The organism is Microbacterium jejuense (assembly GCF_019511665.1).
Lineage (GTDB): Bacteria > Actinomycetota > Actinomycetes > Actinomycetales > Microbacteriaceae > Microbacterium > Microbacterium jejuense_A.
In genome coordinates, this window is the sequence record NZ_JAEUAW010000006.1 from 55,436 (window position 1) to 167,785 (window position 112,350).

Sequence of the window (112,350 nt, forward strand, 5' to 3'; positions counted from 1 at the left end):
CCGGTGCTCCCGCACGCGCGCGTCGCTGCGGTCGTCCGGCGCTGCGCGGGGCGGCACCGTACCCGACGAGATTCGGCTCGGCGCGCTCGGTCTCGACGGCAGGGGCCGCGGCCGGTTCCTCCGCGGACGCCGCCGATGTGGCACTCGTGCCGAGCGGCGAAGAAGACGACGCATCGTCTCCGCCGGTATCGAACGTGATCAGCACCGAACCCACCTCGATGACGTCGCCGGGCTCGGCGTGCAGCGCAGTGACCGTGCCGGCATGCGGTGACGGCAGCTCGACGACGGCCTTGGCGGTCTCGACCTCGGCGATCGTCTGGTTGAGCGCCACGGTGTCGCCGACGGCGACGAGCCACTGCACGAGCTCTGCTTCGGGCAGTCCCTCGCCGAGATCGGGAAGTCGGAAGTCCTGCGTCATCGGTCCGCCACCCCCGAAAGGCTGTTGGGCCGGTCCATGACGCGATCCACGGCGTCGAGGATCCGGTCGAGGTCGGGGAGGTGGTGCTTCTCGAGCTTCGCCGGCGGGTACGGGATGTCGTGGCCGGTGACCCGTTGAGGTGCGGCCTCCAGGTAGTTGAAGCAGCGCTCGGTCACGCTCGCGACGAGCTCGGCGCCGACGCCCGCCTCGCGAGCAGCCTCATGCGTCACCACGACGCGCCCGGTCTTTCGGACCGAGGCGGTGACGGTGCGGTAGTCGACCGGAGAGATCGAGCGCAGGTCGATGACCTCGATCGACACGCCGTCGTCCTCGGCGGCGGTGGCGGCATCCATCGCGGTCGCCACCTGCGCGCCGTACGTGAGCAGGGTGACGTCGGTGCCCGGCCGCGCCACGCGCGCGAGCCCCATGGGCGGCGCGTCGGCCAGCTGCAGGTCGAGGTCGACCTCGCCCTTGGAGTGGTACAGCCGCTTGGGCTCGAAGTACACCACGGGATCGTTCGAGGCGATCGCCTGGCGGAGCATGACGTACGCGTCCTGCGGGTTCGACACGGCGATGACGCGAAGCCCCGACGTGTGCACGAAGTACGCCTCGGGCGACTCGGAGTGGTGCTCGGCGGCACCCACCCCGCCCGCCCACGGGATGCGGATCGTGATCGGCATCGTGACGTTGCCGCGCGTGCGGTAGTGCAGCTTCGCCACCTGGCACACGATCTGGTCGAACGCGGGGTAGACGAATCCGTCGAACTGGATCTCGACCACGGGGCGGTAGCCCCGGAACGCGAGGCCGACCGCCGTGCCCATGATGCCCGCCTCGGCCAGCGGGGTGTCGATCACCCGCTGCGCCCCGAACTCGGACTGCAGACCGTCGGTGATGCGGAACACACCGCCGAGCTTGCCGATGTCCTCGCCCATGACGAGCACGCGGTCGTCGTCGGCCATCGCGCGGCGGAGTCCTTCGTTGATGGCCTTCGCCATCGTGAGCTGCACCATGTCACGCCTCCTGTGCGGGCGCGAAGGCCTCGAGGTACGCGCCGAACCACTCGCGCTGTTCGTCGATGCCCGTGTGCGGTTCGGCGTACACGTTGTCGAACACGGTCAGCGGCTCGCGGGTCTGCGCCTGCATCGCGGCCTCGCGGACCGATGCGGCCAGCACGTCGGCATCCGCCTCCACGCTCGCGGCGAACGCGTCGTCGAACTCGCCGCGCGAGCGCAGCAGCGCCTCGACGCGCGCGATCGGGTCGCGGCGGCGCCACGTCTCGACCTCGTCCTTGTCGCGATAGCGCGTCGGGTCGTCCGACGTCGTGTGCGGGCCCATGCGGTAGGTCACGGCCTCGATGAACGCCGGTCCCTTGCCGCTGCGCGCGTGGTCGAGCGCCCACCTCATCGCGGCGAGGCAGGCCAGCACGTCGTTGCCGTCCACGCGCATGCTCGGGATGCCGAAGCCCGGCGCGCGACCGGCGATCGGGGCCTTGGCCTGCAGCGCGACCGGCTCCGAGATGGCCCACTGGTTGTTCGTGCAGACGAAGACGACCGGGGCGCCGAAGGAGGACGCGAACACCATGGCCTCGTTGACGTCGCCCTGGCTGGACGCACCGTCGCCGAAGTACGCGACCGAGACCTGGTCCGTGCCGTCGCGCTGGATGCCCATCGCGTAGCCGACGGCGTGCAGCGACTGAGCGCCGATGATGATCTGCTGCGTCGCGGTGTTCAGCTCGTACGGGTCGTACGTGGAGTGCTCCTCGCCGCGCCACGCCAGCACGAAGTCCGACGGCTTGCCGCCGCGGGCGTAGACGACGCCGGTCTCGCGGTAGCTGGGGAAGGCGAAGTCGTCGGCACGCAGCGCGCGGGCGGTGCCGATCTGCGTCGCCTCCTGCCCCTGACACGGGGGCCACAGGCCGAGCTGCCCCTGGCGCTGCAGGGCGACGCCCTCGACGTCGATCCGCCGCAGCAGGACCATGTCACGGTACAGCGACCGCAGCGCCGCGGCGTCGACGTCGGCGATCCACCGGTCGAGCTCGGGGTCGGCGATGCGCTCGCCGTCGGGACTGAGCAGGCGGGCGACATCCTCGATATCGGTGCCGAGATCCGCCGTGGGGGTCAGGGTGTGCGTCATCGTCATCACTCCTCGTTGCGGGCTCCCTTGTGAGGAGCCGCCTCGTGTGCGCGCCGGCCTCTTCGCCGACACCTCGAGGCTACGTCGAGGTCGCACCTCGCTCAAGCATTCGGGGTCCGCTTGAGCATGTTGACAACTTCATGGCCGGACTACCGTGCTAACGTTTCGCACTATGAGTGCCCTCGATCACGTCGACGTGGAGCTGCTGGCAGCACTGTCGGCCGACCCCCGTGCGACCGTCGTCGCGCTCGCCGAACGGCTCGGCCTGTCGCGCAACACCGTCCAGGCGCGCATGGCGCGGCTGGAGCGCACGGGCGTCTTCCTCTCGTACGAGCGGGCCATCTCGTCGGCCTCGCTCGGCTTCCCCATCGAGGCCTTCATCAGCGTCATCGTGCGCCAGGCAGAGCTCCCCCGCATCGCCGTCGAGCTCGCCCGCGTGCCCGAGGTCGTGCAGGCGCACGGTCTGTCGGGTCAGGTCGATCTGCTGGTGCGCGTCGCCTGCCGCGACACGCAGCACCTGTTCGACACGGACGCGCGCATCCTCGCGATCGAGGGCGTCGAGCGCACCGAGACGTCGCTCGTGATGGGCGAGGTCATCGCCCACCGCGTGACGCCTCTTATGGAGCTGGCGCGGCGGGAGCCCTAGCGGCAGGACCCTTCGGGGCGGCCGTCGAGGACGCGTCCGCGCGCACCAGCACGACGCCGAGGAGGATCAGCGCGCCGCCGGCGAACTGGATCGGCGCGGGCACCTCCGCGAGGAAGATCCACGCGAACATGAGGGCGAAGAGCACTTCCGACAGGCCGACGAACGACGCCACCCGCGAGCCGATCCGCGGAACGGCCATGACCCCCAGCGCATACCCGAGCGTCGTCGCGACGGCGGCGACCCAGAGCAGCGGCATCCACCACGGCACCTCGGTACCGGCGAGCACGACCGTCACGGCGGGCGCCTGGAAGGGAAGGATGCCGGTCAGACACAGCACGCCCATCGCCAGCGCCCCCGTCAGCAGGCCGCTCGCGGCCAGCGCGAGCGGCGGCAGGTCGTCGCCCGCCCGCTCGGAGATGACGAAGTAGGCACACACGCACACGGCGGCGGCGAGGGCGAGGAGCGTGCCCAGCAGGTCGAAGGACGCGCCCGAGATGTCCACGACGAGCACGAGGCCGACCATCGCGACGGCGGAGCCCCACAGCACCAGTGCCGACGGCCGCTTGCGCGTGCGCACCCAGACGGCGACGACGAGCATGACGGGCGCGAGGTACTGGATGAGCAGCGCCACGGCCACCGGCATCCGCTGCATGGCCGAGAAGAAGAAGAGCTGGCAGCCGAGCACCGGCATGAGGCCGAACGCGATGATGAGCCTGTAGTGGCGGCGCAGGAACCCGCGTTGCCGCACCATGGCGCGCACGAGCGCGGGCGACAGGATGAGGCCGGCCACCCCCATGCGCACGAGCAGCGCGGCGCCGAGGGACCACCCCGCTTCCAGCAGCGGTTTGACGAACGGCCCGCTCGACGAGAACGCGAGCGCGGACGCGACGCCCATGAGCAGGCCCGTCGTGCGCAGGCGCGCCGTCGAGGCGGACGCGCGGCCCGGCGGGATGACGGGGACGGACGCGGTGGAGGCGGTCATGGGCGGCATCCGACTGTCAGGGGTGAAAGGTGCTTACACTGGTGACAGTAGCGATCCGGCTGTCAGGAGTCAACATGGTTTTCATTCATGACACGCAGCAGAGCCTGCGGGCGGCGGCCTACCTGGTCAACACGATGCCCGGCTACGACGGCGAGGACACGCTCACGACGCTCGAGCAGTTCGACGACTACCTGCGGGTGAACCCCTACACCGGCGTGATCCGGCGCGACGAGACCGAGCTGGCCGCCATCCGCGCGATCCGGCCGCGACTGCGCGAACTGTGGCAGGTCGACCGCGAGGGCGCGGTGCCGCTCGTGAACGGACTGCTCCGCGACGGGCACGCGCTCCCCCGCCTCGTGATCCACGACGGCTACGACTGGCACGTGCACGCCACGAGCGACGACGCGCCTCTGGCCACGCGCATCCTCGTCGAGGCTGCGATGGCGTTCGTCGACGTGATCCGCGCCGACCAGTACGACCGGGTGCGCATCTGCTCCGCCGACGACTGCGAGGGCGTGTACGTCGACTACTCCAAGAACGGCTCGAAGCGCTACTGCGATTCGGGCAACTGCGGCAACCGCATGAACGTCAACGCCTACCGGCGTCGGAAGGCGCGAGAAAGCGCGTGATCGCATCGGCCGCAGCGGCCGGCGTCTCGTAGTGGATCAGGTGCCCGACATCGGGGATCTCGACGAGCTCCGCATCGGGGAACAGCGTCGCGAGCGTGCGCTCCGCCTCGATGGGCGTGATGTCGTCGCGCTGCGCGGCCACCAGCAGCGTGGGCTGCGCGATGCGCGGCGCGGCCTCTCTCACGTCGTGCGACACGGAGGCCACGAACGCATCGTGCAGCACGTCGCGGTCGGCGAACCGTGAGAAGTACGTGTCGTGCTGATCGTGGACGAATCGACGGATGCCGGGGTCCTTGGTCTTCGCCATCGAGATGCTCATCACCCGCACGATCAGACCGTTGCGCAGCAGGGCCTCGCCCAGCCGCTTCGGGAGCTTCGCGCCCGCCCAGTAGTAGAACACCGCGAGCCGCGTGAGGATCCCGCGGGGGCCCTCGAGCGCCGGCGCGCCGATCGGGTTCACGAGGATCACGCGCGGCGTCGGCAGCCCACGGGCGACGGCGGCCGACACGACGATCGACCCGAACGAGTGGCCGAGGATGACGGCGCCCGGCGCCACGGCGGCGACGAACGCGTCGAGCCACTGCGCGTAGAGGTCCAGGTCGTGCGTGCGTCCGAGGACGGGGGCGGTCTCGCCGAAGCCCGGCAGGTCGGGCGAGATCACGCGCACGCCGGGAAGGTGGGCCACGACCGGCTCCAGCCCGTGGTGCTCGCCGCGGAAGCCGTGCACCGCGACGATCGTCGTCTCGGCGTCCGCCGGCCCGTACACCCAGTAGGCCGTCGTGCCGCCGAGCACCTCGACCTCGTGCCGCTCGACGGGGATCTCGTCGAGCAGGGCGGCATACGGGTTGGGCACGGTCACCCGTCGAGTCTACGTTCCGGCGCCTGCACGGCCGCGGTGCGCCCACGTCGCGCGCGGAGCGCCTCCGCCCGGATGTCGGAAGCCGCGCATACCGTGAACGGCATGAGAACTTCCCGCGGCGACCAGCTGTCGCTGTGGGACGTGCCGGACTGGGTACGGCTCGTGGGCGTCTTCGACCTCGAGACGACCGGGGTCGACGTGACGACCGATCGCATCGTGACGGCGCACGTCGGGCTGCTGGACGCGTCGGGACATGCCCTGCGGGCGCGCGACTGGCTCGCCGACCCGGGCGTCGAGATCCCCGAAGGCGCGAGCGCCATCCACGGGATCACGACGGCGCACGCGCAGGCCCATGGACGCCCCGCCCGCGAAGTGGTGGCCGGGGCGGTCGAGGCGGTCCGAGGACTGCTGGACGCCGGCATCCCCGTCGTCGCGTACAACGCGCCCTTCGACTTCTCACTGCTCAAGTACGAGTCGCTGCGGCACGGCGTGGAGCCGATCGAGAACCCGTCGCCCGTGATCGACCCGCTGGTGGTCGACAAGGCGTACGACCGCTGGCGCAGAGGCAAGCGCACGCTCGAGGTCGTCGCCGCCCACTACGCCGTGCGACTCGACGCCGCGCACGAGGCCTCGGCCGACGCGGTGGCAGCGGGACGCGTCGCACAGGCCCTGGCCGACCGCTTCGCTCCCTGGATGCCCGACACGGCAGACGAGCTGCACACGCGCCAGATCGCGTGGGCGCGCGCGCAGGCGGCGAGCCTCACCGACTACTTCATCCAGATCGGACGGCTCGACCCCGACGACCGCCTCGACGGCCGCTGGCCCATCCGCTGACGGCCGCTGATGCACGGGAACGCAGAAGGCCCCGCACGATGTGCGGGGCCTTCGTCGCGGACGGGGCTTACTTGGAAGCGCCGCCGAAGTTCTTGAAGCGCTGGTTGAACTTCTCGACACGACCGGCCGAGTCCATGATGCGCTGCTTGCCCGTGTAGAACGGGTGCGAGGCCGACGAGATCTCGACGTCGATGACGGGGTACTCGACGCCGTCGAGCTCGATCGTCTTGTCGCTGGTGACCGTCGAGCGGGTGAGGAAGGTCTCGCCCGAGCCGAGGTCACGGAACACGACGGCCTGGTAGTCCGGGTGGATGTCAGTCTTCATGATGGTCCTTTGAGGAGGGTGCCCTGGATTTTGCCAGGGCGGTCAAAGTCTTGAGTGCGCGCGCTCGTGCGCACGCACCAAGGATCCAGTCTACCAGGGATCAGTGCGCGGCTCGTGCCGCGTACCGGCCGCCGTCCTCGGTGAGCCGGATGGGGACGCCGAACGTCTCGCTCAGCGCGTCGCCGGTGAGGGTCTCGCGGATCGGTCCGGAGGCGACGGCCTGACCGTCGCGCAGCAGCAGCACGTGGGTGAACCCGACCGGGATCTCTTCCACGTGGTGGGTGACCATGATCATCGCGGGCGTCGTGGGCGCCGAGGCGTACCCGCCGAGCAGGATCAGCAGCTCTTCGCGGGCGCCGAGGTCCAGGCTCGCGGTCGGCTCGTCCAGCAGCAGCAGCTCGGGGTCGGTCATCACCGCACGCGCGATCTGGACGCGCTTCTGCTCGCCGTCCGACAGCGTGCCGAACGTGCGGTCGGCCAGATGGTCGAGCTTCCACTCGGCCAGCACGCGCAGCGCGCGGCGCTCGTCGATGTCTTCGTAGTCCTCGCGCCAGCGGCCGAGGACCGAGTACGCCGCGGTCAGCACGACGTTGAGCACCGTCTCCTCCGGCGGCACGCGGCGGGCCATCGCCGACGACGCGAAGCCGATGCGGGGCCGCAGCTCGAACACGTCGGTGCGGCCGAGACGCTCGCCCAGGATCGTGACGACGCCCGACGTCGGGTGCAGCAGCGTGTCGGCCATCTGCAGCACCGTGGTCTTGCCGGCGCCGTTCGGCCCGAGCACGACCCACCGCTCGTCGTCGTTGATGGTCCAGTCCAGGTGGTCGACGATGTTGCGTGCGTTTCGGCGGACGACGACGTCGGAGAACTCGAGCACCTGGGGCATGCCCCCCAGCCTACCGGCCGCCGGCGGCCACCTCCGCGTACAGCGCAGCGGTCTGCTGGGCGATGCGCTGCCAGCTGAAGTCCTCGGTCGCCCGTCGTCGACCCGCGGCGCCGTACTCCCGCGCCTGGGCGGGATCGCTGACGACTTCGGTGAGCACGCGCGCGAGGTCCGACACGAATCGCTCGGGGTCGATGGGCGTGCCTGTGCCGTCCTGCACCTGCTCGATCGGGACGATGCGGCCCGTGACGCCGTCGACGACGACCTCGGGGATGCCGCCGGTCGCGGTGCCGACGACGGCGGCGCCGCACGCCATCGCCTCGAGGTTCACGATGCCGAGCGGCTCGTACACGGACGGGCACACGAACGTCGTGGCCGCGCTCAGGATCGTGCACAACTCGTGACGCGACAGCATGCGATCCAGCCAGACCACGCCGTCGCGGGTGGACTGCAGACCGCGCACGAGCTCTTCGACCTCGGCCATGATCTGCGGCGTGTCGGGCGCGCCGGCGGCGAGGACGACCTGCACGTCGGCGGGCAGGCGCTCGGCTGCCCGCAGGAAGTACGGCAGCCCCTTCTGGCGCGTGATGCGCCCGACGAACACCACGGAAGGCCTTGCCGGGTCGATCCCCAGCTCGGCCAGCAGTGCAGGATCCTCGACGGGATGCCACGCGTCGACGTCGATGCCGTTGTAGATGACCCGCACCCGCTCGGGGTCGAGGGCCGGGTAGCTGCGCAGGATGTCGTCGCGCATGCCGTTGCTGACGGCCACGACGGCAGCTGCCCCCTCGTACGCGGTCTTCTCGATCCAGCTCGAGACGGCATACCCGCCGCCGAGCTGCTCGGCCTTCCAGGGACGCAGCGGCTCCAGGCTGTGGGCGGTGACGATGTGAGGGACGCCGTGCAGAAGGGATGCCAGGTGCCCGGCGAAGTTCGCGTACCAGGTGTGGCTGTGCACGACGTCGGCGCCGGCGACGTCCGTGACGATCTCGAGGTCGGTGCCGAGCGTCTGCACCGCCGCATTCGCCGAGGTGAGCTCGGCCGGCACGGCGTACGACGTCGTGCCCGCTTCGGAGCGGTCCGCGCCGAAAGCCCGGACCCGCACGTCGAGCTCCGTGCGCAGCGCCTTCACCAGCTCCGTGACATGGACTCCGGCGCCCCCGTAGATCTCCGGCGGGTACTCCTTCGTGACGATGTCGACTCGCATGCTCGAACGCTAGTACATCGGTCGGAACGCGTCCTAGTGTGGGTCACATGCCAGCAGCGCCCAAGGTCTTCGGAATCATCCTCGCCGGCGGCGAGGGCAAGCGGCTGATGCCCCTGACCGCGGATCGCGCCAAGCCCGCCGTCCCCTTCGGGGGCCAGTACCGGCTCATCGACTTCGCGATCTCGAACCTCATCAACTCGGGGCTGCGGCAGATCGTGGTGCTGACGCAGTACAAGTCGCACAGCCTCGACCGCCACATCTCGCAGACGTGGCGCATGTCGGCTCTGCTGGATTCGTACGTGGCCTCCGTCCCCGCGCAGCAGCGCCTCGGCAAGCGATGGTTCTCGGGGTCGGCGGACGCGATCCTGCAGAGCCTCAACCTCATCACCGACGAGAAGCCCGACATCGTCGTGGTGATCGGCGCCGACCACGTGTACCGCATGGACTTCCGTCAGATGCTGGCGGCGCACATCGAGTCCGGCGCGCGGGCCACGGTCGCCGGCATCCGTCAGCCGATCTCGCTCGCCAACCAGTTCGGCGTCATCGACGTCGATCCGTCCGACCCGGGGCGCATCCGCGACTTCCTCGAGAAGCCGCAGAGCCCGGTCGGCCTCGCCGACGCGCCCGACCAGGTGCTCGCCTCGATGGGCAACTACATCTTTGACACCGACGCGCTCATCGAGGCCGTCGAGTCCGACGGCGAGGTGCCCACCTCGAACCACGACATGGGCGGCGACATCGTGCCGTATTTCGTCTCGCGCGGCGAGGCGGGCGTGTACGACATGAACCGCAACGACGTCCCCGGCTCGACCGACCGCGACCGCTACTACTGGCGCGACGTCGGGACGATCGACTCGTTCTTCGATGCGCACCGCGACCTGATCTCGACGCTGCCGGTGTTCAACCTCTACAACACCGACTGGCCGATCCACTCGCAGGCGGTCAACTCGCCGCCCGCGAAGTTCGTGCGCGACTCGGTGGGCCGCATCGGAAACGCCATCGACTCGATCGTGTCGCTGGGCTCGGTGCTGTCGGGGACGCATCTGGAGCGCAGCGTCGTCGGTCCGTGGACGCTCGCGGGCGGCGGATCGACCATCACCGACTCGGTGCTGTTCGACTACGTGCACGTGGGCGCAGGGGCGCGGGTGCACCGCGCGATCCTCGACAAGAACGTCGTGCTCGACGACGGAGCCACGGTCGGCGTCGACCGCGACAGAGACCTGGCGCGGGGCTTCACCGTCACCGACAGCGGCATCACGGTCGTCGGCAAGGGCGTGCGCGTCGAGCGCTGACGCGCGTCATCCGGTCGGGAGCGCCGGCGTCGCCCGCTAGCGTTGACGGCATGCCCGTCGCGCCCGCCCGCTTCCTCGTCGTGCTCGATGCCGACTCCACGCTCATCCGCAACGAGGTGATCGAGCTGATCGCCGATGAGGCGGGCCGCGGGCCCGAGGTCGCCGCCGCGACCGAGGCGGCGATGCGCGGCGAGGTCGACTTCGCGACGAGCCTGCGCTCGCGCGTCGAGGCGCTCGCGGGTGTTCCGGTGGCCGCGTTCGCGCGGGTGCTGGCGCGCATCGAGCCGACGCCCGGCGTGCGCGAGCTGATCGACGCCGTGCACGCGCGCGGCGGCGCCGTCGGCGTCGTCTCGGGCGGGTTCCACGAGATCCTCGACACGGTCGCTCCCGATCTCGGCGTGGATGTGTGGCGCGCCAACCGCCTCTCGACCGACGACGGCGTGCTCACGGGAGTGGTGGACGGAGAGATCGTGGATGCCGCCGGCAAGGCGGTCGCGCTGCGCGAATGGTCAGCCGAGCGCGGTGTCGACCTGACGCACACGATCGCCATCGGCGACGGCGCGAACGACCTGCTGATGATGGCGGAGGCGGGTCTCGGCGTCGCGTTCAACGCCAAGCCCGCCGTACGTGCGCAGGCCGATGTCGTGATCGGCCCCGTCGACCTCCGCGAGGTCGTCCCGCTGCTGCCCTGACCCGGCCGTCGCGTGTCGGCGCCCGCCGCTAGCCTCGGGAGCATGCACATCATCCTCGTTCCGGGTCTGTGGCTCGACGCGTCGTCCTGGGGCGATGTCGTCCCCGCGCTGGAGGCCGCCGGCCACCGCACGCACCCGCTCACGATGCCCGGTGTCGGCGCATCCGCGTCCGACTCCGCAGACATCGGCATCTCCGACTGGATCGCGGCCACGGTCGCCGAGCTCGACGCCCTCGACGGCCAGGTCGTCCTCGTCGGTCACTCCGGCGGCGGCAACGTCGTCTACGGGGCGGTCGACGCCCGGCCCGACCGGGTGTCGCGCGTCGTGTTCCTCGACACGTTCCCGCCCGGCGAGGGCGGCAGCATCTCGGAGTTCCCGGTCGTGGACGGCGTGATCCCGTTCCCGGGGTGGGACTTCTTCGACGACTCCGACGTCGCCGACCTCGACCCGCAGACGCGCGCCGACGCCGCGGCGCGCGCCAAGTCGGTGCCCGAGCGGGTGCCGACCGACCCGATCCGGCTGTCGGACGAGCGGCGCCGCGCGGTCCCCGCGACGATCATCACCGGCACGGTTCCGGCCATGCAGATCCGCGAGATCATCCACGGCGCACCGGCGTGGGCCGCGGAGCTCGCCGCACTGCAGCAGCTCGACATCATCGAGCTCGGCGCTCCCGGCGACCCGACCGGTCACTGGCCGCAGTTCTCCCGCCCGGGCGCGGTGGCCGAGGCGATCCTGCAGGCGATCGGCTGACGATCACACACGCGGGCGCACGACACGCGTGCGCCCGCGTGCGGGCGGCGTCAGTGGCCCATGCCGAGGCCGCCGTCGACGGGGATGACGGCGCCCGAGATGTAGGCCGCGTCGGCCGAGGCGATCCACGTGACGACGCCGGCGACCTCGTCGGCCGAACCGTAGCGACCTGCGGGGATGCTCTTCTTGTACTCGGCCTGGGTCTCGTCCGCGAGCTCGGCCGTCATGTCGGTCTCGATGAAACCGGGCGCCACGACGTTCGCCGTGATGCCGCGTCCGCCGAGCTCGCGCGTGAGCGAGCGCGCGAAGCCGACGAGCGCACTCTTGGAGGCCGCGTAGTTGATCTGCCCGGGCGATCCGTACAGGCCGACGACGCTCGAGATCAGGATCACACGGCCCCACTTCGCGCGCAGCATGCCCTTCGACGCGCGCTTGACCACACGGAAGGCGCCGCCGAGGTTCGTCGAGACGACGCTGTCGAAGTCGTCCTCGGTCATGCGCAGCAGCAGCGTGTCCTTCGTGATGCCCGCGTTCGCGACGACGATCTCGACGGGTCCGAGCGTGTTCTCGACCTCCGTGAACGCGGCGTCGACCGCTGCGGCATCCGTCACGTCCGCGCGCACCGTGAGCGTGCCTTCGGGACCCTCGCCGGAGCGGGCGGTGACGGCGACCTTGTAGCCGGCCGCGACGAAGCGCTCGGCGATGGCACGGCCGATGCCGCGGTTGCCGCCGGTGACGAGGACGACGCGATCGGTGGACATGGTTCACTCCCGGGGGGTCGACGACGGAACCGCACCAGCCTACCGGCGGGCGACACCGCGGCCCGGATCGTTTGACACCCCCGCGCGCCGCTGGGACGCTGTACCCAGACACCGACGAAAGGCATCGCCGTGAGCGACACCTCCCCCACTCCTGCACCCGAGCCGGGCGCATACCCGCCCGTGCCGCCGGCACCGCCCGCTGCTCAGCCGGGCGCCTATCCCCCGGCGGCGCCCGCGGCGCAGCCTGCCCCGCGGGCCCAGCCCGCGGCGCAGCCCGCCGCGTACCCGCCGCCGGCCCAGCCGGGCGCATACCCGCCGCCGGCGTACGGCTCCTCGTCCACTCCGCCCGCGACCTACGGCTCAGCGCCCGCGTATGGCGCCGCACCGGCGTACGGCGCCGCACCCGGCTACGGCTACGGCGCGCCCGCCAAGACGAACACGCTCGCGATCGTGTCGCTCATCGCGTCGATCTCGAGCTTCGTGATCCTGCCGTTCATCGGCTCGGTGGTGGGGGTCATCACCGGCCACATGTCGCTCAAGCAGCTGAAGACGAGCGGCGAGCAGGGCCGCGGCATGGCGCTCGCGGGCACCATCGTCGGCTGGGTCGGCGTGGGCCTGGCGGTGCTCGGCATCGTCGTCGCGATCTTCTTCTTCGTGTTCTTCGTCGCGGCCTACAGCGGCACCACCGGCTACTCGTCCTGACGCCCTCGGATCGATCGCCCCGGAGGCCCGCTTCCGGGGCGATCGTTCCGTCTGACCGGCGTACGCTGGAAGCACCGTGAAGAACTCCAGCCACGCCCCTTCGGCCACGTCCCTGCCGCGCGCTCCGCGCGACGACGTCGGCGCGCGTTCGACGCGGTATCTCGTGATGATGGGCGTGCGCATCGCGTGCTTCATCCTCATGGTCGTCATCACCCCGTACGGCTGGTACACGTGGGTGTTCGGGGCAGCCGCGATCTTCCTCCCGTACATCGCCGTCGTCTCGGCGAACGTCGGCAACGAGGCGCGCCGCAACCGGCGGGAAGACCCCGAGCCGTCGCTGCCCGCCACCCCGTCCCATCCCGCGGCCGGCCCGGTCCGCGATTCGCGCGTGATCCGGATCGAAGAGACCCGCGACCCGTCCGCGCCGCCGCGCCCCGCCGAAGCGACGACCGACGACGACGCCGAACACACCGACATCCCCGACGCACCGGGCCCCGCCGCATGAGCGACGGCGTCGACGCGACCTGCTCGCGAGCCGGATGCCGGCAGGCGGCCCGCTGGCGGATCGACTGGCGCAATCCGCGCATCCACACGGCGGAGCGCCGCAAGACGTGGGCGGCCTGCGATGAGCACGTCGGCTACCTTCGTGAGTTCCTCGCCGCGCGCGACTTCCCCCTCGAGGTCGCGCCGCTCCGTGACGCGGGGGTCGCCCGATGAGCCGCGGCGTGAGCATGCAGAACCTGCCGCGCGCCGGACGGTGGGCGATCTACGTCGCGCTCGCGGTGGTGTTCGCCATCGCATGCGCGTTCCTGTCGCACTGGCAGTTCAGCCGGAATGAGGAGCGCTCGCATCAGCTCGCCCTGGTCGCCCAGAACTACGATGCCGACCCGGTGCTCCTCGCCGAGGCGATCGCGCCGGGCGACGCGCTCGACCCGCAGGACGAATGGCGCCCGGTCACGCTGACCGGGGAGTACCTGACCGACGACCAGCTCCTGGCCCGCAACCGCCCGCACGGCGGCACGTCGGCGTTCGAGGTGCTCGTGCCGTTCCGCCTCGACGACGGACGCGTGCTGCTCGTCGACCGCGGCTGGGTGCCGCCGGGCGACGATCAGCCGGAGCCCGACGCCGTGCCCGCTCCCCCGTCGGGCGCGGCGAGCGTCGTCGTGCGGCTGCGTCCAGGTGAGGCCCTCCCCGCGTCCGGCCGCTCGGCGCCGGAGGGTCAGGTGCCGACGATCAACCTCGATCTCGTCGCCGACACGATCTCGGCCGACGCCGGCGCCGCTCTGGAGCGCAGCGCCTACGGCGTCATGGTGACCGAGGATCCGGCTCAGGCCGCCGTGCCGAACGCCCTCGAAGCGCCGTCGGACGACCCCGGACCCCACCTGTCGTATGCGATCCAGTGGATCCTGTTCGCGATCATGGGCTTCGTCTTCATCGGCTACGTCATCCGCACCGAGCGCAAGCACCGCCGTGAGGACTCCGAGGACGCGCAGGCCGAGCCCGAGACCGAAGGACCTCGGGATGCCGCAGCCGCAGCGCCGCCGGCATCCCCTCGCCCTCGCGCCCGTCGTCGCGACCGCGACGCGGAGGACGAGGACGCCCTCCTCGACGCCGCAGGCCGCTGAGCCGCCTACGCGAGCGAGATGAGCTCGGCGTAGTCGCGACCCCAGATGTCTTCGACACCGTCCGGCAGGATGAGCACGCGCTCGGGGTTGAGCGCCTCGACGGCGCCCTCGTCGTGCGACACCAGCACGACAGCGCCCTCGTAGTGCGCGAGCGCGCCGAGGATCTCGTCGCGCGAGGCCGGGTCGAGGTTGTTCGTCGGCTCGTCGAGCAGCAGCATGTTCGCCGACGACACCACGAGCGTCGCGAGCGACAGGCGCGTCTTCTCGCCGCCCGACAGCACGCCGGCGGGCTTGAGCACGTCGTCGCCCGTGAACAGGAACGAGCCCAGCACCTTGCGCGCCTCGGTCGCGGTGATGTCGGGCGCGGCCGACATCATGTTCTCGAGCACCGAGCGGTTGACGTCCAGGTTCTCGTGCTCCTGCGCGTAGTAGCCGATCTTGAGGCCGTGGCCGGGCTCGAGCCGTCCGGTGTCGGGCTGGTCGACGCCGGCGAGGATGCGCAGCAGCGTCGTCTTGCCGGCGCCGTTGAGGCCGAGCACGACGACCTTCGACCCGCGGTCGATGGCGAGGTCGACATCGGTGAAGATCTCCAGCGAGCCGTACGACTTCGATAGGCCCGACGCCATGAGGGGCGTCTTGCCGCACGGCGCGGGCTTGGGGAAGCGCAGCTTCGCAACCCGCTCCTCCTGGCGCACCTCGTCGAGGCCCGCGAGCATCTTCTCGGCGCGCGCGACCATCTGGTGCGCAGCGGCGGCCTTCGACGCCTTCGCGCCGAACCGGGCCGCCTGCTGCTGCAGGACCGTGGCCTTCTTCTCGACGTTGGCGCGCTCCTTCTTGCGGCGCTCCTCGTCGGCCACGCGCTGACGCAGGTAGTTCTTCCAGTTCATGTTGTAGACGTCGATGACCTGGCGGTTGGCGTCGAGGTAGAACACGCGGTTGACCGTCTCGCCGACGAGCTCGACATCGTGCGAGATCACGATGAGGCCGCCCTTGTACCCCTTGAGGAACTCGCGCAGCCACACGACGCTGTCGGCGTCGAGGTGGTTGGTGGGCTCGTCGAGGATCATCGTCTGTGCGTCCGAGAACAGGATGCGGGCGAGTTCGATGCGGCGGCGCTGACCGCCCGACAGCGTCTTGAGCGGCTGGTCGAGGATGCGGTCGGGCAGCGACAGGTTGTGGGCGATGGAGGCCGCCTCGGCCTCCGCCGCGTACCCGCCCAGGGCCTCGAACCGCTCGGTGAGGTTCGCATACTTGCGCATGGCGCGAGCCGCGGCATCCACATCCTCTGATGCCATGGCGAGGGATGCCTCGTGCATGCCGATCGCGAGCGTGCCGAGGCCGCGGGCGTCGAGGATGCGGGTGCGCGCGAGCATCTCGGGATCGCCCGACCGCGGGTCCTGCGGCAGGTACCCGAGCTCGCCGGAGCGCTCGACCTTGCCGTCGGCGGGGATGAGGTCGCCCGCGAGCACCTTGGTGAGCGTGGTCTTGCCGGCGCCGTTGCGGCCCACGAGGCCGATCTTGTCGCCGTCCGAGACGCGGAAGGAGACGTCCGACATCAGTACGCGGGCGCCCACGCGGATCTCTAGGTCGTGCACGGCGAGCACAGCGGATGTCCGTTCCGTCGAGGTGGAAGAGCGGCCGAATGGCCAGCCATCCAGTATACGGGCGCGGGACGAGCGGCAGCCGTGCGAAATACCACCGCAGGGTGATGCGGGTGGTACCCGAGGGCGATGCGCCCGGTGGCGCCGTCTTTCTAGCGTCGCAGTGTGGACTTCCTCAACGAGCTCATCCTGCAGGCCGCCGCGTCGCCGTGGCTGCTCCTCGTCATGTTCGGCACCGCCGTGATCGACGGCTTCTTCCCACCCATCCCGAGCGAGACGGTGCTCGTCGCCGCCGCGGCGGTGACCGCGTCGGCGGGCGTGGGGAACATCGTGCTGCTGTGCGCGGTGGCCGCGGTCGGAGCCGTCATCGGCGACAACATCGCCTACGCGATCGGCAGGGCCGTGGGGGTCGGACGCTGGGCGTGGCTGCGTCGCCCCCGCGTCGCGGCGGCCGTCGACCGTGCCCAGCGCGCGCTCGAGCACCGTGGGGCACCGCTGATCCTCGCCGCGCGCTACGTCCCGGTGGGGCGCGTCGCGGTCAACATGACGGCCGGGGCCCTGCGCTACCCGTGGCGGCGGTTCCTCCCGCTGAGCGTCCTCGCCGGCATCACGTGGGCCGCCTACAGCGCGGCCATCGGCCTGCTGGCCGGCGCGTGGCTCGAGGGTCAGCCGCTGCTCAGCGCCGTCATCGGCATCGTCTTCGCCCTCGTGATCGGCTTCGCGGTCGAGCGCATCGCCGCGGTGCGCCGGCGCCGTGCCGCCGCCACGACCCCCGCGGTGCCGGCGGCCGAGCGCGAGGTGCCGGAGCCGTGCCCCGCCGAGATGGCAGGATGACACCCGTGGCGGTGAAGACGCGACCAGCGCGGGCGAGGCGACGGCTGCGGGACGTGTGGCCGGGTGACCGGCGCAGCCGCATGATCGTCGTCCTCGCGCCGATCGCGCTGGTGCTCTTCTGCGTGCTCGTGCCCGTGAACGCCGCCGTGTACGGGACGCCGGTGGCCCTCGCCCTGCTGCTGGGCGCCGCAGCGGTCACGGCGCCCCTCGTCTCGCTGTGGTACCCGAAGACCGCGATCGCGCTGTTCACCACCGCGGCGGCGCTTGCCCCGCTCGTGGTCCCGCGCGAGAGCGCCCTGTCGGCGCCCTGGCCCTGGTCGGTGCCGATGCTCATCGCGTTCGGCGTCGTGGTGGCCGCCGTCACGCTCGAGTACGGCTGGCGCCTCGGGCTCGTGCAGTACGCGCTGGGCAGCGCCGCCGGCGTGGTGGCGGCGGTCGTCTTCCCCGCCGTGCCGAGCGCGAACACCCTCATCGTCACGACCGCCGTGGTCGGCGGCGTGTACCTGCTCGCCGTGCTGCTGGCCGGCCGGATGCGGGTGGGCGCCGAGCTCACGCGCGAGCGCGAGCTCACGGCCCTGGAGCAGTCACGGCGCCTCGTGGTCGAGGAGCGCACGCGCATCGCCCGCGAACTGCACGACGTCGTCGCGCACGGCATGTCGCTCATCCAGGTGCAGGCGTCCACCGCGAAGTACCGCGTTCCCGGCCTGCCCGACGAGGCGGCTCGCGAGTTCGACGAGATCGCGCAGACGGCGCGCACCGGCCTCGCCGAGATGCGCCGCCTGCTGGGTGTGCTGCGCACGGACGATCAGTCGGCCGAGCTCGTGCCGCAGCAGGGCCTGCGCGACATCCCGGCACTCGTCGAGACGGTGCGGCGCGCCGGCGCCGACCTCGACGCCATCGTCGAGATGCCCCAGTCGCCGGTGCCCGACGCCGTCGACATCACGGCCTTCCGGATCGTGCAGGAGGCGCTGAGCAACGCCGTGCGCCACGCGCCGGGCGCGCCGATCGTCCTCCGTGTGGAGACGGATGCCGTCGCCGTGCGTCTTCTCGTGCGCAACGCCCCGCCGCGCGACGGCGAGGCGGCGCCCGCCGCGTCGGGCGCCGGGCACGGGCTCATCGGCATGGGCGAGCGGGCAGCGCTCGTGGGCGGTAGCGTGGACGCCGCGGCGGATGCCGACGGAGGCTGGACGGTGAGCGCGGTCCTCCCGGTTCCGCCGCCCGCTCCCGGGCCTCCTCCCGTGGCGGACGCCGTGCGGCCGCCTGCGGTCCCCCATCCGCCCACCGACGGAGAGCCCACGTGACGATCAGCGTCCTCATCGCCGACGACCAGGCGATGGTGCGTGCCGGCTTCGCCGCGCTGCTGGACGCGCAGGACGACATCCGCGTCGTGGGCCAGGCCGCCGACGGCGCGCAGGCGGTCACCCTCGCGGCGCGCACCGACCCCGATGTGGTGCTGATGGATGTGCGGATGCCGGAGCTCGACGGCATCGCGGCGACCCGGCGCATCCTCGGCCCGTCGTATCCGGCGGCACATGTGCCGCGCATCCTCATGCTCACGACTTTCGACATCGACGACTACGTCTACGACGCCCTGGAAGCGGGCGCGAGCGGGTTCCTCCTGAAGGACGCCCTCCCGGAGGACCTCGTCCACGCCGTGCGGGTGGTGGCGGCGGGCGACGCGCTCCTGGCTCCGAGCGTCACGCGCCGCATGATCGAGCACTTCGCCGCACGCCGGCCGCGGGCGAGCCGTGCCGCGTCCGGACTGCACGAGCTCACCGAGCGAGAGCGCGAAGTGCTGACCCTCATCGGGCGCGGCCGCTCCAACGGCGAGATCGCGACCGAGCTCTTCATCTCCGAGCAGACCGTCAAGACGCACGTGGGCAAGGTGCTCGCCAAGCTCGGCGCGCGCGACCGCGTGCAGGCCGTGATCTTCGCGTACGACGCCGGCCTCGTCGAGCCGGCGTCCTGACACGCCGCCTCGGCCTGCATCACCCCACGGGGTGAGGCGACAACGGCACCACGGAGCGATGCCGCCGCCGGTACCACCTCCATAGCCTTCCGGGACCGACGTCCCGAGGAGGACCCATGACCGTCGCCACCGCCGCACCCGTGGCATCCGCTCTCCGCCCTCGCGGCCGCGACCGCGCCGTGGATCTCGTCCGCGCCGCCTGCATCCTCGGAGTCGTCGTCCTCCACGCCATGATGGTCGGCGTCGCCGTGCCGGACGGCGCCCCCTCCTTCGTCAACGCCAGCGACGGCACCTGGTGGATCGTGCCGCTCAGCTGGGTCTTCCAGGTCATGCCGCTGTTCTTCGTCATCGGCGGCTTCTCGGCCGCCACCGCCTATCGGCGGTCGCGTGAGCGGGGATCGGATGCGGTCGACTTCGTGTCGGGGCGCGTGCACCGGCTGCTGCGCCCCGCGATCGTCACGATCGGCGTCGTCGGCGTGCTCCTGGCGGTCCTCGCGGCGGCAGTTCCTGACGACCTCGTGACGCTGGCGGGCTTCCGGTTCGCGCAGCCGCTGTGGTTCCTCGGCGTGTTCCTCGTCTGCCAGGCGCTCGTGCCGGCGCTGCTGCGCTGCCACGACCGTGCCCCGCTGACGACGATCGGCATGCTCGCAGCGGCCGCGGCAGGCGTCGACGCGCTGCGCATCGTCTCGGGCGTCGAGGCGCTCGGCTTCCTCAACCTGGCGTTCGTGTGGCTCGCCCTGCAGCAGCTGGGGTTCTTCCTCGCCGACGGGCGGATCGACGCCCTGTCGCGCCGCACGCGCGTGATCGCCGTGATCGCCGCGGTCGCCGGTCTCGCGGTGTCGTTCGTGAGCGGCATCCACTCCCCCGATCTGGTCGCGAACATCAACCCGCCGACGACCGCGCTGCTGCTGGTGGGCATCGCCCACACGGCCCTGTTCACCCTGCTGCGCGAGCCGATCGCGCGCTTCGCGCAGCGGCCCACGATGCAGCGGTTCACCGACTTCGTGACCCCTCGGGCGATGACGATCTACCTGTGGCACATGCCGGTGCTGCTGAGCCTCGCGGGGCTGACCGCGCTGTGGGCGCTCACCACCGGACTGCCGCTGCCCGCCATCGACGGCGCGGCCTGGTGGCTCACACGTCCGGCGTGGCTGGTCCTCGCGCTCGCCGCGACGGCGGCGGTCGCGCTCATCGCCGCCCGCGTCGAGGCGGAGGCCGCCCCCGCGGCGACCCGCTCCGCGCGTCGCGTGAGCCTCGCCGTCGTCATGGGGATGTCGGCGGTGGCGCTGCTCCTCGTCGTCGGCACGACCGTCTTCACCGCCGCCGTCGCCGTCGCGCTGCTGGCCGGAGCGCTGCGCCTGGCGCGTGCCACGGACCCGACACGTGTAGGGGTCGGACAGCGGATCGGCGGATCATTCGTGGACGGCGTCCAAGTTGCCGCGCCGGTCGCCCCCTAGGCTGAGGCCATGTCATCCATCGCCGCTGCTCCGGCCGCCTCTGCCGGCACCCGTCGCGTGCTCGCCGACGTCATCGCCCGCCCGTCCTCGCGTGCTCGCGCGTTCGCCCTCGACGCCGCCCTGGTGGTCGTGGGTGCCGCCGTCGTCGCGCTGCTGGCACAGGTCGAGATCCCCCTGTGGCCCGTCCCCATCACCGGCCAGACCCTCGGCGTGATCATCGTGGGCGCATCGCTCGGTGCGTGGCGCGGGGCCGCGGCCCTGACGACCTACATGCTCGTCGGCCTCGCCGGGCTGCCCGTGTTCGCCGGCTTCACCGGCACGGTCGCTGCGGTGGCCAAGCCGAGCTTCGGCTTCGTCATCGGCTTCATCTTCTCGGCCTTCGTCGCCGGCTGGTTCGCCGAGCGCGCGTGGGACCGCCGGCCCGTGCTCGCGTTCGTCGGCTTCGCGCTCGCGAGCGTCGTGCCCTTCCTGTTCGGCATCCCCTACATGGCGTTCATCCTCAACGTCGTGATGGGCCTCGACCTGTCGTTCGCCGAGATCCTGCAGGCGGGTCTGCTGCCGTTCATCGTGGGCGGTCTCATCAAGGCGGGCCTCGCCGCTGCGATCATCCCCGGCGCGTGGGCGCTCGTCCGCAAGGTCGACGACACCAAGGACTGACGGGATGCCGCCACCCGCGGCATCCCGTCGCGAAAGCCCCGGCCACCCGGCCGGGGCTTTCGCGTCGACGAACCGAGGCTCCTGATTGGCAATCCGGAGCGACGCTGGGTAACGTGGTCTCGGTGCCTGATTAGGGCACCCTTACCTAACTTTCCGGAGTCCTTCATGGCCGAGTCCGACGTGCCGTATCGCTTCTTCCGCGCCCGCGTCACCGCGATCGCCGACGTCACGCCGAGCTTCCGCCGCTTCACCTTCGGCGGCCCCGAACTGGCCGAGTACGGCGACCCCGGGCTCGACCAGCGCGTGAAGATCGTCTTCCCGTCGGCGACGGCCTCGCTCGACAGCATGCCCACGGGCGGCGACTGGTACGCGCGGTGGCGCGAGCTGCCGGAGGAGCGGCGTCCCCCGTTCCGGACGTACACGACGCGCTACGTGCGCAACCACATCAGCGAGGTCGACGTCGACATGGTCTCGCACGACGTGATCGGGCCGGCCTCGGAGTGGATCGCGAACGCCCGGCTGGGCGACGAGGTGCTCATCTTCGCCCCCACCACGGGTCACGAGGGCGTGAGCTTCGGCATCGACTTCGTACCGCCGGCGCAGGTGGATCAGATCCTGCTGGCGGGCGACGAGACGGCGGCCCCGGCGATCGCCGCGATCCTCGAGCAGCTCCCCCGCGACGCCCGCGGCGTGGTGGCGGTGGAGCTGCCGTATGCGGACGATGCGGCGTATCTGCCGCGGCATCCCGGATTCGAGTACCGGATCGGAGCGCGCACGACCGGCGAACGGCATGTCCACCTCATGCCGGCCGTCGCCGACGCCACGGCCGAGCTGGCCCCCGCAGGTGCGGGTGCCGTCGTCGAAGAGATCGACATCGACAACGACATCCTGTGGGAGGTGCCGCGCACCGCGAAGGGCGGCGCCGCGCTGAAGAGCGCCCGCCTCTACGCGTGGCTCGCGGGCGAGGCCGGCGCGATCAAGGCGCTGCGCCGCCACCTCGTCGCCGAGCACGGCGTGGACCGCCGCGCCGTCGCCTTCATGGGCTACTGGCGTCTGGGCCGGGCCGAGAACTAGCCGCGCGTCACCGCGCGGGGGCTGCCTCGTGCGCGTGTCCCAGCCGCAGCCCGGGCACGAGCGCCACGAGCGCGAGAGCACCCGTCAGTGCGAACACCGCGGGGAACCCCGCTCCCGTGCCGGCCAGCGCCGTGAACACCAGTCCCGCCACGGCGATCGACGAGGCGGACCCGACCGAGTCCGAGATCGACAACGCGGACGAGTTGAACCCTTGATTCTGCGGCGTCGAGTACGCCAGCGTCAGCACCGTGAGCCGCGGGTACATGAGACCCATGCCGCCGCCCGCCAGTCCCCAGCCCGCGATCAGCACCCATGGCTGCAGGCCGAGCAGGGCGGTCAGCAGCGCGAACGCGAGCGCCCCGACGAGCAGGGCCGTGCCGATCAGGGTGATGCGGGTGTTGCCGATGCGGTCGCCGAAGCGCCCCTGCACGTCGGCGGCCGCCGCCCACGCGAGCGCCGCCGCAGTGAGGCCCAGCCCGGCGAACGTCGGCGAGAAGTCGTAGTCGTCGATCAGCAGGTACGGCACGTAGATCTCCGCGCCGAACAGGGCTCCGGCGATGAGGCCGCGCATCAGCACGACGCTCGGCAGCCCGCGCGCCGCGAGCAGCGTGCCGCGCGGCAGGAGCGGTCTCGCCGCCAGCCCGATGACGACGATGGATGCCGCCACCGCCGCCCACGACCACGCTCCGAGCTCCCCCGCGAGACTCAGCCCCAGCGCTCCGATCGCGACGGCCACAGCGCACGCCACGCGCGGCGCGATGCGCCCGGTGGCCGGCTCGTCCGTGTGCAGCGGCAGCCCGTGCAGTCGCGCGACGACCATCGCGAAGGCGATGACCGTGAGTCCGGCCACACCCAGGAACACCCATCGCCAGTGCAGGAACTCCGTCACCGCGCCGGCGAGGAAGGGTCCGATGAGCGAGGGCACGACCCAGGCCGCAGAGAACGCCGCGAACACCCGTCCATGCAGCGCACCCGGGTACACGCGGGCGACGACGACGTACAGCGCGACCGTCTGCCCGCCGGTGCCGAGCCCCTGGACGAGACGCCCGACGACGAGCACGGGCATCGTCAGCGCGAGGCCTGCGATGACCAGGCCCACGACGAACAGCACGACGGCCGTCGTCAACGGCGCGAGGACGCCGCCCCTGTCGCACCACGCCCCCGCGACCACCATGCCGATGACACTCGTGGCGAGCGTGCCCGCGAAGGCGACGGCGTACAGCCGGTCGCCGTGCAGGTCGGCGCTCACGACCGGCATCACGGTCGTCACCGCGAGCGACTGCATCGCCGCGAGGAAGATCAGCGCGACGGCGCCGACGGTCACCCAGACGTAGCGTGCGTTCCAGATGCCGGGGGCCGCCTCGGATGCGGTCGTCACGAGCGCGCCAGGGCGCCGATGCGCTCCACCGCCTCGCGGAGGACGTCGGGCGAGCAGCCGAAGTTCAGGCGCACGTGCCCCTTGCCCTCGTCGCCGAAGTGCGGACCGAAGTGCAGCGCCACCTTCGCTTCGCGGAGGATCTTCGCCGCCGGGTTGTCGCCCCACCCGAGATCGGTCAGGTCGATCCACGCGAGGAAGCCGGCGTCCGGGATGCGGTAGCGGGCCGCCGGGACGTGCTCGGCCAGCAGCTCCGCCAGCAGGGACCGGTTGACGTCGAGCGCCTCCAGCTGCGCGTCGAGCCACTCGTCGCTCTCGGGCAAGAACGCGGCGACGCCGCTCAGCGCGCCGAAGAGCCCGGTGCGCCACTCCACCTCCGCTGGAAGCGCCCGCACGACGGCGGTCGTGGCGTCGTCGGCGGTGATCATCAGCGCGCACTTGAGGCCGGCGAGGTTGAACGCCTTGCTGGCGCTGATGACGGCGTACCCGACCCGCGCGGCCGCCGGCGACGCGTCCAGGAAGGGCGTGAAGACGGCACCGCGATGGACCAGCGGCGAGTGGATCTCGTCACTGACGACCACGGCGCCATGCTTCTCGACGATGTCGGCGAGGGCTGCGAGGTTCTCACGGGAGTGAACTGTTCCGGTCGGGTTGTGCGGGTTGCACAGCAGCACGGCACGGGCGCCCGCGGCCAGCGCCGCGTCGATGCCGGCGAGGTCGAGCTGCCACGCGTCGCCGGTGTCGAGGAGCGGCACGCGTTCGATGACGGCGCCCGCCTCGGGCACGCAGTCGTAGAACGGCGGGTACACGGGCGGCGTGACGATCACGCGGTCGCCCGGCGCGGTGACGTGACGCAGGATCTCGACGACCCCCATCATGACGTCGCACGTCGTGCGGATGCGCTCGGGGTCGACGGTCCAGCCGAAGCGCCGCTGCGCGAAGCCGACGTAGGCGTCGCGGATGCCCGGGTCCGGCGGCGTGTAGCCGGTGTCGCCCAGCTGCACGGCACGCAGCAGCGCATCGGTCACCGCCGGCGCGGGCGCGAAGTCCGTCTCGGCCACGAAGAGCGGCAGCACGTCCTCAGGGTATGTGCGCCACTTCGTGCTGGTGCGCTGACGCAGCTCGTCGACGGACAGTGCCTGCAGGGGTGTGGTGACGCTCACTCTTCGAGCCTACCGAGCGAGAGGACGCGTGAGCGTCGTGGCGTCACCCGCCGAAACCCGCCCGTGTCAGATCGCGAAGCCGAGCGCGCGCATCATGTCGCGCCCGTCGTCCGTGATCCGCTCGGGACCCCACGGCGGCATCCACACCCAGTTGATGCGGAACCGCTCCACGACGTCGTCCAGAGCCTGCGCCGTCTGCTCCTCGAGCACGTCGGTCAGCGGGCAGCCCGCCGACGTCAGCGTCATGTGGATGACCAGGGCGTCGTTCTCGTCGTCCCACGCGAGGTCGTAGATGAGGCCGAGGTCGACGACGTTGATCCCGAGCTCGGGGTCCATGACGTCCTTGAGGGCCTCTGTGACCTCGTCGTACTTCTCGGGCGTGAGAGTCGCGGTCATGGGACGATCCTACGCCTCGCTGCCGACGGGGGCGTCGGCCGCCTCTTCCTCGCCCTGGGGCAGGAAGCGGTCGTAGCCCTCGTCCTCGAGGCGCTCGGCGAGCTCCGGCCCGCCCTCCTCGACGATGCGACCCTTCACCATGACGTGCACGAAGTCGGGGTGGATGTAGCGCAGGATGCGGGTGTAGTGCGTGATGAGCAGCACACCGAGGTCAGTCTCGGCCTTGGCGCGGTTGACGCCCTCCGACACGATCTTCAGCGCGTCGACGTCGAGGCCCGAGTCGGTCTCGTCCAGGACGGCGATCTGTGGCTTGAGCAGCTCGAGCTGGAGGATCTCGTGGCGCTTCTTCTCGCCGCCCGAGAAGCCCTCGTTGACGTTGCGCTGCGCGAACTTCGGGTCCATGCGCAGGTTCTTCATCGACGACTTGACGTCCTTCGTCCACGTGCGGATCGAGGGCGCCTCGCCGTCGATCGCCGTCTTCGCGGTGCGGAGGAAGTTCGTGACGGTGACGCCGGGGATCTCGACCGGGTACTGCATGGCCAGGAAGAGCCCGGCACGCGCGCGCTCGTCGACCGACATCGCGAGGACGTCCTCGCCGTCGAGCGTGATCTCGCCGCTCGTGACGGTGTACTTGGGGTGGCCGGCGATCGTGTACGCGAGGGTCGACTTGCCCGAGCCGTTGGGGCCCATGATGGCGTGGGTCTCACCGGTGCGGATCGTGAGCGACAGGCCGTTGAGGATGGGCGTGGTGCCGGCATCCGTCTCGACCGTCACGTGGAGGTCGCGGATCTCGAGGACAGACATTCTTCGTTACCTTCTTCAGTTCACATCGAGCGTGACGGACGGATCGATGAGCACGTCATCGCCGTCGAGAGTGACCGCGTACACCGGGACCGGCTCGTACGCGGGGAGATTGAGGGGCTTGCCGGTGCGCAGCGAGAACGCCGAGCCGTGGGCCCAGCACTCCAGCGAGTCGCCGTCGACGAAGCCCTCCGACAGCGAGATGTCGCCGTGCGTGCAGGTATCGCCGATCGCGTGGACCTCGCCGTTGGAGTCGAGCACGACGGCCATCGGCACCCCGTCGATCTCGACGCGCCGCGCCTCGTCCTGGACGAGGTCACTGAGGGCGCACGCGCGCTGAGCGGTCATGCCAGGTCCTCCTTGGCGAGCTCTTCTTCGATGGCGGCGAACAGCTCGGCCTCGAGGTCGGGCACGCCGATCTTCTGCACGATCTCGGCGAGGAACCCGAGGACGACCAGACGCCGGGCCTCGGCCTCGGGGATGCCGCGCGCCTGCAGGTAGAACAGCTGCTCGTCGTCGAAGCGCCCGGTGGCGCTCGCGTGGCCGGCGCCGCGGATGTCTCCGGTCTCGATCTCGAGGTTCGGGATCGACTCGGCGCGCGCGCCCTCGGTGAGCACCAGGTTGCGGTTCGCCTCGTACGAGTCCGTCGCGACGGCATCCGGTCCGATGAGGACGTCGCCGATCCACACGGTGCGCGCCGCAGCACCCTGCAGGGCGCTCTTGTACAGCACGTCACCGCTGGTCTCTGCGCCCTTGTGGTGCAGGTAGACCTGGCTCTCGAGGTGCTGGCCCGAGTCGGAGTAGCTGAGGCCGTACAGCTCTGCGCGCGAGCCGGTGCCGGCGAGCTCGACGCTCGGGTTCACGCGCACGACGCCGCCGCCGAAGCTGACGACGACGTGACGCAGGCTCGCGTCGCGCTCGACACGCGCCTGGTGGGATGCCGCGTGCACCGCATCGTCGTCCCAGCGCTGCACCGTCACGAGTTCGAGGTGCGCGCCCTCGCGGACGATGATCTCGACGTTCTGCGCGAACTGGGCGCTGCCCGCGTGGCGCAGGACGACGGTCGCGCGGCTGTGACGGGATGCCTCGACCACCACGTGCGAGTGACCCACGAGGTCCGCTCCCCCGCCGGTCGCCTCGATCACGACGGGCTCGTCGAGCTCTGCCTCGGCCGGGATCGACACGTACAGCGCCTCGGCGGAGCGGGTCCACGCGACAGCTGCGGGCAGGTCCTCGGGGACGAACACCTCGCCGCGCGGCGCCTGGCCCACGGCGAGGCCGGCGCCTGCGACGGGGCCGGTCACGCTCAGCGAGACGGCGCCGGCGTCGCCAGGGGCATCCGCGAACAGTCGCTGCAGGCGCTGCACGGGCGTGTGCTTCCAGTTGACCTCGCGGCCCGTGGGCGCCTCGAAGGCGGCGGGATCGGTGGAGCGGAAGCGCTCGGAGCGCGTCTGAACCGGGACGAACGCGCCGGCGCCATCGGTGTGGCCCTTCGCGCCGGGGACGGTGGGGGCCTCAGTCGTGGGGCTCATCTAGCCGACGGATCCTTCCATGCCCATCTCGATGAGCTTGTTGAGTTCGAGCGCGTACTCCATGGGCAGCTCGCGGGCGATCGGCTCGATGAAGCCGCGCACGATCATGGCCATGGCCTCGTCTTCGGGAAGACCGCGGCTCATCAGGTAGAACAGCTGCTCTTCGCTGACCTTCGAGACGGTGGCCTCGTGGCCGAGCTGCACGTCGTCGACGCGGATGTCGATCGCCGGGTACGTGTCGGAGCGCGAGATGGTGTCGACCAGCAGCGCGTCGCAGCGGACGGTGTTCGCCGAGTGGTGCGCGTTGGCGTCGACGCGGACCTCGCCGCGGTAGCCGGCGCGGCCCCCGCCGCGGGCGATCGACTTCGAGACGATCGAGGACTGCGTGTAGGGCGCCATGTGGATCATCTTCGCGCCGGCGTCCTGGTGCTGACCGGGACCGGCGAAGGCGACGGACAGCGTCTCGCCCTTGGCGTGCTCGCCCATCAGGAAGATCGACGGGTACTTCATCGTGACCTTCGAGCCGATGTTGCCGTCGATCCACTCCATGGTCGCGCCCTCGTGCGCCACGGCGCGCTTGGTGACCAGGTTGTAGACGTTGTTCGACCAGTTCTGGATCGTCGTGTAGCGCACGCGGGCGTTCTTCTTCACGATGATCTCGACGACGGCCGAGTGCAGCGAGTCCGACTTGTAGATCGGGGCCGTGCAGCCCTCGATGTAGTGGACGTACGAGCCCTCGTCGGCGATGATGAGCGTCCGCTCGAACTGGCCCATGTTCTCGGTGTTGATGCGGAAGTAGGCCTGCAGCGGGATCTCGACGTGGACGCCCGGGGGCACGTAGACGAACGAGCCGCCCGACCACACCGCGGTGTTGAGCGCGGCGAACTTGTTGTCGCCGGCGGGGATCACGGTGCCGAAGTACTCCTCGAAGAACTCCGGGTGCTCGCGCAGCGCCGTGTCGGTGTCCATGAAGATGACACCCTGCGCCTCGAGCTGCTCGTTGATCTGGTGGTAGACGACCTCGGACTCGTACTGCGCCGCCACGCCCGCGACGAGGCGCTGACGCTCCGCCTCCGGGATGCCGAGCTTCTCGTACGTGTTCCGGATGTCTTCGGGGAGGTCCTCCCACGACTGCGCCTGCTTCTCGGTCGAGCGCACGAAGTACTTGATGTTCTCGAAGTCGATCTCGCTGAGATCGGCGCCCCACGTCGGCATGGGTTTGCGGTCGAACAGCTGCAGGCCCTTCAGGCGGGTCTTCAGCATCCACTCCGGCTCGGCCTTCAGAGCCGAGATGTCGCGGACCACCGCGTCGCTCAGGCCGCGCTTGGCGCTGGCTCCGGCGGCATCGGGGTCGTGCCAGCCGAACTCGTAGACCCCCAGACCTTCCAGCTCGGGGCGATCGATCAGCACATCAGTCATCGTCACGTTCTCCTCCGGGTCCTGCGGTGTCATCCGCCCCGGCATTCCGGTTCCCCCGGTGGAGTTACCTGGGGTGGATGCCGCTCGTCGGACCCTCTCAAAGCGGCGCAGAGATCGCGCCTAGACTGTCGGTGGTGCGCTGCGCCCCCGTCTGCGATGAGCAGATCGGAGTCGCTCGCGACCGACCCCTCGATTCTACAGGTTCCACCCCGTCACGGACGCGCCTCGTCCGTCGTACGCGGCGTCCGGATCCTCTGCCAGGAGGCGATCACCAGTATGTCCGCGGACCAGCAGACCACCGCAGCACCCGGCCTGTGGCGGCGATTCCGGCTGTGGCTGCCCGATCGGGTCGACACCCGCGTGCGCGTCGCCGCCTGGATCTCGCTCATCCTCGAGATCGCCATCGTGGGGACGGGCGGCGCGGTGCGCCTGACGGACTCGGGACTGGGATGCGAGTGGCCGCTGTGCACCGCGGACTCGCTGTTCCCGACCGAGGAGCAGAGCTATCACAGCATCATCGAGTTCGCGAACCGCGGACTGTCGTTCTTCGTCGGCCTCGCGGCGGTCGCCGTCGTCGTGTTCGCGTCGCGCCTGCGTCATCAGCGCCGCGACCTGTGGACCATGGCGTGGATCGTCTTCGCCGGTGTGCTCGTGCAGGCGGCGGTCGGCGGCATCCTCGTCATCTTCGATCTGCACCCGAACCTGGTCTCGTTCCACTACATCGTGTCGCTCGTGCTCGTCGGCGTCTCGGCGGCCTTCGTCGCCCGCATGGACCAGCCGGCCGGACCGCGAGAGCTCGCTGTGCCGCGCTGGATGTCGATCACGACGCACATCACGTCCTTCGTGCTCGCCCTCACCGTGTTCGTGGGCGTGCTCACCACCGGGGCCGGTCCGCACTCGGGCGACCCGGAGGTGACGCTGCGCAACGGCTTCGACGCGTCGCTGCTCGAGCACGTCCACTCGTGGCCGGCGTACGCGCTGTTCGCGCTCACGCTCGTGCTCGTGATCGGTTCGTCCGCGGCCGGGGCGAGGACGTTCCGCGGATGGGCGGTCGCGCTCCTCGCGGTCGAGCTCGTGCAGATCGGCGTCGGCCTCTACCAGGCGCGCAACGACCTGCCCCCGCTGGCGGTGGGCGTGCACATGGTGCTCGCGGCGATCTCTGTCGCGGTCATGACCGCCGTGGTCATGCACGTGAAGCGGCCCGTCGCCGTCGACGCCTGATCCCGGCACAGGGAACGCATAGGGTTCGCATTGCGGGCCCACGGCCTCTGCTGTCAAGGTGGAGGCCGTGACCACCCGGGTCGCGACCTCGAGGAGTGATCGACACATGTCCACCCGTCCCCCTCTCGCCCGCAGCATCCCGTTCTGGGGTCTTCTCGTCGTGTCGCTCGGCACCGCGGCCGGCGGCGCGTTCCTGCTCACGTCCAAGCTCGGCTCGATGACCGCCGTGCTGACCGACAACACCGCGACCCCTGTCGACGTGTACGTCGGTCAGTCCGTCGCCGTTGCGGGCGCCGTCCTGCTCGGCGCCGGCATCGTCGGGATCTTCCTGACCCTCGCGGTCGCCGCGTACGCGACGCTCCGCCCCGTGCCGGCCGTCGAGGTCGTCGAGCCCGTCGCGGCGGCGCCCGAGTTCGACGAGGTCGCGCCCGCGGCGGCGCCTGTCGTCACGACCGAGCCGGTCGTCGCGAGCGAGCCCGTCGTCGAGTCGGCGCCCCTCGTCGACGACGCCCCGGCCGACGAGCGCGACGACGTCACCCCGCGCTGACGCGCACCTTTCGAAGCCGCAGGGCTGAGCGTGAAGCGCTCCCCTGCGGCTTCGGCGTTCCCGGCGTCAGCAGCCGGGGCCGCGCGGATCCTCCGCACACGTGTGCTCGACGAGGGCCGTGCGCGCCTCGACGACCTGAACCGGATAGTCGCCCGTGCGGGCTGTCACGACGCCGTCCACGGCGCGCCATCCCGCACCGAAGTCCACCGCCGCCGAGTACTCCGTCGTGACGCTCGACAGGTAGACGCCGCGCTCCGCGTACGCATGGCTGGTGTCGGTGGGCGTGAACTGCGGACTGCCGGAGGCCGCCCACGCGACGCCGCCCGTCGTCGTCCGCAGCGACTGCCCGTCGCCGTACGAGAACACATAGGCCACCGGGGTGAACCGCACCGTCACCGGATACCCGAGCAGCACCCCGGGGATGTCTTGAGCGGATGCCGCGGCGACGAAGTTCGTCGGCATCCGCACGACTCCGAAACCGGCCGGCTCCCCTGTCAGCTGCGGCGCCGCCGGACGGAACGACACGAGGTCCGCCAGCGTCACGGTAGGGAACCCCGCATCCACGGGCTCCGCGGGGGCATCCTTCGCCAGGCACAGCCCGTCGGGCGTATCGCAGATGCGGCCGGTGTCGGGCTCGTACCAGATGGTCGGAACGTGACCATCGTCGTGCACATCACCCGAGCCGCCATTAGCTCGATCTGGGTGAATTCGTTCAAGCCCCACCTCAAGGGATTCACCCGAGTTGGTCGTGGACTCATGGCACAACCCAGCTGAGATGAGTGCGGCGTTGCAGGCGCCCGCCGCTGGCGCCAACCCACTCCACTGATAAACGAGCAGGGTGCTCGTTAGGACAATCGACGTGGTCAGCATCCATCTTCCCGAGCGGTCACACTTTTCTCGATAGCGAGCTCGTCGCCCACGGCAACAAACTCGACCCGGACCAGCACCTGGGGCGCCCGGTTAGCTGGCGTCACATCCTGGTTTGACTCGTCGACTACACGAGAATCGGTGGCGTCGATGCAGACCTCCAGCACTGTCTCACCAGTCCCCGAGTTAGCTCGGATTCGGTCAACCCGCTCGATGTGGTTCTCTCCGACGACGCGTAGCCCGATCTCGCGAAACTGGCGGTTGACCTCAATCTGCTCTTCAAGTGCCTCACCGATCAGGAAGCTGTCCGGCGCTGGCTCTGAGTGGGGATCGGCCCATCGCGCGTTCTCGGCATCCACATAAGCGCGGTACGTCTCCTCCGCAGCGGCGAACGCCTCGTCCTCGCTTGCGAACACCGCGGTCGGCGTGGGCGTGGGCTCGGGCGCCGGGGCGAGGCATCCACTCAGCATCAGGGCGGCAGCCGCCAGCCCGAGGGTCGCCGTCGTCGCGCGCAGGATCACCCGACCACCGTAACGGCAGCCGTGCGGCCGCCGCCCGAGTTATCCACAGCCCGCGTGGGCCCGCGCCTCGGCGGTCCGCTCCTGCATCCGCTGCCGTTCCGCGAGGGTTCCCGCCAGCTCGGCGGCGTCGGCGTATGCGTCGGCCGCCTCGTTCCAGCGCCCGAGCTGCGACAGGAACGACGCCCGCGCGGCGGGCAGGTACGGATAGCGCTGCAGCGCGGGCTCGGCGGCGACGGCGTCGACCGCGGCGAGCCCCGCCGCTGCCCCGTCGCGCATCCCGAGGGCGACCGCGCGGTTGAGGGCCACGACGGGGCTCGGCCAGATCCGCGCGAGCAGGCCGTAGAGGTCGACGATCCGCGTCCAGTCGGTGTCTGCCCATGTCGGCGCCTGCGCATGGACGGCGGCGATCGCGGCCGCGAGGGCGTACTGGTCGACCGGCCCGTCCGCCGCCTGCGCCAGCAGCGCGAGACCCTCGTCGATCAGCGTGCGATCCCACCGGGTGCGGTCCTGCGCGGGGAGCAGCTCATCACGGGTCTCTCGACGCGCATCGGTCAGCAGCATGAGCGCGAGCAGGCCGGTGACCGACCGGTCCGCCGGCAGGAGATCATGCACCATGCGCGTCAGCGCGATGGCCTCGTCCACGACGTCGGCGCGCACGACGGTCTCACCGGACGGCGGCGCATGGCCCACGGTGAACACCAGATGCAGCACATCGCACACGACCGACACCCGCGAGGGCAGCTCGTGCGCGTCGGGGATGCGGAACGGGATGCGCGCGGCGGCGATCTTGCGTTTGGCGCGCGTGATGCGCGCCGCCATGGTGGGCTCACCGACGAGGAATGCCGCCGCGATGTCGCCGGTCGACACCCCGCACACCAGTCGCAGCGTCAGGGCGACCTGCGCCTCGCGCGCCAGCGCCGGGTGACAGCACGTGAAGATGAGCCGCAGCCGGTCGTCGGCATGCCATGCGGTCTCATCCTCGGCGGGCGGCTCGGCCACGAGCAGCGGGAGTCGGCGCCGCAGCGCCGCCTCCCGCCGCAGCACGTCGCGCGCACGGTTGGCCGCGACCGTCGTGAGCCACGCGCCGGGACGATCCGGGATGCCGCGCACCGGCCACACCTCGACGGCCCGGGTGAACGCCTCCTGCGTGCACTCCTCCGCGAGGTCCAGGTCGCCGGTCAGGCGGGCGGTCGCCGCGACGACCGCCGCCCACTCCTCTCGGTGGGCACGGCTCAGAGCGGCCGGCACCGCGGCGGACCGGTCACCGCCGCGTGCGGCATCCATTCGTCAGCCGCGGTGCACGAGCGGCTGCACCTGCACACCGCCGTGCTCTTCGGTGGTCTCGTGCAGCAGAGCGGCCAGCGCGAGCGCCTCATCGAGATCGGGGACGTCGACGAGGTAGAAGCCGCCGAGCACCTCCTTGGTCTCGAGGAACGGCCCGTCGGTCACGAGCGGCCGTTCGCCGCCGGGCCGCAGCGTCGTCGCCGTGGTGCTGGGCTCGAGCTCCCCGTACGCGAGGATCGCCGCGCCAGCGCGCTCGGCGAACGCCGCGTGCCCCGCGTCGGTCGCCCGCATCCCCTCGTCGGTGCGGGCGTCCCACTGCGCCTCGTCGCCGTAGATCAGGATCATGTACTTCGCCATCGTTCGCTCCTTCGTCGTCGAGAGGCATTGTGCCCCTCACCCATCCGACGAACGAGCCCCCGCCGGAATCGACAGGGGCTCGGAATCAGAACGGCAGCAGCGGATCGATCGCGATCGCGACGAACAGCAGCGTCAGGTAGGTGATCGACGCGTGGAACACGCGCATCGGACGCGGCTCGGTGCCGCGGACGGCGCGGTTGTAGAGCACGTGCGACTCGTAGATGAACCATCCGCCGAAGACCACGGCCGAGACGGTGTAGACGAGCCCCATGTCGGCGACGGGGATCAGCAGCAGCGAGCACACGACGGTCGCCCACGCGTAGAGAATCACCTGCAGCCCCACCTGCGAGCCGGCGCGCGTCGCGCCGAGCATCGGCACGTCCACATTCTCGTACTGGTCCTTGTACTTCATCGACAGCGGCCAGTAGTGCGGCGGCGTCCACAGGAACACCAGGGCGAACAGGATGACCGGCGGCCACGCGAGCGAGCCGGTCACGGCCGTCCAGCCGATCAGCACCGGGAAGCAGCCCGCGATGCCGCCCCACACGATGTTCTGCTCGGTGCGGCGCTTGAGGATCATCGTGTAGATCACGACGTAGAAGAAGATGGCGACCGCCGACAGCGTCGCAGCCAGCCAGTTCGTCGTGAGCCACAGCCACACCGTCGAGAAGACGGCGAGCGACCACGCGAAGATCAGCGCACCGCGCGGTGAGACCTCGCCCGTGACGAGCGGGCGGTTGACGGTCCGCTGCATATGCGCGTCGATGTCGCGATCGAGGTACATGTTGAACGCCGCCGCGGAGCCGGCGCTGGCGGTGCCGCCGATGACGGTGGCGACGATCAGCCACAGGCTCGGGAAGCCGCCCTGCGCCAGGATCATCACCGGCACGGTGGTCACCAGCAGCAGTTCGAGGACGCGCGGCTTCATCAGGGCGACGTACGCCTTGACCGTGCGGCCGATTCCCTGGCGAGTCCGGCGGGGTGCGTCGACGGTGGATGCCTCGTCCCCGGCCGTCTTCGTGATGTCCATGGCCCCCGCTATCGCCGCCTGCAGAATCTCCCCAAGTCTAGGGCATCGGGCCGCGCCCGCCCCGCCCCGGGCGGGCGACACCGCGGGTGTCACCGGTCACATCCGAGCGGGCGACGCAGTGAGCGGATCGTGACGAGCGCGTCACCCGCCGGTGACCGTGCGCGCAATCGGGTTCGCAAGACTCTGTCACATTGACGGCTCGCATGGCCTGGGCGGCACACCGCTTCGCTATGCTGAACACACGCGCGCCCGCCGCCGATCTTCCCCTTCTCCATCCGGACAAGGGCCGCGAATCGGCCACCTGCCGGGCGCAACTCCTCGAGAAAGGCGCCTGGGTGTCGGAACTGCGTTGGGAAGAGATCGATCGGCGCGCGGTGGACACCGCCCGTGTCCTCGCGGCGGACGCCGTGGAGAAGGTCGGCAACGGCCACCCGGGGACGGCGATGAGCCTGGCTCCCGCGGCATACCTCCTCTACCAGCGCGTGCTGCGGCACGACCCCGCCGACACCCACTGGGTGGGCCGTGACCGGTTCATCCTGTCGGCAGGGCACTCCTCGCTGACCCAGTACGTGCAGCTGTACCTCGGCGGCTTCGGGCTCGAGCTCGACGACCTCAAGGCGCTGCGCACGTGGGGGTCGCTGACCCCGGGTCACCCCGAGTACGGCCACACCAAGGGCGTCGAGATCACGACGGGCCCGCTGGGCCAGGGTCTCGCATCGTCGGTGGGCTTCGCGTACGCGGCCCGCTACGAGCGCGGCCTGTTCGATCCGGACGCCGCGGCCGGGACCTCGCCGTTCGACCACTACGTCTACGTGATCGCCGGCGACGGCGACCTGCAGGAGGGCGTGACGAGCGAGGCGTCGTCGCTGGCGGGCCACCAGGGCCTGGGCAACCTGATCGCGATCTACGACTCGAACCAGATCTCGATCGAGGACGACACCAACGTCGCGTTCACCGAGGATGTCGCCAAGCGCTACGAGGCGTACGGCTGGCACGTGCAGGTGGTGGACTGGAAGAAGACGGGCGAGTACGTCGAAGACGTCGCCGAGCTGTACGCCGCCATCGAGGCGGCGAAGGGCGAGACCGCCAAGCCGTCGCTCATCATCCTCCGCACGATCATCGGCTGGCCTTCGCCCGGCAAGCAGAACACCGGCAAGATCCACGGCTCGGCCCTCGGCGCCGACGAGCTGGCCGCGACCAAGAAGGTGCTCGGCTTCGACCCCGAGCAGTCCTTCGTGGTCGCCGACGACGTCATCGCCCACACGCGGGCGCTCGCCGAGCGCGCCGCCGAGGAGCGCGCCGTCTGGCAGGAGTCGTTCGACGCGTGGGCCGCCGCGAACCCCGAGCGCAAGGCCCTGTTCGATCGGCTGGAGGCAGGCGAGCTGCCGGCGGACGTGGCATCCGCCCTGCCCTCGTTCGAAGCGGGCAAGGACGTCTCCACGCGCGCCGCGTCGGGTGTCGTCATCAACGCGCTCGCGGCCGAGCTGCCCGAGCTGTGGGGCGGGTCGGCGGACCTCGCCGAGTCGAACCTCACGACGATCAAGGACGCGAAGTCGTTCATCCCCGCCGAGTGGTCCACGCACGAGTGGTCGGGCGACCCTTACGGCCGCGTGCTGCACTTCGGCATCCGCGAGCACGCGATGGGCGCCATCGTCAACGGCATCAAGCTGCACGGGCCCACGCGTCCCTTCGGCGGAACGTTCCTGATCTTCAGCGACTACATGCGCCCGTCAGTGCGTCTGGCCGCGCTCATGGACATCCCGTCGATCTTCGTCTGGACCCACGACTCCGTCGCGCTGGGCGAGGACGGCCCCACGCACCAGCCGATCGAGCAGCTCGCCACCCTGCGCGCCATCCCGAACTTCACGGTCGTGCGCCCCGCGGACGCGAACGAGACGTCGGCCGCGTGGCTGGAGATCCTCCGCCGCCAGGGCGGGCCGTCGGGCATCGCCCTGACCCGCCAGAACATCCCCGTGTTCCCGCGCGGCGAGGGCGAGGCCGAGGGCGACGTGTTCGCCTCGACCGACGGCGTCGCCAAGGGCGCGTACATCCTGGCCGAGGCGCCGAACGGCACGCCCGACGTGATCCTGATCGCGACCGGCTCCGAGGTGCAGCTCGCCGTGGCGGCGCGCGAGACGCTCGCCGCCGAGGGCGTGAACGCCCGCGTCGTATCGGCTCCGTCGCTGGAGTGGTTCGCCGAGCAGGACGAGGCGTACCGCGAGAAGGTGCTGCCCGCCGCGGTGAAGGCCCGCGTGTCGGTCGAGGCCGGCTCGGCGCTCACCTGGCGCGGCATCGTCGGCGACGCCGGCCGCTCGGTCGCCATCGACCACTTCGGCGCGTCCGCCGACTACAAGACCCTGTTCCAGAAGTTCGGCATCACCGCCGAGCACGTCGTCGAGGCAGCCCGCGAGACCATCGCGGCCGCCGCCGCACGGTAAGCACGAGGAGAGAACGCAGCATGAGCACCCCCACTGAGAACCTGGTCGCCGCGGGCGTCAGCATCTGGCTCGACGACCTGTCTCGCGAGCGCATCACGTCGGGCAACCTGACCGAGCTCATCTCGACGCGCAACGTCTCGGGCGTCACGACCAACCCGACGATCTTCCAGGGCGCCATCGGCGGCGGCGGCCACTCGTACGCCGCGCAGATCGCCGAGCTCGCGGCGGCCGGCGCCTCGGTCGACGACGCGATCTTCGCGGCGACCACCGATGACGTGCGGGATGCCGCCGACATCTTCCGTCCCGTCTACGAGGCGACCGACGGCGTCGACGGCCGCGTATCGATCGAGGTCTCGCCCGACCTCGCGCACGACACCGACGGCACGATCGCACAGGCCAAGGAGCTGTGGGCCACGGTCGACCGCCCGAACGTGCACATCAAGATCCCCGCCACGAAGGCCGGCCTGCCCGCCATCACGGCGGTGCTCGCCGAAGGCATCTCGGTCAACGTCACGCTGATCTTCAGCCTGGAGCGCTACGCCGAAGTCATCGACGCGTTCCTCGCCGGCATCGAGCAGGCCCAGGCGAACGGGCACGACATCTCGAAGATCCACTCCGTCGCCTCGTTCTTCGTGTCGCGCGTGGACACCGAGGTCGACAAGCGCCTCGCCGCGATCGGCACCGACGAGGCCACCGCGCTGAAGTCGCTCGCCGGCGTCGCGAACGCGCGCCTGGCGTACGAGCTGTTCGAGCAGCAGTTCGCGACCGACCGTGCGAAGGCGCTGACCGATGCCGGCGCCCACCCCCAGCGTCCGCTGTGGGCCTCCACGGGCGTCAAGGACCCGTCCCTGCCCGACACGCTGTACGTGACCGAGCTCGTCGCCCCCGGCACCGTCAACACGATGCCCGAGAAGACGCTCGAGGCCACCTTCGACCACGGCCAGGTCGCCGGCGACGCCGTCACCGGCACGTACGCCGCCGCGCACGAGGTGTTCGACCGCCTCGCCGCCGTCGGCGTCGACTTCGCCGACGTCACCCAGGTGCTCGAGGACGAGGGCGTGTCGAAGTTCATCGCGTCGTGGCACGACCTGCAGGGCACCGTCAAGACGGCGCTCGAGGACGCCGTCCAGGCCGCCCGATGAGCTTCGACATCCACCTCAGCGGGCACGTCAAGTCCGTCGTCGAGGCGACGCTGCCCGGGCTGGTGGCCAGCCTCGTCGCCTCGGGCATCACCGCCGGCGACGCGTCGCTGTGGGGCCCCGAGGCCGAGTCCGAGGCATCCCAGCGTCTCGGATGGGTCGAGGCGGTCAGCGTCTCGCGCCCTCTCGTGGCCGAGATCCTGGCACTGCGGGAGCGCCTGCGCGCGCAGAACGTCACGCGTGTCGTGCTCGCGGGCATGGGCGGGTCGTCGCTCGCGCCGGAGGTCATCGCGCAGACGGCAGGCGTGCCGCTCGTGATCCTCGACTCGACCGCGCCCGGCCAGGTGCTGGCCGCGATCGACGGCGACGCCGAGAGCGGCGACCTCACCCGCACGGTGCTGGTGGTGTCGTCCAAGTCCGGCTCCACGGTCGAGACCGACTCCGCCAAGCGCGCCTTCGAGGCTGCCTTCCGCGACCTAGGGATCGACCCCGCCGAGCGCATCGTCGTCGTCACCGATCCCGGCTCGCCGCTGGACCACTCCGCGCGCGCCGACGGCTACACGGTCTTCAACGCCGACCCCACCGTCGGCGGGCGCTACTCGGCGCTCACGGCGTTCGGGCTCGTGCCGGCGGGCCTCGCGGGCGCCGACATCGCGGAGCTGCTCGACGAGGCCGAGGCCTCGCTCCTCGAGCTCGCGATCGACAGCCCCGACAACCCCGCGCTCGTGCTGGCCGCGGCCATCGCCGGCGGCGAGCCGCGGCGCGACAAGCTCGGCCTCATCACCGACGGCACGCACATCGTGGGCCTGCCGGACTGGATCGAGCAGCTCGTCGCCGAGTCGACGGGCAAGGAGGGCACCGGCATCCTTCCGGTCGTCCTCCTGCCGGTCTCGCCCGAGGTCGACGCGAAGCCCGCCGATCTGCAGGTCGTGCGGTTCGTCGATGAGGCGAAGCGGTTCCACCTGTTCGAGCACCACGAGGGCGAGGTCCTCGTGAGCGGCTCGCTCGGCGCCCAGTTCGTGGTGTGGGAGTACGCGACGGCGATCGCGGGACGGATGCTGGGCATCAACCCGTTCGACCAGCCCGACGTCGAGTCCGCCAAGGTCGCCGCCCGCGGGCTGCTGGACGCGCGTCCCGAGCCCACTCCCCCGGCCTTCGCGGTCGAGGGCGTCGAGGTGCGTGTCTCGGATCCTGCGCTGGCGGCATCCGGAACCGTCGCCGGCGTGCTCGACGCACTGTGGGCGCAGCTCTCGCCGGACGGGTACGTCGCCATCCAGGCCTACGTGAACCGGCTGGCGCTGCCGCAGCTCGAAGGCCTGCGCGAACTGGTCGCCGCCGACTCCGGCCGGCCCACCACGTTCGGCTGGGGCCCGCGCTTCCTGCACTCGACCGGCCAGTACCACAAGGGCGGTCCGGCGAACGGCGTGTTCCTGCAGATCCTCGAGCAGACCGACGTCGACCTCGAGATCCCAGACCGTCCGTTCACGTTCGGCCAGCTGATCCAGGCGCAGGCCGCCGGGGACGCCGCCGTGCTCGCCGAGGGCCACGGCCGTCCTGTCGTGACCCTCACCCTGACCGACCCGCAGATCGAAGTGCTGTCGCTCTTCGAAGCGGCCCAGTAGGAGTTCAAGCCCCCTCATGACCGTCGAGATCACGCGCGGGCACAACCCGCTGCGCGACCCCGAAGACCGCCGCCTCAACCGCATCGCCGGCCCGAGCGCGCTCGTCATCTTCGGCGTCACGGGAGACCTCTCCCGCAAGAAGCTCATGCCCGCCGTCTACGACCTCGCCAACCGCGGTCTGCTGCCCCCCGGGTTCGCCCTCGTCGGGTTCGCTCGCCGCGACTGGGAGGACCAGGACTTCGCGAAGGTCGTGTACGACGCGGTGCGCCAGCACGCGCGCACCGAGTTCCGCGACGAGACCTGGCAGCAGCTGCTGCAGGGCATCCGGTTCGTGTCGGGCGAGTTCGGCGACCCGGAGGCGTTCCGTCGTCTGCGCGAGACCGTCGACCGGCTCGACACCGAGCGCGGCACGATGGGCAACCACGCGTTCTACCTGTCGATCCCGCCGAAGGACTTCGCGGTCGTCGCCGAGCAGCTGAAGTCGTCCGGACTCGTCGACGACACGGCCGACCAGCCCGACCGCTGGCGCCGCGTGGTCATCGAGAAGCCGTTCGGGCACGACCTCGAGTCCGCGCGGGCACTGAACGACGTGCTGCGCTCGACGTTCCCGACCGACTCGATCTTCCGCATCGACCACTACCTCGGCAAGGAGACGGTCCAGAACATCCTGGCGCTGCGCTTCGCGAACGAGCTGTACGAGCCGATCTGGAACCGCAACTACGTCGACCACGTCCAGATCACGATGGCCGAGGACATCGGCGTCGGCGGCCGTGCCGGCTACTACGACGGTGTCGGCGCCGCACGCGACGTCATCCAGAACCACCTGCTGCAGCTGCTCGCGCTCACCGCGATGGAGGAGCCCATCTCGTTCGACGCGAAGGATCTCCGCGCCGAGAAGGAGAAGGTGCTCGCCGCCGTCACGCTCCCCGACGACCTGGAGCGCTCGACCGCGCGCGGGCAGTACGCGGGCGGCTGGCAGGGCGGCGAGAAGGTGCTCGGCTTCCTCGAAGAGGAGGGCATGAACCCGCAGTCGACGACCGAGACCTACGCCGCCGTCACGCTGGAGATCAACACGCGCCGCTGGGCGGGCGTGCCGTTCTACCTGCGCACGGGCAAGCGCCTCGGCCGCCGGGTGACCGAGATCGCTGTCGTCTTCAAGCGCGCGCCCGAGATGCTGTTCCGCCAGGGACAGACGGCGGGCCAGGGGCAGAACGCCCTGGTCATCCGCGTGCAGCCCGACGAGGGCGTCACGATCCGCTTCGGCTCGAAGGTGCCGGGCGCGGGTGCGCAGGTGCGCGACGTCACGATGGACTTCGGCTACGGCCACGCGTTCACCGAGGCCAGCCCCGAGGCCTACGAGCGACTCATCCTCGATGTGCTGCTCGGCGACCCGCCGCTGTTCCCGCGGCACGAAGAGGTCGAGCTGTCGTGGAAGATCCTGGACCCGATCGAGCGGTTCTGGGACGCCCAGGGCGGCCCGCTCGAACAGTACTCGCCCGGGTCGTGGGGCCCGGACTCCGCGGACGAGATGCTCGCCCGCGACGGCCGTACCTGGAGGCGCCCGTGATCGTCGACCTGCCCGACACCACCGTCAGCAAGATCTCTCGTGCACTCGTCAACGTGCGCGAAGAGGGCGGCGCGGTCGCGCTCGGCCGCGTGCTGACGCTCATCATCCTCACGCGCGAGGCCGCGGTCGAAGAGGTCATCGAGGCCGCCAACGACGCGTCGCGCGAGCACCCGATGCGCGTCATCGTCGTGATGCTGCCGGACGGCTACGACGAGGAGTCGCGCCTGGACGCGCAGATCCGCGTCGGCGGCGACGCCGGTGCGAGCGAGGTCGTGACGCTGCGGGCGTTCGGCGACGCCGGGCGCTCCAACCTCGAGAGCCTCGTCACCGGTCTGCTGCTGCCCGACGCCCCTGTCGTGGTGTGGTGGCCCAACCGCACGCCCGAGAACATCTCGAAGACGTCGATCGGCCGCATCGCTCAGCGCCGGATCACGGATGCCGCGGCCCAGTCCGATCCGTCGGCCTTCGTCGCGGGGCTCGGCGCCCAGTACGCGCCGGGCGACACCGACCTCGCGTGGACGCGGCTGACGCGCTGGCGCGAGCAGCTGGCGGCGATCCTGGACCAGCCGCCGTACGAGCCCGTCCTGAGCGTGCGCGTGCGCGGCGCGGCGGACTCGCCGTCGACCGCGCTCCTCGCCGCGTGGCTGCGTCTCACGCTCGACGTTCCCGTCGACTGGGCGTACCTCGGCGCCGACGAATGGCCGCACGGCATCAAGTCCGTGGCGCTCGTGCGCGCGAGCGGCGAAGTGCTGCTGGAGCGTCCCACTCCGGGTGCCGCGATCCTCACGCAGCCCGGCCAGCCCAGCCACGAGCTCGCCTTCCCCCGGCGGACGCTGCGCGAGTGCCTGGCCGAGGAGCTGCGTCGCCTGGATCCGGACGTCCTGTATGGTCGAGTCATCACCGAGGGCTGGGAGCTGCTCGACCCGCCGGCGACGAAGGAGACGCAGAACCGATGATGCTGGCGCAGGGCCTCGGGGCACGGGTGATCCGACATGGTTGAAGGCTGGGCCGAGAAACGTGTCGTCATCGCTCCCGACCCCGCGACCCTGTCGGATTCGGTCGCGGCCCGCTTCCTGAGCCGCGTCGCCAAGCGCGTCGACGAGGGCAAGCTCGCGCACGTCTCGCTCACGGGGGGCTCGATGGGCTCCCGCGTGCTGGCCTCGGCGGTGCGCAATCCCCGCGCCGAGCGCATCGACTGGTCGCGCGTGCACTTCTGGTGGAGCGACGAGCGGTGGCTGCCCCGCGGCGACGCCGAGCGCAACGACCGTCAGGCGCGCGACGCGATGCTCGACGCCATCGACATCCCCGCTGGCAACATCCACGCCACCCTCGCGAGCGACGACGGTGCGGATCTCGATGCCGCGGCCGCCGCGTATGCCGAGGAGCTGGCCGGCTTCCCCGGCCCCGAGGGCCCCTGGCCCGCGTTCGACGTGTGCTTCTTGGGGGTCGGACCCGACGGGCACATCGCGTCGCTGTTCCCGGACCGCGAAGAGATCCAGATCACGGATCGCTCGGTGGTCGCGGTGCGCGACTCCCCGAAGCCGCCGCCCGAGCGCATCACCATGACGCGCCCGGTCATCAACGGCTCCAAGCGCGTGTGGATGGTGCTGTCGGGCCCAGACAAGGCGTCCGCGCTCGGCCTCGCCCTGGCCGGCGCCAGCTACGCCAGCGTGCCGGCGGCGGGGGCGAAGGGCCGCAAGCGCACGATCTTCTTCGTCGACGAGGCCGCCGCCGCACAGGTTCCGCCGGACCTCATCGACCGGGAGTACTGAACGCCGGACGGCGTGACGCCGGAATGACGAAGAGCGGATGCCGACGGCATCCGCTCTTCGTATGTCTGTGTGGCCCGGCTCAGTCCTGGCCGCGCCGCTCGCGCAGCTGCTGCAGCGCGTCGTCGAGAAGCTGCTCGGCCTCTTCTTCGGTGCGGCGCTCCTTCACGTACGCGAGGTGCGTCTTGTACGGCTCGGTCTTCGCGAGGGCCGGCGGGTTCTCTTTGTCACGACCGGCCGGCAGGCCCGAGTGGGGCGAGTCGATCGTGTCGGGGATCTCTTCTTCGGGGATGCCGGCCGCGAAGTAGCGGACGGTCTCGTTGCCGAGGGCATCCCAGTACGAGACCGCCACGCGCTCGGCGTGGAAGCCGTGGTCCTGCTCGCCCATGGGTCCGGCACCGACGCGGGTGCCGCGGATCGCGTTGCCTCCGGTCGCCATCAGATCGCCTGGAACTTCGTGATGAGGCCGAGGGCCACGATCGCCGCGAACCACACCAGCGCGAGGATCACGGTGAAGCGGTTGAGGTTGCGCTCCGCGAGTCCCGACGAGCCGAGGGCGGAGGTCATGCCGCCGCCGAACATGTCGGACAGGCCGCCGCCGCGCCCCTTGTGGAGCAGGATGAGGAGGGTCAGCAGGAGACTCGTGATGCCGAGAAGCACCTGCAGGACGAACTCGATGATCTGCACAGTCGTTGAAGCCTTTCGGTGCGATCATTCGCCGATCGCACAAGGGACAAGTATACGTGTAGGCCGGCGGGCGGCGAGGAATCCTCGCCGCCCGCCGGAGACGGCGTCAGACGCCGACGTGCTTCTGGTACCGGATGATGGCGGCGAACTCGTCCACGACGAGGCTCGCGCCGCCCACCAGGGCGCCGTCGACATCGGGCTCGCGCATGAAGCTCGCGATGTTGGCAGCCTTCACGGAGCCGCCGTACAGGATGCGCGTGCGGGCTGCGGCGTCCGCCCCGAGCTTCGCGGCGATGACGTCGCGCAGCGCGGAGCACACCTCCTGCGCCTGCTCGGGCGACGCGACCTGACCCGTGCCGATGGCCCAGACCGGCTCGTAGGCCACGACGATGTCGGCGTCAGCGGGCAGACCTTCGAGCGCGACCTCCAGCTGGCCGATCGACACGGCGGTGGGGCCGGACTCCTCACGCTGCTCCAGCGTCTCGCCGACGCAGATGACGGGGACGAGGCCGTGCTTGATCGCCGCCTTCACCTTCGACGCCACGACCTCGTCCGTCTCGGCGTGGTACTGCCGGCGCTCGGAGTGGCCGACGATGACGTAGCGCGCGTCGAGCTTCGCCAGGAACGCACCCGACACCTCGCCGGTGTACGCGCCGGAGTCGTGCGCCGACACGTCCTGCGCGCCCAGGGCGAACGGGATCTTGTCGGCGTCGAGCAGCGTCTGCACCGTCCGAAGGTCGGTGAACGGCGGGAAGACCGCCACCTCGACGGAGCCGTCCTCGTGCTTGGCGTCCTTGAGGGTCCAGTGCAGCTTCTGCACGAACGCGACCGCCTGCAGGTGGTCGAGGTTCATCTTCCAGTTGCCCGCGATGAGCGGGGTGCGGCTGCTCACTGCCATCCGAGGACCTCCAGTCCGGGAAGCTTCTTGCCCTCGAGGAACTCCAGGCTCGCGCCGCCGCCCGTCGAGATGTGGCCGAACTGGTCGTCGGCGAACCCGAGCTGGCGCACCGCGGCGGCCGAATCGCCGCCGCCGACGACCGACAGACCGTCGACCGCGGTGAGCGCCTTGGCGACCGCCTTGGTGCCCGCGGCGAACGCGGGCATCTCGAACACGCCCATCGGGCCGTTCCAGAACACGGTGGTCGACGAGCGGATCGCCGCGGCGAACAGCTCCGCCGTCTGCGGTCCGATGTCGAGCCCGAGGCCGTCGGCGCCGAAGGCGGTGTCTTCGAGCGCGTCCGCCGGCGCCACGACGTGGTCGGCGTCCGCCGCGAACGCGGACGCCATGACCGCGTCGACCGGGAGGATCAACTCGACGCCGCGCTCGGCGGCATCCGCGATGTAGCCCTTCACGGTCTCGATCTGGTCGACCTCGAGGAGGCTCTTGCCGACCTTGTACCCCTGCGCGGCGAGGAACGTGAACAGCATGCCGCCGCCCACGAGGATCTTGTCGGCGCGCGGCAGCAGGTGCGCGATGACACCCAGCTTGTCGCTGACCTTCGACCCGCCGAGCACCACGGTGTAGGGGCGCTCGGGGTTCTCGGTGAGGCGGTCGAGGACGTCGACCTCCTTCTCGATGAGAAATCCGGCGGCAGAGGGCAGGATCTCGGCGAGGTCGTAGACCGACGCCTGCTTGCGGTGCACGACACCGAAGCCGTCCGACACGAGCACATCGCCCAGCGCGGCGAGCTCCTCGGCGAACGCGCGGCGTGCGGCGTCGTCCTTGGCGGTCTCGCCCGGGTTGAACCGGAGGTTCTCGATGACCGCGACGTCGCCGTCCTCGAGCGCGGCGACGGCCTCCTGGGCCGACTCCCCCACCGTGTCGCGCGCGAAGGCGACGGGCTTGCCGAGCAGCTCCGAGAGGCGCTGGGCGACAGGCTCGAGGCTGTACTTCGGGTCGGGCGCGCCGTCGGGCCGCCCGAGGTGCGAGCAGACGATGACGCGGGCGCCCTGGTTGATCAGGGCGTTGAGCGTGGGGAGCGTGGCCCGCACACGGCCATCGTCCGTGATGACCCCGTCCTTGAGAGGGACGTTGAGGTCAGCACGGACGATGACACGCTTGCCGGCCAGCGGACCCAGGGTGCTGAGGGTGCGCAGAGCCATGGCGACGGATTACAGGCGCTCGGCGACGTACTCGGTGAGGTCGACGAGGCGGTTCGAGTAGCCCCACTCGTTGTCGTACCAGGCCGAGACCTTGACGAGGTTGCCGCTGACGTTCGTCAGCTGCGAGTCGAAGATCGACGAGTGCGGGTCGAGCTGGATGTCGCTCGAGACGATCGCGTCGGCGTTGTACTTGAGGTAGCCCTGGAGGCGCCCGTCGGCGGCGGCGGCCTCGTACGCGGCGTTGACCGTCTCCTTCGTGAGACCCTCGGTGTTCGTGATGATCGTCAGGTCGACGATCGAGCCCGTGGGGACCGGGACGCGGTACGACGAGCCGCTCAGCTTGCCGTTGAGCTCGGGCAGCACGAGGCCGATGGCCTTCGCGGCACCGGTCGAGGCCGGGACGATGTTGATCGCGGCGGCGCGGGCACGGTGCAGGTCGCTGTGCGGGCCGTCCTGCAGGTTCTGGTCGGCCGTGTAGGCGTGGGCGGTCATCATGAAGCCGCGCTCGATGCCGAACGCGTCGTTGAAGACCTTGGCCAGCGGGGCGAGGCAGTTCGTGGTGCACGACGCGTTCGAGATGATGTTCATCGTCGCCGAGTCGTACGTGTCTTCGTTCACGCCCATGACGAACGTGCCGTCGACGTCGGTGCCGGGTGCCGAGATGATGACCTTCTTGGCGCCGCCCTCGATGTGCTTCTTGGCGTCCACGGCCTTCGTGAAGCGGCCGGTCGACTCGATGACGACGTCGACGCCGAGCTCGCCCCAGGGGAGGTTCGCGGGGTCGCGCTCTTCGAAGACCTTGATGGCCTTGCCGTTGACGGTGATCGAGTCCGCGTCGTACGAGACGTCGGCGTCGAGGCGGCCGCCGACCGAGTCGTACTTCAGCAGGTGCGCCAGAGTCTTGTTGTCGGTGAGGTCGTTCACCGCCACGATTTCGAGGTCCGCACCCTGCGCGAGAGCCGCGCGGAGGAAGTTGCGTCCGATCCGGCCGAAGCCGTTGATGCCGATCTTGACAGTCACGGAGTTTCTCCTGAGATGTGTCGTGCGCGAATGCGCGGTTGTTGCGATGCAGACAGAGACAACGGCGTCCCAGCGGGGCGGCCCGCTGGGACGCCGCGCTTGCTATGACAGTACCAGCAGGCCCGAGGTCTTCTGGCGGGCGGCGTCGAGACGCTGCGCGACGTTCTGCCAGTTGGCGATGTTCCAGACGGCCTTGACGTAGTCGGCCTTGACGTTGAGGTAGTCCAGGTAGAACGCGTGCTCCCACATGTCGAGCTGGAAGATCGGGATGGTGCCCTGGGCCGTGTTGGCCTGCTGGTCGAACAGCTGCTGGATCAGGAGCTGCTCGCCGATCGGGTCCCAGCTGAGCACGGCCCAGCCGGAGCCCTGGATGCCGGTGGCGGCGGCGGTGAAGTGCGCCTGGAACTTGTCGAAGCCGCCGAAGAACTCGTCGATCGCGGCACGCAGCTCGCCCTCGGGCTCGCCGCCGCCGTCCGGCGACAGGTTGGTCCAGAAGATCGAGTGGTTGACGTGACCGCCGAGGTTGAAGGCGAGGTCCTTCTCGAGCTTGTTCACGTTCGCGAGGTTGCCCGTCTCGCGGGCCTCGGCGAGCTGCTCGAGCGCGGTGTTGGCCCCGGTGACGTACGCCTGGTGGTGCTTGTCGTGATGCAGCTGCATGATCTTGCCGCTGATGTGCGGCTCGAGCGCGGCGTAGTCGTAGGGGAGGTCGGGCAAGGTGTACTTCGCCATGTTCTCTTCTTCCTGTCGGCGCGCGCCGTGAAGACCTCGGCGCAGCGAGGGTGACGGATTCATCCTACTGAGCGGCAACGCTCGCGCGCGGGGGTTGCTTCCCGCTGTGACGTGTGAAAACGTGCGAGAAGCGGATGCCGCGAGCCGCGGCATCCCCTTCTCAGCTGAACCCGGTCTCAGTCCTCGATGCCGGCGGGCACGGCGGACTCGGTGCCCGGCAGGCCCTCGGTCTCGGCCTTCTTGTCGGCCATCGCGAGGAGGCGGCGGATGCGGCCGGCGACGGCGTCCTTGGTGAGGGGCGGGTCGGCGTGGTGGCCGAGCTCGTCGAGACTGGCGTCGCGGTGTGCGAGGCGCAGCTCGCCGGCCTGGCGCAGGTGGTCGGGCACCTCGTCGCCGAGGATCTCCAGCGCGCGCTCGACGCGCGCGCACGCGGCGACGGCGGCCTGGGCCGAACGGCGCAGGTTGGCGTCGTCGAAGTTCACGAGGCGGTTGACACCGGCGCGCACCTCGCGGCGCTGACGCATCTGGTCCCACTCCGCGGCGGCCTTGACCGCGCCCATGGCGGCCAGCGCGGCGCGGATCGCCTCGCCCTCGCGCACGACCACGCGCGGGATGCCGCGCACCTCGCGCGCCTTGCCGGCGATGTCGAGGCGATGCGCGGCGCCCACGAGCGCCATGGCCGCCTCGGACGAGGGGCACGTGATCTCCAGCGCGGCCGACCGGCCCGGGTCGCTCAGCGTGCCGGCGGCGAGGAACGCGCCGCGCCAGATGGCAGCGAGGTCGCCGCGCGAGCCGGTGGTGAGCTTGTTGGGCAGGCCGCGCACGGGGCGACGGCGCTGATCGAGCAGCCCGGTCTGACGGGCCAGGGTCTCGCCGCCCTCGATGACGCGCACGGCGTAGTGGCCGCCGGCGCGCGCGCCCGATCCCTGCACGTGCACGAGCTCGGGGCGCACGCCGTACAGCTCGACGAGGTCGCGCGCCGTGCGGCGTGCCAGCACGCTGGAGTCGAGCTCGGCCTCGACCGCGACGCGGTTGGCGATGGAGTGCAGCCCACCCGAGAACCGCAGCAGCGACGTGAGCTCGGCCACCCGCGCTGTCGGGCGCGGGTCGCGCACGGTGATCAGCTCGGCCTTCACGTCAGCGGTCAGCGACACGGGTCTCCTTCAGTTGGTGCGGGAACGACGGTCCAGCCTACTCGGCCGGATCGCCCGCCGCCCCGCGGCGAGTCACTCTCGGCCGAGGTCGCGGTCGCTCACGCGCACCGCGACACCGGGCACGGACGCCAGTCGTTCGGCGAGCTCGCGCACCATGACGACCGACCGGTGCTTACCGCCCGTGCAGCCGACGGCGACCACCGAGTGGCTCTTGTTCTCTCGCTGGTAGCCCTCCAGAACGGGCCGCAGCGCCTGCGTGTACGCGTCCAGGAACTCGCGGGCGCCCTCCTGACCCAGCACGTACTCGCGCACCTCGGCGTCCTCGCCGGTGAAGGGGCGCAGCCGCTCGTCCCAGAAGGGGTTCGGCAGGAAGCGCATGTCGGCCACGAGGTCGGCATCCGGCGGCAGTCCGTACTTGAAGCCGAAGCTCAGCAGCGTGAGCGTGTGCCGGGCGGCACCGGCCGCGGTGAACAGGTCGGTGACCTGGGTCGCGAGCTGGTGGATGTTGTACGCCGACGTGTCGATGATGACGTCGGCGCTCTCGCGCACGGCCGCGAGGCGCGCGCGTTCGAGACGGATGCCGTCGACCAGGGTGCCGCCGCCCTGCAGCGGATGGGGCCGCCGTACGGCCTCGAAGCGTCGCACCAGCACATCGTCGGAGGCATCGAGGAACATCAGCCGGATCTGCCGCCGCTCGCGCAGCGCGCGCATGGCTTCCGGAAGATCCGAGAAGAGGTCGCGCCCGCGCACGTCGACGACGACGGCGACCCGCGGCAGCACTCCCCCGGCCATCTCGGTGAGGTCCAGCAGCGGCTTGAGCATCTGCGGGGGCAGGTTGTCGACCACGTACCAGCCGAGGTCCTCGAGGGCGTTCGCGGCGGTCGAGCGCCCGGCCCCCGACATCCCGGTCACGATCAGCACTTCGCCGGCCGCCTCGTGCCGCGTCCCCTCACTCATGACCACCCCCGTCGTCGAGCCCAGCCTACCCATCCGCCGGCGCGGCGAGATGCGCGTGCACCGCCGCGGCCAGCTTCGGCCCGACGCCGGGCAGCTGCGCGATCTCTTCGGGCGTCGCCTGCTTCAGCGCCGAGACCGAGCCGAAATGCCGCAGCAGCGCCTTGATGCGCGCCTCGCCGAGCCCCGGCACCTCGGCCAGCACGCTCTGGATGTCGCGCTTGCGGCGTCGGCGCTGGTGCGTGATCGCGAACCGGTGCGCCTCGTCACGGAGCCGCTGCAGCAGGTAGAGCGCCTCGGACGTGCGCGGCAGGATCACGGGGTACTCCTCGTCCGGCAGCCACACCTCCTCCAGGCGCTTGGCGATGCCGCACAGCGCGACCTCCTCGTGGCCGGCGTCGCGCAGCGCGCGGGCCGCCGCCGCGACCTGAGGCTGGCCGCCGTCGACGACCAGCAGCTGCGGACGGTAGGCGAACCGCGGCCTGCGGCGTTCGGTCACGACCTCGCCGTCCGCCGTCGGATCCGCCGGAGGTGCGGCATCCGGCTCGTTCTCTTCCGGACGGTCGAGGTAGGCGAGCCGCCGCATGAGCACCTGGTACAGCGAGTCGGTGTCATCGGTGGTCTCGGCGACGCCGAAAGAGCGGTACTGGTCCTTGCGGGGCAGGCCGTCCTCGAACACGACCATCGATGCGACGACGTTCGTGCCGCTCAGGTGCGAGACGTCGAAGCACTCGATCCGCAGCGGAGCCTCGGCCAGACCCAGAGCCTCCTGCAGGTCGGTGAGCGCCTGCGTCCGCGCCACGTAGTCGCTCGTGCGCCGTGTCTTGTGCAGCATGAGCGCCTGCTGCGCGTTGAGGCTCGCGGTGCGCATGAGGTCGGCCTTCGCGCCGCGCTGAGCGACCTGGATCGTGACGTTGCGGCCACGGCGCTCGCGCAGCCACTCCTCGAGGTCGGCCGCGTCGTCGGGCATCGACGGCACCAGCACCTGCTTGGGGATGTCGGCCGCCGCCGCGTTGCCGTACGTGCGCTGCAGCACCTGGTCGACGAGGTCGCCGCCAGAGATGTCGATCTCTTTCTCGATCGTCGTGGCCCGCACACCGCGTACGCGTCCGCCGCGGATCACGAAGTGCTGCACGGTCGCAGCCAGCTCGTCCTCGGCGATGCCGAACAGGTCGGCGTCCGTGTCGGCCGACAGCACGAGCGCGCTCTTGTTGAGCACCGCGTCGATGGACTGCAGCTTGTCGCGGTACACCGCGGCCGCCTCGTAGTCCATGGCGGCGGATGCCTCCCGCATGCGCGCCGTGAGGGCCTTCGTGAAACGCTGGTCGCCGCCCGACATGAAGGCGATGAAGTCCTCGACGATCGCACGGTGCTCCTCGATGGTCACCTTCATCGAGCACGGCCCGCCGCAGCGTCCGATCTGCCCCGGGAAGCAGGGCCGCCCGGTCGCCATCGCCTTCTTGTACGACGAGTCGCTGCACGTGCGGATCGGGAAGACCTTGATCATCAGGTCGATGGTGTCGTGCACCGCCCACACCTTCGGGTACGGCCCGAAGTACTTCGCCCCGGGGATGCGCCGGTTGCGCGTGACGATGACGCGCGGCGCCTCATCGGCGAGCGTGATCGCCATGAACGGGTACGACTTGTCGTCCTTGTAGCGGACGTTGAAGGGCGGGTCGAACTCCTTGATCCACTGGTACTCGAGCTGCAGCGAGTCCACGTCGGTGGCGACGACCGTCCACTCCACGGACGCCGCGGTCGTCACCATGCGACGCGTGCGCTCGTGCAGCGTGTGCAGCGGTGCGAAGTAGTTCGACAGCCGCGCCCGCAGGTTCTTGGCCTTGCCCACGTACAGCACGCGGCCGCTCGCGTCACGGAAGCGGTAGACCCCCGGGTTGGTGGGGATCTCCCCCGGCTTCGGCTTGTACGGGACGGTCGGAGCGGATCGTGCCATGCCGCTCAGCCGGCCTTGCGGGCCCCGACGAGCTCGGGCACCGCGTGCGTCGGCTCGCTCAGGCCGAGCACCTCGGCGAGGAACGCGCCGGTGTGGCTGCCCTCGGCGCGGGCGACCTGCTCGGGCGTGCCCGTCGCGATGACCTGCCCGCCGCCGGCGCCGCCCTCGGGTCCGAGGTCGATGACCCAGTCCGACGACTTGATGACGTCGAGGTTGTGCTCGATCACGATGACGCTGTTGCCCTTGTCGACGAGGCCGTTGAGGACCTCGAGCAGCTTTCGGACGTCCTCGAAGTGCAGACCCGTCGTCGGCTCGTCGAGCACGTAGATCGAGCGGCCGTTCGTCCGACGCTGCAGCTCCGTCGCGAGCTTGACGCGCTGCGCCTCACCGCCGGACAGGGTCGTCGCGGACTGGCCGAGCCGCACGTAGCCGAGGCCGACGTCGACGAGGGTCTTGAGGTAGCGGTGGATCGCCTGGATCGGCTCGAAGAACTCCGCCGCCTCGGCGATCGGCATCTCGAGCACCTCGGCGATGTTCTTGCCCTTGTAGTGCACGGCGAGCGTGTCGCGGTTGTACCGCTTGCCGTGACACACCTCGCAGTCGACGTACACGTCGGGCAGGAAGTTCATCTCGATCTTGATCGTGCCGTCGCCCGAGCACGCCTCGCACCGGCCGCCCTTGACGTTGAAGCTGAAGCGGCCCGGCTGATAGCCGCGCACCTTGGCCTCGGGCGTCTCGCTGAACAGTGTGCGGATGCGGTCGAACACGCCTGTGTACGTCGCCGGGTTCGAGCGCGGAGTCCGGCCGATGGGCGCCTGGTCGACGTGCACGACCTTGTCGAGGTTCTCCAGCCCCGTCACGCGGGTGTGCTTGCCGGCCACGCGGCGGGCGCCGTTGAGACGCGTCGCGAGGACCTGATAGAGGATGCCGTTGACCAGGGAGGACTTGCCCGACCCGCTCACTCCCGTGACCGAGGTCAGCACCCCGAGGGGGAAGTCGACGGTGACGTTCTTGAGGTTGTTCTCGCGCGCGCCGACGACCGTCACCTGGCGCTTCTTGTCGATCTTGCGGCGCTTCTTGGGTGTCGCGATCGACCGGCGGCCCGACAGATAGTCGCCCGTGATCGAGTCGGTGTCGGCGAGGAGCTCACCGATGGGGCCCGAGTGCACGACCTCGCCGCCGTTGACCCCGGCGCCCGGCCCGATGTCGACGACCCAGTCCGCGGCGTGGATGGTCTCTTCGTCGTGCTCGACGACGATCAGCGTGTTGCCGAGATCGCGCAGCGCCACGAGCGTCTCGATGAGACGTCGGTTGTCGCGCTGATGCAGGCCGATCGACGGCTCGTCGAGCACGTACAGCACACCGGTCAGGCCCGAGCCGATCTGCGTCGCGAGACGGATGCGCTGGGCCTCGCCGCCCGACAGCGTCGCCGCGGCGCGGCTGAGGCTGAGGTAGTCCAGTCCGACGCGGATGAGGAAGTCCAGGCGCAGGCGGATCTCGCGCAGCACGGCGGCGGCGATCGTCGCCTCGCGGTCGGTGAGCGTCAGCTTCGCGAAGTACTCCCGGGCCTCGCCGAGGCTCAGGCGGGAGGCATCCGCGATGGAGTGTCCGTGCACCAGCACGGCCAGCACCTCGGGCTTGAGGCGGTCGCCGTCGCAGACCGGGCACGGCACCTCGCGGAGGTACTCGGCCCAGCGCTGACGCTGCGTGTCGGACTCGGCCTGCGTGTACTGGCGCTCGATGTACGGCACCACGCCCTCGAAGCCCGACGAGTACCGCATCTCACGGCCGTAGCGGTTCTTCCACCGCACCGTGACCTTGTAGTTCTCGCCGCGCAGCACGGCCTCGCGCACCGCCTCGGGCAGCATGCGCCACGGAGTGTCGAGCGAGAAGCCCAGGTCGCTCGCGAGTCCCTCGAGCAGGCGCTCGTAGTACTGGAACAGGCCCTTGCCCTGCGTCGTCCACGGGATGATGACGCCCTCACGGATCGACAGGTCCTCGTCGCCGAGCATGAGGTCGACGTCCACCGACATGCGGGTGCCGAGGCCGGAGCACGCCGGGCAGGCGCCGAACGGCGCGTTGAACGAGAACGTGCGCGGCTCGATCTCGGTCAGCTGCAGCGGGTGGCCGTTGGGGCAGGCCAGCTTCTCGGAGAACGACTGCCAGGCGGCATCCCCCTCCTCGTCGACGAAGTTGACCTGCATGACGCCGCCGGCGAGCGAGAGCGCCGTCTCGACGGAGTCGGTGACGCGGTCGAGGATGCCGGGCGCGGCGACGAGACGGTCGACGACGACCGCGATGTCGTGCTTGTAGCTCTTCTTGAGCGCCGGCGGCTCGGCGAGCTGGATGAGCTCGCCGTCGACGATGGCACGGGCGTACCCCTTGGCGCCGAGCTCTTTGAAGAGGTCGACGAATTCGCCCTTCTTCTGCGTGACGACGGGGGCGACGATCTGGTAGCGGGTGCGCTCGGGAAGGTCGATGAGCTGGTCGGCGATCTGCTGCACCGTCTGGCGCTGGATCTCGGCGCCGCACTCGGGGCAGTGCGGCACGCCGATGCGCGCCCACAGCAGGCGCATGTAGTCGTGGATCTCGGTGATCGTGCCGACCGTCGAGCGCGGGTTGCGGTTGGTGGACTTCTGGTCGATGCTCACCGCGGGCGACAGGCCCTCGATGAAGTCGACGTCCGGCCGGTCGACCTGGCCGAGGAACTGGCGTGCGTACGCGCTCAGCGACTCCACATAGCGGCGCTGACCCTCGGCGAAGATCGTGTCGAACGCGAGGCTGGACTTGCCCGAGCCGGACAGGCCCGTGAACACGACGAGCGAGTCACGCGGGATGTCGAGGTCGACGTCCTTCAGGTTGTGCACGCGGGCACCGCGGACGCTGAGCTTTCCGCTGGTGCCGAGGGCGTTCGCGGACGGGCTGGCGGTCAGATTTCCGGGCAGGGCGACAGGGACGATGGGCACCCGACAAGTCTAGGCGGGGCCTCCGACATCGGCTCCGGATCCCCCTGTCGGTGCGCTGTGAACCCTCGGCGGCTCCGCATCTGCACGACGCAGCGCGTGCAGCGCGAACGCGACCGCGACGACGAGGAGCGCGGCGCCCGCCAGCGCCGCCCACGCCATCCCCGCCCCCTCCTCGGGCGCCGCCAGCATGGCGACCCCGAAGGCGAGCGGCTGCACGATCGCCTGCACGACGGCGAACCGGCGCAGCGTCGGGAGCAGGGAGCGCACCGAGATCCACGACCAGGCGGGCACGACCCACGAGAGCGAAGCGAGCACATGGATCGCGTGCACCATCAGCACCCCGAGGGCGGTCTGCGCCGGCAGCGGCTCGGCGAACAGCATCCCGAGTCCCACGCAGGCCGCCCCGGCCCAGCCCCCGAGCGAGCGTGGCACGATCGCACCGACAACGGCCGCGACGATCGCGATGCCGCGCCACAGGGGCACGGGGACGAGTGCCATGGCGCCGGCCGCCGTGACCGCGACGAGCGCGACGCGCAGCACCACCGCCGGCATGCCGGCGCGGACGCGGAACGTGTGGGTCCGAGGGCTCATCGCCGCACCGCCCGCAGCCGTCGCTGACCGCGTGCCGCGATCCGCAGCGCCGTGTCGGGCGAGCCGTGGCCCCACGGCACCACGTCGACGCCCGTCGCCCGCAGCTCGGCGAAGACGTCCTCCCGCTCGGCGAGGAGCGTGCGCATGGCCAGCAGCTGCTCGCGGCCGAGGCGATCGGCGTGCGGCGCCGGCAGGACGTCGACGGCGACCACCGCGTGGCCGGCCGCGCGCCATCGCGTGGCGAGTTCCGCCGCCGCGCCGTCGAAGAACGTCGACAGCACGAACACGATGGAGCCGTGCGCGATCACCGGCGTGCGCCGGTAGCGCACCTCCACATCGCTCGGGCCGGTCGCGGCGATCACGTCGCGCAGCCGGGCCAGCTGACGCGCGCCAGCCCCGGCGCGCACTGTGCGCCCGCCGGGAGCGAGCACGTGGTAGGCGACGCGGTCGCCTGCCTGCACGGCGGAGGTCGCGATCGACAGCGCGCCCTGGCGCGCGAGGTCGAGGGACGTCACTCCGCTGTGCTCGGGGTCGTCGGTGCCCCACGTCACGACCGCCTCGCCCAGGTCGTCGGCGATGTCGATGGCGATGACCACGGTGCTGTCGCTCAGCGCCTGGGTGCGGCGCACCAGCAGGTCGCCCGGGCGCCGCGCGAGGCGGGCGGTGGCCCGCCAGTCGACGCGGCGCAGTTCGTCGCCGGGTGCGAACGGATGGATGTCGCGGAAGTCGCCGCCCTGCCCCGGCCGCGCGCCCTCGTGCCCGCCGTGCAGGCCGGTGAGTCGCAGCGCCACCGGGAGCTGCTGGAGCGGGACCGTGTCGGGCACGGCGTTCCAGGTGAGCACCGTTCGCGGACCGGACGCCGTGACCCAGGCACCGTCGAGGTCGACGCCCCGCGCGGTGACGGCGATCAGCTCGGTCGGCCCGGTGTGCCGCAGCCGGCTGAGCGTGCGCAGCCGCCCTTCCCCCGGCTCGACGTCGGCGAGCCCTGCGCGCAGACCGCCCTGGTCGACGGCGAGCTGCACCCACTCCGCCGTCACCGCGGCATCGACCTCGCCCGCGACGGTCCCGTCCTGCGGGACGTCCGAGGCCGCGCGGGCCGAGACCGTGAGGCGAAGGATGCCGGCGGCCGGGCGCCGCGCGAGCGCCCAGGCCGTGGCGAGGCCCAGGGGCAGCGCGACAGCGACGAGATCGGGCCGCGAGAACGCCACGCCCGCCGCAGCGAGCAGCACGGCTGCGGCCAGTCCGAGGGCGGTGACCGGCGTGCGCTGCCAGCGCACCGGCGTCTCGCTCGTGGTGCGGACGCCCTCGGTCATCGCGCCTGCGCGACGGTCGGCGGGACGGGCACATGGGCGACCGCCGCCGACACGACGGTCGCCGGATCGACGCCCTGAGCCCAGGCCTGCGGTGTCAGGGTGAGGCGGTGCGCGAGCACCGGGACAGCGAGGTGCTTGATGTCGTCGGGGCGGACGTAGGCGCGCCCGTCGAGCGCCGCGAACGCGCGCCCCAGCAGCACGAGCGCCTGCGACCCGCGCGGCGACGCGCCCACCGCGACGTGCTGCGCGGCGCGGGTGGCCCGGGCCAGGTCAGTGCAGTACCGAGCGATATCGGCGTCGACGTGGATCGTCTCGACGGCCCGCTGCAGGTCCCGCAGGCCTTCAGCGTCGAGGACCTGCTCGACGACGGCATCCGGGCTCTGCCGACGCACGCGGTCGAGGATGATCTGCGTCTCGCCCTCGGCCGTCGGATAGCCGACCGAGAGCCGCACCATGAAGCGGTCGAGCTGAGCCTCGGGCAGCGCGTAGGTGCCCTCGTACTCGATCGGGTTCGACGTGGCGATGACGTGGAACGGCGCGGGCAGCGGGAACCGCACGCCTTCGACGGTGACCTGCCGCTCGGCCATCGCCTCGAGCATCGCGGACTGCGTCTTGGGCGTCGTCCGGTTGATCTCGTCCGCGAGGAGCAGACCCGTGAAGATCGGCCCGGGGCGGAACTTGAACTCGCCGGTGTCGGGCGCGTACACGTACGAGCCGGTCACGTCGCCCGGCAGCATGTCGGGCGTGCACTGAAGCCGTCGGAAGTCCAGCCCGAGCGCTGTCGCAAGACTGCGCGCGGCCAGCGTCTTGCCCAGGCCCGGGACGTCCTCGAACAGCACGTGCCCGCCGGCCAGCACGGCCGCGAGGGCGACGGTCAGCGGGTCGTCCATGCCGACGATCGCCGTGCGCACGCTGTCGAGGACACGCCGCCCGAGGTCGGCGATCTCGTCGGCGGACGGGGCGGGACGGGTGGATTCCGGGTGCATCAGCGCTCCTGGTTCGTGGGGGACGGAAGGCGGTCGATGGCCGTCATGACGCGCTCGAGGTCGGCGCGGGTCACCTCGGCACGGGTGAAGGTGTCGCGGACGCCCGCGCCGAGGAGCTCGTCGACGGCGGGGGCTTGAGCGGGGTCGTCCAGGTCGAGGCCCAGGCGGGCGAGCCGGTGGCGGAGCACCCGTTCGACACGGCGCACGATGAGGAAGCCCGCCTCGCCGGTGCGCGAGTTGATGTTCCAGCTGAGACGCGCCACCTCGGACCCGCGCGGCCGCCGCTCGGGACGCGCAGGCGGCCAGGAGGCGTCGTCGACCAGCCCCGCCCTGCTCAGCAGACCCACGGCCACGATGAGCAGCAGCCACGCGGCGGCGAACTCGACCGGCACGCCGAGCCGGTCGAGCACCAGGACGATCCCGACGCCGGCGGCGATGCCGACGACCATCAGCAGGATGCGCTTCAGCGTCACCGCCACTCCTCCTCGATGCGTTCGAGCAGTCGTCGCGCCTCGGCCCGATCGGCCTCCGTCGCGGTGTACCCGCCGAAGCGCACGCGCTCGTACAGCACGAGCAGCAGGCGTGCGTCCCCGCCGATCGCGGAGCGCCGCGTGATGATGCGCACGGCGAACTCCCCCGGCGTCTCGCTGAGGCCGCGCACCACCCCCGAGTCGGCCGCGGCCTCTTCGACGCCGACCCACGCGGCGATGATGGCGTCGCCGGGCACCGCCGGGACGTCGATGCGCTGCAGGGCCGCCGCGATCCCCCGCTGGATGACCGCCGCGTCGGGTTGGGCTTCGACGGAGGCGGCACCGCTGGATGCGGCGGCGAGCACGGCGCCGTCGCGTTCCTCCAGTTCGCGGTTCTCCCATGCCCGGCGGAGCGCACGCACGACCGTCACGACGAGCAGGGCCAGCAGCGCGGCCGCGACCAGGCCCAGGAGGATCAGGATCACGGTGCGCACGGCACCGGAGTCTGCGTCGGCCGGCAGCTCCGGAAGCGGGTCGCCGGTGGCGGTCGGCTGAGGCTCCGGCTCCGCGGTCCGCGTCACCGCCGAGGGGGGGACGGACCGGAACCGCGGGACGCCCTGCACCGCCGACAGCAGCATGAGCAGCACTGCGACCGTCGCGACCGCCGCGCCGGCGACGAGCCCGCGCACGAGGGTCGCCGTCCGCTCCGGGCGCGAGCGGACGGCGGGTGTCATGCCCCCACCCTAGATCCCGTCGGGCATGCGAACGGGGCTTGCCGCATCCGTGGATGCCGCAAGCCCCGCCGCGTGGATGCCTGAGGCTACTTGACCTCGACCGTGACCGTCGCGCTCGTCGACGGCTTCACGGTGTCGCTGCCGCCGTAGACGACGTACAGCGGGTGCGAGCCCTTGCCGAGCTTCGGCAGCTTGATCTGCACCGTGCCCTCATCCTCGGCCGTGAGCGTCACCGTCGCGATCGGCTCTCCGCCGTCGTAGATGACCGCGTCGCCCGTCACGGGGGTGCCGTCCTCGGTGGTCACCGTGGTCCGGTACTGGATGACCCCGTTGCCCTTCGAGTTCGCGAAGGTCTTGTTCGGCGTGCCGACGGTGGTGCTGTCGGCCTTGTCGATCGCGACCGGAACGACCACCGAGGTTCCCGTCTGGGCGCCGGTGAGCGTCAGCTCGACCGTGGTGCCGCGTGCGACGTCCGAGGGCAGCGCCACCGAGACGGCGGCCGTGCCGTAGTTGTCATACACCTCCGTGCCGATCGTGTTGTCGACCGGGAACGAGCCGAGCGCGACCCCGTCGAGCGACACGTCGATCTGGCTGTCCTTCGCGTCGGCGGCCGTCGACATCGCCCACGACTTCACACCGAAGGCGACGGTCGCGCCCGGGTCGTAGGCGCTCGGGGCGCCGGCCGGGAACCCGATCTCGACCGCGTGCTGCGCATAGTCGACAGGGAGCGGCGTCGACGCGGCGAAGGTCGCCATGTAGTCGACCATCGCGGCGAGGTCGGCCTTGCCGGTGTCGCGCTTGGCCGTGCCGTTGGCCAGTTCGAAGAAGTTGTCGCCGCCGGTCGCGAGGAACGAGTTGACGGTGACCGAGTAGGTCGAGGCCGCGTCGATCGGCTCGCCGTTCAGCCACATGCCCGTGACGGTGCCACGGGGAGCGGTGTACGAGATGATCGACTCGTCGACGTCGGGCGTCTTGGGGTCGTCCTTCTGGAACTCGGTGACGTCCTTCTGCGAGTACGTGTACGTGAAGCCGTCCGAGACGCCCAGGCGCAGGAACGGACGCGTCGCGACCTTGTTGAGCGCGTCGCGCTGCCACTGCTGCTCGAGCACCTTCTTGATCTGCGCGCCCGTGAGCTGCATGTTCACGAGGGTGTTGGCGAAGGGCTGGACGACGGCCGCCTGCTGGTACGTCAGCGTCGCGGGGTAGCCCGCGGCGTTGCTTCCGACCATGTCCTGGCGCAGGCCGCCGGGGTTCATGAACGCGATCTGCGCCGAACCCGACTCGGGCTTCTCGGTCGCCCAGCGCTGCACCTCGGCCACGAGGTTGCCGAGAGTGGACTCGCCACCGCGGTTCTCGCTGGTCCCGTTGGCGAGCTTGGCGCGGTTGAACGGACCGGCGATCTTGCCGAGCTCCACGGCGCCCAGCACCTCGGCCTGCTTCTTGGCGGCGTCGGCGATGCTCTGCACCTCCGGGTCTGCCGGGTAGTCGGCGACCCACGTGGTCGTGGTGCCCACGGTGACCGGGTGCTCCAGGGCCAGGATCTTCTGGGTCTTGGCCGTCACATTGCCGGCGTCGTCGACCGAGAAGACCAGCTGGTTGAGGTTGGTGCCGTACTGGCCCGCCGAGACGACGGGGCGATCGGTGACCGCGCGCCCCTCGGACTGCCAGGCCGCGACCGGGAACGAGCAGTTGTACGCGAGGTGCGTGTGACCCGACACGATCGCGTCGACGTCGGGCGAGACGTTGTTGACGATGTCGGCCCAGGTGCCGGAGTCGTCCATCGTCGTGCAGTCCGTCGACGGCGCGCCCTCGTGGACGAGCATGACGACGAGATCGGCACCCTCGGCGACCAGGTCGGCCGCCTCGGTGTTGACCGACGTCACGATGTCGTCGACCGTGATGTCGGCGATCCCGCCGGGGCTCACGAGCGTCGGGAGGTCTTCGGTGACCGCCCCGACGAAGCCCACCTGCACGCCGCCGACCTCTTTGATCCAGGTGGCGGGCACGGCGGGGTCGCCGGTCGCCTTCATCTTGAGGTTCGCCGCGATGTACTGCCAGTTCGCGCCGCCGTACGGGTTCGTCACGGCGTCGTAAGGCGCCATGACGCGGTTGACGAGGTCGTCGTACCCCTGGTCCAGCTCGTGGTTGCCGACCGCCGAGACCTCGAGGCCCGCTGCGTTGAGCGCGTCGATCGTGGGCTTGTCGTGCTGGATGAACGACTCGAACGTCGAGGCGCCGATGAGGTCGCCCGCGGCGGCGAAGACGGTGTTCGGGTTCGCGGCCCGCAGCTGCTTCACCGCACCGGCGAGCACGGCGGCCCCGGCTTCGCCGTTGCCGGTGTTGTCGAGGATGCGACCGTGGAAATCGTTCGTCGCGAGGATCTGGACGTCGGTCGTCGCGGCGTACGCGGCGGGGACGGCGAGCCCGCCGGTGGCGAGCGCGGCGACGGTGACGGCCGAGGCGCCGAGCGCGAGGCGCCGGCGGAGTGACGGGGGTGCGGAACGCGGACCAGAGCGCATGGGTGCGTGCTTCTTTCTCGTATGCGATGCATGTCGGTGCGCCGGAGCCGGGCCGGGTTCGGGTGAGACCACGTCGCGCCGATTCCGAGACTAGGAGAATCCTCGACATTCGCCTAGAGGCACGATGAACGGTCCTGCAACGGTTCGGAAACGGGCCCGGAAGAGCCGTCTCAGCGCGCGCCCGAGAACGGCCTCAGAGCGTCACGCAGAGCGAAGAGTGCCTCGGCGTCCGTGTCGGCAGCGGTCATCACCTGGCCCGGCACGGCGAGAGCGCGCTCGCGCAGGCGCCGTCCGGCGTCGGTGAGCCCGATGTCGAGCACGCGCTCGTCGCCCTCGCGTCGCTCACGCGTGACGAGGCCCTGTGCCTCGAGCCGCTTGACGAGGGGCGACAGCGTCGCCGGCTCCAGCGCCAGCTCGGCGGAGATCTCGCGGAGGGACCGCGGCGATCGCTCCCACAGGGCGAGCATCACGAGGTACTGCGGATGCGTCAGCCCGAGCGGCTCCAGGATCGGGCGGTACAGCCCCACGACGTTGCGCGCGGCGGTGACCAAGGCGAAGCACACCTGGTTGTCGAGCTTGAGCAGGTCGTCGGGACTGAGTTCGGTCACGGAGCGATCCTATCGTGGGCTAATCGTTAGTACACTAATGGACATGACCGATCCGGATGCCGCACCCAGCGATTCCCGTCCCCTCCGCCAGCGCGTCCGCGAGGCCGGGGGCTGGTACGCCTGGTTCAACAGCAGGCTCATCCGCCTCGCGGGACCGGCGGCGGTCGGACCGTACGAGACGACTCCCCCGCCGACGGCCGAGGAACGCGCCGAGCGCGCCTGCCCGCTGTGCGGAGCGCCGATCGCGCAGCACACCTTCGACCGCTCGGGTCCGAAGCCGCTCATGCACTGCCCGTAGCGGGAGCGGCTGCGCCTCAGGCGTGGCCGGCGCGCTCGATCGCCCGCAGCTCCTTCTTGAGGTCCTGCACCTCGTCGCGCAGGCGCGCGGCCAGCTCGAACTTGAGCTCACCGGCCGCCGAGAGCATCTGCTGGCTGAGGTCGGCGATCGTGGCTTCGAGCTGCTCGGCCCCCTCGGCGCCGATGCCCTCGCGCCGCAGCTGCGGCGTCGGGCTCTTGCCCATGCCCGATTTCGTCTTCGCCGCCGCCTTGCCGCGCAGCATGCGGTCGGTGTCGGAGGCCTCGCGCGCGAGCACCTCCGTGATGTCGGCGATCTTCTTGCGCAGCGGCTGGGGGTCGATGCCGTTCGCCTTGTTGTACTCGATCTGCTTCTCGCGGCGCCGATCGGTCTCTTCGATCGCCTTGGCCATCGAGTCGGTGACGGTGTCGGCGTACATGTGCACCTGACCCGACACGTTGCGGGCCGCGCGCCCGATCGTCTGGATGAGCGACGTCCCGCTGCGCAGGAACCCCTCCTTGTCGGCGTCGAGGATCGACACCAGCGACACCTCGGGCAGGTCGAGGCCCTCACGCAGCAGGTTGATGCCGACGAGCACGTCGTAGACGCCCGCCCGCAGCTCGCTGAGCAGCTCGACACGGCGCAGCGTGTCGACGTCGGAGTGCAGGTAGCGCACGCGCACGCCGTGCTCGCCGAGGAAGTCGGTGAGCTCTTCGGCCATCTTCTTCGTGAGCGTCGTGACGAGCACGCGCTCGTCGCGCGCAGCGCGGATGCGGATCTCTTCGAGCAGGTCGTCGATCTGCCCCTTCGACGGCTTCACGATGATCTCGGGATCGACGAGGCCGGTGGGGCGGATGATCTGCTCGACCACCCCGTCGGCGATGCCCATCTCGTACCGCCCCGGCGTGGCCGACAGGTACACCGTCTGGCCGATGCGCTCCTTGAACTCGTCCCACCGCAGCGGCCGGTTGTCCATCGCGCTGGGCAGACGGAACCCGTGCTCGACGAGCGTGCGCTTGCGCGAGGCATCCCCCTCGTACATCGCCCCGATCTGCGGCACCGTGACGTGCGACTCGTCGATGACCATGAGGAAGTCGTCGGGGAAGAAGTCCAGCAGCGTGTGCGGCGGCTCGCCGGCCGCGCGGCCGTCGAGGTGCCGCGAGTAGTTCTCGATGCCCGAGCAGAAGCCGAGCTGCTGCAGCATCTCGAGGTCGAACGTCGTGCGCATGCGCAGGCGCTGGGCCTCGAGCAGCTTGTTCTGCGACTCGAGCTCGCGCAGGCGCTCCCCGAGCTCGTCCTCGATGGTGCCGATGGCGCGCTGCACCGTCTCGGTGCCCGCCGCGTAGTGCGTGGCCGGGAAGATCGGCACGCTCTCGAGACGCTGCACGACGTCGCCGGTGAGGGGATGCAGCATGTACAGCGCCTCGATCTCGTCGCCGAACATCTCGATGCGGATGGCGTACTCCTCGTACACCGGGATGATCTCGATCGTGTCGCCGCGCACACGGAAGTTGCCGCGCGAGAAGTCCACGTCGTTGCGGTTGTACTGCATGCCGATGAACTTGCGGATGAGGGCGTCGCGGTCGTACACCTCGCCCACCTGCAGCGCGACCATCGCGCGCAGGTACTCCTCGGGCGAGCCGAGGCCGTAGATGCACGACACCGTGCTGACCACCACGACGTCGCGGCGGCTGAGCAGCGAGTTGGTCGTCGAGTGGCGCAGGCGCTCGACCTCGGCGTTGATCGACGAGTCCTTCTCGATGAAGGTGTCGGTCTGCGGGACGTACGCCTCGGGCTGGTAGTAGTCGTAGTAGCTGACGAAGTACTCGACGGCGTTGTGCGGCATCAGCTCGCGGAACTCGTTGGCCAGCTGCGCGGCGAGCGTCTTGTTGTGCGCGAGCACGAGCGTCGGGCGCTGCACGGCCTCGATGAGCCAGGCCGTCGTGGCCGACTTGCCGGTGCCCGTCGCGCCGAGGAGCACGATGTCGGTCTCGCCCGCGTTGACGCGGGCGGCGAGCTCGGCGATCGCCTGGGGCTGGTCGCCCGACGGCGCGTATTCGCTCACGACCTCGAACGGCCGCACGGATCGAGTGGTCTGCACCGATCCAGCGTATGACGCCCCTCCGACATCGGGGCCGGGTTCGCGACGAGCGATACCCACGCCCCGGCGCGTCAGCCGCCGAACCCGCCGCCGCCGTCGAAGCCTCCCCCGAATCCCCCGCCGTCGAACCCGCCGAGACCGCCGCCGTCGTACGAGCCGCCGTCGAAGCCGCCTCCGAATGCGCCGCCGTCCATGCCGGCTGCCCCGGGATCGTACGTCTCGCCGACCCAGGCCGGTGCGGCGTCCAGCTGCAGTGATCCCGCGCCGACCGTGTAGTACGCCGCGATCGTGCTCGACACCAGGAACTGGTCGGCCACGACCAGCATGACGCCGGCGTTCAGCAGCGTCGACCGCGCGTCGACCCGGTCGCGGGGATCGTCCTCGACCCCGACGGCGGTGACGGCGGCCCCGCGGGCGGGCTGCGTCGCGGCATCCACCCCTTCCGCGGCCGTGCGGCGCGCACGGTGCTCCTCGGCGCGGCGGACGAGACGGGCGATCACCGTGGGATCCTCGGCGGCCGCATCGCGCTCGGACTCGGCGAGGAACGGCCGCAGCTGCTCGAACAGCTCGCGCCGGCGCGCCGGCGGCAGATCGGCGAACGCGGTCGCGTGCGCGGATTCGACGACCGAGGCCGGGAGCGTGTTCAGCAGGTACACGTAGCGCGCGATGCGCTCTTCGTCGGTCGCCGCACGGTAAGGGGTGCGGCGTCGCCGGAATCTCGAGAACACGCCCATGCGGCACCTCCCGTTCGTCTCCAGCGTATGCCCGGGCGCGCCCCTTCGCTCGGTCAGGCCCGCGCGGCCCTGCGGTCGAGGTGCTCGGCCAGGCGCTCCCACAGCTCGTCGACCTGGCGGAGCGTGTCGTCCACCGTGCCATCGGTGTCGATCACGACGTCCGCGATGCGCAGCCGTGCCTCGTCGGGCACCTGTGAGGCCAGGCGCGCACGGGCCTCGGCGGCCGTGAGGCCCCGCAGCTCGACGAGGCGACGCTCGCGCGTGGCCGCCGGGGCGTGGGCGACGACGATCAGCTCCCAGGGGTCGTCCACGCGCGCCTCGACCAGCAGCGGCACGTCGTACACCACGACAGCGTCGGGGTCTGCGGCGAACGCCTCCGCGAACCGGCGGGCGGACTCGGCCCGCACGGCCGGGTGGACGATCGCGTTCAGCCGGGCGATGGCGGCATCGTCTCCGAACACCTCGGCACCGAGCGCGGCGCGGTCGAGCGAGCCGTCCGGACGCAGCATCCGGTCTCCGAACGCGTCGGCGATCGCGGCGAGCACCGGCGACCCCGGCGACTGCACGTCGCGCACGATGCGGTCCGCGTCCACGATGACGGCCCCGTGCTCGGCCAGCCGCGCGGCGATGGTGGACTTGCCGGAGGCGATGCCTCCGGTGAGGGCGACGAGGGGCATGCCTCGAGGATGCCACGTCCGCCCGTGTCGGCGCGGCCCGGGCGCAGCCCAACCCTGCGCGGTTCCTGAGGCGGCCTTGAGGCCGCCCTGAGGGCCGGACGATAGCCTCGGTGCACCGAAGAGACGAGGAAGCGCCTGTGGTGGTACCCGTCTCCGGATCGACGGCTCGGCGGTCGTGGGGGCTTCCGTCGGAGCCGTCGATGCGCCGAGGACGCGCGCGGGGCGGGATCTGGGGAGATCTCCCGCCCTCCGCGCGCCCTGCGGCCTCCCGCTGCGCTCTCGAACACGCCACCGGGGGTGGGATATCATGACCGACGTCCAGGAGTCGGCGGAGTCTTCGCCGGCGCCGGAAGGGGCATCGGTGGAGGAAGCACGCGTCGCCGTCGTCATCGAGGACGAGGACGACATCCGCTCGCTGCTGTCGGTCGTGCTGGCGCAGGCGGGATTCGAGGTGCACGGCGCCGCGGACGGCGCCGAGGGCGTCGAGCTGGTGCGCACCCACTCGCCGCTCGTCACGACCCTCGACGTCAACATGCCCGGCATGGACGGGTTCGAGACGGCCAAGCGCATCCGCGCGATCAGCTCGACGTACATCGTGATGCTCAGCGCGCGCACGGAGGAGATCGACGCGCTCCAGGGGCTCGAGGCGGGGGCCGACGACTACGTCGCGAAGCCGTTCCGCCCGCGCGAGCTGCGCGCGCGGATCGACGCGATGCTGCGCCGCCCGCGCCACCACGTGGCGACGTCGGCGTCCTCCGGCGACGGCTCCGAGGACGCCTGGCTGGAGCATCGCGGACTGCGGCTCAACGTCGGCACCCGCATCGTGGAGGTCGACGACGAGGGAGTCGACCTGACGCGCAGCGAGTTCGATCTGCTCGCCGATCTGCTGGCCGCGGGCCGGCGCGTGCGGGCCAAGTCCGACCTCGCGCTGATGCTCCGCGGCGACCCGTTGGCCGCCACCACCTACGTGTCGGACAGCGACTCCCGGGCGATCGAGGTGCACATGGCGAACCTGCGCCGCAAGCTCGGCGAATCGCCGTCGCAGCCCCGCTGGATCGAGACCGTGCGCGGCGTCGGCTACCGGCTGACTGCCTGAGCGCTCGCGGGCTCCGACGCGGATCGGGATGCCGCTACTCGGGGTCGCCCACGAGCACCGAGGTCTCGACGTTGGCGGCCGCGCGGCTCGCCGCCTCGCGGGCGACCCGCCGCAGCGCGTCGGGGTCGTAGCCCACGGAATCGCTCAGCGCCACGCCGACGCCCACGACGGGGATCACTCCCCCGCCGACGCGACCCAGATCGTCGAACAGTCCGCGGTAGATGGCGCCCGCCTGGCGGCGCGCCTCCTGCGGCGACGACACCGCCAGCGCCACCGCGATGCCGGTCGGTCCGTCCTCCGCGACGATCGCATTCGTCGGCGCATGGCGGCGCACCCCCGCGCGCCACGTCTCGGCGACGTTGCCCGCCACCTCGCTGCCGAACGCCGTCGAGATCTGGTCGAGGTCGTCGACGCGCACGGCGGTCACCGCGATCGTCTCCGCCCGCCGAGCGGCGCGACGGCAGAGGCTGTCGAGGCCGCGCGCGAACGCCTCGCCGGTGAGCACGCCGTCCTCCCCCGCGTCGTCGGTGCGCCGCACGTAGCCGCGCATGGGCGCCCTCGAGGCCCGCAGCACCGAGGTCACCACGACGGCCACGATCGTCAGGGTCACAGTGAGGTAGCTCGTCGTGATCGTGCCGAAGGCCGTCTCGAACAGCTCGCTGTCCGGCCCCGAGGTGACGAACGCCGTGGTCCGCGAGACGTAGTACAGCGACTGGAATCCGAGCACCGCGCCCAGCACCCAGGCCGTGCGCGAGTCGCGCATCGCTCCGCGGAGGCACTCGACGGCTCCCGCGCCGGCGAACACGAGGAGCGGGACGAACATCCACAGCGCGCCTGCCCAGTCCCCGCCGGCGTCGCCCTCCACCGCGACCGCGACGAAGGCCGCGACCACCGCCGCGGCCACGAGCGCGGACGCCCACCCCATCCGCCGCGCGTTGAAGCGACGGCATCCGAGCCACATGCAGCCGGTTCCCGCGACGAAGGCGGCGTTTCCGACCGCGACCGACCACCACGCCCCGTCGGTCTGTGCCCACACCGTGTACGCGAGCGTCGTCAGCATCGCCGCGAGGAATGCGACCGACCAGATGCGACCGGCGCCCTCGTCGCGGCGCAGCAGCGTCTCGAGGATGAAGAGCACGCCGCTGACGTTGACGACGAGCGCGGTCACCACGAGCACGCTCGCGAGATCCATGATCATGCCGGGCCTCCTTCCGGGGCGGTCGCGGGCAGCTTCACGACGAACGTCGACCCGACGCCGACGGCGCTGTGCAGGCCGAGCTCCCCGCCGTGTGCACGCACGATGTCACGCGTGATGGCCAGGCCGAGCCCCGTGCCGGCGCGGCGGTCCGTGCCGGCCTTGTAGTAGCGCGCGAACAGCCGCGAGCGGTCGGCCTCCGAGATGCCGACGCCCGTGTCGCGCACGAGCACCCAGCTCGAGGTCCCGTCGCTCGTGGTGCCCACGTACACGGTGCCGCCGTCCTTGTTGTAGGCGATCGCGTTCGAGACGAGGTTGTCGACCACCTGGCGCAGCCGCAGGGCGTCGGCCCATGCCGTCGCGGGCTCCAGGCCCGTCACGTCGATCGTGATCGCGCGCGCGGCAGCGCTCGTCACCGCGTCGGCCGCGGCGGAGCGGACGAGCAGCTGGAGGTCGAGCAGCCGCGGCACGAGCGACGCCTCGACGGCCGACGGCGAAGAGCTCGACGCGGTCAGGATGTCGGCGACGATGCGCAGCAGCCGCTCCGCGTTGCGCTCGGCGACGTCGAGGCCCTCGCGCACCGTCGCCGGGGTGTCGGGGTCCTCGATCGCGAGGTCGAGATAGCCGAGGATCGACGTCAGCGGCGTGCGCAGCTCGTGCGACACCGAGGCGACGAGGTCGTCGCGCGCCCGCAGCGCCGTGAGCTCTGCGGTGACGTCGCGCGAGACGACGATGGCGCCGGCGTCCTCGCCGTCGGGATCGATGATCCGCCGCACCGTGATGGTGAGCGCCCGGCGCGGCCCCGGCTCGACGCCGAACCACACCACCTGGTCGTCGAACGCCTCGCCCCGTCGCGCGCGCTCCAGCGGCAGCTCGGCGGCCGGGAGCGGCGTCGTCCCGTCGTCGCGGAACGCGGCCACCTCGGCCGTGTCGTCCGGCTCCAGTCCCTGCTGCAGCCTGCCGTGCGCCTCGTTGGTCACCGAGACGCGGCCGTCGGGCGTGATGCGCACCACGCCGAAGTCGACGGCGTCGAGCACCTCGGTGACGACCTGCTCCTGTCGCCGGGTGCGGTCCAGGATGCTGCGCAGCAGCTGGGACTGCTTGGCCAGCAGCGTGCGCTGGGCGTCCGATCGCCGGGCGTTCAGGTGGCTCGTGGTGGCCACCGCGATCAGCACGAGCGGCAGCAGGAAGGTGCGGTAGGTGACCTCGGTGGCGTTCTGCACCGTCAGCACGCTGATGACACCGGCGATCGCGACGATCACCCCGAACAGGCCGAGCAGCCCGAAGCCGCCGGCGAGCCACGTCGTCGGGAAGATCCACAGGAGCCCGAGCACCGAGTCCGGCGCCGCGATCTGCATGATCGTGATGGCGAGGATGTCGACGGCCGGGACGACGGCGACCCATCCGTACGGCAGTCGGTTCCACGGCACCACGAGCGTGGCGGCCGTGACGGCGACGATCACCACGAGGCCCACGAAGAACATGACGGTGTCGCCGTGGAACGGCCCGAGCACGACGAGCACCCCCAGCACGAACACGACCGCGGCGAGCAGCAGCTGGTTGAGGGTGGCGGTGCGTCCGCGCGTGCGGTCCGCGGTGTCGGGCGCCGAGCGCGGGCGCGACCGCGGTGCGGACCTTCCCGTTTCCCCCGGCGTCGCGGCGCTCACACTGTGAACGTAATGGATGCCGCGCCGCGACGCGAAGGACCGACCGAGGTGGCCGTGGCCGGCGCAGACGGCCGGCGCCGGCCGGGATCAGAACCCGAAGTCGCCGAAGTCGCCGAATCCGCCCGCGTCCGCCGCGCCGGCATCGCCCCAGCCGCCGTCCGCCGATCCGGCGTCGACAGCCGTGTCGGCGCCGCTGTCGCCGCCGTCGGCCGAACCGTCCTGGTACCCCTGGTCGTACGCGAATGACGGCGCGAGGAACGAACTCACGAGCGCCGAGCCGATGACGTAGCCGACCACGGTGCCGAGGATGGACGAGCCCAGCATCGAGCCGAACGACGGGCCCTGACGCTGCGGTCCGAGCGTGCGCTCCATGAACCCCGGGTTGAGGTACTCCGCGCGCGTCGCGGCGCGGGCCATCGACTGCGGGTCGCTCGAGCGCGGCTGCTCGGCGGGCGGAAGTCCTGCCGAGAGCTCGGCGAGCACCTGCTGTCGCTGCGGCTCGGTGAGCTTCGAGAATGCTTCGGCATGCACCTGCTCGATCGTCTCGGGCGGTGCGGTGCGTAAGAGGTAGCGATAGCGCTCGATCGCCACCTCGTCTTCGCTGCGCGGCGGCTGCGCGCCGGGAGCAGGGCGGTACGGGGAGGGCGGCACGGCGGGTGCGGAGCGCGCGGCGTCCTGGCCGCCGAAGAGCCGGTCGAACAATCCCATGGCGTTCTCCTTGGATCGGGATCCTCACAGTAGGCGCGCCGGCTACGAGTCCGCTGTGTGCACTCAGCCGCGCAGTGCGACCGCCTCGCTCATCCAGCGGGCGTGCAGCGCCCAGGGATCGTCCACGCCGGCCGCGAGCACCGCGACGTGCGCCGCGAGCGGCTCCGAGATCCGGAACCACTCGGTTCCGGGATGCCGGTCGGCGGCGAACTGCGCATGCCGGGCCTGCTCGACCGCGCGTCCGCCGCGTTCGAACGCCAGGAGCTCGTCGTGCCAGATGGCCGCGAAGCGCTGCCGCGGATTGCCCGTCGTGCCGATCTTGATGCGGTCGGCGTAGCGCAGGTAGTACACGACGTCCACGCGGGGCGGCGCGAGCTCTCCGTCCGGCACGTCGCCGTGACGCCACTCGCACACCGCGCACAGCCAGCCCGACGGGTAGCGCACGCCCAGACGAGAGCCGCACAGCCGGCACGGGGACGGCAGCGCGTCCGTCACGCCGTACGCGGCCTCACTCCACTCCGCGACGGCCGCGAAGTGTCGTTCGCACAGTGGCACCGGCGCGTCGGACGGCACCGGGCCGCGGCATCCGTCGTCCACCAGGCAGCGCGATCTCTCAGGCACATCGCGACGGTACCCGTGGTCTCGGACATCGGGGCATGCGAAAGGGGCCGCCGCCTTTCGGCGACGGCCCCTTTCGGACCAGACGGTTCAGCGGACCGCGTGAGTCAGCTCAGGATCAGCGACCCGAGAGCTTCTCGCGCAGAGCGGCGAGGGCCTCGTCGTCCGCGAGCGTGCCCACGGGGCCGCTGTCGGACGAGTACGAGGACGAGCCGGTCTCGACCGGAGCGGCGGCCTCGGCCTCGAGGGCCTTGATGACGGCAGCCTTGTGGGCCTCCCAGCGAGCGTGGGCGGCGGCGTACTCCTGCTCCCACTTCTCGCGCTGCTCGTCGAAGCCTTCCTTCCACTGGTTGGTCTCGGAGTCGAAGCCCTCGGGGTACTTGTACTCCCCGTTCTCGTCGTACTCGGTGACCATGCCGTAGAGGGCCGGGTCGAACTCGGTGCCGTAGGGGTCGACCGACTCGTTCGCCTGCTTGAGCGACAGCGAGATGCGGCGACGCTCGAGGTCGATGTCGATGATCTTGACGAAGACCTCTTCGCCGACCGACACGACCTGCTCGGCGAGCTCGACGTGCTTGCCCGACAGCTCCGAGATGTGCACGAGGCCCTCGATGCCGTCCGCGACGCGCACGAACGCACCGAACGGGACGAGCTTGGTGACCTTGCCCGGCGCGACCTGACCGATCGCGTGCGTGCGGGCGAAGACCTGCCACGGGTCCTCCTGCGTCGCCTTCAGCGACAGCGAGACGCGCTCGCGGTCCAGGTCGACCTCGAGGATCTCGACGGTGACCTCCTGGCCGACCTCGACGACCTCGGACGCGTGCTCGATGTGCTTCCAAGAGAGCTCCGAGACGTGGACGAGACCGTCGACGCCACCGAGGTCGACGAACGCACCGAAGTTGACGATCGACGAGACCGTGCCCTTGCGGACCTGGCCCTTGTGGAGGTTGTTGAGGAACGTGGTGCGCGACTCGGACTGCGTCTGCTCGAGCAGGGCGCGGCGCGAGAGCACGACGTTGTTGCGGTTCTTGTCGAGCTCGAGGATCTTCGCCTCGATCTCCTGGCCGAGGTACGGCGTCAGGTCGCGGACGCGGCGCAGCTCGATGAGCGAGGCCGGGAGGAAGCCGCGGAGGCCGATGTCGACGATGAGGCCACCCTTGACGACCTCGATCACGGAGCCGGTGACGACACCGTCGTTCTCCTTGATCTTCTCGACGTCGCCCCACGCGCGCTCGTACTGTGCGCGCTTCTTGGAGAGGATGAGGCGGCCTTCCTTGTCCTCCTTCTGGAGAACGAGGGCTTCGACCTCGTCGCCGACCTTGACGACCTCGTTGGGGTCGACGTCGTGCTTGATGGAGAGCTCGCGCGAGGGGATGACACCCTCGGTCTTGTAGCCGACGTCGAGGAGGACCTCGTCGCGGTCGATCTTCACCACGGTGCCTTCGATGAGGTCGCCGTCGTTGAAGAACTTCAGAGTCTTCTCGACCGCGGCCAGGAAGTCCTCAGCAGAGCCGATGTCGTTGATCGCGACCTGCTTGGTGGCCGTGGCGGTCGTTGCGCTAGTCATGTAGTGGGTTGTCCTTGTTGGGTTGGGATGTCGGGCCCCGGTCGTCCACGGCCTCCGACGCGCGAGCGCGAACGGATGCCTCGGACCGAAGCGAAGCGGATTTCATTGCGATGCCGCCCATGCCCCCTGCGGGTGCGTCCGAGCCGCGATCGGCTCCGGGCGTGGCGAAACAGCCACACGAGTGACACTCCAGGGTATCAGAACGCGAGGGTCGCCCGCGATGTTCCCGAACGGGATCCGGAGCCTACCGCGGAAGGTCGATCGGGGCGGTGTTCGTGCGGTCCGGATCGAACGGCGCGGGCCCCGCCGCCGACTCGCCGCGCAGCTGGGCGAGCCGCTCGTCCTCGCGACGCTGGGCGTCCGCCAGCCAGTCCCAGCCCGTCGATGCGCTGCCGCGTTCCATGCCCGGCACGGGGGCGGTGGCACGCGCCTCGTCGTACGCGGTCGCTGCGACGGAGGCCGTCGCAGCGGGCGGGGGCGGCGGCTGAACCGGTGACGGGACCATCGTCGGGTCGCCCCTGCCCGCCGCACCGCGCAGGCCGGCCTGGGCGATGACACGCTGGATGGTGAGTCCGCGCGAATCGGGATCCCCCACGTAGCGGATCTCGCGCAGCCCCTGCTCCTGGGCGGCGGACTCGAACACGAAGTGGCCGTACCCGAAGACGCGGCCGATGAGCGGCTTGTAGACGGAGATGTCGAGGATGCGCGCGAGCGGCATCGTCGCGATCCGCTGCGACAGGATGCCGTGCACGCGGAACACGCGCATGTTGGTGATGACGAAGCGGTCCATGCGCTGCTCGAAGATGCGCCAGACGGCGTGCACGCCGATGCCCGCGCCCACGAGCGTGGGCAACCACCACAGCTGCGGCATGACGAACGCGAGGAGGAACACGACGAAGCCGCCCACCAGCTCCAGCACGGCCGAGACGGTGGCGGCCCAGTGCTTGCGGACCTCGTCGACGACGTACTCCCCCTGATCCGAGATCAGGTGCTTGTCGATCCGCGGATCGAACACGCTCACCCCGCGGCGAGGGCCACGAAGAAGTCGACGACGGCCATGACGGCGCCCACGACGGCATTGATGGCGCCCTGGACCGCGTTGGCGGCATCCTGCGGGCGGGTGATGAGGTAGAACGCCGCGAACGCGATGACGAGCACCAGAACGATGCGCTTGACGATCTTCACGGGGGTCCCTTCGACTTCTGCTGTTCTACCGCACGCGCGCGCTCATCCGCGCAGGCGCGCGGGCGCGTCGCCGATCGCCGCGGGATCCGGGTGCAAGCGTGCTGCGGCGGCCGGTCAGGGCCGCAGCAGCACCTTGATCGCGCGGCGCTCGTCCATCGCAGCATAGGCCTCGGCGGCCTCGCGCAGCGGCAGCTCGAGGTCGAACACGCGGCCGGGGCGGATCGCGCCCGACCGCACATCGGGCAGCAGCTCCTCGATGTATCCCCGGACGGGGGCGACACCGCCGTTGACGCCGACGTTGCGGTCGAACATCGGCCGCACCGGCAGCTCCGGACCGCCGTTGGGCACGCCCACGTACCCGACCATGCCGCCGGGGCGGGTCGAGCGCAGCGCCTGGTCCATCGACTCCTTCGTGCCGACGCACTCGAGCACGCGGTCGGCGCCGATGCCGCCCGTCAGCGCCCGCACGGCGTCGACGCCCGCGTCGCCGCGCTCCTCGACGACGTGCGTCGCGCCGAAGTCGCGCGCAAGAGCCTGCCGCTGCGGATGGCGTGACATCGCGATGATCGTCGTGGCGCCGAGCCGCTTCGCCGCGATGATCGCACACAGCCCCACGGCGCCGTCGCCGACGACCGCCACCGCGTCGCCGGGCGACACGCCGGCCGAGACCGCGGCATGGTGGCCCGTGCCCATGACGTCGCTCAGGGTCAGCAGGCCGGGGATCTCGTCGTCCGTGACGGGGCCGGGCACCACCGCGAGGGTCCCGTCGGCCAGCGGCACGCGGACGCGCTCGCCCTGACCGCCGTCGGCGAATCCGCCGAAGCGGTCGTCGCTCCCCCACCAGCCGCCGTGCAGGCACGAGGTGCTCACGCTGTTGCGGCAGTTCACGCACGTGCCGTCGCACACGTAGAACGGCGCGATCACGAAGTCGCCGGCGCGCACCGATCGCACGTCGGGGCCGACCGCCTCGACGACGCCCACGAACTCATGCCCGATGCGGTGCGGTCGCTTCGTGGGCGTGATCCCGCGGTACGGCCACAGATCGGACCCGCAGACGCAGGCCGCGACGACGCGGACGATCGCGTCGGCGCCGGTCGAGAGCACGGGGTCGGGCACGTCCTCGACGCGGATGTCACGTGCGGCGTGGATGACGGTGGCGAGCATGGCCCGAGCCTACGGTCACGCGAGCGCGTGTCCGATGACCTCGTCGCCGCCGCCGAAACGGATCGTGCGCGCGATCGTGGCGTCTTCGGCGATGGTCGCGGCGATGACACGGGCGACGTCCGCCCGCGAGACCTCGCCGCGCCCCCGCGGGTCCAGCGAGATGCGGCCGGTCGGCGGATCGAGGGTGAGCGTGCCGGGGGCGAGGATCGTCCAGTCCAGATCGCTGGAGGCGAGGTGCTCGTCGGCCGCCCACTTGGCGTCGGCATACGCATAGAACGAGTCGCCGCGGTCCACGCCGTGATCGGCGCGCGACCCGATCCACGACACCATGACGTAGCGGACGACTCCCGCGGCGGCCGCGGCGTCCATCGAGCGGATGGCGGCGTCCCTGTCGACGGCGTACGTGCGGGCGGGGTCTCCTCCGCCGGCACCCGCCGACCACACGACGACGTCGTTGCCGGCGACGATGTTCTCGAGCTGGTCGACGTCGAGCGTCTCGACGTCGGCCACGAGCGGCTGCGCGCCGGTCGCGGCGACCTCCGCCTCGTGCGCGGCGTTGCGGATGACGGCGGTCACGGTGTGTCCCTGCTCCACGAGCAGCGGCTCGAGCAGCAGAGCGACCTTGCCGTGTCCGCCGAAGATCAGGATGCGGGCCATGGCTGTCACGCTACGCGAGTCGTCGCCGTCACGCGACGAGTGCGCCCGCGCCGTCGGGGACCGTCACGTCGCGGGTCCGCCCGTCTGCGACGATCGCGCGCACGGCGTCACGGCCGGCGCGGTTCGCCCCCACGGTCGACTGCGAGGGGCCGTACCCGATGAGGAACAGTCGCGGCTCGTCGATCGAGCGCCCGTTCTCGACGCGGAAGCCGCCCTCCGGCGTGCGCAGCCGCAGCGGTGCCAGGTGGTCGAGGGCGGGACGGAAGCCCGTGGCCCACAGGATGACGTCCGCGTGCTGGAACGATCCGTCCGGCATCCGGACGCCGTCCTCCTCGATGGAGGCGAACATCGGATGCCGCACCAGCACGCCGCGCGCCTGCGCGGCGCGCGCCCACGGCGTCCAGTGCATGCCGGTCACGGCGATGACGCTCCCGGGCGGGAGCCCGCGGCGCACCCGGTCCTCCACTCCCGCGATCGCGGCCACGCGCGCGGGGATGTCGAACTCGTCGTCCTGCCATTCGGGCTCGCGGCGGGTCACCCAGAACGTGTCGGCCACGCGCGAGATCTCGTCGAGCAGCTGCACGGCCGAGATCCCCGCTCCGACGATCACGACCCGTCGGCCGGCGAACTCATCCGCCGACACATAGTCGGCCACGTGCAGCTGCCGGCCACGGAAGCGCTCCTGACCGGGGTAGCGCGGCCAGAACGGCCGGGTCCACGTCCCGGTCGCGTTGATGACATAGCGGGCCGTCCACGCACCGCGATCCGTCTCGACGACCAGGCACCCACGGGGGTCGTCATCGGCGCGCCGCACGGCCGTGACCCGCAGCGGGCGCCGCACATCCAGTCCGAAGCGCTCTTCGTAGTCCGCGAAGTACGCCGGCAGCACGTCGCGGCTCGCCGCGGCGGGGTCGGCGGGCGGCACGGCGAATCCCGGGAGCTCGTGGATGCCGTTGACCGTGGCCATCCGCAGCGACGCCCACCGGTGCTGCCAGGCGCCGCCCGGCGCCGGATTCGCGTCGAGCACGACGTATGTCGGCGCGGTCGAGCCTGCGCGCAGCGGCGAGAACCCGCGGCGCTGCAGGTGGTACGCCGCCGACAGCCCCGCCTGCCCGGCGCCGATCACGACGACGTCGACGGGTACGGGCTCCATGCGTGCGACAACAGCGGCCGGCCCGCGGGGATTCCCGCGGACCGGCCGCGTCGTGCCTCAGTTGAGGGCGCGCGTGCCGGCGGGCACGACTCCCCCGGCGTACAGCTCGGCGGCGAGGTCCTGCAGAGCCGTCAGGGCGACCCGCTGCGTCATCGGGCCGTACGAGATCCGCGCGACGCCGAGGGCCTCGTACTCAGCGGACGACAGCGCGCCCGGAAGGCCGATCACGCTGATCCTGCGTTCGCCGATGCCCTCGACGAGGCGGCGCGTGACGTCGGCATCGAGGATGCCGGGGACGAACACCAGGTCTGCACCGGCCGCGAGGTACGCGCGACCGCGCTCGACGGCATCCGCGATCGACTCCTCGAGGGGGCGGTCCCCCGCCCGCACGAACGCATCGGTGCGCGCATTGAGGACGAACGGCACGCCCTCGGCAGCCCCCGCGGCGACGATCGCCTCCACGGCGGCGACCGACTCGTCGAGCGGCCGCAGCCGGTCCTCGACGTTGGCGCCGACGACGCCGACGCCGATGGCGCGGCGCACGGTCTCGCCCGCGTCGTCGTAGCCGCCGTCGAGGTCGGCGCTCACCGGGAAGTCCCCTGCCGCCTCGACGATGCGGGCGAGCATGTCGAGCGTCGTCTCGAGCGGGATCCCGCCGTCCGGGTATCCGAAGGTCGCGGCGATGGAGTGCCCGGCGGTCGCGATCGCGCGGGTCTCGGGGAGCGCGGCGACGGCGCGCGCCGACACGGCGTCCCACACGTTCACGACGCGGAGGATCTCGGGTGCGGCGTGGAGGGCGGCGAGGGTCTGTGCTTTCTCAGCCTGAGTCGTCATGGTTCTCACGCTAGCGGCGGCCGCGACCACCGGGGCGGCTCACCGCGGGTCCAGCCGCCCGTCGATGTACCACCAGCGCCCGCTCTGGCGCACGAAACGGCTGCGCTCGTGCAGCTCCCCCCGGTCACCGCCGTGCCGCCACGACGCGCGGAACTCGACGACGCCGCGGGTGTCGCCCTCGGCTCCACCCTCGACGTCGAGGATCCGGAGGCCCGTCCACCGCTGGGCCGGGTCGAGCTCGAGGGCCTCGGGACGCGTGCCCGGGTGCCAGGTGGCGGTGAGGTATCGCTCGTCGCCGACGACGAACGCGGTGTAGCGCGAGCGCATCAGCCGCGCCGCGGACGGCGCGGGCGTTCCGCGCAGCAGCGGGCCGCAGCATCCCTCGAAGACGTCACCGCTCCCGCACGGACACGGATCGCCCGGTGCCGGCCGTGGGAACCCGCCGGGGCGCGCAGACGACGCCGCCCCCGGGCCGAACGACATTCAGACACCCGCCTTCTCGGCGCACGAGACGCAGCGCGTGGCGAAGGGCCGCACCCGCAGGCGCGCGAGAGGGATGCCTCGGCCGCAGTCGACGCACACGCCGTAGGTCCCCGCTTCCCAGCGGGCCACCGCCTCATCGATCTCGGCGAGCTCGCGCCGCTCCGCCTCCGCCAGGGCCACGGCGCGCGACCACTCGCCCGACAGGGTCACGCCCTCGGGATCGTGCTCGTCGTCCGCGACGTCGGAGCCGCGATCGGCGCGCAGCTCGGCGAGGGTCTGCTCGTTGGCGGCGAGCCGCACACTGGCGGTCTCGCGCAGTTCGTCGAGCAGTGCGCGCAGCTCGGTGCGGCCGGCGGCGGAGGTCATCGCACGAGACTACGCCCGCATGCGCTCCGAGCGGGCGCGCCGCGCGCCCCGCCGCGGATGTGAGCGGTTCCAGGAGGTGCACGGCGCGCGTCGAGCCTTCATGTGGCGGCGCCATAGCCTTCTCACAGCGACGGTTGGGAGTGTGATCACAACATCGCGGCGGGCATCCCCCGGGTCCGCCGCGATCCCCCCGCAGGGCGCCGCGTCGCGCGGGACCCCACCTCGTGCCCGACCCCGGAGGGCACGAGGGGCGGTCTCATCGACCCGCCCGGAGCCGGCGATCCGCATCCCCCCGGACGAGATCGCCGGCTTCTTCCCCCTGCTCGGCCGTCGTGCTCACGGCCGCGCCCGTTCCAGCACCGGCGGCCCTCGACAGGGTCCGACGCGCGCGGGTCGTGAACCGCACGGCCGCGCGGGCGGGAACGCCGACCGCCCATGCGACCGCGCCGGCGGCCGACGTGTCACTGCGCCCCAGCGCGACGCGCCGCTCCCACGCGTCGCGCAGCGCCCCGCCGCGTCGTGCCAGCGGCGCCCGCGGCGGCAGGGTGCCGGCCGCCCGGCGCGCGACGAGCCGGGCCACCGCGTCGGTCCAGTCGTCGTCGGCGGGCGGGTGGAAGTAGTTCTCGTCCAGCCATTCCGGATCGGGATGCCGGAACCTCCGCGCGATCACGTCTGCCTCTCCCGCGAGAAGGTCCGCGTCGGCGAGGGTCTCGTTGATGAGCCGCGCCGACACCCCGAACATGTCGAGCGCGATGACGGGGATGCCGCGGGCGATCGCCTCGATCGCCGCCGTCGAGCTGACCGTCACGAGTCCTTCGGCGCTCTCCAGCGCGCGGCCCATCGGCTCCGTCGAGGTGACGAGGTTCACCGGCAGCGGTCCGAGCGAGGCGAGCAGCTCGGGGTACCCGTCCTGCTCGACGTGCGTCTGGTGCTCGCCGGCGGCCGCGCGCAGCTTCACCACGACGCGACGCGCCGGGTCGGCTTCGGCGGCGGCGACCAGCATGCGGGCTACCCGCAGGCGGTCTTCGCGAGCGGCCGGGACCTTCGCCTGCGTCGCGAACACGAGATCCGATCCGCGCGGAGCTGTCACGCCTGGCGCGGCCGACGCCCCGCGGGCGAACGGCAGTGTCGCCAGGGCGTAGCGGTGCGCGTAGCCGGTGCGCGCCGACAGCGCGCCGAACTCGCGCAGCTCGCGCCGGGAATGCACCACGAACAGGTCGCACTGCAGGCGGTAGAGCACGGCCTTGCGCGTCGCGGGGATCGAGATGCCCGGCAGCCCCGTCACCAGCACGGGTCGCGGATCCAGCCGCGCGATCTCACGCGCCAGCACCCGCACGAGCGGCCCGCGTGCGCCGAGCAGCACGGCGTCCGGCCGCAGCTGCCGCACCCGCGCCGTCAGCGCGGCGTACGAGATGCGCTCCACGCGGGCGTGCGGCAGCCCGCTGCCGGCCAGCGCCGCCTCGAGCTGCGTGTCGCTGACCACCACGGGCGTGTCGAGGACGAGGAGTGCGGCATCCACCCCCGCGCCTTCCGCCCCGAGGAGGGCGGCCGCCCACTTCACGTACGAGTCCGTGTCGGCGATCGCGACGATGCGGGGCGCGCGCCCGCCCGCCCCCGTCACGCGGGGACGCGGCGCAGCTTCGCCATGGGCGCGAGTTCGCCGGGGTACACGCGCTTGACGCCGTCGCCGAGAGCCGCCTCGATCACGCGGATGTCGCGCACGAGGTTCTTGAAGCCCGCGGGTTCGAGCGACGCGGCATGGTCGGAGCCCCACATCGTGCGGTCGAGCGTGATGTGACGCTCGACGGCGACCGCACCCAGGGCGACCGCGGCGATCGAGATCTGCAGACCGCGCTCGTGACCGGAGTAGCCGACCGGCACACCCGGATACCGGTCGCGCAGCGACGGGATCATGCGCAGGTTCGCCTCTTCGGGCTCCATCGGGTAGGTCGAGGTCGCGTGCATCAGCACGAGCCGGTCGGTGCCCAGCACGTCGATCGCCGCGTCGATCTGCTCCGTCGTCGACATGCCGGTCGACAGGATGACCGGCTTGCCGGTCTCGCGCAGCGCCTGCAGCAGCTCGCGGTCTGTGAGCGAGGCCGACGCGACCTTGTGGGCGACGACGCCGAGGTCCTCGAGGAACGCCACGCTCGGCACGTCCCACGGCGACGCGAACCACTCCAGCCCGCGCAGCAGGGCGTGATCGGAGATCTCGATGTACTGGTCGCGGTCGAACTCGACGCGCTTGCGGTACTCGAAGTACGTCATGGTGCCCCACGGCGTCTCGCGCGGCACGTCGCGCATGTGCTCGGGGGTGGCGATCTCGGGCGTGCGCTTCTGGAACTTCACGGCGTCGGCGCCGGCATCTGCAGCCACGTCGATGAGCTGCTTGGCGAGCTCGACGTCGCCGTTGTGGTTGAGCCCGATCTCGGCGATCACGTACGCGGGGCGTCCGCCCCCGACGACGCGGGATCCGATCGTGACGGTCATGATGCCTCCTGAGGGCTGGTGGGGTGGGGTGCGAGAAGAAGAGGGGATGCCGCGTCCCGGTCGGCCAGCACGCGATCGGCCAGATCGCGCACGGCGCCCGCACCGCCCGAGCGGTCGAGGACGACGCGAGCTGCGGACAGGACGAGGGGGTGCGCGTCGGGGACGGCGACGGGCCACCCGACGAGCTCGAGGCACGGCAGGTCGTTGACGTCGTTGCCGAGGTACGCGATGCGCGACGGCGAGATGCCGTGGGCGGCCGCCCACTCCCGCAGCGCCGTCGCCTTGTCGTCCGCCGCCTGGACGACGTCCACGCCGAGCTTGCGCGCACGCGCCGCCACGACGGGGTTCGTCTCCGTGGAGAGGATGAGCACCGGGATGCCGGCGGCGCGCAGGAGCGAGACGCCCATGCCGTCGGCGCGGCTGACGACGACCGACTCGGTGCCGTGCTCGTCGACGCGCACGGTGTCGTCGGTGTGGACGCCGTCGAAGTCGGTGACGACGGCATCCACCTCCATCGCCGCGGGGCGGTCGACGAGCGACGCGATCGATCGGGCGAGCTCCAGCTCTTCGGCGGTGTCGATCTCGATCGCCGTGCGCGGCGGCACCTCGGCGATGCCGACGCTGCCGAAGAAGCGGTGGCGCGCGGCGCGGAAGCCGGCGGCGCGCATGACGTAGAACGCCCCGGTCTCGAGGTAGTGCGGGTCGCGGTCCTGCCGGCGCGGGCGGAACTCGAGGTCGTGGTTGACGGCGACCGCGGCACCTCCGACCCCCTTCTCCCACAGGAAGCCGTAGGTCTCGACGGCCGAGAACACGCTGTCGCGACGACGCGAGCGCACCAGGTGCACGGCGTCGGTGAGTGCGGCCACGTCGATGAACGGCGACGTCGCCTGCAGGAACGCGACCACGCCGACGTCGACGCGGCGGCGTTCCAGCTCGTCGAGCGCGTGCAGCAGAGCTCCCTCGGACGTCGCCTCGTCACCGGCGAGCTCGGCCGGGCGCTCGATGATCTCGGCGCCCCACTCCGCCGCGACGGCGGCGATGTCGGGGTCGTCGGTGGTCACCAGGACGCGGCCGATCGCCGCGCTGTCGCGCGCGGCTGCGACGGCTCGCGCCACGAGCGGCACGCCACCGACGCGCTGGAGGTTCTTGCGCGCGATGCCCTTGGATCCCCCGCGCGCCGGGATGATGGCGACCGCCTCGCTCATGCGACGACCCCCTGCTCCCGAGTGCGGGGCGCACGGACGGTGCGCACGACCGCGCCGGTCCCGGCGAGGACGAGCGGCAGCGTCGTCGTCGTGCTCGACGGCAGCGTCAGCACCTCGAGCGGTTCGCGGGCCCCGGCGAGCACGAGCTCCACCGGAAGACCCGTCTCGTGCACCCGCAGTCCGGGCACGGTCGCCACGGCGCGGAGCTGTTCCGCGGTCTCGCGCCGGTGCGGCAGGTACACCGCGCCGTCGGCGGCGGCCAGGCGCAGCCAGCGCAGGTAGTCGACGAGCATCATGCGGCCGTCGACCGGCAGTGCGCTGCCCAGCACGATGCGCCGTCCGAGTTCAGGGGCCGCGGGAGCCGTGGCCCGCGTCCACGAGAAGTCGTGACGGCGCACGTCGAATCCCTGATCGGCGAGGGCGTCCACGCGGGCCGCACCGAGGTCGAAGGCCGTGAAGAAGCCGGCGCGGCGCGCGCTCGCGCGGCGGTGCACGAGCTCTGCGGCGAACGGCGCCACGACCGTCGTGAGCCCGCGCTCCCGCACGGCGGGCCGCTCGTACGGCCGGCGGCCCAGCAGCGTGTCGGCGTACGCGACGGCGTGCGCGCCGTCGTCCAGGAACGTCACGCGACGCGGCCTCAGCACGGCGGCGGCGAGGCGGAACTGCCCCGAGAACCCGTCGCCCACCAGCCAGTGCCCGTGCCGTGCCAGCAGACTCCACGGGATGCCGAGGTACGGCTCCAGGTCGGCGAAACGCGCGCCGCGCGCCAGCAGCGCCTCGGCGGTGGCCGAGATCTGCGGCGTCAGCCGGCCCGCGACGGGCACCCTCGTCGAGTGGGCGTCCGCCCACTCCGCGGCGCCGACGAGCTGCAGCGGCGACTCCACCCATGCCAGCGCATCTTCCCGGCCCATGAACGCCCCCTCTCGCGGCTGTCTCCCCACGGTGGGCGGCGGACGTGAACGAGGCGGGTGCCGACGGGCGACCGGCATCCGTCGCGCAGGTGAACGACGGGTGTCTCCCGCGAGCGCGCAGGGCGTGAACCGGCGCGCACGGCGTCGGACGTGCATGCCAGGATGAACGCGTGACCGACCGCCTGATGCTGCTCGACTCCGCGTCCCTCTACTTCCGCGCGTTCTACGGGGTGCCCGACACCGTGCGCGCACCCGACGGCACGCCGGTGAACGCGGTGCGCGGGTTCCTCGACATCATCACCAGGCTCGTGACCACGTATCGCCCCACGCACCTCGTCGCGTGCTGGGACGACGACTGGCGGCCGCAGTGGCGCGTCGACCTGATCCCGACCTACAAGACGCACCGTGTCGCCGAGGTCGTGGCCGGCGGACCCGATGTCGAGGAGGTGCCCGATCCGCTCGAGGTGCAGGTCCCCGTCATCCGCGAGGTGCTCGATGCCCTCGGCATCCGCATCGTCGGGGCGGCCGAGCACGAGGCCGACGACGTCATCGGCACGCTCTCGACGACCGCGACCATGCCGGTCGACATCGTCACGGGCGACCGCGACCTGTTCCAGCTCGTCGATGACGCGCGCGAGGTCCGCGTCGTGTACACGGCGCGCGGCATGAGCAACCTCGAGGTGCTCACCGACGCCGCGGTCGTCGCCAAGTACGGCGTTCTGCCCTCCCAGTACGCCGACTTCGCGACGCTGCGCGGCGACTCGTCGGACGGGCTCCCGGGTGTCGCGGGCATCGGCGAGAAGACGGCGGCCGGTCTGCTCGCGACGCACGGCGACCTGGCGGGCATCATCGCGGCCGCCGAGTCGGGCGAGGGCATGTCGGCGGGCGTGCGCGCGAAGGTGCTCGCGGGTCTGCCGTATCTGTCGGTCGCTCCTCGGGTGGTGGCCGTGGTGCGCGACCTCGACCTGCAGGTGCCCGAGCACCGGCTGCGTCCCCTCGACGAGACGGCGAAGGCGGATGCCGCGGCCCTGGCCGAGCGGTGGGCCCTGGGCGGCGCGATCACGCGCATCGTCGACGCGCTCGACACGGTCTGACCGCGCCCGACCTCAGGCGCCGTACTCCCGCGGGAGTACGGCGCCCGCACCCGTGGCCGGACTCCTGGCACGGGGGCTCGGCGTAGCATCGAGCGCATGCTTGGCCCCGCCCGCTTCGGCTCGAGTGCAGCCGCGTCCGCGGACGGCCTCGCCGACGGCGACGCCCAGGGTCGTCGATTCCGCCCGCCATCGGCCGTCGTGCTGCTGGTGCCCGTGGTCGTGTCGCTGGTCATCCAGGTGACGGGCACGATCGGGCTGTCTTGGTGGCAGCACGTGCCGCCGTGGGCGGCGGCCACCAGCGTGCTGCTGGCGGCGGCATCCGCTCTCGCCCTGCTGGCCGCGCGGCGTCTGCCCGGGCCCACGGTCGCCGTCGTCGCCGCGCTCGCCCTCGTCGATCTGTTCGTGCCGCCCATCGGCGGGCCGCCCCCGATCGCGCTCGTCTTCGCGATCATCGGGGCGGTCGTCCGCGGCGCGCGGGTCTGGGCGCTCGTCTCGGTGGCGACCGCGTGGCTCCTGGCCGTCGTCGGTCCCGAGCTCGCCGCCGGCGTCTTCGGCGCCGCGGTGCCGATCGGCCTCACGGACTGGCATCCTGCCCGCATCGCCCTGGCCACGGTCGGCCTGGGCGTCTGCTTCGCCATCGGCGAGGGCATGCGCGCGCGGCTGCGTGGCGCCGAGGAGCGCCGCACGCAGCTCGCCGCCCGGCGCCGCGCCGCCGAGCAGGAGGAGCGCACGCGCATCGCCCGCGAGCTGCACGACGTGCTCGCCCACTCGCTGAGCCAGATCGCCGTGCAGTCCGGCGTCGGCCTGCACCTCTTCGACCGCGAGCCCGAGCGCGCCCGCGAGGCGCTCGCCAACATCCGCGCGCTCAGCGCGACCGGGCTCGACGAGGTGCGGGGCGTGCTCGCCTTCCTGCGCGGCGACGAGCTCGCCGCACCCGACACCGCTCCGCTGACCCCGCAGCCGCAGCTCGCCCAGCTGCCGGGGCTCGTCGCAGGCCGAACCGGCCTCGGGCTCGCCGTCACGCTCGACGACCGCCTCGCCGGCGAGCTGCCGCCGAGCGCCGTGCAGACGACGGCGTACCGCATCGCGCAGGAGGCACTCACGAACGTCGTGCGCCATTCCGCGGCCTCGCATGCCACGGTGACAGTGGAGCGTGAGGCAACCGACCTCGTCGTCACGGTCGCCGACGACGGCGCGGGAATCCCCGCGTCGGCGCCCGAGCGCGGAGGACTGAGGGGCATGCGCGAGCGCGCGGAGCTCGCCGGCGGGAGTCTGACCGTCGACAGCGGCGCCCGGGGCACGTCCGTGGTCGCGCGGCTGCCGTGGACGGGGGCGCCATGATCCGCGTCGCGCTGGCCGACGACCACCAGCTGGTGCGCGCGGGCTTCCGCGCCCTGCTGGACTCCGAGCCCGGCATCGAGGTCGTCGCGGAGGCGTCCGGCGGCCAGGAGCTGCTGCGGGCGCTCCGCGAGACGCCCGTCGACGTGGCCCTCGTGGACATCAGGATGCCGGACGGCGACGGACTGTGGGCCGCCGAGCAGATCGCCGCCGACCCCGCGCTCGCGGGCGTGCGCGTGGTGATCGTCACGACCTTCGAGCTGGACGAGTACGTCGTGCGGGCGGTGCTGGCGGGCGCCAGCGGGTTCCTCGTGAAGGACACGGAGCCGGCCGAGCTCATCCGCGCCGTGCGCGCGGTCGCCGACGGCGACGCGCTGCTCTCGCCCGGCGTCACCCGCACGCTCCTCGACCGCGCGGCCGCGGGACTGCGTCAGGCGCCGGACCCGCGACTGCTGCAGACCCTCACCGAGCGCGAGGTCGACGTCCTGCGCCTGGTTGCCGAGGGTCTCACGAACGACGAGATCGGCGCGCGTCTGTATCTGTCGCCGCTCACCGCCAAGACGCACGTCTCGCGCATCATGCAGAAGCTCTCGGCGCGCGACCGCGTCCGCCTCGTGATCATCGCCTACGAATCCGGCCTCGTCGGCTCCTAGCGCGAGGCGCCCGTACTCCGCGCGGAGCAGTCCAGAACACTCCCCCGGCCGGATTCGCGGATGCCGCGGCCCGCCTTGACTGGAGGCATCCGGTCGCCCATCCCGGCGCGGCCGGCTCCGAGAGAGGAATCCGCATGTCCGCTGCACTCGCCACGGGGATCGTTGCCACCCATGTCGTCGGACCCTGGGGGTTCGGCTGGTGGTTCCTGATCCCGCTGTTCTGGATCGCCCTCATCGCGATCCTGTTCGCCGTGTTCGGCCGTCGCTGGCGTCGCGCCGCCGCCGCGGCCGGCTACGGACCGTACGGGCGCACGCCGGCCCGTCAGGCCGAGACGACGCTCGCCGAGCGCTTCGCGAAGGGCGACATCGATGAGACCGAGTACCGCGCACGCCTGGAGGTGCTGCGCGCGAACGCTCCGCAGTGAGCGGGCCCGGGCGCGATCCCGGCTACGCGCCGCGATCGCGCCCGGTCCACTCGCGCAGGCGCTCCAGCGGCCAGGTCGTGACGATCCGCTCCGCCGGCACGCCCAGCCGCTCCGCACGCTCGGCGCCGTAGTCCAGCAGCGACAGCTGCCCGGGGGCGTGCGCGTCGGAGTCGATCGAGAAGAGGCATCCGATCTCCAGCGCGAGCGCGATGAGCTCGTCGGGCGGGTCCTGTCGCTCCGGCCGCGAGTTGATCTCGACCGCCACGCCGTGCGCGTGGCAGGCCTCGAACACGGGCCGCGCCTCGAAGGTCGACGGCGGACGCGTACCGCGAGACCCTTCGACGAGCCGCCCTGTGACATGTCCCAGCACGTCGACGTGGGGATCGGATGCCGCGGCCACCAGCCGGCGCGTCATCGGGCCCCGGTCCATCCGCAGCTTCGAATGCGCAGAGGCGACCACGACGTCCAGCTCGTCGAGCAGCTCGGGCTTCTGGTCGAGCGCCCCGTCGTCGAGGATGTCGACCTCGATGCCCGAGAGCAGGGTGAACCCGTCGCCGCTCATGCCCGCGACCACCTCCAGCTGTGCGCGCAGCCGCTCGGGCGACAGCCCGTTGGCCACCCGCAGCCGGGGCGAGTGATCCGTGAGCGCCAGATACTCGTGGCCCAGTGCCCGTGCCGCCTCGACCATCAGATCGATCGACGTGAGCCCGTCGGACCACTCGCTGTGGGCGTGCAGGTCGCCGCGCAGCTTCGGGCGCAGCTCCGAGGCCCGCTGCACTCCGGCACGCTCGCGCAGGTCGGCGAGGTAGCCCGGCACCTCCCCCGACAGCGCCTGCTGGATCACCGCGAGCGTGGAGTCGCCGACACCCTTGCGGCGGCGCAGGGACGCGGCATCCCGCAGTTCCGCGTCGCTCAGCCCTTCGATGGCGTCGGCGGCCGCGCGGAACGCCTTCGACTTGTACCGCGACGACCGCTCACGCTCGAGGAGCGTCGCGATCTCGGTCAGGGCGTCGTGCGGGTTCACCGGCAGCCGGGGTCAGGGCACCACGGTGGCGCGCCTGACCACGACGGGCGCGACGGCGAGACGATGCAGGGCCCAGCCGAACAGGATCGAGAGGATGCCCACGCCGATCGCGAAGGCGGCCACGCCGAACGAGACCACGGACGTGAACAGCGAGGCGCGCAGGAACGACGCGTCCATGACGGTCGCACGCACCGGGTCGTCCATCGGCAACTCGGCGTACGTCTGGCCGTCCGCCATCTCCAGCGCATGCTGCTGGATGACCTCGGCCTGCACGTAAGCGGTGAACGGCCCCGCGACCTGGGCTCCCTGGAACGCCATCGCGTCGTCGGACACGGTGATGTTCTCCTCCCGCAGCTGGGTCGACACGGCGATCCATGCCACGACACCGACGACGATGAGCAGGATGCCGGCGATGATGCCCAGCACACCCACGGCCTTGACGCCGCCGAGCTTGCGGGCCGGTGGCTCGACGGAGCCGTCGACGGGTCCGGACGTGGTGGCGGTGTCATCGGTCATGGCGTCCTCCAGACGTAACGTGGGCCTTGCGCTCACGCTAGCGGGCGGCGCCGACGCCCCGGAAGACCCCGCGCCGTGCAAAACCCGTCAGGACGCGAGCGAGCGCGTGACCCCGACCCACCGGTCGAGCGTCGCCTCGGCCGCACCGCTGTCGATCGCCGCGGCTGCGTCGTCGCGCGCCTCGGCGAGACGCTCGAGGATCGGTCGCTGCACCTGCGTCGCATCGCGGAACAGCCGATAGGCCACGATGCCGGCGGCCGCGTTCAGCAGCACGATGTCGCGGACCGGCCCCGACTCGCCGCCCAGCACGCGGCGGACGACGCCGGCATTGTGGGCGGGATCGCCGCCGAGCAGGTCCTCGATGTCGGCGAGCGGGATGCCCAGGTCGCGCGGGTCGAGATCGTGCTCGTGGATGTCGCCGCGGCTGACCTCCCACAGCCGGCTGTGGCCGGTCGTCGTCAGCTCGTCGAGCCCGTCGTCGCCGCGGAACACGAGCGCTGTCGCGCCGCGCGTGCGGAAGACACCCGTGATGAGGGGCACGCGGTCCAGGTGCGCGACGCCGACGGCGTTCGCCTCGGCGCGCGCCGGATTGCACAGCGGGCCGAGAAAGTTGAAGACGGTGGGCACGCCCAGCTCGCTGCGCGTGGGTCCCGCGTGCCTGAAGCCCGGGTGGAACGCCGCGGCGAAGGCGAAGGTGATGCCCGCCTGCGACAGCGTCTCGGCGACGGCCTCCGGCGACAGCGTCAGGTCGACGCCGAGCGCGGCCAGCACGTCCGAGGCGCCCGACGACGAACTCGCCGCCTTGTTGCCGTGCTTCACGACGGGAACCCCGGATGCCGCGGCCACGAGCGCCGACATCGTCGAGACGTTCACGGTGCCGAAGCGGTCGCCTCCCGTGCCGACGATGTCGAGCACGGCGGCATCCACCGGAAGGGGAAGAGCGGCCTCCAGGATCGCATCGCGGAAGCCGACGATCTCGTCGACCGTCTCGCCCTTCGCGCGCAGCGCGATCAGGAAGCCGGCCAGCTGCGACGGCGTGGCGGCTCCCGACATGATCTGCCGCATCCCCCACGTCGACTCCGAGACGCTGAGGTCGCGTCCCTCGAGCAGCGTGGTGAGGATTCCCGGCCAGGTGTACAGCTCCGCCATAACTCAGAAGCCTAGCGGCGCGCGGGAATCGGAACGGATTCGTGACACGGGGTCGCACCGTGTGCGATTCTGCGTCTTCACCACGTGTTCACGGCAGAGTCGCAGTGATCTTTTAGGTCGCCCTAAGTTCGCGTCAGGGCAATTCGATGCCCTCCGATGCGAAAATCGGCGCCCCGAATCGGCCATAATGGGGAGCGTGACGACCTCCACAGCGACCTACTCCCAGGCCATGCGGTCCGTCAAGCGGCCGGATCCGGTCGCTGTCGGCACCATCGTGTGGCTCGGCAGCGAGGTGATGTTCTTCGCGGGCCTCTTCGCGATCTACTTCACCTTGCGCAGCACCTCCCCCGAACTGTGGGCCGAGAGCACCGAGAAGCTCAACGTCCCGTACGCGACCGTCAACACGATCATCCTCGTGCTCTCGTCGGTCACGTGCCAGATGGGCGTGTTCGCGGCCGAGCGGTTCCAGCCCTACTCCACCAAGAAGCGCGGCTGGCTCGGCTGGGGAATGGTCGAGTGGTTCTGGCTGACGTTCGCCCTCGGCGCGCTGTTCGTCTCGGGCCAGGTGTGGGAGTACGCCCAGCTCGTCACCGAGGGCCTCCCGATCTACGCGAACGCCTACGCATCGGCGTTCTACCTCACCACCGGCTTCCACGCCCTCCACGTCACCGGCGGCCTCATCGCCTTCCTCCTGGTGATCGGACGCGCGTACGCCGTCAAGAACTTCGGGCGCAAAGAGATGACGTCGTCCATCGTCGTGTCGTACTACTGGCACTTCGTCGACGTCGTCTGGATCGCCCTGTTCCTCGTCATCTACTTCCTCAAGTGAGAGCGGAGCTGAAACCCGACATGGCACGAGAGACCACGCGCCGCTCGAAAGGCCGCCGCAGCCCCTGGGCCGCAGCCGCACTGATCGGCATCGGCCTGCTCATCACCGGCGGCGTCTACGCCGGCGCGTCCGCTGCGATGGCGGCGACCACGCCCGAGACGACCACCAACTCGGCACTCACCGCGGAGGACGGCAAGAAGCTCTTCCAGGCCAACTGCGCCACGTGCCACGGCCTGGACGTCCAGGGCACCGAGGACGGTCCGTCGCTCTACGGAGTCGGCGAGCTCGCCGTGCACTTCCAGATGAGCACGGGGCGCATGCCTCTGCAGATGCAGGGCCCGCAGGCTCCGCAGAAGCCCGTCCAGTTCACCGACGAGCAGATCACCGCCATCGGCGAGTACATCCAGTCGATCGCTCCCGGTCCGACCTTCCCCGACGAGGAAGTGCTGGACGGCGAGGGCAGCGCGGCCGAGGGCGGCGAGCTCTTCCGCATCAACTGCGCGATGTGCCACAACGTCGCCGGCGCCGGTGGTGCGCTCACCGAGGGCAAGTACGCGCCCAACCTCCACACCACCACGCCGCTGAACATGTACGCGGCGATGGTGACCGGTCCCCAGAACATGCCCGTGTTCAACGACATGACGCTGACGACCGAAGAGAAGCGCGACATCATCACCTACCTGCTCTACCTGCAGGACAACGAGTCGGCGGGCGGATTCTCGCTCGGCTCGCTCGGCCCCGTCTCGGAGGGCCTCTTCATCTGGATCTTCGGGATCGGCTCGCTGATCGCCATCACCGTGTGGATCACGGCGAAGTCCAACTGATCGACGTTTCATAAAGACGCATTACCGACTGAGGAGCAGCATGGCCCACGAGGACGACCCGCTCGAGCACGAGAGGGCTTCCTGGAAGCCCTCCCCCGGGCTCGCCGTAGCGGTCAGCGACCCGGTGAGCAACCCCGGTCTCCCGCCGCACCGCGCGCGGGTCACCGACAAGGACCCGGCCGCCATGCAGCGGGCCGTCCGCACGGTCTACACCCTGTTCTATCTCTCGATCGCGGGCAGCATCTGGGCGGTCGCCGCCTACATGCTCTTCCCGATCGAGAGCGGCCGGATCGTCGACATCCGCAACAACAACCTCTTCATCGGCCTCGGCATCGCCCTCGCGCTGCTGGCCATCGGCATCGGCGCGATCCACTGGTCGAAGGCCGTCATGTCCGACAAGGAGTTCGTCGAGCCCCGGCACGCGACCCGCGGCCGCGACACGACGCGCGAGGCTGCGATCAAGGCCTTCGCCGACGCCAACGAGGAGTCCGGCTTCGGACGCCGCGTGATGATCCGCAACTCGCTGATCGCCGCCCTCGTCGCCTCGGTGGTGCCGGGTGTCGTGCTGTTCCGCGGGCTCGCGCCGTTCAACTCCCCCGAGCACCCGCACGGCGGCGACCCGGTGTACCTCCTCGAGCACACCATGTGGAAGAAGGGCATGCGCCTCGCGCACGACCCGTCTGGCGAGCCGATCCGCGCCGCGGACCTCACGCTCGGCTCGGCCGTGCACGTGATCCCGGAGGAACTGGCCAAGATCTCGCACAGCGACGGCTACCTCGAGCAGAAGGCGAAGGCCATCGTCCTGCTCGTCCGCCTGCTGCCCGAACAGCTCGTCGAGAGCGAAGAGCGCAAGGAGTGGTCGTACAACGGCATCGTGGCGTACTCCAAGGTGTGCACGCACGTCGGCTGCCCCGTCGCCCTGTACGAGCAGCAGACCCACCATCTGCTGTGCCCCTGCCACCAGTCGCAGTTCGACGTGACCGACCACGCGAAGGTCATCTTCGGCCCGGCCGCCCGTCCGCTGCCGCAGCTGCCGATCACCGTCGACGACGAGGGCTACCTGGTCGCACGCAGCGACTTCACCGAACCCGTCGGCCCGAGCTTCTGGGAGCGTCATTGAGCACCGCAACCGTCACCGAGCAGCCTGAGGCTCCCGTGGCACCCGCGACGACGGCCGGGCGCGACAAGCCCCTCGGCGGTCGCTTCATCGGCGCCACCGCGAACTACATCGACGAGCGCACGAGCCTCTCGGGCTTCGTCAAGGAGCTCGGCCGCAAGATCTTCCCCGACCACTGGTCGTTCATGCTCGGCGAGATCGCCCTGTGGGCCTTCGTCGTCGTCCTGCTGTCGGGCACCTTCCTGACGTTCTTCTTCCAGGCGTCGATGGTCGAGACCCACTACAACGGCGCGTTCCTGCCGATGCGCGGCATCGAGATGTCGGCGGCCATGTCGTCGACCCTCAACATCTCGTTCGACATCCGCGGCGGTCTGCTCGTCCGTCAGATGCACCACTGGGCCGCGCTCGTGTTCGTCGCCGGCATCGGCGTGCACATGCTCCGCGTGTTCTTCACCGGCGCGTTCCGCAAGCCCCGCGAGCTCAACTGGGTGGTCGGCTTCATCCTGTTCATCCTCGCGATGGCCGAGGGCTTCACCGGCTACTCGCTCCCCGACGACGTCCTGTCGGGCAACGGCCTGCGCATCATCGACGGCATGGTCAAGGGCATCCCGCTGATCGGCACGTGGACCTCGTTCCTGCTCTTCGGCGGCGAGTTCCCCGGCACCGCGATCGTCGGGCGCCTCTACACGCTGCACATCCTGCTGCTGCCGGCGATCCTCGTCGGGCTGCTGGTGGTCCACCTCATGCTGATGGTGATCAACAAGCACACGCAGTTCGGCGGCGCCGGCCGCACCAACAGCGTCGTCGTCGGCTACCCGATGATGCCGGTGTACATGTCGAAGATGGGCGGCTTCCTGTTCATCACGTTCGGCGTCATCGTGCTGATCGCCTCGCTGTTCACGATCAACCCGATCTGGAACTACGGTCCGTACGACCCGTCCCCCGTCTCGGCCGGTACCCAGCCCGACTGGTACATCGGCTTCGCGGACGGCATGCTGCGCCTCATCCCGCCGGGATGGGAGGTCGTGTTCCTCGACCGCACCTGGTCGTTCAACATCCTGGTGCCGCTCGGCGTCATCGGCATCTTCATCATCCTCGTCCTGATCTACCCCTTCATCGAGGCGTGGGTCACGGGCGACAAGCGTGAGCACCACATCGCCCAGCGCCCGCGCAACGCGGCCACGCGCACGGCGATCGGCGCCGCGGGTGTGACGATGTACGCGGTCATGTGGGCGGCGGCGTCGTCCGACATCATCGCGACCCACTTCTGGCTGACGATGGAGGGTGTCATCCACACGCTCCAGGCGCTGCTGATCCTGGGCCCGATCATCGCCTACTTCGTCACGAAGCGCATCTGCATCGCGCTGCAGAAGAAGGACCGCGAGATCGCGCTCCACGGCTACGAGTCGGGTCGCATCGTCCGCCTTCCCGGCGGCGAGTTCATCGAGGTGCACCAGCCGGTCGACGAGTACGAGCGCTTCAAGCTGGCCGACTTCGACACGTACGAGCCGCTGGTCGTGCGTCCGAACGCCAAGGGGCGCATCCCGTGGCACGAGAACTTCCGCGCGTCGATCTCGCGGTGGTTCTTCGAGGACCGCCTGACCCCCGTCACCCAGTCCGAGCTCGATGCGGCGCTGGCGCACCAGCACCACGATCTCGACCACATGGCGGCGGAAGAGGACCTGGAGCTGCAGGGCGCTCACGAGCGCGCCGGAGTCCCCGACGCCCCGCACACGCCGATCGACGACGGCCACAACTCCGAGACGGCCGTCCGTCCCTCGAACGTGATCGTCCCCGAGCCCGAGCCGGGTTCGAAGGCGCCGAAGAACCGCGAGAAGGAGTCCGACCAGTAAGGTCGCACGGCTTCGCCGACGGATGCCTCGGCACGATCCCTCCGATCGTGCCGAGGCATCCGTCTTTCGGCGTGATCTCGAAGGGCGCGTCCGTTCGCCCATGTCGGCAGGAATCCGCCGGAGTCTGTCACCGTCTCAGGCCGGGAGCGCCCACGGCCGGCCGTACTGTGGATCCATGATCGACGCACTCTCCTACTTCTCCACGAAGCTCGCCCTCGAGACCGACGCCTCTGACGTGTACGCCGCACAGAAGGCCGGTGAAGCGTTCGTCCTCGTCGACGTGCGCGGGGACGAGGCGTGGGCCCAGGGACGCGTCCAGGGCGCCGTGCACATGCCCTACCGCGACATCGCTGAGCGGGCGCCTCGTGAGATCCCGGCCGGCACGCCCGTGGTCGTCTACTGCTGGAGCCCCGGCTGCAATGCCGGTGCGAAGGGCGCCGTCGAGTTCGCAAAGCTCGGATACGCCGTGCGCGAGATGATCGGCGGGTACGAGTACTGGGTGCGTGAGGGGCAGCCGACCGAGAACGACGAAGGACCTCTCCCCCGCGTGTTCGACGCGCAGGTCATGGTCGTACGCACACCCGTGGCCGGCTGAGCGGCACCTACGCGCTGTCCAGACCCTCCATGAACCGCTCGGCCGCGGCGCCGTAGAACGCCGCCTGCGCGCGTCCGCGGCCGTCGTCCTCCGCCGTGACGACGTCGCACACCACGGCGGTCACGTTGTCGCGGGTGCCGGCCTCCAGCGCGAGCGCGACGCAGGCCTCCGCGGCCGCTTCGGGTCGCGCGTGGCTCAGTAGACGCACGCGGATCTCGTCGTCCGGCACGTAGTCGCTCAGCCCATCGCTGTACAGCAGCCATCGGTCCCCGACGACGGGCTCATGCGTCGCGACCGCGGCGACGTCTCTGTCGGAGCCGCTGAGCGACGCCGTGATGATGTTCCGGCGCGGGTGCGAGCCGGCGTCCGCCAGCGACACGATGCCGTTGTCGACCAGCGCCTGCACGAGCGAGTCATCACGGCTCACCTGTGCCAGTACGCCGCCGCTCAGCCGATAGGCGCGCGAGTCGCCGGTGTGCGCCAGCAGCAGCTCGTCGCGCGACGAGAAGAACAGGCCGGTGAACGTCGTCGCCATTCCGTGCAGCGACGGATCCCGCTCGACGTGCGCGCGCAGGTCCCAGTTCGCCTCGCGGACGATGATGCCGAGCCGCTCCGGCTCGAGCCGGTCCGGGCGCCCGGCCGCGATCCGATGGACGAGTGCGGCCGACGCCAGGTCTCCCGCCGGCCCGCCGCCGACCCCGTCGGCGACAGCGGCTCCCCACGAAGCCGTGAAGGCGGCATCCTGATTCACCTTCCGGTGAGGGCCGGTGTCGGAATGGGCGGCGGCGCGCAGACGAATCCGGGGGCCCGTCACGGACGGACCCCCGGAATCACGGGGTGCAGCAGCATGCAGCTCGTCTGCGGGCCGCTCAGCGGGCGAAGTACCCGCGGTAGTACTCGTACACCCAGCCGACGATGGCGACCACGAAGACGCCGATGCCGATGGGCATGAGCCACGTGCCGACGGCCAGCCCGATCATGCCGAGCGCGGCCGAGAAAGCCAGGACGATGGGCCACCACGACCACGGGCTGAACTCGCCCAGCTCGGGGTCGCCGTCATCGATGTCGGCCGTGAGGACGTCCTCGGGCAGCTCGCCGCCCTGCGCCTTGTGCACGCGGCCGATGTAGAACGCGATCAGGGCGCCCATGAAGGCAGTGAACAGCAGCGCGACGCTGCCGACCCACTCGATGGCGTGGTACCACTCGCGGTCGGGGTGGGCGATGATGTTCCACGTGGTGTAGACCGCCGCGACGAGCAGGAAGAAGCCCGACAGCAGCCACCAGAGTCCGGTGTTGGTGCGCACTTACTTGACCTCTCCCTCGGCCCCGACGAGAACCGGCGACTCGGCGGCCTCCGGGTGGTTCAGGTCGAACGCGGGCCGCTCGCTGCGGATGCGGGGAATCGACGTGAAGTTGTGACGCGGCGGCGGGCAGGACGTCGCCCACTCGAGCGATGCACCGTAGCCCCACGGGTCGTTGACCGTGACCTTCGGCGCCTTGCGCGCCGTGATCCACACGTTGAACAGGAACGGGATCATCGACGCACCGAGGATGAACGCACCGATCGTCGAGACCTGGTTCTGCCACGTCCAGCCGTCCGCCTCCGAGTAGTCGGCGTAGCGGCGGACCATGCCGTCCACGCCCAGCCAGTGCTGGATGAGGAACGTCATGTGGAAGCCGATGAACAGCATCCAGAAGTGCACGTAGCCCAGGCGCTCGTTCAGCATGCGGCCGGTCCACTTGGGCCACCAGAAATAGAAGCCCGCGAACATCGCGAACACGACGGTGCCGAACACCACGTAGTGGAAGTGCGCGACGACGAAGTACGAGTCCGACAGCGCGAAGTCCAGCGGCGGCGAGGCGAGGATGACACCCGTCAGACCACCGAAGACGAACGACACGAGGAAGCCGAGTGCGAACACCATCGGCGTCTCGAACGTCACCGAGCCTCGCCAGAGCGTGCCGATCCAGTTGAAGATCTTCACACCGGTCGGAACCGCGATGAGCATCGTCATGAGGGCGAAGAACGGCAGCAGCACCGCGCCCGTCACGTACATGTGGTGGGCCCACACCGCGACCGACAGCGCGGCGATCGCGATCGTCGCGTACACGAGGGTCTTGTAGCCGAAGATCGGCTTGCGGCTGAACACCGGGAAGATCTCGGACACGATGCCGAAGAACGGCAGCGCGATGATGTACACCTCGGGGTGTCCGAAGAACCAGAAGAGGTGCTGCCACAGCAGGACGCCGCCGTTGGCGGGGTCGTAGATGTGGGCGCCCAGCACGCGGTCGGCGGCGGCCGCGAGGATCGCGGCGGCGAGCACGGGGAACGCCATCAGGATCAGGATGCTGGTGATCAGCGTGTTCCACGAGAAGATCGGCATGCGCCACATCGTCATGCCCGGGGCGCGCATCGTGATGATCGTCGTGATGAAGTTCACCGCGCCGAGGATCGTCCCGAAACCGCTCATGCCGAGGCCGAGCATCCACAGGTTACCGCCGGCGCCGGGCGAGAACGAGGCATTCGCGAGAGGCTGATAGGCGAACCAGCCGAACGAGGCGGCGCCCTGCGGCGTGAGGAAGCCGGCGACCGCGATGGTCGAGCCGAACAGGAACAGCCAGAACGCGAAGGCGTTCAGACGCGGGAAGGCGACGTCGGGCGCGCCGATCTGAAGCGGCAGGATGGCGTTCGCGAAGCCCGCGAACAGCGGCGTCGCGAACATGAGGAGCATGATCGTGCCGTGCATCGTGAACAGCTGGTTGTACTGCTCTTTCGTCGGCACGATCTGCATGCCGGGCTCGAACAGCTCCGCACGGATGATGAGCGCCATGACCCCTCCGAGGAGGAAGAAGATCACGGACGCGATCAGGTACATGTAGCCGATCGTCTTGTGGTCGGTGGACGTGATCCACTTGACGATGATGTTGCCCTTCTGCTCGACGCGCGTCGCGCTGAGCAGAGCCGCCTGCCGCGGGGGCAGGGTCGTCGGACGCCCCTGGGACGTCTCCTGCAGAGGGAGTGTCGTCGCCATCAGTGGTCCACCTCTTCCACGTTCTCGTTGACGGAACCGCCCGTACCTGGGAGGTTCTGCAGTCTGTCGTAAGCGTCGTTGATGTCGCCCGTCTGGCCGGCCTCGCGCAGCGAGTCGAGGTAGTCCTCGTACTCGGCGTCGCTGACGACCTTGACGTTGAACAGCATCATCGAGTGGTAGTCGCCGCAGAGCTCGGCGCACTTGCCGGCGTACGTCCCCTCGCGGGTCGGCGTGAAGGACCAGAAGTTGTCCTTGCCGATGTACATGTCCTTCTTGTACAGGAAGTCGATGATCCAGAACGAGTGGATGACGTCGCGCGAGGTGAGCTTGATCTTCACCGTCTTGTCCACCGGCAGGTACAGGGTCGGCAGCTCGTTGACGATGTCGCCCTGGGCGTCGGTCTGCGCCTGGACGCCCATCGACCACACGGTCTCGTCGTCGGTGGCGCCGTCGTACTGGAAGTCCCAGGCCCACTGCTTGCCGATCGCGGTGATCTCGACATCGGGGTCGTCATACTGCGTCTCGAGGATCGTCTGGTCGCGCGCCGTGAAGGCGAAGAACCCGACCACGAGGATCAGCGGCACGACCGTGTAGAAGATCTCGATCGGCATGTTGTACCGCAGCTGGACGGGCAGGCCCGTCTGGCCCTTGCGGCGGCGATACGCGATCGCGGCCCAGCCCATGAGGCCCCACGTGATGACGCCGACGACCAGCAGGACGATCCACGAGTTGACCCACAGACCGGCGACCATGTCGGTGTGGTTGGTGGCCGGCTGACCGTCTTCGGTGAACCCGGGGAGGAAGCCGTGCAGCTCGGTGGGGGTGCATCCGGCGAGGACTGCAGCCGTCGCGACCCCGATGGGGAGAACGGCCCAGCGGATACGGCGTTTCGAAGGCACGGTGCACCTTTCCGATCACGAACAGGACTCCCGCCAGTCTAGGGCAAGCGTCCAGGGGATTCAGGCCATGCGCCCAGGTTGGATCGTGTCGGCGGGCGCGAAAACGGCGGGCCCGAGCGCCATTCGTAGCGCTCGGACCCGCCGCAAAAGTTTCGGTTCGCCGGCCGATCAGTGGAAGCTGTCGCCGCAGGCGCAGGAGCCCGCCGCGTTGGGGTTGTCGATCGTGAAACCCTGCTCCGAGATCGTGTCCTTGAAGTCGATCGTCGCCCCGTCGAGGTACGGGATGCTCATGTCGTCGACGATGACCTCGACGCCGTCGAAGTCGACCGTCTTGTCGCCGTCGAGGTACCGCTCGTCGAAGTACAGCTGGTAGATCAGGCCGCTGCAGCCGCCGGGCTGGACGGCGACGCGCAGACGCAGGTCGTCGCGGCCCTCCTGCTCCAGCAGGTTCTTGACCTTGCCCGCGGCGGCGTCGGTCAGCAGAACGCCGTGGTCGCGAGCGGTCTGCTCGGTCGTCAGTGCGGTGTCGGTCATGGCACTCCTCCGGACGGGCCGCCCTGGTCTCACGTCTTGCTCGTTCGTCCACTGCCGGCGGCGGGATGCCTCGATTCTACGCGCGCCCGCCGCCGGAAGGCTCGGAACGAGCCGGATCAGGCCTCCGCCGCCCGAGCGTCGAGCTTCTCGAGCAGGAGCGCCTCCGACAGCACGGCGTTGCGGAACGTGTCGAGGTGCAGCGATTCGTTGGGGCTGTGCGCCCGCGCGTGCGGGTCCTCCACACCGGTCACCAGGATCTGCGCACCCGGGAACTCGCGGACCAGATCCGCGATGAACGGGATGGATCCCCCGACGCCGATGTCGACCGACTCGACGCCGTATCCCTCGTGCAGCGCCTCGCGCGCGGCTTCGACGGCCCAGCCCGACGTGTCGACGAGGAACGGGTCGCCGTAGTCCTGGTCGCTGAACTCCAGCTGCGCCCCGAACGGCGCGTGCCGGCGCAGGTGCTCCTCGATGGCCGCGTATGCGTCGCGTGCCGACTGGCCGGGTGCGACGCGGGCGCTGATGACCACCGCGATCTCGGGGCTCAGCGTGTTGGACGCGTTGACCACGCTCGGCGCATCGATGCCCGTCACGGTGATGGACGGCTTGTTCCAGATGCGGCTGAGGATCGTGCCGCTTCCGGCCGGCGAGACCCCGGCGGGAAGCCCGGCCTCGTCGCGCAGCGTGTCTTCGCTGTACTCCGGCGTGACGGCATCCCGTTCGGTCATGCCGGCCACCGCCACCGCACCCGTGTCGTCCCACAACGTCGAGAGCAGCTTGAGCGTCGCCATCATGGCGTCGGGCACCGCGCCGCCGAACATGCCCGAGTGAGAGGCGTGCTCGAGCGTGCGCACACGGAGCGTGAAGCGCGTGTTGCCGCGGAGCGACACCGTCAAGGCGGGCGTCTTGTCGTCCCAGTTGCCGGAGTCGGCCACCACGATGACGTCGGCGCGCAGCGCGTCGGCGTTGTCGGACAGGAACTGGGCGAACGACCGGGAGCCCGCCTCCTCCTCGCCCTCGAAGAACAGCGCGACACCGAGATCGAAGTCCGCGCCGAGCGCCGACTTCAGCGCGCGGAGCGCGGCGATGTGCGCCATGATGCCCGCCTTGTCGTCGGCGGCGCCGCGGCCGTACAGACGTCCGTCGCGCACCGTCGGCTCGAAGGGCGGCGAGTCCCACAGCGCCTCGTCGCCGACGGGCTGCACGTCGTGGTGCGCGTAGAGCAGGATCGTCGGCGCTCCGTTGCGCGCCGCCCGCGTCGCGAGCACGGCGGGGTTGCCCTGCTCCCCCGTCTCGGGGATCGCGGCCGTGCGGATCTCGACGGTCTCGAACAGTCCGGTGTCGCGCACCAGCTCGGCGACCGCCTCGGCGCTGCGCTGCACCTGCGACGGGTCGAAGCCGGGGAACGCGACCGACGGGATGCGCACCAGGGCGCCGAGATCGGCGAGGGCGGAAGGGATGCCGGAGGCCGCGGCTTCACGCACAGCCTCCTGTCGGGTGAGCTCAGAGGTCATGCGGGTAATCTTAAGGGGCACCCTTCTTTCACATCCCGAGGATCATCCGTGGCCAAGAACTCCGCACCCGCGCCGAACGACGCCCCCTCCGAGGGCACCGTGCTCAATGGTGGGGGTGGGCTCAACGGCGCACCCGCCGGCAAGGGCCGCGCCACCCCGAGTCGAGCCGAGCAGGAGGCAGCGCGCAAGCGCCCTCTGGTGCCCGACACCAAGGAGGCCAAGGCTCGGGCCAAGGCCGACCTCGCCTCGCAGCGCGAGAAGGCCCGCATCGGGATGGCCAACGGCGATCCGCGCTACCTGCCCGCGCGCGATCAGGGCGCGCAGCGCAAGTTCACGCGCGACTGGGTCGATGCCGGATGGCACCTCGGCGAGATCGTGATGCCGGCGATGGTGCTCGTGATCCTGGCGACCTTCGTCAACATCCCCGCGCTGCAGTTCTACGCGTTCGTGGGCCTGTGGATCTTCATCGTGTTCGTCGTCATCGACATGATCCTCACGTCGATCCTCGTCAAGCGCGCCGTCAAGAAGAAGTTCGGCGCCGACAAGATGGAGAAGGGCCTCGGCTGGTACGCCGCGATGCGCACCGTGCAGATGCGGTTCCTGCGCCTCCCGAAGCCCCAGGTCAAGCGCGGCCAGAAGCCGGCCTGACTCCCCCGCAGTCGCGGGCTCAGCGCGTCGCGCGCAGGCCGCGGTTGATCTGCCGCGCCCACAGCGGACCGCGGTAGAGGAACGCCGTGTAGCCCTGCACCAGGTCGGCGCCGGCATCCACTCTCTCCTGCACGTCTGCGGCGGTCTCGACGCCGCCCACCGAGATGACGCAGAAGTCTGCGGGCACGCTCGCCCGCACCAGGCGCAGCACCTCGAGCGCGCGAGCCTTGAGCGGCGCGCCCGAGAGGCCGCCGTCGCCGGCTGCCGCCACCGTCGCAGCGTCGGTCGCGAGCCCTTCGCGCGAGATCGTGGTGTTCGTCGCGATGATGCCCGCGAGACCGGCGTCGACGGCGAGCTGTGCGATGGCGACGATCTCGTCGTCGGGCAGGTCGGGCGCGATCTTGACGAGGAGCGGCGTCGTGCCGGCCGCGCCGCGCACGGCGTCCAGCAGCGGCCGGAGGGTCTCGACGGCCTGCAGCCCCCGCAGTCCCGGGGTGTTCGGGGACGACACGTTGACGACGAGGTAGTCCGCGAGCGGCGCCAGCAGCGTCGCGCTGCGCACGTAGTCCGCCGTGGCGTCCACGACGTCCACCACGCGGCTCTTGCCGATGTTGACACCGAGGACGGCGCGGCGCGAGCGCTTGCGCAGCGCGCGCAGGCGCTGGGCGGCCGCCTCGGCGCCGTGGTTGTTGAACCCCATGCGGTTGACGACCGCGCGATCGGGGATCAGGCGGAACAGCCGGGGTCGCGGGTTGCCGTCCTGCGGGATCGCCGTGACGGTGCCCACTTCGACGTGCCCGAAGCCGAGGGCGTACAGTCCCGCTGCCCCCGTGACGTCCTTGTCGAACCCCGCCGCCACGCCGAACGGCGAGTCGAAGCGCAGGCCGAGCGCGGTCGTCGCGAGCTCGGGCGCGGGCCTGGTGACGGCGCGTGCCGCCCACGAGAAGGGCGGCACCCCCAGCACGCGGATCACCAGCATCGCGGCGTGGTGGGCGGACTCGGGATCCATGCGCGACAGCACGGTGCGGAAGAGGAGGGGATACATCCCCTCTAGGTTATCCGCCCGCGCCGGTCACGCCTCGGCGGGCTCCGCCTCCGCGTCGGCCACGACGTCGGCCCGGCCGTGGTCGAGCCGCAGCTGCTCGATCGCCGATTCGAAGTCCTCCAGCGAGTCGAACGCCTGGTAGACGCTCGCGAACCTGAGGTACGCCACCTCGTCGAGGGCGCGCAGCGGCTTGAGGATGGCGAGGCCGATCTCGTTGGCATCGAGCTGCGAGGCACCCGTCTGCCGGATGCTCTCTTCGACCGTCTGTGCGAGCACGGCCAGATCGGCTTCGGTCACCGGGCGGCCCTGGCACGCTTTGCGCACGCCCGACATGACCTTCTCGCGGCTGAACGGCTCGATGACCCCCGACCGCTTGATCACGTTGAGACTCGCGGTCTCGATCGTGGTGAACCGGCCGCCGCACTCGGGGCATTGCCGGCGACGACGGATGCTGAGACCGTCGTCGCTCGTGCGCGAGTCGATGACGCGCGAATCGGCGTGACGACAGAACGGGCAGTGCATGACAGAGCCAGCCTACGCCGGGACTCCGGGGTCGGCGGCGACATCCGCCGGAGTGGTGGATGCCGCGTCGAAACGCGCGGTGACGGCCTCGCCGTGCGCCGGCAGGGCTTCGGCCTCGGCGAGCGTCACGATCGCGTCGCGCACCTCGGCGAGAGCCGCGCGGTCGTACTCGATGACCTGCTGCGGGCGCAGGAACGTCGCGGCGGACAGCCCCGACGAGTAGCGCGCCTGTCCGCCGGTGGGCAGGACGTGGTTGCTGCCGGCGAGGTAGTCGCCGAGGCTCACCGGCGAGTCCGGCCCGACGAACACCGCACCGGCGTGGACGAACTCGTCGGCCCGCGGGTCGTCGAGGTGCAGCTCCAGGTGTTCGGGAGCGTACGCGTTGCTGAACGCGGTCGCCGTGGCGAGGTCGTCGACGAGCACGACCGCGGACTGCGGCCCTCCGAGCGCGGCGGCCACGCGTTCCGCGTGGCGGGTCGCAGCAGCGCGCGGCGCGATCGCCGCGAGCACCTCCTGCGCGAGTCGCTCCGACGTCGTGACGAGCACCGCGGAGGCCTGCTCGTCGTGCTCTGCCTGGCTGATGAGATCGGCGGCTACCAGTCGCGCGTCGGCACCGTCGTCGGCGACGATGAGGATCTCGGTGGCACCGGCCTCGGCATCCGTCCCGACGAGGCCGGCGACGGCCCGCTTGGCGGCCGCGACGAAGTTGTTGCCGGGTCCGGTGACGACGTCGACCGGCGCGAGCCCCAGACCGGGCACGCCGTGCGCGAGGGCGCCGATGGCGCCGGCGCCGCCCATGGCGTACACCTCGGTGACCCCGAGGAGCTTCGCCGCACCCAGGATGACGGGGTGCACGCGTCCGCCGAACTCGCGCTGCGGCGGCGATGCCAGCGCGATCTCGGCGACGCCCGCCACCTGGGCGGGGACGACGTTCATGACCACGCTGGACGGGTAGACGGCCTTGCCGCCCGGTACGTACAGACCGACGCGGCGCACCGGCTGCCAGCGCTGCAGCACGCGCGCGCCGGGGCCGAGCTCTGTCACGACGGGCGCCGGGACCTGCGCCGCGGAGGCCTCGCGCACGCGGGCGATCGCCTGCTCGAGCGCGGCGCGCACGGCGGGGTCGAGGGCTTCGAGCGCGTCGTCGAGGTGCGACGCCGGCACGCGGATGTCGTGGCCGACGACCCCGTCGAAGCGCTCGGCCTGCTCGCGGAGCGCGGCCTCGCCGCGCCGAGCGACGTCGTCGACGATATGCGCCGCCGTGGCGATAGCCTCCTCGCGCGCCGCGGTGGCACGGGGAACGGTCGCGAGCAGTTCGGCGGGCGTCAGGGCGCGCCCGCGCAGATCGATCGTCCGGAGCATCCGTCTACGGTACCGCGCGGGCGCGACCGCTCAGCCTCGCGTGACGCCCGAGACGTCGTGCAGGTAGCCGATGCGGCCGTCCTCGTGGCGCACCACGAAGGTGTCGCCGCGGTCCTCGATCACGAGGGCCCACGCGGTCGGGCCGATGCGGAACACCGGGATCCCGATCTCGTCGACGATGTCGCGCTCCTCGGGGACGAGGGCCCAGAACGCCTGGTGCTGAACGGCTACGGGCTCCGCCGCGGGCTCCGCAGCCGGCTCGGCGGCGGACTCCTCCTGGCGCGCAGCGGCGGCAGCGGCCTCGATCGCTGTGTCGTCGGCGGCGGCAGCCGAAGCCTCGGGCTGCTGCTCGACAGCGGCGTCGGCAGCCGCGGCCGTCTCGCGTGCGGTGCCGCCGGCATCCGTCGAGGCCGCGCCGACCACGTCGCCGTCCGCGTCCCAGTACGGCGCCGGGTCGTCGTCCCGCGCAGGCCGCGAGGCGGTCTGGGCGGCATACGGCGTGGCCGCCACGGTGTCTGCGACGTCGATGACGGCGGTCTCGTCGGCGGCGCCGGCGGCGGGCGGGGCGTAGTCCGCGTAGACCGGCGCGGCGGGCTGCGGCTTCGGGGCGACGGGGCGCGGCGTGACGGGCCGCACCGGGCGCGCCGCACGGTGGGCGGGCACCTCGGTGCGGCCCACGAAGTCCTGGCTGAAGGGCGGGATGAACGGCGCGAGCACCGTCAGGAACACCCCGGCGAGCATCATGATGAACTCCACCCACACGACCCACGTGCCGAGGAAGCCGACATGGCCGAACAGCGCGATGAAGGAGTTCCAGATGATGGCCAGCCACAGCACGGCGGCCACCGAGAACGCGACCGACGCGAACTGGTCGATGCCGAGGGAGCCGACCCGGCGGATGCCCTGCGGCGAGAGCCGGCGCAGCACGATGAGGAACACGGCGACGGTCGGCACGCCGATCGTGAGCACCCAGTCGATTCCGCTGCCCCACACCGTGACGCCGTTGCCGATCTCGCCGCGGACCGGGAAGAACGAGGCGACGAAGGCGATCAGCCACACGCCTGCGAGCGAGACCTCCCGGATCGAGAACGGCCCGACGCCGTACTGCGGCTCCGCGTCGGTGACGCCACCGTCCGCGGTCGTCGTGCCGAACGGCGCCGGAGCGTCGGCGGCGTCCTCACGTCTGTTCTCGTCGGTGTAGTCGTCCGTCACGATCTTCCCTTCCGGCGGGCTCCCGAGGCCCGCGTCGACCTGATATTACCCACGGCGCATGAGACGCCGATGAGATCCGGGGCGGCCCGTGACGCTCTTCGTCACGCGGCCTGTGCGGCGTCAACCGAGGCACTGCGGGCCGAGCAGCCCCTTGAGTTCGCCGTACAGGTCGGGAGTGATGCGCACCGGATGCGGCACCTCGAAGACCTTCGCGACCGACCCGCTGTGCAGCTTGAGCCGTACCTCGGTGTCGCCGCTGTGGCGCTGCAGCGTCTGCAGCAGCTCGCCGATGACGGCCTCACTGGCACGTCGCTCCGGCATGAGCAGGACGAGCCCGCTGGACTCGTCGAGCGCGCCCAGATCCGGGCTGAAGGCCGACTGCGCGTGCAGGTTCATGCCGTCGTCGCGGCGCGAGACCCGGCCGCGGACCACCAGGATCGAGTCCGCCGTCAGCATGTGCTGGAACTCGGTGTAGGTCTTGCCCATGAACATGACGGTGATCTCGCCGTCGAAGTCTTCGACGGTGATCATGCCGTACGGGTTGCCGCTCTGCTTCGCCACGCGATGCTGCACGCTCGTCACGAGGCCCGCGATCGTCACCATCTCGCCGTCGGCGACGTCTTCGGACGCGAGGAGGTCGTGGATGCTGGTCGACGAGTGCTTCGCGAGCGGGATCTCCAAGCCCGCGAGCGGGTGGTCCGACACGTACAGCCCGAGCATCTCGCGCTCGAACGCCAGTTTGTCCTTCTTGGTCCACTCCGGACGCTCGGGCACCTTCGCCGCCTGCTGCGGCTCGTCCTCGCCCCACAGCGCGTCGAAGTCGAATCCCACCTCGCCGTTCGCCTCGCGGCGCTTGTCGAGCACTGCCGCCTCGGTCGCGTCCTCGTGGATCTCCATGAGGGCGCGCCGCGTCGAGCCGAGCGAGTCGAACGCGCCGGCCTTGATGAGCGATTCCACCGTCCGCTTGTTGGCGACGTGCACCGGCACCTTGGACAGGAAGTCGTGGAAGCTCGTGAAGTTCGCGTCGGCGCGAGCGGCGACGATGCCGTCGACCACGTTCGCTCCGACGTTGCGCACGGCGCCGAGGCCGAAGCGGATGTCTTCGTCGACGGCCGCGAAGTAGCGGATCGACTGGCTCACGTCCGGCGGCAGGACCTTGATGCCCATGCGGCGGCACTCGTTGAGATACACCGCCATCTTGTCCTTGGAGTCCCCGACGCTGGTGAGCAGCGCCGCCATGTACTCGGCGGGATAGTGCGCCTTGAGGTACGCCGTCCAGTACGAGACCAGACCGTACGCGGCGGAGTGCGCCTTGTTGAACGCGTAGTCCGAGAAGGGCAGCAGGATGTCCCACAGCGCCTGGATGGCGGCCTCTCCGAAGCCGCGCTCCTTCATGCCGCCCGAGAAGCCCTCGTACTGCTTGTCGAGCTCGGACTTCTTCTTCTTGCCCATCGCGCGGCGCAGGATGTCTGCTTGACCGAGCGAGAACCCGGCCACCCGCTGCGCGATCGCCATGACCTGCTCCTGATAGATGATCAGGCCGTACGTGGTGTCGAGGATGTCGCGCAGCGGCTCTTCGAGCTCGGGATGGATCGGCGTGATGTCCTGCAGCCCGTTCTTGCGCAAGGCGTAGTTCGTGTGCGAGTTCGCGCCCATCGGGCCGGGACGGTACAGCGCGATGACGGCCGAGATGTCTTCGAAGTTGTCGGGCTTCATCAGTCGCAGCAGCGACCGCATGGGGCCGCCGTCGAGCTGGAACACGCCGAGCGTGTCGCCCCGTGTCAGCAGGTCGTAGGCGGGCCGGTCGTCGAGCGTGAGGTGCTCGAGGTCGAGCTCCTCACCGCGGTTGAGACGGATGTTGTCGAGCGCGTCCGAGATGATCGTGAGGTTGCGCAGCCCCAGGAAGTCCATCTTGATGAGGCCCAGGGTCTCGCACGACGGGTAGTCGAACTGCGTGACGATCTGACCGTCCTGCTCGCGCCGCATGATCGGGATGATGTCGAGCAGCGGCTCGGACGACATGATGACGCCGGCGGCGTGAACGCCCCACTGGCGCTTGAGCCCCTCGAGTCCGAGGGCGCGGTCGAACACCGTCTTGGCCTCGGGGTCGGTCTCGATGAGCGTGCGGAACTCGACGGCCTCTTTGTACCGCGGGTGCTGCGGGTCGAACATGCCGTCGAGGGGCATGTCCTTGCCCATGACGGGCGGCGGCATCGCCTTGGTGAGCCGCTCCCCCATGCTGAACGGGAAGCCCAGCACGCGCCCCGCGTCCTTGAGCGCCTGCTTGGACTTGATCGTGCCGTACGTGACGATCTGCGCGACGCGCTCGGAGCCGTACTTCTCGGTGACGTAGTCGATCACCTCGCCGCGGCGGCGGTCGTCGAAGTCGACGTCGAAGTCGGGCATCGAGACGCGGTCGGGATTGAGGAACCGCTCGAAGATGAGGCCGTGCTCGAGGGGGTCGAGGTCGGTGATCTTCATCGCGTAGGCGACCATCGAGCCGGCACCGGAGCCGCGGCCCGGGCCGACGCGGATGCCGTGGTCCTTGGCCCAGTTGATGAAGTCGGCGACGACGAGGAAGTACCCCGGGAACCCCATCTGGAGGATGATGCCCGTCTCGTACTCGGCCTGCTTGCGCACCTTGTCGGGGATGCCGCCGGGGTAGCGATAGTGCAGGCCCCGCTCCACCTCCTTGATGAGCCAGCTGTCTTCGGTCTCACCGTCGGGCACCGGGAAGCGCGGCATGTAGTTCGCCGACGTGTTGAACTCGACCTGGCAGCGCTCGGCGATGAGCAGCGTGTTGTCGCACGCCTCGGGGTGGTCGCGGAAGAGCTGCCGCATCTCCTGCGCGGTCTTGATGTAGTAGCCATCGCCGTCGAACTTGAATCGGTTGGGGTCGTCGAGCGTCGAGCCCGACTGCACGCACAGGAGCGCCGCGTGCGCGTCGGCCTCGTGCTGGTGCGTGTAGTGCGAGTCGTTGGTGGCCACCAGCGGGATGTCGAGGTCCTTCGCGAGCCGCAGCAGATCCGTCATGATCCGGCGCTCGATCGAGAGGCCGTGGTCCATGATCTCGGCGAAGTAGTTCTCTTTGCCGAAGATGTCCTGGAACTCCGCCGCCGCCGCGCGTGCCGCGTCGTACTGCCCCAGGCGCAGGCGCGTCTGCACTTCGCCCGACGGGCAGCCGGTCGTGGCGATGAGGCCCTTGCCGTACGTCTGCAGCAGCTCGCGGTCCATGCGGGGCTTGAAGTAATAGCCCTCCATGCTCGACAGCGAGCTCAGCCGGAAGAGGTTGTGCATGCCCCCGGTGTTCTCGCTCCACAGGGTCATGTGCGTGTAGGCGCCGGAGCCCGAGACGTCGTCGCTCTTCTGCTCGGGCGTGCCCCACGCCACACGCGACTTGTCGCTGCGGTGCGTGCCGGGCGTCACATACGCCTCGAGGCCGATGATCGGGTTGACCCCGGCCGCTTGAGCCGCGCGATAGAACTCGAACGCGGCGAAGGTGTTGCCATGGTCGGTGACCGCGATCGCCGGCATCCCGTACTCGGCGGCCGCCTGCGTCATCGCGCCGATCTTGGCCGCTCCGTCGAGCATCGAATACTCGCTGTGCACGTGCAGATGGACGAAGGAATCGGATGCCACGCATCGAGTCTACGGACGACCGCAGACACCGCGGCCGGTCCCGCCGGGTGTCGGCGGGACCGGCCGCGGAGGTCGGTTCACCCTCGTGTTCAGGGTGAAGGTCAGGGGGCGGACCCGACGACGGAGACGGTCGACACCGTCCGGCTCTGCCACTCCGGCATCCCGTCGAACAGCACCGGGTCGTCGTACTCCCCCATCCCCCAGTGCGTCGACTGCAGGATGTAGCCGCGGGAGGTGTCGAGCACGAACTCGACGCGCGCGGCGCCGGCGTCGAAGCCCTGCTCGTACGAGAGCGTCGTGAGCTCACCGTCGGTCGACACCACCTCCACTCCCGGGAGGGAGGCGAACGCCCGGAGCATCCCTGCCCGCGCGTTCGCGGGCGCGAGGTTGAACGACATCAGATCGCCGAGCGTCTCGACGAAGAAGTGGGCGATGCCGTCCGTCTCGCCTTCGGCGCCGTACCGCTCCTCGAACCACGTCACGACGCCGTCCGGATCCGAGGGCATGTCGGCGAAGGCCTCCCGGCCGTCGAGGTGGTACGTCACCGCGTCGCCGTCGCGACCGCCCTCGACGATGCCGCCCGGGTACCGCGTGATGCCCGCGAGCCCCGAGGTCGCGGGCGCCATCTCGCGTTCCCACGCGCCGGCCGCCTCGGACGACAGCGGGCCCGCCGACTCCACTACGCGATACGGGTGGCGCTCACGCACCCACTCGCCGTCGGGGTCTGCCGGCACGTACACCGCCGAGTCGTCCTGGATCAGGAGGACGGCATCGGCATCCTGGCGGCCGGCGTTGTTGAACTTCGCGCCCGCCGGCATCTGCTCGTCGTAGGTCGTGGCCCACGTGAAGGCGGTGTCGACACGCGTGTAGCTGCCCGCGGGCACGGGGGTGTCGGCGGCCCGGATGCCGGCGACCGCCGCCTTCTCCAGCACGATCTGCGCCGCCGACGCCGTGGGCGCCGTCGCGGGCACCATCACCACGCCCACCACGAGTGCGGCCGCGGCGAGACCGCCGCCCAGCGCCGACGCGCCGACCCACCGGACTGTCCGCCGGCGCCGGGGTGCGGCATCCACTCGCTCCTGTCTCGCGATCTCGCGCAGCAGCGCGACGCGGGCCGCATCGATCCCGGCGTCCGGCACGCCGGGAGCGCCGGCTCCGATCTCACGCACTCGTTCCATAAGCTCCATCGGTCTCCTCCTTCGCGATCCACGTGAGCCGGACAGACGCGTGCGATCCCGGCGGCGCGAGCTTGCGCCGCACCCGGTTCAACCGCGACCTCACCGTGCCGACCGGCACGCCCAGGGCGACGGCGATCTCGTCGTACGTGAGGTCGCCCCACGCGTACAGCAGCAGCGTCTCGCGGTCGCGCGACGCCAGTGCCGCGATGCGGGGGGCGAGCGCACGGACCGCGGCCGAGGCGTCGGCACGATCCGCGGCCGCATCGATGGCGCCGTCGCTGGAGTGCTCGCCGCGCGACGCGGATGCCTCGAACGAGCGCCACTGACGGGCCTCGTCGGCGCGGTGCCTCTTGATCACGCGCGAGGCGATTCCCAGCAGCCACGGCTTCGCCGATTCCCACGCCGTGTCGAAGTCGCGGCGCCGCCGGAACGCGATGAGCATGGTCTCGCTCAGCACGTCCTGTGCGGCATCCACTCCCACGCGGCGTGACGCGAACCCGCCGATCACGCGCGCGTGCCGTTCGAACAGCTCCGCGAACGCGGCAGGGTCGTCGGCGGAGCGCCGGATGATGTCGCTGTCTGTACTCACACCAAGGATTGCCGGATGCCGCAGCGACGGTTCACGGAATGTCAGAACTCCTCGTCGAGCGCGTACTGCTGCTGCCACGTGTGCGGGCGGGGGATCCCGAGCCCGTACAGGTAGCGGATCAGCTGGCCCTGGTGCATCGTCTCGTGCTCGAGGAGGGCGATCACGTAGCGCAGCGAGTCCTCGTCGGCGGGATCGATCCCCGCGACCCACTCGTCGACGTCGGCCGCCGCCTGGACGAACGCCGCGCGCACGGTCGCCGCATCGGACGACCCGTCGCGCTCGACCGGGCTGGAGAACCCCTGCCACTCCCCCGCACGTGCGGCCTTGGGGAAGCTCTCGCGGGCGCCGAGCACGCACCACAGCTGGTGGCCGACCGTGTCGGACGGCAGGCCGGGCAGACGAGAGCCCAGATGCTCGGCCGGGATCGTGTCGAGGAAGTCGAGGTACAGGGTGTTGGACCGCTCGAGGCGGCGACGCAGGAGCTCGTTCACGCGTCCACGCTAGAGCTCTCGCCGCATGAGCACACGCGTGAATCCTGCCAGGACCGAGGTCGTCTCGGCGGCCTTCTCGAAACCCGCCTGCTCGAAGAGCCGGCGAGTGCCGACGTACGCCATCGTCAGGTCGACCTTCGCGCCGTCGTTGTCGACCGGGTACCCCTCGATCGCCGGCGCGCCCTGGTCGCGTGCGAACTCGACGGCGCCGTCGATGAGCGCGTGCATGACGCCCTTCTTGCGGTGCCCCGGTCGCACGCGGAAGCACCAGAGCGACCATACGTCCTGGTCGTCCACGTGCGGGATCTTGCGGAACGTGGCGAAGTGCGTGCGCGTGCGCGGGGCCACCGCCGCCCAGCCGACCGGAACGTCGCCGTCGTACGCGAGCACGCCGATCGGCCCCTCTTCGTCCATGAGCCGGCGCACGCGGTCGGCGCGATCCGGTCCGCGCAGCGCGTTCGCCTCCTTCGACGGGATCCGGTAGCTCAGGCAGAAGCACACGCTCGACTGCGGGTTCTTCGGTCCGATCACTGCGGCGACATCGTCGAACACCGTCGCGGGGCGCACCTCGATCGTCATGCCTCCGCTATGGCCGAGGCGTCCGACATCCCCGACCGGCCACCCGTCATGTGGGACCGCGCGCGGCCCGCGCCTAGGCTGAACCTCATGGCCACCCCCGACTTCGTCCTCGAGCTCCGGCGCCACATCGGCACCACCGCCCTGCCGCTGGTCGGCGCGACCGCCGTCGTGCTGCGGGGCGACCGGATCCTGCTGGGCCGGCGACACGACAACGGCGCGCTCACCCCGATCACGGGCATCGTCGAGCCGGGCGAGGAGCCGGCCGATGCCGCCGTGCGCGAGACGCTCGAAGAGGCCGGCGTCGTCTGCCGCGTCGAGCGGCTCGCGTGGGTGCACCAGCTGCCGCGCGTCGTCTACCCCCACGGCGACGAGGTCGACTATCTCGACCTGGTGTTCCGCTGCGCGTGGGTGTCG

General features: G+C 71.0%; 114 protein-coding genes and 1 pseudogene (2 of these 115 only partly in view). 37 read left to right on the forward strand and 78 right to left on the reverse strand.

Annotated features, from left to right (window positions below):
- The 3 genes in view from JNB62_RS09475 to pdhA are tightly spaced (at most 1 nt apart) and all read right to left on the reverse strand, a layout consistent with a single transcriptional unit that may run on beyond the window.
- A protein-coding gene (locus JNB62_RS09475; protein WP_220300638.1) for a dihydrolipoamide acetyltransferase family protein crosses the window boundary here: on the reverse strand, positions 1 to 418 show its 5' portion. The gene continues 1,013 nt to the left of window position 1, outside the view; only the first 418 of its 1,431 coding nucleotides appear in the window; it begins with the start codon at positions 416 to 418; its stop codon lies off the left edge, out of view.
- Entirely contained in the window at positions 415 to 1,428 is a 1,014-nt protein-coding gene (locus JNB62_RS09480) for an alpha-ketoacid dehydrogenase subunit beta (protein ID WP_220300639.1), read from the reverse strand. Before JNB62_RS09480 ends, JNB62_RS09475 begins: the two co-directional genes overlap by 4 nt.
- 1 nt (position 1,429) lies before the next feature.
- Positions 1,430 to 2,557, reverse strand: a complete 1,128-nt coding sequence (gene pdhA, locus JNB62_RS09485) for a pyruvate dehydrogenase (acetyl-transferring) E1 component subunit alpha (protein ID WP_220300640.1) — start codon at positions 2,555 to 2,557, stop codon at positions 1,430 to 1,432.
- Between the two features lie 166 nt (positions 2,558 to 2,723).
- Here pdhA and JNB62_RS09490 point away from each other — a divergent pair, with 166 nt between their 5' ends.
- Entirely contained in the window at positions 2,724 to 3,197 is a 474-nt protein-coding gene (locus JNB62_RS09490) for an Lrp/AsnC family transcriptional regulator (protein ID WP_220300641.1), read from the forward strand.
- Here the strand turns inward: JNB62_RS09490 and JNB62_RS09495 are convergent.
- A complete protein-coding gene (locus JNB62_RS09495; protein WP_220300642.1) occupies positions 3,169 to 4,179 on the reverse strand; it encodes an EamA family transporter in 1,011 nt (336 codons plus the stop codon). The genes JNB62_RS09490 and JNB62_RS09495 overlap by 29 nt on opposite strands.
- Positions 4,180 to 4,253: 74 nt before the next feature.
- Here JNB62_RS09495 and JNB62_RS09500 point away from each other — a divergent pair, with 74 nt between their 5' ends.
- Entirely contained in the window at positions 4,254 to 4,808 is a 555-nt protein-coding gene (locus JNB62_RS09500) for a CGNR zinc finger domain-containing protein (RefSeq protein ID WP_220300643.1), read from the forward strand.
- On the opposite strand, the gene JNB62_RS09505 is transcribed toward JNB62_RS09500, so the two are convergent.
- Positions 4,768 to 5,667, reverse strand: coding sequence for an alpha/beta fold hydrolase (locus JNB62_RS09505; protein ID WP_220300644.1), 900 nt, complete (start codon positions 5,665 to 5,667; stop codon positions 4,768 to 4,770). The two genes, JNB62_RS09500 and JNB62_RS09505, sit on opposite strands and share 41 nt — an antisense overlap.
- Before the next feature lie 102 nt (positions 5,668 to 5,769).
- Between JNB62_RS09505 and JNB62_RS09510 the strand changes: the two genes are divergently transcribed.
- On the forward strand, positions 5,770 to 6,501 hold the full coding sequence (locus JNB62_RS09510; RefSeq protein WP_223231054.1) for a 3'-5' exonuclease: 732 nt from the start codon (positions 5,770 to 5,772) through the stop codon (positions 6,499 to 6,501).
- Between the two features lie 67 nt (positions 6,502 to 6,568).
- Here JNB62_RS09510 and JNB62_RS09515 read toward each other — a convergent pair whose 3' ends face one another.
- The 3 genes from JNB62_RS09515 to glgA all read right to left on the reverse strand — a co-directional run bounded on the left by JNB62_RS09515 (position 6,569) and on the right by glgA (position 8,916).
- Positions 6,569 to 6,826: a type B 50S ribosomal protein L31 gene (locus JNB62_RS09515; RefSeq protein ID WP_018170680.1), complete on the reverse strand. Its 258-nt coding sequence runs from the start codon at positions 6,824 to 6,826 to the stop codon at positions 6,569 to 6,571.
- Between the two features lie 100 nt (positions 6,827 to 6,926).
- On the reverse strand, positions 6,927 to 7,712 hold the full coding sequence (locus JNB62_RS09520) for an ABC transporter ATP-binding protein (RefSeq protein WP_220300646.1): 786 nt from the start codon (positions 7,710 to 7,712) through the stop codon (positions 6,927 to 6,929).
- A gap of 10 nt (positions 7,713 to 7,722) precedes the next feature.
- The gene (gene glgA / locus JNB62_RS09525; protein WP_220300647.1) at positions 7,723 to 8,916 is read right to left on the reverse strand and encodes a glycogen synthase; all 1,194 of its coding nucleotides are present in this window, start codon (positions 8,914 to 8,916) and stop codon (positions 7,723 to 7,725) included.
- A gap of 47 nt (positions 8,917 to 8,963) precedes the next feature.
- On the opposite strand from glgA, the gene JNB62_RS09530 reads away from it, so the two are divergent.
- The 3 genes from JNB62_RS09530 to JNB62_RS09540 are packed head-to-tail and all read left to right on the forward strand — an operon-like array spanning position 8,964 to position 11,650.
- Positions 8,964 to 10,208, forward strand: coding sequence for a glucose-1-phosphate adenylyltransferase (locus JNB62_RS09530; RefSeq protein WP_220300648.1), 1,245 nt, complete (start codon positions 8,964 to 8,966; stop codon positions 10,206 to 10,208).
- Positions 10,209 to 10,258: 50 nt separating this feature from the next.
- Positions 10,259 to 10,900, forward strand: coding sequence for a phosphoserine phosphatase SerB (gene serB / locus JNB62_RS09535; protein ID WP_220300649.1), 642 nt, complete (start codon positions 10,259 to 10,261; stop codon positions 10,898 to 10,900).
- Positions 10,901 to 10,942: 42 nt separating this feature from the next.
- A complete protein-coding gene (locus JNB62_RS09540) occupies positions 10,943 to 11,650 on the forward strand; it encodes an alpha/beta fold hydrolase (RefSeq protein ID WP_220300650.1) in 708 nt (235 codons plus the stop codon).
- 50 nt (positions 11,651 to 11,700) lie between these two features.
- Here JNB62_RS09540 and fabG read toward each other — a convergent pair whose 3' ends face one another.
- Complete coding sequence (gene fabG / locus JNB62_RS09545; protein ID WP_220300651.1) at positions 11,701 to 12,411, reverse strand: 3-oxoacyl-ACP reductase FabG; 711 nt, start codon at positions 12,409 to 12,411, stop codon at positions 11,701 to 11,703.
- 129 nt (positions 12,412 to 12,540) lie between these two features.
- On the opposite strand from fabG, the gene JNB62_RS09550 reads away from it, so the two are divergent.
- The 4 genes from JNB62_RS09550 to JNB62_RS09565 all read left to right on the forward strand — a co-directional run bounded on the left by JNB62_RS09550 (position 12,541) and on the right by JNB62_RS09565 (position 14,738).
- Positions 12,541 to 13,113 (forward strand): DUF4190 domain-containing protein, encoded by a 573-nt coding sequence (locus tag JNB62_RS09550; RefSeq protein ID WP_220300652.1) that lies wholly within the window; start codon positions 12,541 to 12,543, stop codon positions 13,111 to 13,113.
- Positions 13,114 to 13,189: 76 nt separating this feature from the next.
- The gene (locus JNB62_RS09555) at positions 13,190 to 13,618 is read left to right on the forward strand and encodes a DUF3099 domain-containing protein (RefSeq protein ID WP_220300653.1); all 429 of its coding nucleotides are present in this window, start codon (positions 13,190 to 13,192) and stop codon (positions 13,616 to 13,618) included.
- On the forward strand, positions 13,615 to 13,830 hold the full coding sequence (locus JNB62_RS09560; protein ID WP_220300654.1) for a hypothetical protein: 216 nt from the start codon (positions 13,615 to 13,617) through the stop codon (positions 13,828 to 13,830). The genes JNB62_RS09555 and JNB62_RS09560 overlap by 4 nt, the downstream gene beginning before the upstream one ends.
- A gap of 14 nt (positions 13,831 to 13,844) precedes the next feature.
- On the forward strand, positions 13,845 to 14,738 hold the full coding sequence (locus JNB62_RS09565; RefSeq protein WP_220300838.1) for an SURF1 family cytochrome oxidase biogenesis protein: 894 nt from the start codon (positions 13,845 to 13,847) through the stop codon (positions 14,736 to 14,738).
- A gap of 5 nt (positions 14,739 to 14,743) precedes the next feature.
- Here JNB62_RS09565 and JNB62_RS09570 read toward each other — a convergent pair whose 3' ends face one another.
- On the reverse strand, positions 14,744 to 16,342 hold the full coding sequence (locus JNB62_RS09570; protein ID WP_220300655.1) for an ABC-F family ATP-binding cassette domain-containing protein: 1,599 nt from the start codon (positions 16,340 to 16,342) through the stop codon (positions 14,744 to 14,746).
- 162 nt (positions 16,343 to 16,504) lie between these two features.
- On the opposite strand from JNB62_RS09570, the gene JNB62_RS09575 reads away from it, so the two are divergent.
- The 6 genes from JNB62_RS09575 (at position 16,505) to JNB62_RS09600 (ending at position 22,330) form a co-directional block, all read left to right on the forward strand.
- Positions 16,505 to 17,173 carry a DedA family protein gene (locus JNB62_RS09575; RefSeq protein WP_220300656.1) on the forward strand — a complete coding sequence of 223 codons (669 nt, stop codon included), beginning with the start codon at positions 16,505 to 16,507 and terminating at the stop codon, positions 17,171 to 17,173.
- Positions 17,174 to 17,178: 5 nt separating this feature from the next.
- Positions 17,179 to 18,474, forward strand: a complete 1,296-nt coding sequence (locus tag JNB62_RS19575) for a sensor histidine kinase (protein WP_220300657.1) — start codon at positions 17,179 to 17,181, stop codon at positions 18,472 to 18,474.
- On the forward strand, positions 18,471 to 19,142 hold the full coding sequence (locus JNB62_RS09585; protein WP_220300658.1) for a response regulator: 672 nt from the start codon (positions 18,471 to 18,473) through the stop codon (positions 19,140 to 19,142). Before JNB62_RS19575 ends, JNB62_RS09585 begins: the two co-directional genes overlap by 4 nt.
- A gap of 116 nt (positions 19,143 to 19,258) precedes the next feature.
- Positions 19,259 to 20,599: an acyltransferase family protein gene (locus JNB62_RS09590; RefSeq protein WP_220300659.1), complete on the forward strand. Its 1,341-nt coding sequence runs from the start codon at positions 19,259 to 19,261 to the stop codon at positions 20,597 to 20,599.
- 9 nt (positions 20,600 to 20,608) lie between these two features.
- Entirely contained in the window at positions 20,609 to 21,256 is a 648-nt protein-coding gene (locus JNB62_RS09595; protein ID WP_220300660.1) for a biotin transporter BioY, read from the forward strand.
- Between the two features lie 165 nt (positions 21,257 to 21,421).
- Positions 21,422 to 22,330: a siderophore-interacting protein gene (locus tag JNB62_RS09600; RefSeq protein WP_220300661.1), complete on the forward strand. Its 909-nt coding sequence runs from the start codon at positions 21,422 to 21,424 to the stop codon at positions 22,328 to 22,330.
- 7 nt (positions 22,331 to 22,337) lie between these two features.
- Here JNB62_RS09600 and JNB62_RS09605 read toward each other — a convergent pair whose 3' ends face one another.
- The 7 genes from JNB62_RS09605 to sufB form a co-directional block, all read right to left on the reverse strand.
- On the reverse strand, positions 22,338 to 23,708 hold the full coding sequence (locus tag JNB62_RS09605) for an MFS transporter (RefSeq protein ID WP_220300662.1): 1,371 nt from the start codon (positions 23,706 to 23,708) through the stop codon (positions 22,338 to 22,340).
- Positions 23,705 to 24,868, reverse strand: a complete 1,164-nt coding sequence (locus JNB62_RS09610; RefSeq protein ID WP_220300663.1) for a MalY/PatB family protein — start codon at positions 24,866 to 24,868, stop codon at positions 23,705 to 23,707. Before JNB62_RS09610 ends, JNB62_RS09605 begins: the two co-directional genes overlap by 4 nt.
- Positions 24,869 to 24,934: 66 nt before the next feature.
- On the reverse strand, positions 24,935 to 25,264 hold the full coding sequence (locus JNB62_RS09615) for a metal-sulfur cluster assembly factor (protein WP_018170657.1): 330 nt from the start codon (positions 25,262 to 25,264) through the stop codon (positions 24,935 to 24,937).
- Positions 25,265 to 25,273: 9 nt separating this feature from the next.
- The gene (gene sufC, locus JNB62_RS09620) at positions 25,274 to 26,068 is read right to left on the reverse strand and encodes a Fe-S cluster assembly ATPase SufC (RefSeq protein WP_220300664.1); all 795 of its coding nucleotides are present in this window, start codon (positions 26,066 to 26,068) and stop codon (positions 25,274 to 25,276) included.
- 15 nt (positions 26,069 to 26,083) lie between these two features.
- On the reverse strand, positions 26,084 to 26,413 hold the full coding sequence (locus JNB62_RS09625) for a non-heme iron oxygenase ferredoxin subunit (RefSeq protein WP_220300665.1): 330 nt from the start codon (positions 26,411 to 26,413) through the stop codon (positions 26,084 to 26,086).
- Positions 26,410 to 27,597: a Fe-S cluster assembly protein SufD gene (sufD, locus tag JNB62_RS09630; RefSeq protein WP_220300666.1), complete on the reverse strand. Its 1,188-nt coding sequence runs from the start codon at positions 27,595 to 27,597 to the stop codon at positions 26,410 to 26,412. The genes JNB62_RS09625 and sufD overlap by 4 nt, the downstream gene beginning before the upstream one ends.
- Positions 27,598 to 29,016 (reverse strand): Fe-S cluster assembly protein SufB, encoded by a 1,419-nt coding sequence (gene sufB, locus JNB62_RS09635; RefSeq protein ID WP_191170468.1) that lies wholly within the window; start codon positions 29,014 to 29,016, stop codon positions 27,598 to 27,600. It lies immediately after the preceding gene.
- 276 nt (positions 29,017 to 29,292) lie between these two features.
- Here sufB and JNB62_RS09640 point away from each other — a divergent pair, with 276 nt between their 5' ends.
- A complete protein-coding gene (locus tag JNB62_RS09640; RefSeq protein WP_220300667.1) occupies positions 29,293 to 30,237 on the forward strand; it encodes a COX15/CtaA family protein in 945 nt (314 codons plus the stop codon).
- Between the two features lie 106 nt (positions 30,238 to 30,343).
- On the forward strand, positions 30,344 to 30,784 hold the full coding sequence (locus JNB62_RS09645; RefSeq protein ID WP_220300668.1) for a dinucleotide-utilizing enzyme: 441 nt from the start codon (positions 30,344 to 30,346) through the stop codon (positions 30,782 to 30,784).
- A 66-nt stretch (positions 30,785 to 30,850) separates the two neighbouring features.
- Here the strand turns inward: JNB62_RS09645 and JNB62_RS09650 are convergent, their stop codons facing one another.
- The 5 genes from JNB62_RS09650 to JNB62_RS09670 all read right to left on the reverse strand — a co-directional run bounded on the left by JNB62_RS09650 (position 30,851) and on the right by JNB62_RS09670 (position 34,843).
- On the reverse strand, positions 30,851 to 31,456 hold the full coding sequence (locus JNB62_RS09650) for a hypothetical protein (RefSeq protein ID WP_220300669.1): 606 nt from the start codon (positions 31,454 to 31,456) through the stop codon (positions 30,851 to 30,853).
- Positions 31,457 to 31,647: 191 nt separating this feature from the next.
- The gene (locus tag JNB62_RS09655) at positions 31,648 to 32,172 is read right to left on the reverse strand and encodes a hypothetical protein (RefSeq protein ID WP_220300670.1); all 525 of its coding nucleotides are present in this window, start codon (positions 32,170 to 32,172) and stop codon (positions 31,648 to 31,650) included.
- Between the two features lie 39 nt (positions 32,173 to 32,211).
- The gene (locus JNB62_RS09660) at positions 32,212 to 33,456 is read right to left on the reverse strand and encodes an RNA polymerase sigma factor (protein WP_220300671.1); all 1,245 of its coding nucleotides are present in this window, start codon (positions 33,454 to 33,456) and stop codon (positions 32,212 to 32,214) included.
- A gap of 3 nt (positions 33,457 to 33,459) precedes the next feature.
- Positions 33,460 to 33,813, reverse strand: a complete 354-nt coding sequence (locus JNB62_RS09665) for a YciI family protein (protein WP_220300672.1) — start codon at positions 33,811 to 33,813, stop codon at positions 33,460 to 33,462.
- A gap of 85 nt (positions 33,814 to 33,898) precedes the next feature.
- Complete coding sequence (locus JNB62_RS09670) at positions 33,899 to 34,843, reverse strand: heme o synthase (protein ID WP_222855917.1); 945 nt, start codon at positions 34,841 to 34,843, stop codon at positions 33,899 to 33,901.
- Between the two features lie 335 nt (positions 34,844 to 35,178).
- Between JNB62_RS09670 and tkt the strand changes: the two genes are divergently transcribed.
- Genes tkt through pgl form a run of 6 tightly spaced genes read left to right on the forward strand, consistent with a single transcriptional unit; the run spans position 35,179 to position 43,381 of the window.
- A complete protein-coding gene (gene tkt, locus JNB62_RS09675; protein WP_220300673.1) occupies positions 35,179 to 37,281 on the forward strand; it encodes a transketolase in 2,103 nt (700 codons plus the stop codon).
- Between the two features lie 20 nt (positions 37,282 to 37,301).
- Positions 37,302 to 38,423, forward strand: coding sequence for a transaldolase (tal, locus tag JNB62_RS09680; protein WP_220300674.1), 1,122 nt, complete (start codon positions 37,302 to 37,304; stop codon positions 38,421 to 38,423).
- Positions 38,420 to 40,042 carry a glucose-6-phosphate isomerase gene (locus JNB62_RS09685; protein WP_220300675.1) on the forward strand — a complete coding sequence of 541 codons (1,623 nt, stop codon included), beginning with the start codon at positions 38,420 to 38,422 and terminating at the stop codon, positions 40,040 to 40,042. The genes tal and JNB62_RS09685 overlap by 4 nt, the downstream gene beginning before the upstream one ends.
- A 16-nt stretch (positions 40,043 to 40,058) precedes the next feature.
- A complete protein-coding gene (zwf, locus tag JNB62_RS09690; protein WP_220300676.1) occupies positions 40,059 to 41,609 on the forward strand; it encodes a glucose-6-phosphate dehydrogenase in 1,551 nt (516 codons plus the stop codon).
- The gene (locus tag JNB62_RS09695) at positions 41,606 to 42,565 is read left to right on the forward strand and encodes a glucose-6-phosphate dehydrogenase assembly protein OpcA (RefSeq protein WP_220300677.1); all 960 of its coding nucleotides are present in this window, start codon (positions 41,606 to 41,608) and stop codon (positions 42,563 to 42,565) included. Before zwf ends, JNB62_RS09695 begins: the two co-directional genes overlap by 4 nt.
- 36 nt (positions 42,566 to 42,601) lie before the next feature.
- Positions 42,602 to 43,381, forward strand: a complete 780-nt coding sequence (pgl, locus tag JNB62_RS09700) for a 6-phosphogluconolactonase (protein ID WP_220300678.1) — start codon at positions 42,602 to 42,604, stop codon at positions 43,379 to 43,381.
- Between the two features lie 79 nt (positions 43,382 to 43,460).
- Here the strand turns inward: pgl and JNB62_RS09705 are convergent, their stop codons facing one another.
- From JNB62_RS09705 to JNB62_RS09785, 17 genes are all read right to left on the reverse strand, one after another.
- Positions 43,461 to 43,817 carry an RNA polymerase-binding protein RbpA gene (locus tag JNB62_RS09705; RefSeq protein ID WP_141893555.1) on the reverse strand — a complete coding sequence of 119 codons (357 nt, stop codon included), beginning with the start codon at positions 43,815 to 43,817 and terminating at the stop codon, positions 43,461 to 43,463.
- On the reverse strand, positions 43,817 to 44,065 hold the full coding sequence (secG, locus tag JNB62_RS09710) for a preprotein translocase subunit SecG (RefSeq protein ID WP_141893554.1): 249 nt from the start codon (positions 44,063 to 44,065) through the stop codon (positions 43,817 to 43,819). The genes JNB62_RS09705 and secG overlap by 1 nt, the downstream gene beginning before the upstream one ends.
- A gap of 106 nt (positions 44,066 to 44,171) precedes the next feature.
- Positions 44,172 to 44,963, reverse strand: a complete 792-nt coding sequence (gene tpiA, locus JNB62_RS09715; RefSeq protein ID WP_220300679.1) for a triose-phosphate isomerase — start codon at positions 44,961 to 44,963, stop codon at positions 44,172 to 44,174.
- On the reverse strand, positions 44,954 to 46,168 hold the full coding sequence (locus JNB62_RS09720) for a phosphoglycerate kinase (protein ID WP_220300680.1): 1,215 nt from the start codon (positions 46,166 to 46,168) through the stop codon (positions 44,954 to 44,956). Before JNB62_RS09720 ends, tpiA begins: the two co-directional genes overlap by 10 nt.
- Positions 46,169 to 46,177: 9 nt before the next feature.
- Positions 46,178 to 47,188, reverse strand: a complete 1,011-nt coding sequence (gene gap, locus JNB62_RS09725) for a type I glyceraldehyde-3-phosphate dehydrogenase (protein ID WP_220300681.1) — start codon at positions 47,186 to 47,188, stop codon at positions 46,178 to 46,180.
- A 102-nt stretch (positions 47,189 to 47,290) separates the two neighbouring features.
- Complete coding sequence (locus JNB62_RS09730; protein ID WP_220300682.1) at positions 47,291 to 47,917, reverse strand: superoxide dismutase; 627 nt, start codon at positions 47,915 to 47,917, stop codon at positions 47,291 to 47,293.
- Positions 47,918 to 48,093: 176 nt separating this feature from the next.
- On the reverse strand, positions 48,094 to 49,071 hold the full coding sequence (gene whiA, locus JNB62_RS09735) for a DNA-binding protein WhiA (protein ID WP_220300683.1): 978 nt from the start codon (positions 49,069 to 49,071) through the stop codon (positions 48,094 to 48,096).
- Between the two features lie 72 nt (positions 49,072 to 49,143).
- Positions 49,144 to 50,028 carry an RNase adapter RapZ gene (gene rapZ, locus JNB62_RS09740; RefSeq protein WP_220300684.1) on the reverse strand — a complete coding sequence of 295 codons (885 nt, stop codon included), beginning with the start codon at positions 50,026 to 50,028 and terminating at the stop codon, positions 49,144 to 49,146.
- A 25-nt stretch (positions 50,029 to 50,053) separates the two neighbouring features.
- A complete protein-coding gene (uvrC, locus tag JNB62_RS09745; RefSeq protein ID WP_220300685.1) occupies positions 50,054 to 51,979 on the reverse strand; it encodes an excinuclease ABC subunit UvrC in 1,926 nt (641 codons plus the stop codon).
- Positions 51,980 to 51,984: 5 nt separating this feature from the next.
- Positions 51,985 to 54,945 carry an excinuclease ABC subunit UvrA gene (gene uvrA, locus JNB62_RS09750; protein ID WP_374450711.1) on the reverse strand — a complete coding sequence of 987 codons (2,961 nt, stop codon included), beginning with the start codon at positions 54,943 to 54,945 and terminating at the stop codon, positions 51,985 to 51,987.
- Positions 54,946 to 54,954: 9 nt separating this feature from the next.
- Positions 54,955 to 55,536, reverse strand: coding sequence for a hypothetical protein (locus JNB62_RS09755; protein WP_220300686.1), 582 nt, complete (start codon positions 55,534 to 55,536; stop codon positions 54,955 to 54,957).
- Complete coding sequence (locus JNB62_RS09760) at positions 55,533 to 56,849, reverse strand: DUF58 domain-containing protein (RefSeq protein ID WP_220300687.1); 1,317 nt, start codon at positions 56,847 to 56,849, stop codon at positions 55,533 to 55,535. Before JNB62_RS09760 ends, JNB62_RS09755 begins: the two co-directional genes overlap by 4 nt.
- A complete protein-coding gene (locus tag JNB62_RS09765) occupies positions 56,846 to 57,835 on the reverse strand; it encodes an AAA family ATPase (protein WP_220300688.1) in 990 nt (329 codons plus the stop codon). Before JNB62_RS09765 ends, JNB62_RS09760 begins: the two co-directional genes overlap by 4 nt.
- On the reverse strand, positions 57,835 to 58,308 hold the full coding sequence (locus JNB62_RS09770; RefSeq protein ID WP_308291767.1) for a hypothetical protein: 474 nt from the start codon (positions 58,306 to 58,308) through the stop codon (positions 57,835 to 57,837). Before JNB62_RS09770 ends, JNB62_RS09765 begins: the two co-directional genes overlap by 1 nt.
- Positions 58,305 to 59,039, reverse strand: a complete 735-nt coding sequence (locus JNB62_RS09775; RefSeq protein WP_220300690.1) for a DUF4129 domain-containing protein — start codon at positions 59,037 to 59,039, stop codon at positions 58,305 to 58,307. Before JNB62_RS09775 ends, JNB62_RS09770 begins: the two co-directional genes overlap by 4 nt.
- Positions 59,040 to 59,125: 86 nt before the next feature.
- A complete protein-coding gene (locus JNB62_RS09780) occupies positions 59,126 to 61,558 on the reverse strand; it encodes a 5'-nucleotidase C-terminal domain-containing protein (RefSeq protein ID WP_220300691.1) in 2,433 nt (810 codons plus the stop codon).
- 170 nt (positions 61,559 to 61,728) lie between these two features.
- Positions 61,729 to 62,166: a MarR family winged helix-turn-helix transcriptional regulator gene (locus JNB62_RS09785; protein WP_308291768.1), complete on the reverse strand. Its 438-nt coding sequence runs from the start codon at positions 62,164 to 62,166 to the stop codon at positions 61,729 to 61,731.
- Between the two features lie 43 nt (positions 62,167 to 62,209).
- On the opposite strand from JNB62_RS09785, the gene JNB62_RS09790 reads away from it, so the two are divergent.
- Positions 62,210 to 62,464, forward strand: coding sequence for a hypothetical protein (locus JNB62_RS09790; protein WP_374450715.1), 255 nt, complete (start codon positions 62,210 to 62,212; stop codon positions 62,462 to 62,464).
- A 16-nt stretch (positions 62,465 to 62,480) separates the two neighbouring features.
- On the opposite strand, the gene uvrB is transcribed toward JNB62_RS09790, so the two are convergent.
- The 3 genes from uvrB to coaE form a co-directional block, all read right to left on the reverse strand.
- Complete coding sequence (gene uvrB / locus JNB62_RS09795; RefSeq protein ID WP_220300693.1) at positions 62,481 to 64,562, reverse strand: excinuclease ABC subunit UvrB; 2,082 nt, start codon at positions 64,560 to 64,562, stop codon at positions 62,481 to 62,483.
- 71 nt (positions 64,563 to 64,633) lie between these two features.
- Positions 64,634 to 65,296, reverse strand: a complete 663-nt coding sequence (locus JNB62_RS09800; RefSeq protein ID WP_220300694.1) for a hypothetical protein — start codon at positions 65,294 to 65,296, stop codon at positions 64,634 to 64,636.
- Between the two features lie 53 nt (positions 65,297 to 65,349).
- On the reverse strand, positions 65,350 to 65,973 hold the full coding sequence (gene coaE, locus JNB62_RS09805; protein WP_220300695.1) for a dephospho-CoA kinase: 624 nt from the start codon (positions 65,971 to 65,973) through the stop codon (positions 65,350 to 65,352).
- Between the two features lie 361 nt (positions 65,974 to 66,334).
- On the opposite strand from coaE, the gene JNB62_RS09810 reads away from it, so the two are divergent.
- Positions 66,335 to 67,069, forward strand: a complete 735-nt coding sequence (locus JNB62_RS09810) for a response regulator transcription factor (RefSeq protein WP_308291769.1) — start codon at positions 66,335 to 66,337, stop codon at positions 67,067 to 67,069.
- Between the two features lie 34 nt (positions 67,070 to 67,103).
- Here JNB62_RS09810 and JNB62_RS09815 read toward each other — a convergent pair whose 3' ends face one another.
- The 18 genes and pseudogenes from JNB62_RS09815 to JNB62_RS09895 all read right to left on the reverse strand — a co-directional run bounded on the left by JNB62_RS09815 (position 67,104) and on the right by JNB62_RS09895 (position 83,272).
- Positions 67,104 to 68,267: a hypothetical protein gene (locus tag JNB62_RS09815; protein WP_220300697.1), complete on the reverse strand. Its 1,164-nt coding sequence runs from the start codon at positions 68,265 to 68,267 to the stop codon at positions 67,104 to 67,106.
- Positions 68,264 to 69,931, reverse strand: coding sequence for a sensor histidine kinase (locus JNB62_RS09820; protein ID WP_220300698.1), 1,668 nt, complete (start codon positions 69,929 to 69,931; stop codon positions 68,264 to 68,266). Before JNB62_RS09820 ends, JNB62_RS09815 begins: the two co-directional genes overlap by 4 nt.
- A gap of 87 nt (positions 69,932 to 70,018) precedes the next feature.
- Positions 70,019 to 70,639: a hypothetical protein gene (locus JNB62_RS09825; protein ID WP_220300699.1), complete on the reverse strand. Its 621-nt coding sequence runs from the start codon at positions 70,637 to 70,639 to the stop codon at positions 70,019 to 70,021.
- 63 nt (positions 70,640 to 70,702) lie between these two features.
- Entirely contained in the window at positions 70,703 to 71,260 is a 558-nt protein-coding gene (locus JNB62_RS09830) for a GIY-YIG nuclease family protein (protein WP_308291770.1), read from the reverse strand.
- Positions 71,261 to 71,375: 115 nt separating this feature from the next.
- Positions 71,376 to 72,824, reverse strand: coding sequence for a 30S ribosomal protein S1 (gene rpsA / locus JNB62_RS09835; RefSeq protein ID WP_018170613.1), 1,449 nt, complete (start codon positions 72,822 to 72,824; stop codon positions 71,376 to 71,378).
- A gap of 244 nt (positions 72,825 to 73,068) precedes the next feature.
- On the reverse strand, positions 73,069 to 73,839 hold the full coding sequence (locus JNB62_RS09840) for a PH domain-containing protein (protein WP_220300700.1): 771 nt from the start codon (positions 73,837 to 73,839) through the stop codon (positions 73,069 to 73,071).
- Between the two features lie 2 nt (positions 73,840 to 73,841).
- Positions 73,842 to 74,009 (reverse strand): hypothetical protein, encoded by a 168-nt coding sequence (locus JNB62_RS09845; RefSeq protein WP_191170428.1) that lies wholly within the window; start codon positions 74,007 to 74,009, stop codon positions 73,842 to 73,844.
- Positions 74,010 to 74,123: 114 nt separating this feature from the next.
- Complete coding sequence (locus JNB62_RS09850) at positions 74,124 to 75,173, reverse strand: zinc-dependent alcohol dehydrogenase family protein (RefSeq protein ID WP_220300701.1); 1,050 nt, start codon at positions 75,171 to 75,173, stop codon at positions 74,124 to 74,126.
- A 15-nt stretch (positions 75,174 to 75,188) separates the two neighbouring features.
- Positions 75,189 to 75,830 carry an SDR family oxidoreductase gene (locus JNB62_RS09855; RefSeq protein ID WP_220300702.1) on the reverse strand — a complete coding sequence of 214 codons (642 nt, stop codon included), beginning with the start codon at positions 75,828 to 75,830 and terminating at the stop codon, positions 75,189 to 75,191.
- A gap of 28 nt (positions 75,831 to 75,858) precedes the next feature.
- Positions 75,859 to 76,983, reverse strand: coding sequence for an NAD(P)-binding domain-containing protein (locus tag JNB62_RS09860; RefSeq protein WP_220300703.1), 1,125 nt, complete (start codon positions 76,981 to 76,983; stop codon positions 75,859 to 75,861).
- A gap of 57 nt (positions 76,984 to 77,040) precedes the next feature.
- Positions 77,041 to 77,817, reverse strand: coding sequence for an isocitrate lyase/PEP mutase family protein (locus tag JNB62_RS09865; protein ID WP_220300704.1), 777 nt, complete (start codon positions 77,815 to 77,817; stop codon positions 77,041 to 77,043).
- 39 nt (positions 77,818 to 77,856) lie between these two features.
- Entirely contained in the window at positions 77,857 to 78,144 is a 288-nt protein-coding gene (locus JNB62_RS19580; RefSeq protein ID WP_308291779.1) for a YchJ family protein, read from the reverse strand.
- A 39-nt stretch (positions 78,145 to 78,183) separates the two neighbouring features.
- Positions 78,184 to 78,300: pseudogene (locus JNB62_RS19585) on the reverse strand (SEC-C metal-binding domain-containing protein); the annotation flags it as partial.
- A complete protein-coding gene (locus tag JNB62_RS09875) occupies positions 78,301 to 78,666 on the reverse strand; it encodes a TraR/DksA family transcriptional regulator (RefSeq protein WP_220300706.1) in 366 nt (121 codons plus the stop codon). It lies immediately after the preceding pseudogene.
- Between the two features lie 256 nt (positions 78,667 to 78,922).
- Complete coding sequence (locus tag JNB62_RS09880) at positions 78,923 to 80,287, reverse strand: DUF6716 putative glycosyltransferase (protein WP_220300707.1); 1,365 nt, start codon at positions 80,285 to 80,287, stop codon at positions 78,923 to 78,925.
- The gene (locus JNB62_RS09885; protein ID WP_220300708.1) at positions 80,284 to 81,156 is read right to left on the reverse strand and encodes an N-acetylneuraminate synthase family protein; all 873 of its coding nucleotides are present in this window, start codon (positions 81,154 to 81,156) and stop codon (positions 80,284 to 80,286) included. Before JNB62_RS09885 ends, JNB62_RS09880 begins: the two co-directional genes overlap by 4 nt.
- Positions 81,153 to 82,361, reverse strand: a complete 1,209-nt coding sequence (locus JNB62_RS09890; RefSeq protein ID WP_220300709.1) for an acylneuraminate cytidylyltransferase — start codon at positions 82,359 to 82,361, stop codon at positions 81,153 to 81,155. The genes JNB62_RS09885 and JNB62_RS09890 overlap by 4 nt, the downstream gene beginning before the upstream one ends.
- A complete protein-coding gene (locus JNB62_RS09895) occupies positions 82,358 to 83,272 on the reverse strand; it encodes a hypothetical protein (RefSeq protein WP_220300710.1) in 915 nt (304 codons plus the stop codon). Before JNB62_RS09895 ends, JNB62_RS09890 begins: the two co-directional genes overlap by 4 nt.
- Before the next feature lie 170 nt (positions 83,273 to 83,442).
- Here JNB62_RS09895 and JNB62_RS09900 point away from each other — a divergent pair, with 170 nt between their 5' ends.
- The 4 genes from JNB62_RS09900 (at position 83,443) to JNB62_RS09915 (ending at position 86,782) form a co-directional block, all read left to right on the forward strand.
- The gene (locus tag JNB62_RS09900) at positions 83,443 to 84,366 is read left to right on the forward strand and encodes a 5'-3' exonuclease (protein WP_220300711.1); all 924 of its coding nucleotides are present in this window, start codon (positions 83,443 to 83,445) and stop codon (positions 84,364 to 84,366) included.
- Positions 84,367 to 84,462: 96 nt separating this feature from the next.
- Positions 84,463 to 85,707, forward strand: a complete 1,245-nt coding sequence (locus JNB62_RS09905; RefSeq protein ID WP_220300712.1) for a sensor histidine kinase — start codon at positions 84,463 to 84,465, stop codon at positions 85,705 to 85,707.
- Positions 85,704 to 86,357, forward strand: coding sequence for a response regulator (locus tag JNB62_RS09910; RefSeq protein ID WP_220300713.1), 654 nt, complete (start codon positions 85,704 to 85,706; stop codon positions 86,355 to 86,357). The genes JNB62_RS09905 and JNB62_RS09910 overlap by 4 nt, the downstream gene beginning before the upstream one ends.
- Before the next feature lie 134 nt (positions 86,358 to 86,491).
- Positions 86,492 to 86,782 (forward strand): SHOCT domain-containing protein, encoded by a 291-nt coding sequence (locus JNB62_RS09915; protein WP_220300714.1) that lies wholly within the window; start codon positions 86,492 to 86,494, stop codon positions 86,780 to 86,782.
- Positions 86,783 to 86,804: 22 nt separating this feature from the next.
- On the opposite strand, the gene JNB62_RS09920 is transcribed toward JNB62_RS09915, so the two are convergent.
- From JNB62_RS09920 to trpD, 3 genes are all read right to left on the reverse strand, one after another.
- A complete protein-coding gene (locus JNB62_RS09920) occupies positions 86,805 to 87,806 on the reverse strand; it encodes a PHP domain-containing protein (RefSeq protein WP_220300715.1) in 1,002 nt (333 codons plus the stop codon).
- Between the two features lie 12 nt (positions 87,807 to 87,818).
- Complete coding sequence (locus JNB62_RS09925; RefSeq protein WP_220300716.1) at positions 87,819 to 88,322, reverse strand: aromatic ring-opening dioxygenase LigA; 504 nt, start codon at positions 88,320 to 88,322, stop codon at positions 87,819 to 87,821.
- An 87-nt stretch (positions 88,323 to 88,409) separates the two neighbouring features.
- Positions 88,410 to 89,471 carry an anthranilate phosphoribosyltransferase gene (gene trpD / locus JNB62_RS09930; RefSeq protein ID WP_220300717.1) on the reverse strand — a complete coding sequence of 354 codons (1,062 nt, stop codon included), beginning with the start codon at positions 89,469 to 89,471 and terminating at the stop codon, positions 88,410 to 88,412.
- A 187-nt stretch (positions 89,472 to 89,658) separates the two neighbouring features.
- Between trpD and ctaE the strand changes: the two genes are divergently transcribed.
- The 5 genes from ctaE to JNB62_RS09955 all read left to right on the forward strand — a co-directional run bounded on the left by ctaE (position 89,659) and on the right by JNB62_RS09955 (position 94,689).
- Complete coding sequence (gene ctaE, locus JNB62_RS09935; RefSeq protein WP_141893516.1) at positions 89,659 to 90,300, forward strand: aa3-type cytochrome oxidase subunit III; 642 nt, start codon at positions 89,659 to 89,661, stop codon at positions 90,298 to 90,300.
- Between the two features lie 20 nt (positions 90,301 to 90,320).
- Positions 90,321 to 91,124 carry a cytochrome bc1 complex diheme cytochrome c subunit gene (gene qcrC, locus JNB62_RS09940; RefSeq protein ID WP_220300718.1) on the forward strand — a complete coding sequence of 268 codons (804 nt, stop codon included), beginning with the start codon at positions 90,321 to 90,323 and terminating at the stop codon, positions 91,122 to 91,124.
- 40 nt (positions 91,125 to 91,164) lie between these two features.
- Positions 91,165 to 92,244, forward strand: a complete 1,080-nt coding sequence (gene qcrA, locus JNB62_RS09945) for a cytochrome bc1 complex Rieske iron-sulfur subunit (RefSeq protein ID WP_220300719.1) — start codon at positions 91,165 to 91,167, stop codon at positions 92,242 to 92,244.
- On the forward strand, positions 92,241 to 94,094 hold the full coding sequence (gene qcrB, locus JNB62_RS09950) for a cytochrome bc1 complex cytochrome b subunit (protein WP_222855918.1): 1,854 nt from the start codon (positions 92,241 to 92,243) through the stop codon (positions 94,092 to 94,094). The genes qcrA and qcrB overlap by 4 nt, the downstream gene beginning before the upstream one ends.
- A 175-nt stretch (positions 94,095 to 94,269) precedes the next feature.
- The gene (locus tag JNB62_RS09955; protein ID WP_220300720.1) at positions 94,270 to 94,689 is read left to right on the forward strand and encodes a rhodanese-like domain-containing protein; all 420 of its coding nucleotides are present in this window, start codon (positions 94,270 to 94,272) and stop codon (positions 94,687 to 94,689) included.
- Positions 94,690 to 94,696: 7 nt separating this feature from the next.
- On the opposite strand, the gene JNB62_RS09960 is transcribed toward JNB62_RS09955, so the two are convergent.
- The 6 genes from JNB62_RS09960 to JNB62_RS09985 form a co-directional block, all read right to left on the reverse strand.
- Positions 94,697 to 95,503, reverse strand: a complete 807-nt coding sequence (locus JNB62_RS09960) for a PP2C family protein-serine/threonine phosphatase (RefSeq protein WP_220300721.1) — start codon at positions 95,501 to 95,503, stop codon at positions 94,697 to 94,699.
- A gap of 55 nt (positions 95,504 to 95,558) precedes the next feature.
- Positions 95,559 to 95,993 (reverse strand): cytochrome c oxidase subunit 4, encoded by a 435-nt coding sequence (locus JNB62_RS09965; RefSeq protein WP_220300722.1) that lies wholly within the window; start codon positions 95,991 to 95,993, stop codon positions 95,559 to 95,561.
- On the reverse strand, positions 95,994 to 97,721 hold the full coding sequence (gene ctaD, locus JNB62_RS09970) for an aa3-type cytochrome oxidase subunit I (RefSeq protein ID WP_141893510.1): 1,728 nt from the start codon (positions 97,719 to 97,721) through the stop codon (positions 95,994 to 95,996). It lies immediately after the preceding gene.
- Positions 97,721 to 98,620 carry an aa3-type cytochrome oxidase subunit II gene (ctaC, locus tag JNB62_RS09975; RefSeq protein ID WP_220300723.1) on the reverse strand — a complete coding sequence of 300 codons (900 nt, stop codon included), beginning with the start codon at positions 98,618 to 98,620 and terminating at the stop codon, positions 97,721 to 97,723. Before ctaC ends, ctaD begins: the two co-directional genes overlap by 1 nt.
- A gap of 168 nt (positions 98,621 to 98,788) precedes the next feature.
- Positions 98,789 to 99,154, reverse strand: coding sequence for an iron-sulfur cluster insertion protein ErpA (gene erpA, locus JNB62_RS09980; RefSeq protein WP_220300724.1), 366 nt, complete (start codon positions 99,152 to 99,154; stop codon positions 98,789 to 98,791).
- Positions 99,155 to 99,270: 116 nt separating this feature from the next.
- A complete protein-coding gene (locus JNB62_RS09985; RefSeq protein ID WP_220300725.1) occupies positions 99,271 to 100,671 on the reverse strand; it encodes a dipeptidase in 1,401 nt (466 codons plus the stop codon).
- Between the two features lie 48 nt (positions 100,672 to 100,719).
- Here JNB62_RS09985 and JNB62_RS09990 point away from each other — a divergent pair, with 48 nt between their 5' ends.
- Positions 100,720 to 101,319: a DUF3043 domain-containing protein gene (locus JNB62_RS09990; RefSeq protein ID WP_220300726.1), complete on the forward strand. Its 600-nt coding sequence runs from the start codon at positions 100,720 to 100,722 to the stop codon at positions 101,317 to 101,319.
- 19 nt (positions 101,320 to 101,338) lie between these two features.
- On the opposite strand, the gene JNB62_RS09995 is transcribed toward JNB62_RS09990, so the two are convergent.
- The 9 genes from JNB62_RS09995 to JNB62_RS10035 form a co-directional block, all read right to left on the reverse strand.
- Entirely contained in the window at positions 101,339 to 102,364 is a 1,026-nt protein-coding gene (locus tag JNB62_RS09995; RefSeq protein WP_220300727.1) for a quinone-dependent dihydroorotate dehydrogenase, read from the reverse strand.
- Between the two features lie 27 nt (positions 102,365 to 102,391).
- Positions 102,392 to 102,886, reverse strand: coding sequence for a transcriptional regulator NrdR (gene nrdR / locus JNB62_RS10000; protein ID WP_220300728.1), 495 nt, complete (start codon positions 102,884 to 102,886; stop codon positions 102,392 to 102,394).
- A gap of 12 nt (positions 102,887 to 102,898) precedes the next feature.
- Positions 102,899 to 104,248: a histidinol dehydrogenase gene (hisD, locus tag JNB62_RS10005; RefSeq protein ID WP_220300729.1), complete on the reverse strand. Its 1,350-nt coding sequence runs from the start codon at positions 104,246 to 104,248 to the stop codon at positions 102,899 to 102,901.
- A gap of 30 nt (positions 104,249 to 104,278) precedes the next feature.
- Positions 104,279 to 105,460 carry a hypothetical protein gene (locus JNB62_RS19190; RefSeq protein ID WP_223231055.1) on the reverse strand — a complete coding sequence of 394 codons (1,182 nt, stop codon included), beginning with the start codon at positions 105,458 to 105,460 and terminating at the stop codon, positions 104,279 to 104,281.
- Between the two features lie 120 nt (positions 105,461 to 105,580).
- Positions 105,581 to 109,051, reverse strand: a complete 3,471-nt coding sequence (gene dnaE, locus JNB62_RS10015) for a DNA polymerase III subunit alpha (RefSeq protein ID WP_222855963.1) — start codon at positions 109,049 to 109,051, stop codon at positions 105,581 to 105,583.
- Between the two features lie 149 nt (positions 109,052 to 109,200).
- The gene (locus tag JNB62_RS10020; RefSeq protein ID WP_220300731.1) at positions 109,201 to 110,286 is read right to left on the reverse strand and encodes a hypothetical protein; all 1,086 of its coding nucleotides are present in this window, start codon (positions 110,284 to 110,286) and stop codon (positions 109,201 to 109,203) included.
- Positions 110,261 to 110,866 (reverse strand): RNA polymerase sigma factor, encoded by a 606-nt coding sequence (locus JNB62_RS10025; protein WP_220300732.1) that lies wholly within the window; start codon positions 110,864 to 110,866, stop codon positions 110,261 to 110,263. The genes JNB62_RS10020 and JNB62_RS10025 overlap by 26 nt, the downstream gene beginning before the upstream one ends.
- A 41-nt stretch (positions 110,867 to 110,907) precedes the next feature.
- Positions 110,908 to 111,357 carry a DinB family protein gene (locus JNB62_RS10030; RefSeq protein WP_220300733.1) on the reverse strand — a complete coding sequence of 150 codons (450 nt, stop codon included), beginning with the start codon at positions 111,355 to 111,357 and terminating at the stop codon, positions 110,908 to 110,910.
- Positions 111,358 to 111,366: 9 nt separating this feature from the next.
- Positions 111,367 to 111,936 carry a GNAT family N-acetyltransferase gene (locus JNB62_RS10035; RefSeq protein ID WP_220300734.1) on the reverse strand — a complete coding sequence of 190 codons (570 nt, stop codon included), beginning with the start codon at positions 111,934 to 111,936 and terminating at the stop codon, positions 111,367 to 111,369.
- 87 nt (positions 111,937 to 112,023) lie between these two features.
- On the opposite strand from JNB62_RS10035, the gene JNB62_RS10040 reads away from it, so the two are divergent.
- Positions 112,024 to 112,350, forward strand: partial view of an NUDIX hydrolase gene (locus JNB62_RS10040; RefSeq protein WP_220300735.1) — the 5' portion only. Its footprint extends 147 nt past the window's final position; 327 of the gene's 474 nt are visible here — the first part of the coding sequence; the start codon lies at positions 112,024 to 112,026; its stop codon lies off the right edge, out of view.

Coding starts and splice junctions, on each gene's coding strand:
- JNB62_RS09480 (WP_220300639.1), bottom strand. CDS start 1,428: ATGGTGCAGCTCACGATGGCGAAGGCCATCAACGAAGGACTCCGCCGC.
- pdhA (WP_220300640.1), bottom strand. CDS start 2,557: ATGACGATGACGCACACCCTGACCCCCACGGCGGATCTCGGCACCGAT.
- JNB62_RS09490 (WP_220300641.1), top strand. CDS start 2,724: ATGAGTGCCCTCGATCACGTCGACGTGGAGCTGCTGGCAGCACTGTCG.
- JNB62_RS09495 (WP_220300642.1), bottom strand. CDS start 4,179: ATGACCGCCTCCACCGCGTCCGTCCCCGTCATCCCGCCGGGCCGCGCG.
- JNB62_RS09500 (WP_220300643.1), top strand. CDS start 4,254: ATGGTTTTCATTCATGACACGCAGCAGAGCCTGCGGGCGGCGGCCTAC.
- JNB62_RS09510 (WP_223231054.1), top strand. CDS start 5,770: ATGAGAACTTCCCGCGGCGACCAGCTGTCGCTGTGGGACGTGCCGGAC.
- JNB62_RS09515 (WP_018170680.1), bottom strand. CDS start 6,826: ATGAAGACTGACATCCACCCGGACTACCAGGCCGTCGTGTTCCGTGAC.
- JNB62_RS09520 (WP_220300646.1), bottom strand. CDS start 7,712: ATGCCCCAGGTGCTCGAGTTCTCCGACGTCGTCGTCCGCCGAAACGCA.
- glgA (WP_220300647.1), bottom strand. CDS start 8,916: ATGCGAGTCGACATCGTCACGAAGGAGTACCCGCCGGAGATCTACGGG.
- JNB62_RS09530 (WP_220300648.1), top strand. CDS start 8,964: ATGCCAGCAGCGCCCAAGGTCTTCGGAATCATCCTCGCCGGCGGCGAG.
- serB (WP_220300649.1), top strand. CDS start 10,259: ATGCCCGTCGCGCCCGCCCGCTTCCTCGTCGTGCTCGATGCCGACTCC.
- JNB62_RS09540 (WP_220300650.1), top strand. CDS start 10,943: ATGCACATCATCCTCGTTCCGGGTCTGTGGCTCGACGCGTCGTCCTGG.
- fabG (WP_220300651.1), bottom strand. CDS start 12,411: ATGTCCACCGATCGCGTCGTCCTCGTCACCGGCGGCAACCGCGGCATC.
- JNB62_RS09560 (WP_220300654.1), top strand. CDS start 13,615: ATGAGCGACGGCGTCGACGCGACCTGCTCGCGAGCCGGATGCCGGCAG.
- JNB62_RS09565 (WP_220300838.1), top strand. CDS start 13,845: ATGCAGAACCTGCCGCGCGCCGGACGGTGGGCGATCTACGTCGCGCTC.
- JNB62_RS09590 (WP_220300659.1), top strand. CDS start 19,259: ATGACCGTCGCCACCGCCGCACCCGTGGCATCCGCTCTCCGCCCTCGC.
- JNB62_RS09595 (WP_220300660.1), top strand. CDS start 20,609: ATGTCATCCATCGCCGCTGCTCCGGCCGCCTCTGCCGGCACCCGTCGC.
- JNB62_RS09600 (WP_220300661.1), top strand. CDS start 21,422: ATGGCCGAGTCCGACGTGCCGTATCGCTTCTTCCGCGCCCGCGTCACC.
- JNB62_RS09615 (WP_018170657.1), bottom strand. CDS start 25,264: ATGACCGCGACTCTCACGCCCGAGAAGTACGACGAGGTCACAGAGGCC.
- sufC (WP_220300664.1), bottom strand. CDS start 26,068: ATGTCTGTCCTCGAGATCCGCGACCTCCACGTGACGGTCGAGACGGAT.
- JNB62_RS09625 (WP_220300665.1), bottom strand. CDS start 26,413: ATGACCGCTCAGCGCGCGTGCGCCCTCAGTGACCTCGTCCAGGACGAG.
- sufD (WP_220300666.1), bottom strand. CDS start 27,597: ATGAGCCCCACGACTGAGGCCCCCACCGTCCCCGGCGCGAAGGGCCAC.
- sufB (WP_191170468.1), bottom strand. CDS start 29,016: ATGACTGATGTGCTGATCGATCGCCCCGAGCTGGAAGGTCTGGGGGTC.
- JNB62_RS09640 (WP_220300667.1), top strand. CDS start 29,293: ATGTCCGCGGACCAGCAGACCACCGCAGCACCCGGCCTGTGGCGGCGA.
- JNB62_RS09645 (WP_220300668.1), top strand. CDS start 30,344: ATGTCCACCCGTCCCCCTCTCGCCCGCAGCATCCCGTTCTGGGGTCTT.
- JNB62_RS09660 (WP_220300671.1), bottom strand. CDS start 33,456: ATGGATGCCGCACGCGGCGGTGACCGGTCCGCCGCGGTGCCGGCCGCT.
- JNB62_RS09665 (WP_220300672.1), bottom strand. CDS start 33,813: ATGGCGAAGTACATGATCCTGATCTACGGCGACGAGGCGCAGTGGGAC.
- JNB62_RS09670 (WP_222855917.1), bottom strand. CDS start 34,843: ATGGACATCACGAAGACGGCCGGGGACGAGGCATCCACCGTCGACGCA.
- tal (WP_220300674.1), top strand. CDS start 37,302: ATGAGCACCCCCACTGAGAACCTGGTCGCCGCGGGCGTCAGCATCTGG.
- JNB62_RS09685 (WP_220300675.1), top strand. CDS start 38,420: ATGAGCTTCGACATCCACCTCAGCGGGCACGTCAAGTCCGTCGTCGAG.
- zwf (WP_220300676.1), top strand. CDS start 40,059: ATGACCGTCGAGATCACGCGCGGGCACAACCCGCTGCGCGACCCCGAA.
- pgl (WP_220300678.1), top strand. CDS start 42,602: ATGGTTGAAGGCTGGGCCGAGAAACGTGTCGTCATCGCTCCCGACCCC.
- JNB62_RS09705 (WP_141893555.1), bottom strand. CDS start 43,817: ATGGCGACCGGAGGCAACGCGATCCGCGGCACCCGCGTCGGTGCCGGA.
- tpiA (WP_220300679.1), bottom strand. CDS start 44,963: ATGGCAGTGAGCAGCCGCACCCCGCTCATCGCGGGCAACTGGAAGATG.
- JNB62_RS09720 (WP_220300680.1), bottom strand. CDS start 46,168: ATGGCTCTGCGCACCCTCAGCACCCTGGGTCCGCTGGCCGGCAAGCGT.
- JNB62_RS09730 (WP_220300682.1), bottom strand. CDS start 47,917: ATGGCGAAGTACACCTTGCCCGACCTCCCCTACGACTACGCCGCGCTC.
- rapZ (WP_220300684.1), bottom strand. CDS start 50,028: ATGAGTGAGGGGACGCGGCACGAGGCGGCCGGCGAAGTGCTGATCGTG.
- uvrC (WP_220300685.1), bottom strand. CDS start 51,979: ATGGCACGATCCGCTCCGACCGTCCCGTACAAGCCGAAGCCGGGGGAG.
- JNB62_RS09755 (WP_220300686.1), bottom strand. CDS start 55,536: ATGAGCCCTCGGACCCACACGTTCCGCGTCCGCGCCGGCATGCCGGCG.
- JNB62_RS09760 (WP_220300687.1), bottom strand. CDS start 56,849: ATGACCGAGGGCGTCCGCACCACGAGCGAGACGCCGGTGCGCTGGCAG.
- JNB62_RS09765 (WP_220300688.1), bottom strand. CDS start 57,835: ATGCACCCGGAATCCACCCGTCCCGCCCCGTCCGCCGACGAGATCGCC.
- JNB62_RS09775 (WP_220300690.1), bottom strand. CDS start 59,039: ATGACACCCGCCGTCCGCTCGCGCCCGGAGCGGACGGCGACCCTCGTG.
- JNB62_RS09780 (WP_220300691.1), bottom strand. CDS start 61,558: ATGCGCTCTGGTCCGCGTTCCGCACCCCCGTCACTCCGCCGGCGCCTC.
- JNB62_RS09790 (WP_374450715.1), top strand. CDS start 62,210: ATGACCGATCCGGATGCCGCACCCAGCGATTCCCGTCCCCTCCGCCAG.
- JNB62_RS09800 (WP_220300694.1), bottom strand. CDS start 65,296: ATGGGCGTGTTCTCGAGATTCCGGCGACGCCGCACCCCTTACCGTGCG.
- coaE (WP_220300695.1), bottom strand. CDS start 65,973: ATGCCCCTCGTCGCCCTCACCGGAGGCATCGCCTCCGGCAAGTCCACC.
- JNB62_RS09815 (WP_220300697.1), bottom strand. CDS start 68,267: ATGATCATGGATCTCGCGAGCGTGCTCGTGGTGACCGCGCTCGTCGTC.
- JNB62_RS09825 (WP_220300699.1), bottom strand. CDS start 70,639: ATGGGATTGTTCGACCGGCTCTTCGGCGGCCAGGACGCCGCGCGCTCC.
- rpsA (WP_018170613.1), bottom strand. CDS start 72,824: ATGACTAGCGCAACGACCGCCACGGCCACCAAGCAGGTCGCGATCAAC.
- JNB62_RS09850 (WP_220300701.1), bottom strand. CDS start 75,173: ATGCTCGCCACCGTCATCCACGCCGCACGTGACATCCGCGTCGAGGAC.
- JNB62_RS09855 (WP_220300702.1), bottom strand. CDS start 75,830: ATGGCCCGCATCCTGATCTTCGGCGGACACGGCAAGGTCGCTCTGCTG.
- JNB62_RS09860 (WP_220300703.1), bottom strand. CDS start 76,983: ATGGAGCCCGTACCCGTCGACGTCGTCGTGATCGGCGCCGGGCAGGCG.
- JNB62_RS09865 (WP_220300704.1), bottom strand. CDS start 77,817: ATGACGACTCAGGCTGAGAAAGCACAGACCCTCGCCGCCCTCCACGCC.
- JNB62_RS19580 (WP_308291779.1), bottom strand. CDS start 78,144: ATGCGCTCGCGCTACACCGCGTTCGTCGTCGGCGACGAGCGATACCTC.
- JNB62_RS09875 (WP_220300706.1), bottom strand. CDS start 78,666: ATGACCTCCGCCGCCGGCCGCACCGAGCTGCGCGCACTGCTCGACGAA.
- JNB62_RS09885 (WP_220300708.1), bottom strand. CDS start 81,156: ATGACCGTCACGATCGGATCCCGCGTCGTCGGGGGCGGACGCCCCGCG.
- JNB62_RS09890 (WP_220300709.1), bottom strand. CDS start 82,361: ATGAGCGAGGCGGTCGCCATCATCCCGGCGCGCGGGGGATCCAAGGGC.
- JNB62_RS09895 (WP_220300710.1), bottom strand. CDS start 83,272: ATGGGCCGGGAAGATGCGCTGGCATGGGTGGAGTCGCCGCTGCAGCTC.
- JNB62_RS09905 (WP_220300712.1), top strand. CDS start 84,463: ATGCTTGGCCCCGCCCGCTTCGGCTCGAGTGCAGCCGCGTCCGCGGAC.
- JNB62_RS09910 (WP_220300713.1), top strand. CDS start 85,704: ATGATCCGCGTCGCGCTGGCCGACGACCACCAGCTGGTGCGCGCGGGC.
- JNB62_RS09915 (WP_220300714.1), top strand. CDS start 86,492: ATGTCCGCTGCACTCGCCACGGGGATCGTTGCCACCCATGTCGTCGGA.
- JNB62_RS09925 (WP_220300716.1), bottom strand. CDS start 88,322: ATGACCGATGACACCGCCACCACGTCCGGACCCGTCGACGGCTCCGTC.
- trpD (WP_220300717.1), bottom strand. CDS start 89,471: ATGGCGGAGCTGTACACCTGGCCGGGAATCCTCACCACGCTGCTCGAG.
- ctaE (WP_141893516.1), top strand. CDS start 89,659: ATGGGGAGCGTGACGACCTCCACAGCGACCTACTCCCAGGCCATGCGG.
- qcrC (WP_220300718.1), top strand. CDS start 90,321: ATGGCACGAGAGACCACGCGCCGCTCGAAAGGCCGCCGCAGCCCCTGG.
- qcrA (WP_220300719.1), top strand. CDS start 91,165: ATGGCCCACGAGGACGACCCGCTCGAGCACGAGAGGGCTTCCTGGAAG.
- JNB62_RS09955 (WP_220300720.1), top strand. CDS start 94,270: ATGATCGACGCACTCTCCTACTTCTCCACGAAGCTCGCCCTCGAGACC.
- ctaD (WP_141893510.1), bottom strand. CDS start 97,721: ATGGCGACGACACTCCCTCTGCAGGAGACGTCCCAGGGGCGTCCGACG.
- erpA (WP_220300724.1), bottom strand. CDS start 99,154: ATGACCGACACCGCACTGACGACCGAGCAGACCGCTCGCGACCACGGC.
- JNB62_RS09985 (WP_220300725.1), bottom strand. CDS start 100,671: ATGACCTCTGAGCTCACCCGACAGGAGGCTGTGCGTGAAGCCGCGGCC.
- JNB62_RS09995 (WP_220300727.1), bottom strand. CDS start 102,364: ATGTATCCCCTCCTCTTCCGCACCGTGCTGTCGCGCATGGATCCCGAG.
- nrdR (WP_220300728.1), bottom strand. CDS start 102,886: ATGCACTGCCCGTTCTGTCGTCACGCCGATTCGCGCGTCATCGACTCG.
- hisD (WP_220300729.1), bottom strand. CDS start 104,248: ATGCTCCGGACGATCGATCTGCGCGGGCGCGCCCTGACGCCCGCCGAA.
- dnaE (WP_222855963.1), bottom strand. CDS start 109,051: ATGCTCGACGGAGCGGCCAAGATCGGCGCGATGACGCAGGCGGCCGCC.
- JNB62_RS10020 (WP_220300731.1), bottom strand. CDS start 110,286: ATGGAGCTTATGGAACGAGTGCGTGAGATCGGAGCCGGCGCTCCCGGC.
- JNB62_RS10035 (WP_220300734.1), bottom strand. CDS start 111,936: ATGACGATCGAGGTGCGCCCCGCGACGGTGTTCGACGATGTCGCCGCA.